The following is a 115343-nucleotide window of genomic DNA, read 5'->3' as shown; positions in this document are numbered from 1 at the left end:
CTGCGCGAGCGGGACGCGCAGGACATCCTGGTGTTCGGTGGGGGCATCATCCCGGATCAGGACCTTCCCGTCCTGGCGGAACTGGGGGTGGGGCAGGTGTTCACGCCCGGCGCGAGCACCGAGGACGCCGCCGAGTACCTGCGGCGCGAGGTCGCGGCCCGCTGGGCGCAGCAGTAGCCGGGCGCCCGCCTCAACACCTGAAGGTCCCGTCCAGGCGTCAGGGGGGTGGGGGAGGGCGGGGACGGGTGCTATCCTGAGCCAAACAAGCGTTCGTTAAACCGCTGCCCTCCGGGACGCTGCCCCTGCGGGCAGCCACCCCGTCACCTTTCCCGGTTCCCCACCGGGCCACCGTCAGGAACGAGGCCCCGCCATGAACAAGAACGAATGGATGCACAGCGTCTACGCGCCCGCCGCCCGTACCTTCCCGGAACGCAAGTACAACTTCAGCACCCTCAGCAACCAGACCCCCGACCCCCTCTACACCGCCGACGACCTGCACGACTGGGACCCGCAGCGTGACCTCGGCCACCCCGGCGAGTTCCCGTACACGCGCGGCGTGCAGCCCAGCATGTACCGCGGCCGACTGTGGACCATGCGCATGTTCGCGGGCTTCGGCAGTGCCGAACAGACCAACGAACGCTTCCACGCCCTGCTGCGCGCCGGCCAGACCGGCCTCAGCACCGCCTTCGACCTCCCCACCCTGATGGGGTACGACGCTGACCATCCCTTCAGCCGCGGCGAGGTCGGCAAGTGCGGCGTGGCCGTCAGCAGCCTCGCCGACATGGAACGCCTCTTCCAGGGCATCGACCCGACCCGCGTCACCACCAGCATGACCATCAACAGCCCCGCCAACGCCATCTGGGCCATGTACATCGCCAACGCCCAGAAGCAGGGCCACGACCTCGCCCAGCTCGGTGGGACCCTCCAGAACGACATCCTCAAGGAATTCATCGCGCAGAAGGAATTCATCTACCCGCCCGCCCCCAGCGTCCGCCTCGTCATCGACACCTTCGAATGGGGTCCCCGCCACGTCCCGAAATGGAACTTCATCAGCGTGAGCGGCTACCACATCCGCGAGGCGGGCGCGACCGCCGTGCAGGAACTCGCCTTCACGCTCGCGGACGGCTTCCACTACGTCGAGAAGGCCCTGGAACGCGGCCTCGACATCGACGAGTTCGCGCCACGCATCAGCTTCTTCTGGGACGTCCACAACGACTTCTTCGAGGAGATCGCCAAATTCCGCGCCGCGAGACGCATCTGGGCGCGCCAGATGCGCGACCGCTACGGCGCGAAGAACCCCCGCAGCCTCATGCTCCGCACGCACGCGCAGACGGCCGGCGTGAGCCTCCCCGCACAGCAGCCGCTCAACAACATCGCCCGCGTCGCCATCCAGGCCCTCGCGGCCGTGCTGGGCGGCACGCAGAGCCTCCACACCGATGCGTACGACGAGGCGCTCGCCCTGCCGACCGAGGAGGCCGCCACCATCGCCCTGCGCACCCAGCAGATCATCGCGTACGAGACGGGCGTCGCGGGCATCGTGGACCCCCTCGCGGGCAGTTACTACGTCGAGTCCCTCACCAACGACATCGAGGCGGCCGCGTTGGGGTACATCGAGCAGATCCGCGCGATGGGCGGCGTGGAGGCCGGCATCGACTCCGGGTTCTTCCAGGCGGAGATGGCCGAGGCCGCCTTCCGCTACCAGCGGGAAGTGGAGCGCCGCGAACGCATCGTGGTCGGCGTGAACGACTACGTGCAGGACGCCGTGCAGGTCCCCATCCAGCTCATCGATCCGGCGGTGGAGGTCCAGCAGGCCGAACGGCTCGCGCAGGTGCGCCGCGAACGCGACCCGCAGCGGCACGCGCAGGCCCTCGCGGCCCTCCATGACGCGGCCGTGCAGGGCCGCAACACCATGCCCGCCTTCCTGGAGTGCGCGCACGCCTACGCCACCCTCGGTGAGCAGATGGACGTGCTGCGCAAGGTGTTCGGCGAGTACGTCGAGACCGCCGTCATGTGACGTTGCATGGGGCGGGATGGCTGGAGGTCAGGCCGGACGCCCCGGTATGCTGCGGCATGGAAGCACAGACGCTGACCGAACGCGACCTGACCCTCCCGGACGGCCGCACCCTGCACGTCTACGACACGGGCGGGCAGGACGCGCGCCTCACCGTGCTGTGGCATCACGGCACGCCGAACGTCGGCCGCCCCCCGGAACCGCTGCGGGCGCTGTCCGGCACGCTCGGGGTGCGGTGGGTGTCCTTCGACCGGCCCGGGTACGGGTCGTCCACCCGGCATCCCGGCCGCGACCTCGCCAGTGTCGCGGCCGACGCCTCGCACGTGCTGGACGCGCTCGGCGTGCAGAGGTTCGCGGCTATGGGGCACTCCGGGGGCGGACCGCACGCGCTCGCCTGCGCAGCCTGGATGGGAGCAGCCCGGATGGGGGAGAGGGTAAGCGGCGTGGCGTGCCTCGCCCCGCTCGCTCCGTACGGGGCGCTGGGCCTCGACTGGTTTGCGGGCATGTGGCCGTCCGGCGTGGCGGCCCTGGAGGCCGCGCTGGCCGGACGGGACGTGAAGGAACGCTTCGAGGCGAGCGACCCGCCCTTCGATCCGCAGATGTTCACGCCTGCCGACCATGCGGCCCTGCAGGGGGAGTGGGCGTGGCTGAACACGGTGGTGGGTCCGGCCATGCTGAACGGTCCTGGCGGGCTGGTGGACGACGACCTCGCGTACGTGTCTCCGTGGGGCTTCACGCCCGACCGGGTGACGGCGCCCACGCTGCTCGCGCACGGCACGGACGACCGCGTGGTGCCCGCCAGTCACAGCGAATGGCTGGCGCGCCATCTGCCGCGCGCCGAACTGCGCCTGCGGCCCGGCGACGGGCACCTGTCGGTCCTGCACGGTGCCGCGGACGCCCTGACGTGGCTCACCGAACAGGTGTAACCGTAGGGGCGGTCAGCCGCTGACGCCGCGCCTGACGCGACTGGAACGGCGAGCACCCGCCCCGGGCAAGATGAGAGGCCGGACCCCGTAAGAGGTCCGGCCCGGCCGCATTCGTGCTCGTTCGGCGCTGTCGTCAGCAGGAAGTGGAGTCTCCCTGCCGTGTGCGGTGCATACGGTTTTGATCCGATTCCAGGGATGCCGGGAACAGCACCGACATCCCTTCCACCTCCTCAAAACCGTACTCGTTGGTGCTCGCTTCGCTCGGCTGAACTCCAAAAGTTCAGCTCAAAATCGTATCAGAAGTTGGCGAGCAGGGCGCGCAGCTTCTCGGTGTCGTTGTGGAACGCGACGATGCCCTCGGCGAGCTTCTCGTTCGCCATGGGGTTCGCGGCGAGCGCCCAGCGGAACTGCGCTTCGGTCAGTTCGCTTTCCTGCTCGTGGCCTTCGCTGGGGTTCAGCTGGCGTTCCAGGGTGCCTTCGTCGGCGGCGAGGTCCGCGAGGAGCTGCGGGCTGACGGTGAGGCGGTCGCAGCCGGCGAGCGCTTCGACCTGCGCGGCACTGCGGAAGGACGCGCCCATCACGACCGTCTGGTAGCCGTGCGCCTTAAAGTGCGCGTAGATCTTGCGGACAGACTGCACGCCGGGGTCCTCGCTGATCGGGAAGCTCTCGACGCCCTGCGCCTTCTTGTACCAGTCGGTGATGCGGCCCACGAAGGGCGAGATCAGGAACACGCCCGCCTGGGCGCACGCGACGGCCTGTTCGAGGCTGAAGACCAGCGTGAGGTTGCAGCGGATGCCGTCCTTGAGGAGCTCCTTGGCCGCCTGCACGCCTTCCCAGGTGGTGGCGAGCTTGATGAGGATGCGGTCCTTGCCGACGCCCTGCTCCTCGTACAGTTTGATGAGGTGGCGGGCCTTGGCGACCATGGCGTCCTTGTCGAAGGACAGGCGGGCGTCCACTTCGGTGGAGACGTCGCCGGGCACGATCTTGGTGAGCTCCGTGCCGATGCGGACGGTCAGCCTGTCGAGGACCGCTTCCGGGTCGCCGTCCTTGGGGGCCGCGTCGAGGAGTTCGCGGACGAGGGAGGCGTAGCCGGGCAGCTGCGCGGCCTTGAGGATGAGGGAGGGGTTGGTGGTGCAGTCGCGGGGCTGGAACTTGCGGATGGCTTCGATGTCGCCGGTGTCGGCGACGACGACGGACATCTCGCGCAGCTGTTCGAGTTTGTTCATGGTTCTCCCTGGCCGGGCGCGTGGCCCGGCGGCGTGTGTGTGGCGGCTTCGCTCCGAAACCTGTTCCGGGTCTGATCGTACCTCCGTTCGTGGGCGAGACTGTGCCGCCTGACTGGGCAGAGGCACGTCCTGACCTTCAGGAAGCGTTTAGACGTGTACGTGTGTACGCGTGTGTACACACGTAACATGAAGCCGTCCGGAATGGACGCCGTGTCAGTCCACTGTCACACCCGGAGGCGTACCGTGAGCCTCACCATGACCAGCGACACCGAACCTTCCGGGCAACGGGCAGACTCTGCCTGCCCCGCCTCAGGACGGCGCTGAATGCCCTGGGCCGCACAGACTCCCCCCCACATTCAGGCGTCCAGCCGGGTCCGCCGGATCGTGCTCACGCAGACGGCGGTGCTGGTCCTCGTGCTGATCGGGCTGTGCGCGGTCCTCTCTTACGTCACCATGTCGCGCGGCATTCAGGCGCAGCAGCACGAGGGACAGGTCATCAACCTCGCGGCCCGGCAGGGCCTGCACACCCAGCGGATCGCCGCGCTCGCACAGAGCCTGCTGATCCAGCCGCCCGGTCCCGCCCGCGACACGCTGCGCCAGGAACTGCAGGTCGCGGTGGACGACATGACCGCAGACCACGCGCAGCTCAGCGACCCGAAAGCCGAACTGTACGGCGGGTTCCCGGCCACGCAGGACATCCGTGACCTGTACTTCGGACCGTCGGCCCTCGACAGTCAGGTGCGGCGCTACCTGGAGGCCGCCCGCGCCCTGATCGCCGTGCCCGACGCGGCCCTCACGACAGGGAACACCGACCTGCAGTACCTCGTGCAGGCGGCGCGCGGGCCGCTGCCGCCCGCCCTGGACGCCGTGGTGGACATCGAGGTGCGCTGGACGACCGAACGCCTCGGTCAGCTCGACACCACGCAGCGCATCTCGCTGACGCTGACGCTCCTCGCCCTGGTCGCCGTGGGGTTCGGCGTGCTGCTGCCACTGATCCGCCGTCAGGACCGGACCTTCCTGGCCCTCGAACAGGAACGCAACTTCGCGCGGCAGCTGATGGACCTGATGGGGCAGGGACTGGCGGTGACCGGCCCGGACCACCGCTTCAGTTACGTGAATCCCGCCTTCACGCACCTGTGCGGGTACACGCCCGACGAACTGCGGCACCTCAGCCCGCTCGACCTGCTCGACCCGCAGGACCGCGCGGACTTCGTGACGGCAATGGCCGTCCCCCTCGAAGGGCACAGGACGATCACGCACACGTACCGCCACCGGGACGGGCGGGCCGTGCACGTCATGGCGGTCGTGGTCCCGCACGACCTGCCGAACGGAAAAGGCAGCATCGCCGTCGTCACGGACCTCACGGACCGCCTGCACGCCGAACAGCGCCTGCAGGAACGCGAGCGCCTGTACCGCACGCTCGCCGCGAACTTCCCGGACGGCGCGCTCATGCTCTTCGGTGCCGACTCGCGCTACACCCTGGTGGACGGCCGGGGCCTCGCCCAGGTGAACCTGCGCCCCGAAATGATGCAGGGCCGCCGACCCTCGGACCTGTTTCCCCCGTGGATCGCCGAGCAGATCGAGGCCGACTATGCCATGGCCCTCACCGGACGTACCTGCGAGCGCGAGATCCGCGCCGCCGGACGCGTGTACCTGCTGCGTACCCTGCCGCTCCCCACCTCCGACGCGCTGCCCGGCACGGCCGCGCACGGTGGACCGCTCGGCATCAGCATCGTGCAGGACGTCACGCGCGAACGGCTCGCGGAGCAGGCCCTGCAGCGCGCCGCCACGTACACGGACGCGCTGCTGCAGGTGTCTCTCCTCAGCAACCAGGACCTCACGCCCGAGGCCGCGTCCCTGAAGGCCGCCGCCATCGTCGGGCAGTGCGCGGATGTGGACTGGTGGGGACTGGCGCGCGTGAGCGAACACAGCATCGACCTGCAGACTTCCTGGGACAGCGGGCGGCGCACCGCCAACGAGGGCGCCTTCCGCGCCGCCATGGAGGCGGGCGTGCAGCGCGGCCAGGGCATGGTCTGGCGCGCCGTGACCGAACAGCGGGCCGTGTACCTCGACGACTACGCGGCCCTGCCGACCGCCCTGCCCGGCCTGCTGGAGGGCGGCGTCCGCAGCGTGGCGTTCCTGCCGCTGCCCGGCATGAGTGGAGTGGGGCACATCATGGTCGCCATCCGCCGCGAGAAGCTGCGCCCGTGGACGCAGGAGGACCGCGCGCTCTTCGAGTCGGCGGCACGCAGCATCCAGCTGAACCTGGAGCGCCGCCAGTACGTCGCGCTGCTGGAGGAAGCGGCCCTGGTGGACGCCCTGACGGGCCTCGGGAACCGCCGGGCGTTCGAGCGCGACCTGCAGAACGAACTGGACCGCACCCGCCGCAGCGGCGAACCGTTCGGGCTGCTCATGATCGACCTCGACGGCCTGAAACAGGTGAACGACCACGAGGGTCACGACCGTGGGGACGCGCTCCTCGCGACCTTCGCACGTACTCTCACGCAGAGCCTGCGCGGCGAGGACCGCGTGTACCGCCTGGGCGGCGACGAGTACGCCGCGATCCTCGTGCGGGCCGGAATGGAGGCGCAGGAGACGCTGGAGATGCGGGTCCGCCGTGCGGTGGGACGCACGCGCCTGGAGGGCTTCACGAACGTGGACGCCAGCGCCGGGATCGCGTTCGCGCTGCAGGAGGAACTGCAGGCGGACGCCCTGATGCGCCGTGCGGACGAACGCATGTACCGGCAGAAGCAGCAGCACCGGCTGGCCCGCCAGGACCCGGGCCGCCCCTGAACGCGGATCACCGCGGCGCAGCGGCGGGGCAGGACTTCGGCCAGGCGCCCGCACCCGTTCAGCGCAGAAAGGTGTCGGTCAGGTCCTGCACCGGCAGCGGGCGGCTGAACAGGTAGCCCTGCAGCAGTTCGCCGTTCACGCTGCGGATGAAGTTCGCCTGCGCTTCGTTCTCCACACCTTCGGACGTCACGGAGAGGCCCAGGGCGTGCGCGAGCAGCATCACGGCCCGTACCACGTTCTCGGGCGTGCCCTGGTCGTCGCCGGTGACGCCATCCATGAAGGACCGGTCGATCTTCAGGGACGTGAGCGGAAAGCGCCGCAGGTACGACAGACTGCTGTACCCGGTCCCGAAGTCGTCGAGGGCGAGCCGCACGCCCAGATCGCGCAGGGCGCGCAGGGTCGCCTCGGCGTCCGGGATGTCCATCAGGACGCCCTCAGTGATCTCCAGGATCAGCGCTTCAGGCGGAATGCCGCTCACTTCCAGCGCGTCCCGTACCGTGCCGATCAGGTCCGGCTGCCAGAACTGCCGGGGGCTGAGGTTCACGCTGACGCTCAGGTGCGGGTGCGTGCGGTGCCACTCCGCGAGATGCATGCAGGCTTGCCGCAACACCCACGCGCCGATCGTCAGGATCAATCCGGTGCTCTCGGCGAGCGGAATGAACTGTGCGGGGCTCACAAGGCCCAGGCGCGGGTGGTGCCAGCGGATGAGGGCTTCCGTGCCGACGAGCGCGCGGGTCTGCGCGTGCACGATCGGCTGGTGAAACAGTTCGAGCTCACCGCGTTCCTGGGCGCGGTACAGGTCCGCTTCCAGCGAGATGACGGCCGTGTCCTGCCGCAGCAGGTCCGGCTGGTATGTGGCGACGTGCGTGCCGGTGCGTTTGGCGTGGTACATGGCGAGGTCCGCCGCGCTGAGCAGCTGTTCCGGGTCGCGGCCGTGGTCGGGCGTGAACGCGAGCCCCAGGCTGGCACTCACGAAGACCTCCTGGCCGTTCAGGTCGAAGGGCCGGTCGAAGCACGCGTGCAGGTGCTTCGCGATGCGCTCCTGGAATACGGCCGGGTCGCTGCTGAACGGCAGGATGAACGTGAACTCGTCGCCGCCCATACGGGCGATGGTGTCGGTGGGACGGAAGGTCCCGGTGAGGCGCCGGGCGACCTGCACGAGCAGGCGGTCACCGGCGGTGTGGCCGAGCGTGTCGTTGATGGTCTTGAAGCGGTCGAGGTCCAGCAGGCCGACCGCGACGCGGGCGTGATCGCGTGAGGTGGCGTGGATGGCCTGCGTGAGCAGTTCGAGGTACAGGGGGCGGTTGGGGAGGCCGGTGAGACTGTCGTGCAGGGCGAGGCGCTGCATCTCACCGAGCGCGGCCGACCGTTCGAGGATCAGCGTGGCGAGGCCGGCCGCGTCCGCGAGCGCCACGAGTTCGGCCGGGGTGGGCCTGCGCGCCTCTCTGGGAAAGATGGAGATCACGCCCAGCGGCCGTTCCTCTGCGCGGCTCGGCAGGATCGGGTAGACCCACATGGCCTGCACGGCGTTCTCTTCGAGCAGGGCCACGACGCCGTCCTTGAGCTGGACGCCCGGAGCGTGGATGTTCTCGACCACCACGAGTTCGCGGGAGTTCACGGCCCGCACGGTCGCACCCTGATCGCGGCTCAGGTCGACACGGTCGATGCGGTCCACGTGGGCGTGCGCGAGGTCACGGAGTTGCGCGCGGTCGGTCTGCTCGCTCGCGAGAAGGGTGAGGAGGTCGCCGTTGCGGATCCAGGCGGTGACGGGCAGGGTCTGGAGGTCGAGGGATACGAGGCGGCAGATGGCGGTCAGCACGTCTTCCGGAGGTCGGCCCTCGGCGGCCATCTCGAGGATGTCGCGCCGCGCCTGCTCGTGCTGTTCGCGCTTCACTTCGGCTGTCACGTCGCGCTGCACGCTCACCCAGTGCGTAAACCAGCCGCTGCGGTCGGCGACGGGCGTGATGCTGAGCTGCACCCAGAAGGGCGTGCCGTCCTTGCGGTAGTTCAGGACCGTCTCGCTGATGCTGTCCCAGCGCGCGAGCCCGTCCCGGATGCGGTCGAGGGCGGCGCGGTCCGAGGCAGGGCCCTGCAGGATGCGGGGCGTGAGGCCCACGATCTCCTCGGGCGCGTAGCCGGTCATGTCGGTGAACGCCTCGTTGACGTACACGACCCTGGGACCCGGCGGGTGGGTCGGCTGCGCCTCGGCGATCACGACGGCCTCGCGGGCGTTCACGACCACCGATTCCAGCAGCCGAAGGCGTTCCTCTTCCAGGCGGCGCTGCGTGACGTCGGTGAGGGAGATGGACAGGCCGCCCGCGCTGCGGTTGACGCGTACGTCCAGCCAGACGGGCTGTTCAGGGTGCCTCGTCTCGAAGGTCATGCGCCCCCCGGTCGCGAGGACCATCCGGTACGCCTCGTCGAAGGGCGCGGCGTACAGCCAGGGGGCGTGTTCGCGCAGGTGGGCCGGGGTGCCGGGCGGGAGGTGCAGGAGGGTACGGGCGGCCTCGTTGAGGTATTCGAGATTCAGGTCCGTGCCGAGCGACAGGACGCTCACGCCGACGCTGTCGAGCACCGTCTGCATCTGGAGGCGCGAGTCGGTCAGGTCGCGCTGCAAACGGTGTTTCTCGATGGCGCGCTCCACGGTCCGCAGCAGTTCGTGTGCCTTGAGCCGCCCCTTGACGATGTAGTCCTGCGCGCCGGCGTTCATGGCGTTCACGGCGATCTCCTCGTCGCCGACGCCGGTCATCAGGATGATGGGCGTCTGTGTTCCGGCGACGCTCAGGAATTCGAGGCCGGTCATGTCGGGCAGGTTGTAGTCGAGCAGGACGCAGTCGGGCGGGTCGCGGCGCAGGGCGTCGAGGCCGTCCTCGCCGAGTTCCTCGCTGGTGCAGGAGAGGGGGTGTGCGGTCGCCTGCCGCAGCAGTCGGGTGTAGATTTCGGCGTCTTCGGGGCTGTCGTCCACGATCAGGACGCGCAGTGCCCGGGGCGGGGTGGGGGCCTCGGTGGGGTGGGCAGGCGTCATGACGGGTCCGGGGCCAGGCAGGTGTTCCGGTGTGGTGGTTGACCCTGTGGCACGTCTTCACTGTACCCTTCCGGGTCTGACTCGGGTCTGTCAGGCGTTCACAGACGAGGGGTCCGGGCCGGCCCATCCCGGATTCGGCACTTGGCATACACAATCCTAATTATTCTGTTATAAGATAAATCAAGAGGTGCCTGTTCCGGCATCGCCCTGGAGGACCACCCATGCTCACCGACGACAAACGCAAGGCCCTCACGACGGCCATGACCCAGATCGAGAAGAACTTCGGCAAGGGCAGCATCATGATGCTCGGCGCCGAGAGCCGCCTCGACGTGCACACCATCAGCACCGGCAGCCTCAGCCTCGACGTCGCGCTCGGCGTGGGCGGCATCGCCCGCGGCCGCATCACCGAGATTTACGGCCCCGAATCCGGCGGCAAGACCACCCTGGCCCTCAGCGTCATCGCGCAGTGCCAGAAGGCGGGCGGCACGGCCGCCTTCATCGACGCCGAACACGCCCTCGACCCCGCCTACGCCAGAGCGCTCGGCGTCAACACCGACGAACTGCTCGTGTCGCAGCCGGACAACGGCGAGCAGGCACTCGAGATCATGGAACTCCTCGTGCGTTCCGGCGCGGTGGACATCGTGGTGGTGGACAGCGTCGCGGCCCTCACGCCGCGTGCCGAGATCGAGGGCGACATGGGCGCCAGCCTCCCCGGTCTGCAGGCCCGCCTGATGAGCCAGGCGCTCCGCAAGCTCGCAGGCGTGCTCTCCAAGACCGACACGGCCGCCATCTTCATCAACCAGGTGCGCGAGAAGATCGGCGTGATGTACGGCAACCCCGAGACCACGACGGGCGGCAAGGCCCTGAAGTTCTACGCCACCATGCGCCTTGACGTGCGCAAGATCGGGCAGCCGAACAAGGAGAACAACGAGGCCGTCTCGCACACCGTCAAGATCAAGGTCATCAAGAACAAGGTCGCGCCGCCCTTCAAGGAGGTCGAGCTGACCATCGGCTACGGCACCGGCTTCGATCAGGTCTCGGACCTCGTGACGCTCGCCACCGACGCCGAGATCATCCGCAAGGCCGGCAGCTTCTACAGCTACGGCGACGACCGCATCGGGCAGGGCAAGGACAAGGCCATCGCGTACATCGCGGAACGCCCCGCCCTGCAGGCCGAGATCCGCACGAAGGTCCTCGCGGCCATCGAGCACGGCCGTGAGTTCGTGACGGCCCTGCAGACCGGCGCGCCCGTCTCGGCCGCGGAGACGCCCGACCTCGGCTGACCTGCCCGCGCACCTCCGTGTTCCCCGTCCGGCGGGGCGCGACCCCTCCCCTCAGTCCAGGGTGACGGGGTCGCGCCCCGCTCCTATGTTGCTGCCCGTCCCGGCGAGGCCGGTGATCAGGGCGTCCAGGCCGCGCTCGAAGCCGCCTGCTGGGCCGCTCGCGCCGAACTGTCCGCTGGCCTCCAGCGCGACGAAGCCGTGCAGGAAGCACCAGAACGCGACCACACCGGAGGTGTCGTCCTGGCGTCCCGTGACCTGCCCGACCAGGTTCAGCAGGGCGCGCCAGAGGTCCTTGCCGGGTCCTTCCGGGCTGAGCGCCAGGGGGCGCGGGGCGTGCATCAGGGCGTACAGGCGCGGTCGGCTGTGCGCGAAGCGCAGGTACGTGTGGGCGGCCTGCCGCATGGCGTCCTCGGGGGAGAGGGCACGTGTGTCGGCCTGCAGCTGCTGCAGCAGGAGGCGGCTGCCTTCGTCGGCGATGGCGGTGTCGAGGGTGTCGCGGTCGGCGTAGTGGCGGTACAGGCTGGAGGCGCGTACGCCGAGCGCGTCGGCCAGGGAGCGCAGGCTGAGGGGGGCGTCCGGTGGTTCGCCGGGCGTGCGTGGCCCCTCTTCGACGAGGGTCATGGCGGTCTGCAGGATCGTGTCGCGGCTGAGTTTGGCGGGGAACGGCATACCGAACACTGTACGTCTTGACGACCCGTCTCCAAAGACGTACAGTGTTCGCAACAAAGACGAACGACGTTCACGTTCGCGCAGGAGTCCCCATGAGCATCCGCCAGCACGGCCCCCACCTCTACCAGCTCACCCGATTCGGCAGCTTCAACAGCTACCTCCTGCGCGACGGCGACACCCTCACCGCCATCGACACCGGCCTCAGCGGCGTCCGCACCATCACCCACGCCGCCCGGCTCATCGGCCTGCCCATCACCAGACTCCTCATCACGCACGCCCACGCCGATCACGCCAGCGACCTCGACACCCTCCACACCCAGCACCCCGACCTGCAGACCTACGTCTCAACCCGCGACGCCCGCTTCCTCGGCGGCGAACGCCACCTCGACCCGCACGAACAGCTCCCCGGCGCTGCCCTGCGCGGCAGCTACGTCACCACCCGCACCACCCCCACCCGCACCCTCCAGGACGGCGACCAGATCGGACCGTTCCTCGCCGTCGCCACACCCGGCCACACGCCCGGCCACCTCGCCTACCTCGACACCCGCGACGGCACCCTCATCGCCGGAGACGCCTACCAGACCGCCACCGGCACCGCCGTCAGCGGCGACCTGAAACCCCTCTTCCCCTTCCCGGCCCTCGCCACCTGGCACGCGCCCACCGCACTCCAGAGCGCCCGCCGCCTCCAGCGCCTCAACCCCACCCGCCTCGCCGTGGGCCACGGCCCCGTCCTCGACCACCCCACAGGGCAGATGCAGGCCGCCGCCGACCACCTCGAACGCCGCCTCACACGAAACTGAACTCCGGCAGATCACCCGAGTGGCACGCGAACCCGCCGCCCGGACGCGAACACCAGACCATACGCCGCGGCTGGCCCCGCGCGGCGCGACACCAGCGGCACGACACGTCAACGCGGGGAAGCAGGACACGGCGCCCCGCACCCCGCGCAGATCATCCTGCCAGCCAGGCTTCCAGTTCCGCCCGACCGCCCCGCTGGGACCGCCCGCCACTCAGGCTGCGCCACACCCAGCCGTCCGCACGCAACTGCACCGTCCCCACCGACCCGCCCGGCAGCAACACGTGGTACAGCGGCCCCACCAGCACATCATCCAGAGCGGGCAGCAGTTCACCGGGCAGAAACATCGAATTCATCGCCCCCACCCTAGCAGCAAGCCCGGACCTCAATACCGGCCCCGCTCCCCAAACGAATTTCAGCCGGGCTGCTGGGTGGCCTGGATGGCGGTGAGGGCGATGGTGTAGACGATGTCGTCGACCAGGGCGCCGCGCGACAGGTCGTTGACGGGTTTCCGCAGGCCCTGCAGCATCGGGCCGACCGCGACGACGCCCGCGGAGCGCTGCACGGCCTTGTAGGTGGTGTTGCCGGTGTTGAGGTCCGGGAAGATGAAGACGGTGGCGCGGCCCGCGACGGGACTGCCGGGCGCCTTCTGCAGGCCGACGCTGGCGACGCTGGCCGCGTCGTACTGCAGCGGGCCGTCCACCATGAGGTCGGGCCTGCGCTCGTGCACGAGGGCGGTGGCGGCCTTGACCTTCTCGACGTCTTCGCCCGCGCCGCTCTCGCCGGTGGAGTAGCTGAGCATGGCGATGCGGGGCGTGATGCCGAACGCGGCGGCGCTCCCGGCACTCTGGATGGCGATGTCGGCGAGCTCCTCGGCGTTCGGGTTGGGGTTGATGGCCGCGTCGCCGTACACGAGGACCTGTTCGGGCATCAGCATGAAGAACACGCTGCTGACGATCTTGCTGCCCGGCGCGGTCTTGATGAGCTGCAGGGCGGGCCGGACGGTGTTGGCGGTGGTGTGCACGGCGCCCGACACGAGGCCGTCCACCTCACCGAGGGCGAGCATGAGCGTGCCGAGGACGACGTTGTCCTCGAGCTGCGCTTCGGCCATGGGCGCGGTGAGGCCCTTGCTCTTGCGGAGTTCGACGAGCGGTTCCACGTAGCGGGCGCGGATGCCTTCCGGGTCGATGATCTCCAGGCCGTCCGGCAGGGTGAGGCCCTGTCCTTCGGCGATGAAGCGCACCCGTTCCGGCGAGGCGAGCAGCACGCAGCGCGCGATGCCTTTCTCGGCGCAGCGGATGGCGGCGCGCACCGTGCGCGGCTCGTCACCTTCGGGCAGCACGATGCGTTTGTTGGCGGCCCTGGCCTTCTGGATCAGTTCGTACCGGAAGGCGCTGGGCGGCAGGCGGCGTTCCGTGCCGCTGGTGTCGGCGCGCAGGCGCGTGCCGAGCGGCACGACGTCCACCCGGTCCGCGATGTAGTCGAGGGTGCGTTCCATGCGTTCGAGGTCGTCGTGCGGGACGCGGCCGCCCAGCCGGGAGAGCTGCGACGCCGTCAGGTACGAGTTCGTGGGGACTTTCAGGACGGGGAGGCTGCTGGTGAGGGCGGCGCGGCACAGCCGTTCGATGCTCTCCTCGGGTTCGGAGTTCGACGTGAACAGCAGGCCCGCGAGCGGCACGCCGCTCAGGTGTGCGAGGGACGCGGCCATCACGACGTCCTCGCGGTCGCCGGACGTGACGACGAGCGCGCCGGGCGTGAGCAGGTGCGCCATGTTGCGCACGGCGCGGCCCGTGACGACGGTGCCCGTCACGCGGCGCAGGGCGGCGTCGCCCTCGTGCAGCACCTCGGCGCCCAGGTGCCGGGCGACGTCCAGGGTACGGACCTCGCTCAGCGCGGCGTTCTGCGCGACGACGCCCAGCAGCGGGATCTCGCCGGACGCGAGGACGCGGCTGCGCGTGCGCAGTTCCGCCATCAGGCCCCCGAAGTCCAGGTCGCGCGGCGCGAAGTTCAGCAGGTACCCGGCGAGGCCGGAACCGTCCGAACGGCGGTACGCCTGCGCAGCGATCTCCAGTTCGTCCGCGAGCGTCGCGGCTGTCATGCCGGTCAGGCTGCTGACGAGCACCACCTCGGCCTCGAGGTTGCGGGCGAGCGCGGCGTTCAGGGTGCCCGCGTACACGTTGCGGTCGCTGAGCGCGAGGCCTTCCGCGACGAGCACTTCCGCGCCGCTGCCGGTGCCGGCCACGACCTGCCGCGCGAGCGTGATGACGTCCTCCATCAGCTGCTCGATCTGCCCCTGGCTCAGCAGGTCCTCGGCGACGGACAGCGGCACGGGGTCCGGGGTGTGCGTGTGCAGCAGCGTGCGCGCGAAGTGCACGCTGTCGTCGGTGCCCGCCTCGTGCGTCTGCGCGATGGGTTTCAGGAACGCGACGCGCACGCCCTGCCGTTCCAGGCTGCGGGCGAGGCCGAGCGCGGTGCTGGACAGCCCCACCCCGTTGCGGGTCGGTGCGACGAACAGCGTCTTCATGCCTGACCTCCCAGCAGGTCTGCTGCCTGCTGCGCGATCATGCGTTCCTCGTCGGTGTTCACGACCAGCACGGGCCGCGCGCCCTCCTGGTGGATGGCCCCCGCCTCGCCGCGCACGGTGCGCGCGTTGCGGTCCTCGTCGCAGGTCAGGCCGAGCAGCGCGAGGTGCCGCAGCGTGCGGGCGCGCATGTCGGCGCTGTTCTCACCGATGCCGCCCGTGAACACCAGCGCGTCCAGGCCCGGCAGGGCGACCGCCATGCCCGCGATCTTCTGCGCGAGCCGGTACGCGAACACGTCGAGCGCGAGCCGCGCGCCCGCGTGCCCGGCCGCGTCCGCCGCCTCCAGTTCCCGCAGGTCGCTGCCCAGCCCGGACAGGCCGAGCAGGCCGCTCTCCCGGTTCAGGGCATCCGTCACCTGCGCCAGGGTCAGGCCCGCCTGCCGCGCGAGGTAATCGTGCAGGTTCGGGTCCACGTCGCCGCTGCGGGTGCCCATCACGAGGCCCTCCAGCGGCGTGAGCCCCATGCTGGTGTCCACGCTCTGTCCGCCGCGCACGGCGGCGACGCTGCACCCGTTCCCGAGGTGCGCCGTCACGAGGTTCAGGTCCGTCAGGGGACGGCCCAGCATCCGGGCGGCCTCCCCGGCCACGAAGGCGTGACTGGTGCCGTGAAAGCCGTAGCGGCGCACGCCGTGCTCGCGGTACCACGCGTCCGGCACCGCGTACCGGTACGCGACTTCCGGCATCGTCTGATGGAAGGCCGTGTCGAACACCGCGATGTGCGCTGCGTCCGGGAAGGCCTCCTGAGCCGCCTCAATGCCCGCGAGGTTGGCGGGGTTGTGCAGCGGCGCGAGCGGAATGCACGCCCGGATCTGCTCCAGCACCTCCGCGTCGATGCGGGCCGGACGGCTGAACCGCTCCCCGCCGTGCACGACGCGGTGCCCGACGACGCGCACGTCCCCGCGCAGGTCGAGCCGGTCGAGTTCGGCGAGCAGCAGGCGGAACGCGTCCGCGTAGTCCGCGTCCGGGCAGGGCGTCTGGATCTTCTGGTCGCCCACCCGGAAGGTGACGTGCGCTTCGCTGCTCCTGAGGCGTTCTGCGAGGCCCGACAGCGCCTGCTCTCCGGTGGCGGGGCGGATCAGCGCGAACTTCACGCTGCTCGATCCGCAGTTCAGTACGAGGGTCCACATGCCTGTATTCTGACCGTTCCGGCCGTGAGCGGCTGCAGGCGCGGCTACCGCAATCTTCAGCTTCCGCTGGTGAATCGCGTCTCCCGGCCCTGCAGGTCCGGGCGGGCAGGTGTGGACCCGCCGATTCCCGCCTTCCCGCATGATGTTCTTCATGAACGTTCCGTTAAACCGCTCCTCCCGTCCCGGCACGCGCCGTGGCCTCCTGACGGGCGCGCTCGGCGTGACGCTCCTCCTGAGCCTCACCGCCTGCTTCGACAGCACGCCCGGCACGCCCCCTGTCTCCCGCACCTGCAACCTCACGCCCGACCAGTGGAGCGCCGTGGAAGCGGCCGGGCACTCGCCCGCCCGCGTGTGGGACGAACTGGCCCTCAACGCCGTCCGCAACGTGCTCCCGCAGCCGACCGTGCACGCCCGCACCCTCTACCACCTGTCGGCCGCCATGTACGACACCTGGGCCAGCTACGACCCCGGCGCGCGCGGCGTGTACGTGCACACCAAACAGACCGGCAGCGCCGCCGACCGCGACGTGGCCGTCGAGTACGCCGCGCGCCGCGTGCTGCGCGCCCGCTTCGCGCAGACCGTGCCGGGCCTCGCCGCATGCTTCGACGACCACCTCCGGCACGCCGGACTCGACCCCGCCGCCGACACCCTGACCGGCGACACGCCCGCCGCGACCGGCAACCGCGTGGGACAGCAGATCCTCGACGCGACCCTGAACGACGGCTCCAACGAAGCGAACGCCTACGCCGACACCAGCGGCTACACCTTCACGAACGCCCCGCTGCACCCCGAACAGCGCGGCATCGACGTGCAGGACCCCGACCACTGGCAACGCCTGCAGCTGCTCGCACCGTTCACGCAGAACGGCATCCGGCAGCAGGGACCGCAGCCCTTCATGGGCGCCCACTGGGGCAGCGTCCAGCCGTTCGCCATGACCAGGACCGGCACGTACTGGCACGACCCCGGCCCCGCCCCCAGCGTCCACGACCCGCGCATGCGGGAACGCTGGATTCCGGACCTGCTCGCCAGGCAGGCCGCCCTCGACCCCGCCCGCCCAGACACGCTCGACGCCTCGCCCGCCCACCTCGGCAACGACACCCTCGGCACGAACGACGGCACCGGTCACCCGCTCAACCCCGTCACCGGCGCGCCCTACGCCCCCAACACGCTCCTCCGGGCCGACTATGGGCGCGCCATCGCCGAGTTCTGGGCCGACGGCCCGCGCTCCGAGACGCCGCCCGGCCACTGGAACGTCATCGCGAACAGCGTCACCGACACGCCCGGCTTCCAGCGCCGCCTCGGCGGGACCGGCCCGCTCCTCGACCCGCTCGAATGGGACGTGAAACTGTACCTCGCCCTGAACGGCGCGCTGCACGACGCCGCCATCAGCGCCTGGGACATCAAACGCCGCACCGACGCGCCGCGCCCCATCTCGCTCGTCCGGTACCTCGCGCGCGAACACCAGCTGCTCCCGCAGGACGGCGTGACCGAAACGCGGAACGGCACCCTGATGGTGCACGGCTGGAATCTCTCCTTCGGGACGGAGGACCCGCTCGACTGGGTGCCGTACCAGCGGAACGACTTCGTGAGCCCCGCCTTCCCCGGCTTCATCTCCGGGCACTCCACCTTCAGCCGCGCGGCCGCCGAGGTCCTCACGGACCTGACCGGCTCCGCGTACTTTCCCGGCGGCCTGCACGACGAGGTGCTGCCCACCGGGTTCATCCGGACCAGCTCCCCGACCAACATGCAGCCCATCCACCTGCAGTGGGCGACGTACTTCGACGCGGCCGACCAGTCCGGCCAGTCGCGCATTTGGGGCGGCATTCACATCGAACCGGACGACCTGAGCGGCCGACTCGTCGGGCACACCGTCGGGCGGGACGCCGTCACGCTCGCCCGGACGTACTTCGAGGGCCAGAACACCCGCCCCTGAACCCAACCTGATACGGTTTTGAGCTGAACTTGTGGAGTTCAGCCGAGCGGAGCGAGCACCAACAAGTACGGTTTTGAGGAGGTGGAAGGGATGTCGGTGCTGTTCCCGGCATCCCTGGAATCGGATCAAAACCGATGAGCTGAACGCCCGGGTTCAGCCGGGCGGCACGAGCGCCACACCGGATGAACTGGGCCAGTCAGACGCGCCCGCCCCTGCAGCTGGACCGGCGGGCGCCGCTTCAGCTGAGGCGGGCCGTCACGTCCCGCGCGGCCTGCGCGAGCGTCTCCGCCAGGGCGGGCACCTGCGCGCGGTCCAGCCGGGACGCGGGCGCCGACACGCTCAGGGACGCCAGGACGCGCCCGCCCTCGCGTCCGCCCGCCCGGCCCCACACCGGCACCGCGAGGCACCGCACGCCCAGTTCGCGCTCCTCGTCGTCCAGTGCGAAACCCTGCTCGCGCACGCCCGTCAGGTGACGCTCCAGTGCGGGCGCGTCCGTCAGGGTGTGCGGCGTGAACGCCGGGTACGGCCCGGCAGGGACCGGCTGCCCGGACCACGCGAGCAGCACCTTGCCGGCGCCCGTGCAGTGAAGCGGCGCGCGCGCCCCGACGTGCGTGAACATGCGCAGCAGCCCGCGCCCCTCCGACTGCGCGAGGTACATGACCTGCCCCTCCCACAGCACCGCGAGGTTCACGGTCTCCCCGAGCTGCGCGGCGAGGGCGTCCATGCCGGGCCGCGCCGTGCGGATCAGCCGCTCCTGCGGCCCGCCGCGCTCCAGGTACGCGCTGCCCGTCACGAAGGCCTGCGCGCCCACCAGCCAGTGCCCGTCGTCTGTCAGGTGCGCGAAGCCCTGCGCCCTGAGTGTCTGCAGGAGCCTGAAGGCCGTGCTGGCCGGCAGGTCCACCGCCCGCGCCAGTTCGCTGAGCGTGAGGCCTGCCCGGCCGCCCGGCGCTTCGCCCAGCACGCGCAGCAGCAGCAGCCCGCGCTCCAGCGTCCGTACGGGCGACGCTTCCGCCTGCTGCCTGCGTCCGGGCCGCACGCCGCTCACGTTCCTCCCGGCCCGGGGCGCGCCCACCACTCCGAGTGCCGCTTCATGCCCGGCATGATGCCACACGGGCGGGTCAGCGGCGCGCGGTTCCCACCGGCGCCGCCTGCCGTTCCCGCCGCCGCGCCAGCACGGCCCGCACCGCGAACAGCGCCAGGAGCACCACCACGGCCAGCAGCGGGGCGCTGTGGTCCTTCTTGACGGACCACCAGAAGTGCAGCACCCCGAGGGCCGCCACCACGTAACTCAGGCGGTGCAGGCGCTGCCAGCGCACGAACCCGAGGCGTTTCACGGAGTCCTTACGGCTCGTGAGGACCAGCGGGATCAGCAGCAGCAGCGCCGTGAGGCCCACCGTGATGTACGGCCGTTTCACGGCGTCCACCAGCAGGCCCGCCGGGTTGAAGCCCCGGTCCAGTCCGTAGATGATCAGGTGCACGAACGCGTACAGCGCGCCCGACAGGCCCAGCGTCTTCCGGACGCGGGCGGGCCACAGCAGGCGCACGTTCACCCGTGCCGCCAGCAGCCGCAGCGGCGTGCACGTCAGCGACAGCAGCAGCAGCGCGAGGGCCAGCACGCCCGTCTGCTGCTCGCTGCGCTGCAGGGGGTTCGCGCCCAGCTGTCCCGTGAACGCGTCCAGCAGCAGCACGCCCAGCGGCAGGACGCTCCCTACGGCCGCCGCGGGCACGACCCACGCGCCGGGCGGCAGGGCGCGGCCCTGACCTGCGCCTGCGCGCGTCACGCGGCCCTGCACGGCACCCCGCGATGACCGGCGGGCGCGGAGGGCCGCGTCAGAAGTTCCTCCGCAGGTCCATGCCCTTGTACAGGCCCGCCACCTGCGCCGCGTACCCGTTGAACGGCAGGGTCTTGCGCCGCCCCAGGTCCCCGATCCGGCGTTCCGTCGCCTGACTCCAGCGCGGGTGATCCACGGCCGGGTTCACGTTCGCGTAGAAGCCGTACTCGTCGGGCGCGGCCGTACTCCACGTCGTTTTCGGCTGTTCTTCGAGCAGCGTGATGTGCGTGATCGCCTTGATGTTCTTGAAGCCGTACTTCCACGGCACCACCAGCCGCAGCGGCGCGCCGTTCTGGTTCGGGAGGAGCTTGCCGTCCAGCCCGACCGCGAGCATCGTCAGGGGGTTCATCGCCTCGTCGAGCCGCAGGCCTTCCCGGTACGGCCACTGCAGCACGGGGTCGCGCACGCCCGGCATCTGTTTCGGGTCGGCCAGCGACGTGAACTGCACGTAGCGGGCCTTGCTGCCCGGCTCGATGCGCCGCAGCAGCGCCGCGAGCGGGAAGCCCATCCACGGGATCACCAGACTCCAGCCTTCCACGCAGCGCATGCGGTACAGGCGGTCCTCCAGCGGGAACCACGACTGCAGGGTGTCGATGTCCACCGTCTGCGGTTTGCGGACCAGACCGTCGATCCGGACCGTCCAGGGCCGCGTGCGCAGGCTGCCCGCGTTGCGGGCCGGGTCCGCCTTGTCCAGCCCGAACTCGTAGTAGTTGTTGTACCCGGTGATGTCCGAGATGCGGCTCACGGGTTCCGTGGTGTCGTACGGTCCACGGTACACGCGGCCCGGAATGGCCTGACTGGCCTCCATCACGCGTGTCGCGGGACGCCGGGTGAGGAGTTCCAGGCCGCCCGCCAGGCCGACCGCCCCGATGGCCGCCAGGCCGCCCTGCCGCAGCACCTCACGCCGGGAGCGCATCGGGCCGCCCTTCTCGTCTCGTTCTGGACCGTTCATGCGCGCACCCTAGCAGACGCGTTCCGCGCGGGCCGCAAGCTGGACTGCGTTCTCGGCACTCCATTCATCGTTTCCTCCTGTCGGGCCGGGCGGGTCGCCCTGTCCCCACCTGATATACGCGCAAGACAGGCAAATGGTTCATTCCTGTCCCCCCAGGACTGCACGGCGGGGGGACAGGAATGAACCGGAGCCCGGATCAGCGTCCGGGGACGGTGAGGTGCTGGTGCAGGATGGTCGCGCCGCCGGGCGAGGAGTTCGGCACGTCGGCCGCGACGCACTGGCCGTGCTCGGAGGTCATGGCGGCCATCATGCTGGCCTCGTCGTCGAAGTCGAGGTGCGCGATCAGGTCGTACGGGCGTTCGCCCGCCCCCAGCGGCGGCGTCTTGCCGTACCTGAAGTCCCGCAGGCCCTGGAGCTGCAGGACGAGGGACGCGTGCGTGTCCTGGTAGTGCGCGAGGAACGCGGCGGGATCTTCGGGAAACGGGTACAGCACGATCATCCGGTGCATGTGGACCTCCGGGGCGGCGTGGGTGGCCGCAGTGTACCCCGCCGGTGGATTCAGGGTCCGGTGGGCAGCCAGAGGGCGTGCACGTCGTTGAGGTTGGTGCCGGTCGGTCCGGTGACGAGCTGGTCGTGCAGGGCGGCGAACAGGGTGCCGCTGTCGTGCCGCGCCAGGAACAGGGCCGGGTCGAGCCCCTGCGCGCGGGCGCGGGCGAGGGTGTCGGGCGTCACGAAGGCCCCGGCAGCGCCGGTGGTGCCGTCCATGCCGTCCGACCCGGCCATGAGGGCGTGCACGCCCCGCTGCCGGCCGTCCAGGGCGAGGGCGAGCGCGAGGGCCAGTTCGTGGTTGCGGCCCCCCTCGCCGGGGTGCGGGCCGAGGGTGACGGTCGGCTCCCCGCCGCTCAGCAGGACGTGCGGCCGGGCACGGGCCGGTTCCCGCAGGACGAGCGCGGCAAGGTCGCGCGCCACGGCGGTCACCTCGCCGTGCAGGTCGTGCGCGCCGACGGTGGCGTCCACCCCTTCGCGCGTGAGGGCGTCCCGCAGGGCCGTCAGCAGGTGACGGCCGGACCCGATCACGGCGGCCTGCACCCGGTCCCCGAACGTGCCGGGCTTCGGGGTGTCGGGCACCTCGCCGTGCACCCCCGCCCGCAGGTGGGCGCGGGCCTCCGGGGCGGGAATGCCGAAACGGTCCAGCACGGCGAGCGCGTCCGCGAAGGTGCCGGGGTCCGGCACGGTCGGGCCGGACGCGATGGTGGCCGGGTCGTCCCCGATCACGTCCGACAGCAGCAGCGCCGTGACGCGCGCGGACGTGGCGGCCGCGAGCCGTCCGCCCTTCACGCGCGACAGGTGTTTGCGGACGGTGTTGATGTCCGCGATGTCCGCGCCGCTCGCGAGGAGGGCGCGGGTGAGGTCCTGTTTCTGTGCGGGCGTCACGCCCCACGGGCTGGACAGCAGGGCGCTCCCGCCGCCGGACCCCAGGACGAGCAGGTGCCCGTCCGCCCCCTGCGCGCCCGCGAGGGCCAGCGCGGCCCGCCCGGCCTGCAGGCTCCCGTCGTCGGGGACGGGATGCCCGGCCGGAATGACGGTCGCCCGCACGTCCGAAGCGGGCAGGCCGTGCGGCGGGACGAGCAGTGCGGGGACGCCGGGGAAGGCCTGCAGCGCCGCGCGCAGCATGGCGGGCGCCGCCTTGCCGAAGGCCAGGATGCCGGTCGGGGCGCGGCCAGGCAGGTGGGCGGCCGTGAGCGTGCCGGGGTCGGTGGCGGCGAGCGCCGCCCGGAACGCGCGTTCCAGCACCGCGCGCGGCGCGTCCGTGACGTTCATGTCCGTACGTTCACGGGCAGGCACTCACAGGGGGGCGCGCACAGGGGCGGGGCCGCCGTGCACGGTGTCGCCCGCCACCCACACCTGCGCCACGTCGGGCGCGCCGCCCATCGCGAAGAGGGCCGCGAGCGTCCGTTCGGCGCTCTCCGCGTGCCGCAGCACCGTGCCGAGCGGCGTGCCTTCCGCCGGGCGCAGCAGCACCGCGTCGAAGCTCCGGCCAACCCCGAAGTCGCCCGTCACGTCCTGCAGGTCGAGCGCCTCCGCGCCCGCCCGCGTCGCGAGGTACAGCAGGTCGGTCGGCGTGAGCGGACGCCCGCCCGGCATGAGCTGCTGCATGAAGTACGCCTGCAGGCCCTCCTTCAGCATCCCGAAGCCCGTCCCGCCGCCCACGTCCGTCCCGAGCGACACCCGCACGCCCGCCTCCACGTGCCGCGCGAGCGGGAAGAACCCGCTGCCGAGCGCGCTGTTGCTGCACGGGCAGTGCGCGACGCTGCAGCCGTGCGCGGCGAGATGCGCGAGTTCCCGGTCCTGCGGGTGCACGTTGTGCGCGAGCACGCTGCGCCGCCCCAGCAGGCCCGCCTGCTCGTACGTGTCCAGGTAGTCGCGCGCCTGCGGGAACAGGTCGGCAACCGTGCGGATCTCCTGCAGGTTCTCGTTGATGTGCGACGTGAAGCGTGCGCCCGGCACGTCGCGCAGCAGGGCGGCACACGCGTCCAGGATGCTTTCCGACGCGCTCAGCGAGAAGCGGGGCGTGACGGCGTACAGCAGACGCCCCTGCCCGTGCCAGCGTCCGGCGAGCGCGAGGCCCTCGCGGTACGCCGCGTCTGGCGTGGTGTGCAGTTCCGGGCGCAGCATGCGGTCGCTGACCACCTGGCCTGCCACGATCCGCAGCCCGGACCGCTGCGCCTCCCCGAAGAAGGCCTCCATCGCGCCCGCGTAATGACTGCCGAACACCAGGGCCGTCGTGGTGCCGTGCAGGGCGAGGCCCGACAGGAACTCCTGCGCGACGGTGCGCGCGTACAGGGCGTCCGAGAAGCGCGCCTCCTCCGGCAGGGTGTTGCGGTCCAGCCACTCCAGCAGCGGCATGCCCAGCCCGCCCAGCACCCGCACCTGCGGGTAGTGGACGTGCGTGTCCACGAAGCCCGGCAGCAGCACGCCGCCGCGCAGGTCGTGAATCACGGCGTCCGGGTGCGCGCGCGCGAGGGCCGCGAAGTCGCCGTTCTGCACGATGCGGCCCGCCTCGACGAGCAGCCCGCCGTCCTGCTGCACGTCCAGCACCTGCGCGTCACGGAAGGGGTTGCCGGGCGTGTGCAGGTACGTCGCGCGGTACAGGTGGCGGCCGGGGGTGGGGGAGGGGTCGGGGTGCGTCATCGGGTGATGGGGTGGGTCATGAGGGGCTCCGGGTCTGAAGGCTGTGCATCCGGGTTCGGGAATGCAGAAAGAGAAGGATGAAGCGTGGAAGAAAGATTCGGTTCGGGGTGCGGTTCGAGCTGCTGGGCGATCTGCGCGGCGACGGCCAGCGCGATCCGTTCCGGGCGTTTGCTGTGGATGCCCGGCACGCCGATCGGCGTCGTGACGCGCGCCAGCACCTCCGGCGCGTGCCCCAGGTCCCGCAGCTGCGCCTGGAAGCGCGACCACTTGACGCTCGACCCGATCAAGCCCAGGAATCCGCCGGGCGGTCCGCGCAGGGCCGCGTCGAGGACGGCCGCGTCCTCCGCGTGATCGTGCGTCATGACGAGCAGGTGAGCGCCCGGCGGCAGCAGCGGCAGCACCAGCTCCGGGATCGGCGAGTGATGCACGTGCACGGTCGCCTGCGCGTCCCGCGTCACGACCTCCAGGCGCTCCGGGACGAGCTGCGCGGCCCGCGAGTCGATCAGGTGCAGGTCCACGTCCAGCGTGGCGAGCACGCGGGCCACCGCGAGGCCCACGTGCCCCACCCCGAACACCGCGACGGCCGCGCGGGCCGTCCGGGCCGGGTCCAGCAGCAGCGTCACCTCGCCGCCGCAGCACTGCCGCCCGTGCTCGGCGGGCGCGCGGTCCGTGAGGCGCAGCGTGAGCAGTTCAGGCCCGGCGTGCGGCCTGTCCAGCAGGTCGCGGGCGCGCTGCACCGCCGTCGCCTCCAGGTTCCCGCCGCCCACGCTGCCGTGCGTGGCGTGCCGCGTGACGACCATCTTCGCGCCCGCCTCGCGCGGCGCATGCCCGCGCACGGCGGCCAGCGTCACGAGGACGGCCGCCTCGCCGCGCGCCTGCGCCGCCTGCAGCGCCGCGAGCCAGCCGGGCGGCGTCACGGGCCGCTCACCGCCGCCGGGGGCTCTCCCGCCACCGCGTCCGGGGTGCCCGTGCCGCGCCGCGCCGCGTCCAGCGCCCAGTACACCGCTTCGGGCGTGGCCGGACTGGCGAGCCGCACCTCGCCCGCCGTACCGGCTGGGGCAAACGCAGCCACCGCGTCACGCAGCGCCTCGCGCACGCTGATCGCCAGCATCACGGGCGGCTCACCGACGGCCTTGCTGCCGTACACCACGCCCGTCTCCGTCGCGCGCTCCAGCAGGTCCACCCGGAACACCTCCGGCATCTCCGAGAAGCTCGGGAGCTTGTACGTGCTGGCGGACGACGTGGCAAGCCGCCCCCGGCCGGGACCGTCCGACGTGTCCCAGCGCAGGTCCTCCAGCGTCAGCCAGCCGGCCCCCTGCACGAAGCCGCCCTCGATCTGCCCGAGGTCGATCAGCGGCGAGAGGCTGTCACCCACGTCGTGCAGGATGTCCACGCGCCGCAGCGTGTACGCGCCGCTGTACCCGTCCACCTCGACCTCCGACACGCTCGCCCCGTACGCGAAGTACTTGAACGGCTCGCCGCGCATCGCCTCGCGGTCCCAGTGCAGGCCCGGCGTGCGGTAGAAGCCCGCCGCCCACAGCTGCGTGCGCTCCATGTACGCGTGATGCACGAGCGCCGCGAAGTCGATCGCCGTGTCCGGATGCCCGAGCCTGAACACGCGGCCCGCCTCGAAGCGCACGTCGTCCGGATGCACCGACAGCCGCCCCGCCGCGACCGCCGCGAGCCGCGACCGGATCTGCAGGCACGCGTCGCGCACCGCGCCGCCGTTCAGGTCCGCGCCGCTGCTGGCGGCCGTCGCGGACGTGTTCGGGACCTTGTCGGTGCGGGTCGGCGCGAGCCGCACGGCGGACATCGGCACGCCGAGCGCGGTGGCGGCCACCTGCAGCATCTTGGTGTGCAGGCCCTGACCCATCTCCGTCCCGCCGTGATTGATGAGCACCGACCCGTCCTTGTAGACGTGCACGAGCGCGCCCGCCTGGTTGTACGACGTGAAGTTGAAACTGATCCCGAACTTCACGGGCGTGATCGCCAGGCCCCGCCTGCGGCTCCCGTGCGCGGCGTTGAAGGCCCGCACCTCCTCGCGGCGCTCGGCGTACCCGGAACGCGTGAGGAGCGTCTCCCAGATGGTCTGCAGGCGGTCCGCGTCCTTGACCGGCTGCCCGTACGGCGTCGTCTGCCCGTCCACGTAGAAGTTCCTGGCGCGGATCTCCTCGGGCGTCACATGCACGCCGCGCGCCGCGAGGAGCGGCACGCAGCGGCTCAGCAGGTCCTCCACGATCAGCATGCCCTGCGGCCCGCCGAAGCCCCGGAAGGCCGTCTGCGAGGTCTTGTGCGTGCGGCACACGCTGCCGCGCACCTGCACGTGCGGAATGAAGTACGCGTTCTCGATGTGGCACAGCGTGCGCGCCATGACGGCCTCCGACAGGTCGAGGCTGTACCCGCCGTCCGAGTACACCTCGGCCCGCAGCGCCACGAAGTGCGCCTGCTCGTCGAACCCGGCCGTCCAGCGCGCCAGGTACGGGTGGCGCTTCCCGGTCATGGTGAGGTCCTGCGTGCGGTTCAGCCGCAGCCGCACCGGGCGGCCCGTGAGCGACGCGCCCAGCGCGGCGACAGCCGCGAAGCCGTGCGGCTGCATTTCCTTCCCGCCGAACCCGCCGCCCATCCGCAGGCACTGCACCGTGACCGCGTGGCTCGGCAGGCCCAGCACGTGCGCCACGATCTCCTGCGTCTCGGTGGGGTGCTGCGTGCTGCTCTGCACGAACACCTGCCCCGACTCGTCGATGTGCGCGAGGGCCGCGTTCGTCTCCAGGTAGAAATGCTCCTGCCCGCCGAACTCGAACTCACCGCTGAACACGTGCGCCGAGCCGTCCAGCCCCACCTGCACGTCACCGCGACTCACGGTGGGACGCGCCCCCTGGAACGACTCGCGTTCGGCGGCCTCCCGCAGCGTCAGGACGGCCTCCAGCACCTCGTACTCCACCAGGACGGCCGCCGCACCTCGCCTGGCGGCCTCCTCGCTGTCCGCCAGCACCCAGCAGAGGGCCTGCCCGTGAAACTGCACGAGGTCCGGGAAGAGCGGCTCGTCGTGCTTGACGCCCGCGTCGTTCACGCCCGGCACGTCCGCCGCCGTGAGGACCCGCACCACGCCCGGCACCGCGAGCGCCGGGCCGGGATCGAGCCGCACCACGCGGGCGTGCGCGTGCGGCGCCTGAAGCGGCCACGCGTGCAGCAGGTTATGCAGCCGCACGCCGAGATCGTCGGTGTACAGGGCCGCGCCCGTCACGTGCAGGGCCGCGCTCTCGTGCGGGACGGCTTCGCCCACCACGCTGGCGGTCGGACGTTCGTGCAGGGTCATACGGGTGCCTCCGTTCCCGGTGCGGGGTGCTCGCCGTGGAAGCGGCGCAGGGCGTTGCCGAGCATCGCGGCGCGGTACGCGGCACTGGCCCGGTGGTCGTCCTGCGGGGTGCCTTCCGCGCTCAGGAGGCGCGCGGCGCGTTCGGCGACCTCGGCCGTCCACGGCTGTCCCTCCAGGGCCGCCTCGGTGATCAGGGCGCGCAGGGGCGTGGCGGCCACGCCGCCCAGCCCGATCCGCGCGTGCCGCACCACGCCGTCCTCGACGCGCAGCGCGAAGGCGACCGCGACGCTGGAGATGTCGTCCAGGTGCCGTTTCGCGATCTTCTGGAAGCCGCTCAGCGGCGCGAGCGGCAGCGGCACCCGCACGGCGCGGATCAGTTCGTCCGGGCGGCGCAGCGTCTGCCGGTACCCGGTGAAGAACGCGCTGAGCGGCACTTCACGCTCACCGGACAGCGACGTGAGGACCACGCGGGCGTCCAGCGCCAGCAGGACCGGCGGACTGTCCCCGATGGGGCTGCCCGTGCCGAGGTTCCCGCCGAGGGTCGCGCGGTTGCGAATGAGGCGCGACGCGAACAACGGGAACCACGCGTCCAGCAGCGGCACGCGTCCCGACAGGCGACGCTGCAGGTCCGACAGCGGCAGGGCCGCGCCGATCTCCAGCGTGTCCGGCGTCCAGTGCAGGCCCGTCAGGTCCGGCAGGTGATCCACCGCGAGCAGCAGTGGGGGCCGGGCGTGCCGCAGGTTCACTTCCACCGACACGTCCGTCCCGCCCGCCAGCACGCGCGCGTCCGGGTACTCCTGCAGGACGCGCAGCGTGTCCTGCAGCGTCTCCTCGCGCAGGAAGGTCGCGCCGTCCGCCGTGAGCCGCGTGGCGCGCGGGCCAGGGGCAGGCCGCTGCAGGGCCGGGAGGAGCGGGTCCGCCTGGGCGGGGCGGCCCAGCACCTGCGCGGCGTCCCGGATGGGCCGGTAGCCGGTGCAGCGGCACAGGTTCCCGTGGACCGCGTCGAGCGCGAACCCGTTCCCGTCCTCCGTGACCTCGCGTTCCGGGCGGTAGTACTCGGCGGCCATGCTGACCACGAAGCCCGGCGTGCAGTACCCGCACTGACTGCCGCCCCGCACGGCGAGCGCCTCCTGCACCGGGTGCAGCGCGGCGGGCGTGCCGAGGCCCTCCACCGTCCGCACCTCCTGACCGTTCAGGGCCGCGAGCGGCAGCAGGCAGCCGTTCACGGACTCCAGCCGCGTCCCGCCGTCCTCGCCGGGCCGGGACAGCAGGACTGCGCACGCGCCGCACTCGCCTTCCGCGCAGCCTTCCTTGCTGCCGGTCAGGCCCTCGCGGCGCAGCCAGTGCAGCAGCGACGTGTGCGGCGTGATGCCGGTCGCGGCGCGCGTCACGCCGTTCACCGTGAGCGTGACGTCCATCAGCTGCCCCTGTACGTGCTGTACGACCACGGCGACACGAGGAGCGGCACGTGGTAGTGCGTGGCGAGGTCCGAGATGCCGAACCGGACCGGCACCAGCCCCAGGAACGGCGGGTCGGCGAGCGGCAGGCGCAGCACAGCGAAGTACGCGCCGACGTCGAACACCAGTTCGTACGTGCCGGGGCGCAGGCGGCCGCGCTCCACCAGCGGCGCGTCCGTGCGGCCGTCGTGGTTCGTGACGGTGGACAGCAGGCGCTCCGGCAGGCCTTCCAGGCCGCCCTCCGCCAGCCGGAACAGCTGCACCGACATGCCCGCCGCGGGGCGACCGTGCGCGGTGTCGAGGACGTGCGTGGTCAGGCCGCCCGCCGGGTGCGGGGTGTTCGTGCCGGGCGTCACGCGCGCTCCACCCAGCCCTCGATCAGGCCGTACGGCTCGGCGTCCGCGTGGAACACGGTGTTCGGGTTCTGCACCCCGAAGCGTTCCGTCGCGTAGCGGATGTGATGCCGGTTCGGGAACGAGAAGTGAATCCGCGCGATCTCCGGGCAGGCCGTGAGGATCGCCTCGCCCATGCGGTACAGGGTGAACTGCATGCTGTGCGAGTAGTGGTCCCCGAAGGTCCGCAGGAGCGTGTCGTATACCCGCTGCCACACCGCGTCGTAATCCACGTCGCCCGGCAGGTACTCCCAGTGGGACGTGACGACCGTCGCGAGGATCCGGTCGTCGGTGTCGGGCAGCGAGGTGTACTGCTCGCGCAGGAAGCCTTCCCAGCCGCTCTGCGTGGTCTTGAGGACGAACAGCTCGTCGATGCCGGACCGCACGGTGAAGGTCTCGCCGTCGCCCTCCACCCACGCCGTGTGCTTCGGCATCAGGCGCGTGAAGGCGTGGTCGTGCTCCTGGCCCTGCGAGACGTTGCGGTCCCACTGGTGCTGCACGAAGTGCACGCGGACGCTGCTGACGCGCGGTCCGGCCTGCACGAAGTGCCGGATCAGGGTCTTGCCGTACTCCTCGACGCTGCCGGTGAAGTGATCGGCGGCCAGCGCGTACACGGTGTTGCGGACCGTGTCGGTGGCGAGCAGGCCCGTGTTGTCGCCGTGGACGTGCGCCGCTTCGAAGTCGCCCTGCATGGCGACGTTCACCCAGACGTCCTTCACCTCGTGCCTGGGCGTGCCTCTCAGCACCTTGAAGAGCCGCACGTCGGCCTTGCCGTAGTTGTTCTGCCCGAGCTTCACCCGGACCTTCGTTCCCTGCGTGCCCATGTCCTGCGTGCTCGTGCCCTGCGCGTCCTGTGTCATGTCGCCTCCCTGTCTGCCGTTCCGCTGCGTGCCCGTCTCCTGCGTCGCCGTGTCCGGGCGCTCCACGAGGTCCAGTACGCGCAGCCGCGCGATCCGGCCGATCTCGTGCAGGGCCGTGGCGCGCTCCTGCTCCGGGCTGTGCGCGAGCCTGCTGGCGGCGGCCTGCAGGATGCTGGCCTTGTCGTGCTCGCGGACGCACACGATGAACGGCATGTCGAAGCGCGCGTGGTACGCGGCGTTCAGGCGGTGGAATTCCGCGTACTCGTCCGGCGTGAGCCTGTCGAGGCCCGCCGACGCCTGCTCGGACGCGGACTCGCGCGTGAGGTCGCCCTGCAGGGCCGCCTTGCCCGCGAGGTCCGGGTGATGCCGGATGAGGCGCAGCTGTTCGTCCGGCGTGCCGCCCTGGACGGCCCGCATGAAGGCGTCCGCGACCGCCTCGGCGTCCCGGTAGGGACGGCCGCCCGCGACGGTGCGGGCGTACTGCGGGGAGTGTTCGAGGACGCCCTGGAAGTGACGCTCGAATTCGGCGGCGCTGAGGGTGTTCAGGATGTCCGGGTGGACGGGGTCGGTCATGGCTCCTCCGGGTCGGTGGGTGCTGCGGGCGCTTCCGTTCTCAGTGTAGGGGTCGGGCGGGGCGTGGAACGCTGCGGAAAGGGACCTGCATTTACTTTGCCGTCTAACTAAATGCAGTATACCGGAGCGCACGCCATCGCCACCACCGCCCCTGCACGCACGGCCCGCCCTCCCCCCGGCCCGCCTGGACGAAACCTGTTATACGTATTCCGTCCACATCCCGGCCCGCCTGGACCGCGCTCCCCGCTCCCGCCCACCCCGCTCCCGCCCACCCCGCACCGCGAACACCGCGCGCGCCTTCCACAATCCGCCCTCGCCTGCCCCGGCCCCTGTCCCACGGCGCCGCAGGCGATCCCCGAGGCCCCCACCATGCGTACCCCCGACCCGCACCCCGACTCCGACCCCGGCACGCCCACCGGCACCCGCGCCCTGCTGGAGCGCATCGTGCACGACTGGCAGCACGCCAGCCCCGGCCTCGACCCCTCACCGATGCTCACCTACCTGCTCATCGACCGGCTCCACGCCGCGATGGAACGCCGCGTGAACCGCACCTACACCCCCAGCGGCCTGAACCCCGCGACCTGGGACCTGCTCGTCACCCTGCGCCGCAGCGCCCCGCCCGCCGGACTCACCCCCACCGAGCTGAGCGAACTGACCGCCATCACCGGTGCCAGCATCACCAACCGCATCGGCCGTCTCCTCGAACGCGGCCTGATCGAACGGAAGATCGACGACCTCGACCGGCGCTCCAACCGCATCCGCCTCAGCGAGCGCGGCCGCGCCCTCGCCGACCAGCTCATCCCCGAGCACCTCCAGAACGAACGCGAGATGTTCAGCGTCCTCACGGCGGACGAGATCCGCACCCTCGAAACGCTGGCCGGACGCCTCCTCGCCAGCCTCGAACCTGGCCCCACCCCCGAATGACCGGAACGAGAGAGGCGGGAACCTGTCACCGGGTTCCCGCCCCTTTCGTTTTCTGTGACCTGCCGCCTGCCTGATTACTCGTTCAGTTTACGCAGGGCCCAGCTCGTGAAGCGCGGCAGGAGGCGACCGTACGGCGGGAACAGGGATTTGCTGGGCGAATGCAGCGGTTCGTGCAGCACGGCGCGCTCGTGCGAGAACGCCCGGAAGCTGTACTCGCCGTGGTAGTTGCCCTGTCCGCTGGGTCCCACCCCGCCGAACGGCAGGTGCGGGTGGACGAACTGCACGACGGTGCCGTTCACGACGAGGCTCCCGCTGGACGTCTCGGTCCGGATGACGCGTTCGGTGGCCGCGTCGCTGCTGAACAGGTACAGCGCGAGCGGTTTCTCGCGCGTGCGGATGCGTTCCAGCGGGTCCTGCAGGTTCCGGTAGGTGATGACGGGCAGGACCGGTCCGAACAGTTCCTCCGCCATGACGGGCATGTCCTCCTGCACGCCGGTCAGGACGGTGGGCGACACGTAGCGTCTCGCCTCGTCGAAGGTGCCGCCGTAGTGGAGGGTGGCGCCCTGCGCGACGCTGCCCTGCGTCAGTCGGCGCAGGCGGGCCACGCTGCCCTCGTCCACCATGCGGCCGTACTCGCCCCCGACGCGCTGCCACACGGGGCCGCCGTACAGCGCCTCGGTCGCCGTCACGAGCCGCGCCGTGAAGTCCTGCGCGACGCGTTCGTGCACGTACACGTGGTCCGGCGCGACGCAGGTCTGTCCGGCGTTCAGGAACTTGCCCCACGCGACGCGGCGCGCGGCGACGTTCAGGTCGGCGCTCTCGTCCACGATGACGGGGGATTTCCCGCCGAGTTCCAGCGTGACGCTCGCGAGGGTCTGCGCGGCGGCCGTCATGACCTTGCGGCCCACGGCGGGACTGCCGGTGAAGAACACGTGATCGAACGGCAGGGCGAGCAGGTCCTGCGCGACCTGCGCGTCGCCTTCCACCACGGCGACCAGCGACGGCGGGAAGGTCTGCGTGACGATCTCGCGGATGATGCGGGCCGTGGCGGGCGCCTTCTCGCTCGGTTTCAGGATGGCAGTGTTCCCGGCGGCGAGCGCCCCGACGAGCGGCGCGAGGCACAGGTTCAGCGGGTAGTTCCAGGGGCTGAGGATCAGGGTGACGCCGCGCGCCTCGAACTGCACCTCGCTGCGGCCCAGGCCGAGGTTGGGTGCGCCCTGCACGCGGCGCGGTTTCATCCACTCGCCGAGGTGGCGGCGCGTGGCGCGCAGCTCGTCGAGCAGCGGGTGAATCTCGGTGATTTCCGCCTCGGCGCGGCTCTTGCCGAGGTCCTGCGCGAGCGCGGCCGCGATCCGGACGCGGTTCGCCTTGACGGTGGCGCGCAGGCGTGACAGCAGTTCGCTGCGCTCGGTGGCCGTCGTGCGCGCGGCGTGCCAGCGTTCGGAGCGCTGCAGGTCGAACAGTTCACGCAGCGCGGCGGGGGACGTGTCGCGCTGCGTGACGGATGCGGGGCCGGGCGGGGTGGGGGCGGGGCGGGCCGGGCGGGACGTGAACGGCTGCATGGCGACCTCCAGTGGCGACTCGGGCAGTGGCGACTCGGGCAGTGGTGACTCGGGGCGGGGACGGGACAGGCGCGAAGAAGATTGCACTCAGTCTAAACCATAACCGTGCGGCATGGATGTCCCTTCCAGCACCCGCCCCGGAGCGCGCCTCCCGCTCCGACCTCTCGGAACCCTCAAGGCCCACTCAGGAGCGCTTCGCTGTCGCCTGTCACAGTGAAGGCATGACCGACACCGAACGCAACCTGGATCTGAACGCCTACCTGCAGCGCGCCGAGCAGGCTGTCACGGACTTCGAGTTCGACGAGGGCCTGCATGTCGCCGCCCGCACCGCGCCGGGCGGCGGCGACCTGCTCGAACTGGTGGCCGAGAGCAGCAAGGGCAGCTTCACGTACCAGGCGAGACTCCGGGACCTCGCGGCACACGGGGACAGCTGGTTCCTGCGCCGCGGCCTGCGCAGCCTGAACGACCTGTACCGCGCCGGTCACCTCCCCCAGGGGCAGGACGCGGACCATCAGCTGCTGGAACCGCAGGAGAACTACGAGCGCTGACCCCGCCCGTCACACAGGTCACACAGAACGTGGCCCCGGAGCATCACTCCGGGGCCACGTCCTCGTGCAGTTCAGGCCGCCAGGGCCCGGCAGGCGTCCGCGCACGCCCGGCACGCCCGCGCGCACGCCTGGCAGTGCTCGTGACCGTGCCTGCCGCACTCGGCCGCGCAGCGGTCACAGGCCTCGGCGCACACCCGGCACGCCTCGGCGTGCAGCTCACTGCCGCGCATCAGCAGGCGCGCCGTGAAGGTGCACGCGTCCGCGCAGTCGCGGTCCAGACGGATGCAGGCCACCATCATGCCCACGTCCGGCTCGGACAGGCACGCGGACGCGCAGTGCTCGCAGGCCTGCAGGCAACGCAGGCAGGCGTCCAGACAGACCTGCAGTTCGGAACTCGTCATGATGAACCTCCAGGAAGGGTGAGTGGCGAGGCGAAGGGTGGCGTGACCCAGCGTACCCTCCCCGGCGCGCCCGCCGCCGCCACGCTGAAGGGACGCTCAAGGCCCTCGCGGGCCAGCACGGTACCTGATCCTCCCCCGGGGGGTCGCCGGAGGCCGCGTCCGTTGTCCGTCAGGGTGGTCCTCGCTGCGCGCCAGCACGCCCGGAAACAGTGTCAGCTTCATTCTTGACACCCCCTGGGGCGGGGTCTACCCTGAACGCATGACCACCGAACTGAAGATCACCGGCATGACCTGCGGCCACTGCCAGAGCGCCGTCACCAAAGCCCTGCGCGCCGTGCCCGGCGTCCAGAACGCCCAGGTGGACCTCTCGACCGGGCAGGCCATCGTCGAGGGCGACGCCGACCTGCAGGCCCTGGTGGCCGCCGTCACCGAGGAAGGCTACACCGCGCAGCGCGCCAGCACCCCCGCCGGCCTGCGGTGACCCTGACCTTCACGGCACTCCGGGAGTGTCCGCGAGGCGGGGTGTGGCGGAGCCGGAACGTGCGCCGCCTCACCCGCTCCTCCCTGAACCGGACTGTGGCTGCATGAATTCCCCGCACGCGCCGGACGGCGAGGGCACGCACCCGCACCTGTGCATGCCCGAAGATGCCCGTAAACGCGCGTCCAGACGCCTCGCCATCGCGCGCGGGCACCTGGAGAGCATCGTGCGGATGCTGGACGACCCGCACGTGTACTGCGTGGACGTGCTGCGGCAGATCAAGGCGGTGCAGGGCGCCCTGTCCGGTGCGGGCGAGGTCGTGCTGCGCGGGCATCTGGAAGCCCACGTCGCGACCGCCCACGAGCGCGGCGACACCACCGAGATCGTCGAGGAACTCATGGAAGCCCTCAAGTACACCTGATCCCGGCCTGAGCGGAAGGCTTGATACGGTTTTGAGCTGAACTTGTAGAGTTCAGCCGAGCGAAGCGAGTACCAAAAAGTACGGTTTGGAGGAGATGGAAGGGATGTCGGTGCTGTTTCCGGCATCCCTGGAATCGGATCAAAACCGTATGACATCCAGCCGAGCGGCACGCGGAGCCCTGATCGTCCCGGCCGGACCTGGCTTCGGACAGGAGGCGGGCCGTCGGAACGACCGACGAACGAAGGACCGCACACGGCGCCTGCCGGTGCGGTCCTCTCGTCTGGCCGGGGGCGCGCCCCGCTAGCCGCTGCGGGAGAGGCGTGTCTCCAGGCGGCGCTGCACGAGTTCCAGCACGCTGCTGATCGCCCAGTACACCAGGGCGGCCGCGAGGTAGGGTCCGAACGGTTCGAAGGTTCGGGCGATCACGAGCTGGGCGCTGCGCAGCAGTTCGACGACCGTGATGACCGACACGAGCGACGTGTCCTTCACGAGGCCGATCAGGGTGTTGCCGAGGCTGGGCAGGGCGACGCGGGCCGCCTGCGGCAGGATCACGGCCTGCATGGTCTGCGCGGGGCTGAGGCCCAGGCTGTACGCCGCTTCCCGCTGGCCGCGCGGGACGCTCTGGATGGCGGCGCGGATCGTTTCGGACAGGTACGCGCCCGCGTTCAGGGTGAGGGCGAGCACGCCGCCCTGCACGGGCGTGAGGACCAGCCCGACGCTGGGCAGGCCGTAGTAGATCACGAAGATCTGCACGAGCAGCGGCGTGCCCCGGATGAACGACACGTACAGGCCCGCCAGGGCGGCCAGGGGGCGTGGGGCGTACAGGCGGGCGAGGGCCACGAGCAGACCGAGCGGCAGGCCGAGCAGCATCGCGGCGAGCGCGAAGCCCAGCGTGAGGCGCGTCGCGGCGAGCAGGGTCGGCAGGGCGGCCCAGGCGCTCTGCAGCACGAGTTGGAACTGTTCCATTCAGGCGTGTCCTCGGGAGGGGAGAGGGGCGGGAGGGGAGTGCGGCCTGCTCAGCGTAGGGGGTGCGTGGCGGCGTGCGCAATCGGGCCGGGGTCCGGCCGGGGGGGCGGCACGGCAGTGGGGGAACGCGGACTGCTCTGCCGCGTTCCCCCACCGTGTGCCGGGGCGTGTCTGCCCCGCTCAGGTCTGCGCCGCTCAGGTCACGCGGCCGTCCGGGTCAGGCCCTGCCTCAGGGTTTGCTGACGTCCTGACCGAACCACTGGCGGCTGATACGGGCGTACGTCCCGTCGGCCTTGATCTGCAGCAGGGCGCGGTTCACGGCGGCCTGCAGGGAGGTGTTGCTCTTCTTCATGGCGATGCCGACCGATTCCGGCTGGCCGATCACGCCCGCGCCCTTGACGGGGAGGTTCTGGGACTTGATGAGGTACCCGACGAGCAGCCGGTCGTTGAAGGCCGCGTCGAGTCGGCCGGTGGCGAGGTCCGCGAGGTACTCGGGCGCGCCGGGGTACGTGACGACGTTGATGCCGCCCGCCGCGCGCAGCTGCGCTTCGAAGTTGCTGCCCAGGCCCACGCCGACGCGCTTGCCTTTCAGGTCCGCGAGGGTCGTGGGCGCGAAGGTGCCGGTCTTCTTGACGATGATCTGCGGGCTGCTGTACGCGTAGGGGGCGCTGAAGCCGATGGTCTTCTGGCGTTCGGCGGTGATGCCGACCTGGTTGACGACCACGTCGAACTTCCCGGCCTGGAGGCCGGCGAGGATGCCGCTCCATTCGGTGAGGACGAACTGGGGCTTCAGGCCGAGTTTCGCGGCGATGGCCTTGGCGATGTCGGTGTCGAAGCCGGTGAGGTTGCCCTGCGCGTCCTTGAAGGTGAAGGGGGCGTAGGTGCCTTCCTGGCCGATCACGAGGACGCCGGGGGTGAGGGTGCTGACGCTGGCCGCGCTGGCGGCGCCGAGCAGGGCGAGGGTGGCGAGGGGGATGAGGTGTTTCATGGGACTCCTGATGCCCGGAGGCGGATTGGTGTGGTGTGGCTCACGCTGGGCGTGGGCGTACGGCAACCGGAGCAGCCTACACCTGTTGATCTTTTTTGTAAACTACCCGTTCCTTCATCTGACGGGCCGGCGCCGCTGCGGGTGCGGTCCGGGCCTGCCGAACGTGCGTTGCACAACATTACGGTCTCCTGCAGGCGAGGTCAGCATGCCTTGGGACGCCCCTCACGTTGATGCGGGGGACCTCCCCGAGACTGTGAGGCATGAAACACATTCTGTTCCCGACAGTGGCCGACGCCGACGCCTTCATCAAGGACCTCCAGAACCAGGGCGCCGTGCGTCCCGAACTCGGTCAGATGACCGCCACCCGCCGCACGGCGAGCACCACGGCGACCACCGCCGACGTGACCCCCATGGAGGGCGGCACCGCTGAAGACGCCGGTGCAGGCGCCGTGAAGGGCACCGTTGCGGGCGCCATCACCGGTGTGGCCGCCGCCGTGATCGGCACGGCCGTCACCATCGGCACGGGCGGCCTCGCCCTTCCCGTCGTGCTCGGTATGGCGGCCCTCGGTTCCGGCGTCGGCGCTGCGGTCGGTGGCGTGGGCGGCGCGGCCGGTGTGGACGAGACGGGCACGGACCACCGCGCCGAACTCGACGACGACCACTACGATCGTCTCGACCGCAGCATCTCCGAAGGCGGCCGCGCGGTCGCCGTGGACGACAGCGTCCCGATGAACGTGCTGGAGCCCGTCATGCTCGCCCATCACGGCCAGCTGGTCTGAATCCGGCCGACCTGACTTCAGGTCTTCAGGAGCGCCCCGCCGATGTCGGCGGGGCGCTCTTCTGCGGTGGTGCAGGGCGCGGTTCATCACCGCGTCTCAGCGGCGGGACGTATGCTGATGTCAGGACGAGATGCCAGAAGGGTCCGTAAAAAACAGGTATCATTCTGTTGACAGCGTAGGTTGAACTGCCCCACTCCTCAGGAGGACGCACATGACCGAAGCAAGGCCGGAACCCCGCACCACCCTGCCCGACAGCCGCAAGACCGCCCCACACCGCGCCGAACGTGTCGGCCAGCCCTCACCGGACGACACCCTCGAAGTCACCCTCCGCGTCCGGCCGCGCCAGCCGCTCCCCGAACCCGGCACCGCCACCCCCGTCCTCACGCCCGCCGAGTACCTCGAACGGTACGGCGCCGACCACGACGACCTCGAACGCATCGCCGACTTCGCGCACGACCACCACCTCAGCGTCGTCCAGAGCAGCCCCGAACGCCGGACCGTCGTCCTCAGCGGCGCCCTCCACGACATGGAAGCCGCCTTCGGCGCCACGCTCCACCTCTACCGGCCGCTCGGCAGCGACGACCAGCCGAGTGCCGCCGCGCAGTTCCGCGGGCGAAGCGGCACCCTCAGCGTCCCCTCCCCGCTCGCACCGCTCATCGAAGGCGTCTTCGGGCTCGACGACCGCCCACAGGCCCACCCGCAGTACCGCTACGCCCGCCCCCCCACCCCCGAACCCGGCACCGCGCACCCGCACGCCTTCACGAACGGTTTCCCCGTCACCGCCCTCACCGCCGCGTACGCCTTCCCTGCCGGCACGGACGGCAGCGGGCAGACTGTCGCCATCATCGAACTCGGCGGCGGCTACCGGACCGCCGACCTGCGCGCGTACTTCAGGGCCGCCGGACTCCCCACCCCCCGCGTCACGGCCGTCAGCGTGAACGGCGCCCGCAACCGCCCCACCGGCGACCCCGGCGGACCGGACGGCGAAGTCATGCTCGACATCGAAGTGGTCGGCGCGTCCGCTCCCGGCGCGCGCATCGTCGTGTACTTCGCGCCCAACACCGACGCGGGCTTCCTGAACGCCGTCACCACCGCCGCCCACGACCCCACCCACCGGCCCAGCGTCATCAGCATCAGCTGGGGCGCGGCCGAGAGCAACTGGACGACGCAGGCCATGAACGCCATGACCGCCGCCTTCCAGGAAGCCGGTCTGCTCGGCGTCAGCGTCTTCTGCGCCGCCGGAGACGACGGCAGCAGCGACCGCGTGCCCGGCGGCCTCGCCCACGCGGACTTTCCTGCCTCCAGCCCCGCCGCGACCGGCTGCGGCGGCACGCGCCTCACCCTGCAGGGCGGCCTGATCGCCATGGAATCCGTCTGGAACAACGGCGTCCAGCAGGGCGCGTCAGGCGGCGGCATCAGCGACACCTACCCCCTCCCCGCGTACCAGTCGGGCGCGGGCGTCCCCACCTCCGCCAACCCCCCACACCGCGCCGGACGCGGCGTGCCCGACGTGAGCGCCGTCGCCGACCCGCAGAGCGGCTATCAGGTCCGCGTGGACGGCGTGGACACCGTCATCGGCGGCACCAGCGCCGTCGCGCCCCTCTGGGCGGGCCTCACCGCCCGGCTCAACCAGGCGCTCGGCACGCGCCTCGGCTTCCTGAACCCCGCCCTCTACGCCCACCCGGAAGCCTTCCACGACATCACCGTCGGCAACAACGGCGCCTACGCCGCCCGGACCGGCTGGGACCCCTGCACCGGCCTCGGCACCCCGAACGGCGAAGCCCTCCTCCAGGCGCTCCGCCGCACCTGATTGTCCCGTGCCCTGCCGCGTTCAGGTCCAGTCGCTGACGCCCGCCTCGATCAGGGTCCGTGCGCTCTGCCGGACCTCGGCGAACACGTCGCCGTCCGTGCGGTCCATCTCCAGCACGTGCCAGCGCACCCAGGGCGCGGCGCGGATCACGGCGAGGTTGTCGATCACGCCGCCGCCCAGCGGCACCTGGGCGGCGTCCGGTTCGGCCGGGCCGTCCTTGAGATGCAGGAGCCGCACGCGTTCGCCCAGCTGCCCGACGAGCGCGGCGGGCGACTGACCGGCCGTCTGTGCCCAGTACGCGTCCACCTCCATGAACACCTCGGGCCGGAGGGCCTGCAGCAGCGTGTCGTAGGCGCTGCGGCCGTCCGCGAAGACCGTCCACTCCCACCAGTGGTTGTGGAAGCCGAGCCGGACGCCGCGTGCCGCCGCGCGGTCCGCCGCTTCGTTCAGGGCGTCCGCGAAGCGCAGCGTGCCGTCCAGGGTGGACATCACGTCCCGTTCGAAGCCCGGCACCTCGCCCGGCCAGGAGATCACGACCGTCTGCACGCCGAGTGCTTCGATGGCGTCCAGCATGCTGTCCGCGTCCGGCCCGACCGGCGCGCCCGTGTGCGCGGACGACGCGCTCAGGCCGTGCTCGTCCAGCAGGCCTCTCAGGGCGGTGGCGCCGCTCACGCGGTCGGCGGCAGGCTGGTTGTTGCTGCCGACCCCGAACGGTTCCACGTACCGGAAGCCCGTCCGGGCGAGCCGGGCGAGCGTCCCGCCGGGATCGGCGGCGTACGCGTCGCGGAAGGTGTACAGCTGGACGGACAGGGTGCCTCTGCTGGGGTGTGTCATGGGGAGCTCCTGTGGCGTGCCTGAACGGGCACGCCGTGAGTGTGGCGCCGGGTCGGACAGCACCCGGATGGTGCCGTCACGGTGGAGTGAAGACCCGTGTCAGGCCGTGCCGTGGTCCTCGCACGTGACCCAGCGGCCGCCCGCGTGGTGACTGCGCAGCACGTCGCCCACGAAGGCCACGCCCTGCACGCCGTCCTCGACGGTCGGGTAGTCGGGCGTGTGCGGCTCGCCGCGCTCTAGGGCGCGCACGTGCCGGGCGACGCCGCTGTACACGTTCGCGAACGCCTCGATGAACGCTTCCGGGTGCCCGGCGGGCAGGCGCGTGGCGGCCTGCGCGGCCGCGCTCAGGCCCGGCCCGCCGCGCGTGAGGAGTTGCCGGGGGGCGTCCAGGCGGTCGTACACGAGCACGTTCGGGTCCTCCTGCCGCCAGCTGAGGCTGCCGAGCGTGCCGAACACCGCGAGCCGCAGGTCGTTCTCCCGTCCGATCTCGACCTGCGACGCCGTCAGCAGGCCCTTCGCGCCGCCGGGGTAGCGCAGCAGCACGGTCACGTCGTCGTCCAGGGTGCGGCCCGGCACGAATGAGGTCAGCTCGGCGCACACCTCGCACGCGTCCTGGCCCGTCACGTACCGCATGAGCTGTTCGGCGTGCGTGCCGATGTCGCCGAGCGCGCCGGCCGGGCCGCTGCGGGCGGGGTCGGTGCGCCAGCCCGCCTGCTTGCTCTCGGCCTCGGTGACGCTGCGGGCGAGCCAGCCCTGGTGGTACTCGGCGCTGACCTTGCGCAGCTCGCCGAGTTCGCCGCCCTGCACCATGTGCCGCATCTGGCGTACGAGCGGGTAGCCGCTGTAGTTGTACGTCACGCCGAACACCGTGCCCGCCTGCCGCACGGCCTGACGGAGCGCGAGGGCCTGCGTGACGGTGTGCACGAGGGGCTTGTCGCACACGACATGGAAGCCCGCCTGGACGCACGCGAGCGCGACCGGGTAGTGCAGGTGGTTGGGCGTGACGATGCTGACCACCTGCACGCGTTCGGACGGCGGTTTCGCCAGTTCGCCCGCGATGAGCGCCTCGTGGCTGGGGTAGCTGCGCTCCTCGGTCAGGCCGAGCGCGAGCCCGGAGGCGCGGGCCTTGTCCGGCGTGCTGGACAGGGCGCCCGCCACGAGTTCGTACTGGCCGTCCAGCCGGGCCGCCATGCGGTGCACCGCGCCGATGAACGCGTCCTGTCCGCCGCCCACCATCGCGAGGCGCAGCGGGCGCGGGCCGGGGGTGACGGCGCTCATTTGCGCTCGAAGGCCGCGTCGAAGGCGACGGCCGAGGCGGGAAAGTCGAGGCGGCGCACGTACGCGGCGCTCTCGGTGGCGCCGTGCACGCGGTCCATCCGGGCGTCCTCCCACTCCACGCTGAGCGGTCCGGCGTAGCCGACGTCGTTCAGGGCGACGATCACGTCCTCGAAGCGGATGTCGCCGCGTCCCACCGAACGGAAGTCCCAGTAGCGGCGCGCGTCGCCGAAGTCGGTGTGCCCGCCGAAGACGCCCACCTCGCCGCTGCCGTGCCCCCACCACACGTCCTTCATGTGCACGTGGAAAATCCGGTCGGCGAACGTCCGGATGAAGCGCACGTAGTCCACGTGCTGGTACCCGAGGTGGCTGGGGTCGTAGTTGAAGCCGAAGCGCGGGTGGCCGTTCACGGCGTCCAGGGCGCGCTGCGCGGTGGCGAGGTCGAAGGCGATCTCGGTCGGGTGGACTTCCAGCGCGAAGTTGATGTCCTCCCGGTCGAAGGCGTCGAGGATGGGCGTCCAGCGGCGCGCGAAGTCCGTGTAGCCCGCGTCCCAGTACGCCTGATCGGTGGGCGGGAAGGCGTACAGGCTGTGCCAGACGCTGCTGCCGGTGAAGCCGTTGACGGTCTTCACGCCGAGTTTCGCGGCGGCGCGCCCGGTGTCGATCATCTCCTGCGCGGCGCGCGTCCGGACGCCTTCGGGCTCGCCGTCGCCCCACACGTGTGCGGGCACGATGGAGCGGTGGCGGGCGTCGATGGGGTCGCACACGGCCTGCCCGACGAGGTGGTTGCTGATGGCGCGGCACTGCAGGCCGTGCGCGTCCAGCAGGTCACGGACGCGCGTCACGTAGGTGTCGTCCCGCAGGGCGGCCTGCACGTCGAAGTGGTCGCCCCAGCAGGCGAGTTCCAGGCCGTCGTACCCCATTCTCCGGGCGAGCGGCGCGAGTTCCGCGAGCGGCAGGTCCGCCCACTGGCCGGTGAAGAGCGTGACGGGGCGCGTCACCGCGTCACCGCCTGCAGCCACTCGGGCTGTTCGGGAAGGGCGGCGGGACGTTCGGGGCGGCTGTGCACGTCGAGCGGCTGTCCGGCGTCGGCGGACTCCAGCACGCGGTGCATGACTTCCAGCACGTGGTACGCGAGGTCGCCGCTCGCGCGGTGCGCTTCACCCCGCTCGGCGGCGGAGAGCAGGTCCGCGAGCCCGATGCCGCGTGAGTTCTCGGCGTAGGGGCGCGTGACGGGCAGTTCCTCCCAGGTGCGCGTCCCGAGGCGGCAGATGCGGACGGGACCGCCGAAGGTGTTCGGGTCGGGGACGCTGATGGTGGCTTCCGTGCCGTAGATCTCGATGCGCGGCACCTCGCTGCCCGGCACGTCGAAGCTCGCGATGAAGGTGCAGGGCACGCCGCCCAGCTGGAGTTGAGCGGTGACGTGCGTGGGCGTGTGCACGGCGATGCGCTCCCCGCGCCGCGATTCGTGCCCGGCGACGCGTTCCGTGAAGGCGCTCACGGCGCTGCCGCTCACGCGGGTGACGGGGCCGAGCAGGTTCACGAGCGCCGTGAGGTAGTAGGGGCCCATGTCGAAGAGCGGCCCGGCGCCCGGCTGGTAGAAGAAGGCGGGGTTGGGGTGCCAGCTCTCGGGGCCGCTCCCCATGAAGAACGCGGTCGCGGCGACGGGCCGCCCGATCAGGCCGCCGTCGATGGCGGCGCGGACCGTCTGCAGGCCCGCGCCGAGGAAGGTGTCGGGCGCGCAGCCGACGCGGCGACCGGCCGTCCGGGCAGCCTGCAGGACGCGCATGCCGTCGTCGAGGGTCACGGCGAGCGGTTTCTCGCTGTAGGCGTGCCGTCCGGCGGCCAGGATGTCGAGCGTGACGGCGGCGTGCGCGGCGGGCGGCGTGAGGTTCACGACGGCCACGAGGTCCTCGCGGGCGAGCAGGGCGTCCAGGCCGAGGACCGGGACGCCGAACTCCGCGCCTCTGGCTTCGGCGCGGGCCGTGTCGAGGTCGGTGATGGCGGCCACCTCGAAGAGGTGCAGGTCGCGCGCGGCGCGCAGGTAGGCGGCGCTGATGTCGCCGGTGCCGATGATGCCGATTCGGGTCATGGATGGTCCTCCGTGGGTGGGCGGGTCAGGCGGGTGGATCAGGCGGGGCGGGTGTGTGGGGGCGGCGCGGTCGATTCACGCACCGCGAGTTCGGTGGGGAAGGGCGGCGGGAGGGTGACGGGCTGGCCGTCCACCAGGTCGATCAGCATCTGCACGGCCGTCTCGCCCATGTGCTGCAGCGGTTGCCGGACGGTGGTGAGGCCGGGCCGGGACGCGGCGGCGATCGGCAGGTCGTCGAAGCCCACGATGCTGAGGTCCTGCGGGACGTGCAGGCCGAGGTCCTGCGCGACGTGCATCGCGCCGAGGGCCATCGCGTCGCCCGACACGAACAGCGCGGTGGGCGGGCGGGGCAGGGCGAGCAGCGCGCGGACGGCGACCTCGCCGCTCTCCTTGAGGTAGTCGCCGTGCTGGACGTAGCCCTGCGGGACGTCCAGTCCGGCGAGGGCCATGCTGTCGTGGTAGCCGCGCAGGCGTTCGGAGGCGTCGTCGCGGTCCCAGAGCTGCGCTTCGGGGGTGTCGCCGCTCAGGATGTTCTCGGAGTGCAGGCCGCTCACGAAGCCGATGCGGGTGTGGCCGAGCGCGAGGAGGTGCTGCATGGCCTGGCGCGCGCCGCCGTAGTTGTCGACCACGAGCGGCAGGTCGCTGGGGCCGTCCACGCTGACGACGTGCTGTGGGAGGTGCAGGCGGCGCACGCGGCCCCGGCGGGACGGCTGGATGAGGAGTGCGCCTGCGGAGAGTCGGCTCATGACGCTCAGGTCGGAGGTGTTGCGTTCGCCGATCATCATGACGACGAGGTCGTAGCCGAGGCGTTCGGCGGCCTGCGTGGCGCCCTGCAGCACTTCGGAGACGTACGGGAGGTTGAGTTGCGGCGCGATGACGCTCAGCAGGCGGTTGCGGCCCCCGGCGAGGGCGCGCGCCATGGGGTTCACGCGGTAGCCGGTCGCTTCGATGGCGTCGAGGACGCGCTGGCGGGTGGTGGGGCGGACGCTGGTCTTGCCGTTGACGACGTTGGAGACGGTCATGACGGACACGCCCGCGCGGCGGGCGACGTCGTTGATGGTGACGCTGGTGGGGGCGGGCGGGGTGGGGTTCACGGTCATGGGGGACCTTCGGGACCGGGGGTGGGCCGGAGTGCTGCCGGGGCGGGCGGGGGTGGCGGAGGTGGAGCGAATTGGGACGGGGGTTGCATTGTGGCTGTTGTAGCGTTACATTATAGCGGTACACACAACTTGTCAAACCGCTCCACCATCCACCACGGCTCCTGCTGCGGTTCGTGCTGGACGCCACATCTGCCGGTCCCCTCCCGCGTCCGCCCACCCGGCGGGCCACCGCGCCGACCGCCGGGAATGTAACGCTACATTTCACGGCCCGCGCCCCACACCCGTACAGCCCCCTCCCCGACCAGCCCCACACCCGCTGCACGGCCAGAACCGCACATCCCCTCACCCGGAGGTTTCCATGAACAGACGCGCCCTGTCCCTCACCCTGCTGCTGAGCGCCACCCTCGGCACCGCCCTCGCCGCCGAACCCAGAACCACCTTCAACGTCGTCAACACCGCCCCCTTCTCCGGCAAGAACTACAACCCCTTCACGCCCGCCGCCAACCACCTCCCGCCCACCCTCAGCGCCATCTACGAATCGCTCTTCTACGTCAACGCCCTCGACGGCAAGGTCAACCCCGTCCTCGGCACCAAGTACACCTGGAGCAAGGACAACAGGACCCTCACCGTCACCACCCGCAGCGGCGTCAAATGGAGCGACGGCCAGCCGTTCAGCGCCGCCGACGTCGCCTTCACCTTCAACTACCTCAAGGCCAACCCCGGCCTCGACCTGACCGGCATCTGGAAGAACGGCGTCAAGAGCGTCACCGCCCAGGGCGCGAACACCGTCGTCATCGCCTTCGACAAGGTCAACGTGCCCGCCTTCTACTACATCGCGCACCTGCCCATCGTGGCCGAACACAACTGGAAGGACGTCAAGGACCCCCTCACCTTCACCAACGACACCCCCATCGGCACCGGACCCTTCGTCGCCGAGACGTACAGCACCCAGGCCGTCCGCGTCCTCAGGAACACCTCGTACTGGATGCCCGGCAAGCCCGCCGTGGACGCCGTCGCGTGGTTCGCCACCAACGGCAACGACGCCTCGCTCCTCAAGATGCTCAAAGGCGAAACCGACTACGGCTACATCGCCGTCCCCGACCCCAACAAGGACTACAAGAACAAAGGCGCGAACTTCACGTACTGGTGGCCCGTCAACAACCTCAACGCCCTGTACCTCAACACCACCAAGGCCCCCTTCGACGACGCCGCCTTCCGCCGCGCGCTCGCCATGGCCATCAACACCAAGGAAGTCGCCGACAAAGCCTACGCCGGCGTCGTCCCGCCCGCCGACCCCACCGGCATCATCCCCGGACAGCAGAAGGTCTGGAAGCCCGGCACGGCCGCCACCCTCGCCCCCAGACTGAACGTCGCGGCCGCCGACGCCGCCCTCACCGCCGCCGGATACAGGAAGAACGCCCAGGGCCAACGCCTCGGCAAGGACGGCAAACCACTCCCCGCCTTCAAGATCCTGGTCGGCAGCGGCTGGACGGACTTCATCACCATGGCGCAGGTCATCGGCGAGCAGCTCAAACCGCTCGGCATCTCCACCAGCATCGACCAGCAGGTGTTCGCCAGCTACGCCGGGTCCTTCCAGACCGCCACCTTCGACACCGGCGTCAGCTGGGGCTGGGGCAGCGGCCCCACCCCGTACAACCTGTACTACCAGTCCTTCAGCCCCGAATTCAGCGCGCCCGTCGGCAAGACCGCCAGCAGCAACCTCTCGCACTTCACCGACCCCGCCCTCACCAAGGCCATCGACAGCTTCAGCGCCACCAGCGACCCCGCCCAGCAGAAGGCCCTGATGAGCACCATGGTCACGACCGTCATGAAGAACCAGCCGTGGATTCCCCTCACGGCCCGCACGAGCTTCAACGTGTACAACACCGCCAAGTTCACCGGCTTCCCCGACGCGCAGAACCCCTACAACGAAGGCAGCCCCAGCGACCAGGTCGGCGCGCGCCTGATGTTCCTGAACGTCAAACCCAGGTGACGCGCAGGCGGGGGCGCCGCAGCGGCCGCCCCCGCCCCGACGGGACGGCACGCGTCCCCGCTTCTCCCTTCCCGCCGGGCCGGGCGGTGACGCACGCACCGCCCGGCCGGCACGCGGACCACTGGAGTGTCCCTCATGGCGTACATCCTGCGTAAATTCGGCATTCTGGTCTTCACCCTCTGGGTGGCGGCCACGCTGAACTTCATCCTGCCGAGGCTGGTGCCCGGCGACCCGGTCGGCGCGATGATGGCCCGCTACCAGGGCCAGCTCACGCCGGACGCCGCGCAGGCCCTGCGGATCGCGTACGGCCTGACGGACCAGGGCAGCGCCCTCACGCAGTACTTCACGTACCTGAACAACATGCTGCACGGCAACTTCGGGCGTTCCGTCAGCCAGTTCCCGTCGCCCGTCACGGACATCATCGCGCAGGCCGCCCCGTGGACCATCGGGCTGCTCGGCGTGACGACCGTCCTGTCGTTCCTGATCGGCTCGGCCCTCGGCCTGTACAGCGCGTGGCGGCGCGGCACGTGGCTCGCGAACATCCTGCCGCCGCTCGCGCTGTTCGTGAACGCCATGCCGTACTTCTGGTTCGCGCTGCTGCTCATCTACTTCCTGGCCCTCAAACGCGACGTGTTCCCCATCAGCGGGAACCTCGACCCCTTCGTGGGCGACGCGTTCACGCCCAAGTGGTGGACGAGCATGCTGCGGCACGCGGCGCTGCCCGCCATCACCATCGTCGTGACGGCGGCGGGCGGGTGGCTGATCACCATGCGCAACAACGTCATGAGCGTCCTCGGCGAGGACTACCTCGCGTTCGCGCGCGCCAAGGGCCTCAGCGAGCGCCGCATCGTGAACCGCTACGTGCTCCGCAACGCCATGCTGCCCAGCCTGACGGCCTTCGGGATGGCGCTCGGCTTTGTGGTGGGCGGCTCGATCCTGGTCGAGACGGTCTTCAGTTACCCGGGCCTGGGCTTCTACCTGTTCACGTCCGTGAACGCCAAGGACTACCCGCTGATGCAGGCGCTGTTCCTGATGATCGCGGCGGCCGTGCTGATCGCAAACTTCCTGGTGGACCTGCTGTACGCCGTGCTGGACCCGCGCGTGCGTGACGGGAGGCCCGCGTGACCGTCCTCGCTCCTGCCCGTCCCGCCCGGCCCGCCGCGCGCCTGCGCTGGCTGCGGGAAGGCACGCTGGGCCTCATCTGGCGTTCCCCGCAGGCGCGAACCGGTCTGATCATGCTGCTGGTGCTGGGCGCCATGGGCGTGTTCGCGCCGCTCCTCACCCGCCACGACCCCAGTGCGGGCACGTACGGCACCATGCTCCCGCCGTCCGCCGCTCACCTGCTCGGCACCACGGCGCTCGGGCAGGACATCCTCGCGCAGCTGCTGTACGGCGCGCGCCTCACGCTGCTGATCGGGCTGGCGTCGGGCGTCATCGCGACCCTGATCGGCACGACCGCCGGTCTCGCCGCCGCGTACTACGGCGGGCGGGTGGGGGAGGGCATCAACCTCTTCACGAACGTGATCCTGGTGCTGCCCGGCCTGCCGCTCCTGATCGTCGTGAGTGCCTTCCTGAGCGGCGCGGGGACCGGCGCGATCATCCTGGTGATCGCCCTGACCGGCTGGCCGTGGGGCGCGCGCGTCCTGCGCTCGCAGGCCCTGACGCTGCGCGACCGGGACTTCATTCACGCGGCCGTCATGACCGGCGAGAGTCCCGCCCGCATCATCTTCCGGGAGATGCTCCCGAACCTCGCGGGCATCATCGCCGCGAACTTCTTCAGCACCGCCCTGTACGCCGTGCTGAGCGAGGCGGCCCTGTCGTTCATCGGCATCGGCGACGTCAGCAAGGTCACGTGGGGCACCATGCTGTACTGGGCGCAGGCCAAGCAGGCGCTGCTGCAGGGCGCGTGGTGGTGGGTGGCCGCGCCCGGCCTGGGCATCGCGCTGCTCGGCACGGCCTTCGCGCTGCTGAACTTCGGGATCGACGAGGTCAGCAACCCCAGGGCCAACCACGCGCGCGGCGCCACCCGCATCCTGCGCCGCCCGGGCAGCGCCGCACGGACCACCCCGGACGACGGGGCCCTGCTCGCCGTGAACCACCTGGACGCCGGGTACGAGACCCCGGCCGGCCCGGTGCGCGCGGTGCGGGACGTGACGCTGCACGTGCAGCCGGGCGAGTTCGTGGGCCTGGCGGGCGAGTCCGGCTGCGGCAAGAGCACCCTGGCGTTCGCCGCGACGCGCCTGCTGGACGCGCCCGGCGCGGTGTTCGGCGGCGAGTCGCGCCTGTCCGGCGTGGACCTGCTGGGCCTGACGCCCGAGGAACTCCGCCGGGTCCGCTGGAAGGAGTACTCGCTGGTGTTCCAGGCGAGCATGAACGTCCTGAACCCCGTCATCAAGGTGCGCGAACAGGTGTACGACGCCATGCAGGCGCACGGCGTGACGGACCCTGCCACGCTGGACGCCCGTGCCCGCGAACTGTTCCGGCTGGTCGGCATCCGCGAGAGTTACCTGGACGCCTACCCGCACCAGCTGTCCGGTGGCATGAAGCAGCGCGTGGTGATCGCCATCGCCCTGGCCCTGGAACCGAAGCTGGTCGTCATGGACGAACCCACCACGGCCCTTGACGTGGTCGTGCAGCGCCAGATCCTGCAGGAGATCGACCAGGTGCGCCGCCGGCTGGGCATCAGCATCATCTTCATCACGCACGACCTGTCGCTGCTGGTCGAGATGAGCGACCGGATCGCGATCATGTACGCCGGCGAGATCGTCGAGGAAGCCCCGGCGCAGGAGATCTACACCCGGCCGAAGCACCCGTACACGCAGAAGCTCATGACGGCCTTCCCGCCGCTCTCCGGCGCGAAGGAACGCCGGGACGGCATTCCCGGCCGCCCGCCCTCCCTGGCCGTGGAGCTGCCAGGCTGCCCGTTCTTCGAACGCTGCCACCTGCGGATGCCCGGCACGTGCGACACGCACCGGCCCGCCCGCGCCGAGGTGCGGCCGGGCCACACCGTCGCGTGCTTCCTGCACTCGCCCCTCACCGGTGACGCGGACCCGTCCGGCCGGACCCTGAACGGAGGGCAGCATGTCCTTGCGAGCGACTGACACGGCCCCCCACCCCATCCCGCCCGGCCCGTCCGCCGCGCCTGCCCTGCAGGTGGAGGGCCTGACGAAGACCTTCCGGGTGGGCCGCTCGGGGCGCAGCATCACGGCCGTGAACGACGTGAGTCTCAGCATCGCGCGCGGCGAGGTGCTGGCCCTGGTCGGCGAGTCCGGCAGCGGCAAGAGCACCATCGCCCGCCTGATCGCGCACCTGTACGAGCCTGACCGCGGCACCGTCCGCATGAACGCCGCCGTCATCCCCAACCGCCTGCGCGGCAGCGGCCTGAAACGCTTCCGCAAGGACGTGCAGATGATCTTCCAGGACCCGTACGGGAGCCTGAACGGCCTGAACTCCATCGGGTACATCCTGTCGCGGCCCGTCATCAACCAGGGGCTCGCGCGCGGCGCGGCGGTGCAGGAGCGCGTGAACGCCCTGCTGGAGCGCGTGGGGCTCGCACCCGGCGCGGAATGGGCCGCGAAACGCCCGCACCAGCTGTCGGGCGGGCAGCGGCAGCGCGTCGTGATCGCGCGTGCCCTGGCGACCGAGCCGCAGCTGATCCTGGCGGACGAGCCGACCAGCGCGCTGGACGTGTCGATCCGGCTCGACATCATGAACCTGCTGCTCGACCTGAAGGATCAGGAGGGACTGAGCATGCTGTTCATCACGCACGACCTGTCCGGCGCGCGCTACATGGCGGACCGCGTGGCCGTGATGTACACCGGGCACATCGTGGAGATCGGTCCGGCGGACGCGGTGATCGGCGCGCCGCAGATGCCGTACACGCAGCTGCTGCGTTCGGCCGCGCCGAAGCCGGAGGAGAGCCTGCGGGCCGAGCGGGTGGAGGCGCGCGGCGAGGTGCCGGACCTGACGAACCTGCCGCCCGGCTGCCCGTTCGAGCCGCGCTGCGCGCACGCCCGCGCCGCGTGCCGCCAGAGCCTGCCGAGGCTGTACGAGGTCGCGCCCGGCCACCTCGCGCGCTGCATTCTGCACGATCCGGTGCTGGCCGCGCAGCCGCCGCTGCGTCCGGACCCGTCCTCGGCGTAGCGGCGGGGGCCTGGGCCTGGCGTGGTGCCGGGACCGGCCCTGTACACTGACTGAAACGATTCAGAGCGGCCCGGCCGCCCACCCACCCCGCCCCTCCACACGAGGTACCCCGCATGACCGACACGCTCCAAGGCCCACACACCCACCCCGACCTCCACGACCTCCTCGACCGGATGACCCTCGAAGAACAGGTCTCGCTGCTCGCCGGAGCGGACTTCTGGCGCACCGCCGCCGTCCCCCGCCTGAACATCCCGCAGCTCAAGGTCAGCGACGGCCCCGCAGGCGTGCGCGGCGGCGGCCCGCTCGTCGGCGGCGTCAAGACCGCCGCGTACCCCGTCGGCATCGCGCTCGGCAGCAGCTGGAACGTGGACCTGCTGCACGAGATCGGCGCGTCCCTCGCCCGCGAAGCGCTCGACAAGGGCGCAGGCGTCCTCCTCGCCCCCACCATCAACGTGCTGCGCTCCGCCCTCAACGGCCGCAACTTCGAGAACTACGCCGAGGACCCCGTCCTCACCGGCAGGCTCGCCGTCGCCTACGTCCACGGCCTCCAGCAGAACGGCGTGGCCGCCACCCCCAAACACTTCGCCGGCAACGAGAGCGAATACCAGCGCGGCACCATCAGCAGCGACATCCCGGAACGCGCCCTGCGCGAACTGTACCTGCGGCCCTTCGAGATGGTCGTACGTGAAGCCGACCCCTGGGCCATCATGACCGCCTACAACCGCCTGGACGGCGTGTACTGCAGCGAACACCCCTGGCTGCTGCAGACCGTCCTGCGCGAGGAATGGGGCTTCACGGGCCTCGTCATGAGCGACTGGGGCGGCACGCACAGCGCCGCCGAAAGCACCCGCGCGGGCCTCGACCTCGAAATGCCCGGCCCCGCCAGGGCCCGCGCCGACCTGCTGCAGGAAGCGCAGCGCGACCCCGCCACCGCCGCCGCCGTCCGCGAACGCGCCCACGCCGTCCTGCGCCTGATCGAACGCACCGGCACCTTCACGCACCCGCGCGACGTGAGCGACGCCGCCGAACGCGACACCGACCACCCAGGCACGCGCGCCCTCATCCGCCGCGCCGGTGCCGAAAGCATGGTGCTCCTCAAGAACACCGGCCTGCTGCCCCTCGCGCCCGGCCGGACGGTCGCCGTGATCGGCCCGAACGCGAGCGCCGCGCAGATCATGGGCGGCGGCAGCGCCCAGATGAACGCCCACCGCGCCGTCTCCCCCCTCGACGGCCTGCGCGAATCCGGCCACGCCACCCGCGTCAGCACCGCCGTCGGCTGCGACAACGACAAGTACCTGCCTGTCCCGCAGGTGCCCGTCCGCATCACGTACCGCGCGCAGGAAGGCGGCGCCGAGACGGCCCGCGACGAGCGCAGTCAGGCGGAAGTCATGTGGTTCCAGTACCCGCAGGGCGTCGACCCCCGCGCCTTCCACGCCACCCTCACCCTCACCGTCCACGCCCCGCACGACGGCACGTACGACTTCAGCCTCGCCAGCGCAGGCCACAGCCGCCTGCAGCTGAACGGCGACACGCTCGTCGACAACTGGGAGGCCTGGACGCCCGGCGCCACGTACTTCGGGTTCGGCTCCGACGAGGTGCGCGGCCAGCGCCACCTGAATGCCGGACCACACGAACTCGTGGTGACCTTCAGCCCCAACGACTTCCAGAACGGCATCGCGGGCTTCAACGCCGTCCGCGTCGGCTTCCGGCCCGAACCCGCCGAGGACAGCGTCCGGCAGGCCGCCGCGCTCGCCGCGCAGGCCGACTACGCCGTCGTGTGCGTCGGCACCAACGGCGACTGGGAAACCGAAGGCGTCGACCGCTGGGGCCTCGACCTGCCCGGCCGCCAGAACGAACTCGTGCAGGCCGTCCTGAACGCCAACCCCCACACCGTCGTCCTCCTGCAGACCGGAGGTCCCGTCACCATGCCGTGGCTCGCCCGCGCCCCCGCCGTACTGCAGGCCTGGTTCCCCGGCCAGGAGGCCGGACACGCCATCGCCGACGTGCTGTACGGCCACGCCGACCCCGGCGGACGCCTCCCGCAGACCTTCCCCGCCACCCTCAAGGACGACCCCACCCACCCCCTCACGCCGGACGTGCAGTACCCCGGCGAGAACGGCCACGTCGAGTACCGCGAGGGCCTGTACACCGGCTACCGCCACGTGGACCGGCACGGCGTCACGCCCCTCTACCCCTTCGGGCACGGTCTGAGCTACACCACCTTCGAAGTCTCCAACGCCCAGCTGAGCGCCCCCACCCTCACGGCAGGGGAGAGCGTCACCGTCCACGTGCAGGTCAAGAACACCGGCACCCGCGCGGGCAGCACCGTCGTGCAGCTCTACGTCCACGACCGCGAGAGCCGCCTCGAACGCCCGCACAAGGAACTCAAGGCCTTCGCCAAGATCCACCTCGATCCCGGCCAGATCGGAAGCGTCACACTGCCCGTCGGCATGCGCGACCTCGCGTACCACGACCCGGCCGCGCACGCCTGGGTGGCCGAAGCGGGCGACTTCGACCTCCTGATCGGGCAGAGCAGCGCCGACCTGCCCCTCACCGTGCACCTCACCCTCGACACGCCCTGGAGCGAACCCACGCGCTGAGCCCGACATGCTGCTCCGCCCGCCGTCGGGGCGAACGCCGCCGTGCCGGGTCGCGTGACGGTCCGGCCTCCCCCTGGTCAGGTGGCCGGCGGGCGTGCCGGTCGGCCAGTACCGGGCGGGGGGAGCGGCGCGCGATCCTGCCCCCATGAGTGAACGTCATGCGTTTGGGGTGCTGGGGGCGCTCGTGCTGCTGGCCCTGCTGTCGTGCCGGGTGGGCGGCGCGGGCCTGCTGCTGCTGGGCGTGCTGGTGTGGGCGGGACTGGAGGCGTGGCGGCCCTGGCGGACGGTGCCCGCCGCGTTCCGGCGGTCCTGGCGGGCGGACCGGGTCCCGTCCGGTCGGTCCCGGGGTGGACGGGTCCGGTCCCACTGAGCTGACGTGCGGAAGGTCAGCCGGGCGGAACACGAAGCTGCCGCCCGGCCACACCGCGCGGGCCGTGGAGGCAGGAGGAACGCACGGATTCCGGCGGGGCGGTGGTCTGCCGGGTCAGAGGCGGTCGTACGTCCAGCGGACGGGGCGGCCGTCCCGGTAGGGCATGACGCCGTGGAAGGCGCGCGGGTCGTCGTCGAACACCAGGGGCAGGAAGTGCCGGTCGCCTTCCCAGACGGGCAGGTCGCCGTTCAGGAGGTGCTGGACGGGGTGCCAGGCGAGGGTGCCTTCCTCGTTGCGGGTGGGTGGGGTGCCGGTGTGGGCGTCGACCACGAAGATGAAGCCGAGCCAGTCCTCGCCGTTCTTGCCGAAGCCGGGCCAGGAGACGGTGCCGCGCAGGGTCATGTGCTGCGCGGTGAGGTTCGCTTCTTCCATGAGTTCGCGGCGGATGCCGTCTGTGACGCTTTCGTCCGCTTCGAGTTTGCCGCCGAGGCCGTTGTACTTGCCGAGGTGTTCGTCGCCGGGGCGGGCGGTGCGGTGGATGAGCAGGACGTGCTGGCGGTCCTCGGAGAGCACGTAGGCGAGCGTGCCGATGATGGGCGTGTAGGGCATGGGTCCTCCGGGGAGGAGGGTAGCGCGTCCGTGTGGTGGGGTGGGGGGCTTGACGTGGTGGGGCGGGCGGGTCACGATGGCTGCAGGTAGCTAAGGATTCTTAACCACTCGTGCTGCCGCCCGGAGGTTCCGCATGCCGCCCCGCCTGACCGAACTGCGCCTTCACCTGCTCCGTACCGTTCTGCGCCTCACGCGCGAGTCGGGCGGCCCGCCGAGCGCCGCGGAACTCGCCCGTCACCTGCGGGTGAGCGAGGCGGCCGTGAGCGCGCACCTGCGCGCCCTGCGCGACCTGGGGTTCGTGGAGCGCAGCGGGCCGCGCGGCCGCCTGCACCTGAGCGAGAAGGCCCTCGCGGCGGTCGGGACGGGCCTGCCGATCTACGGGCAGATCGCGGCAGGGCCGCCCATCCTGGCCGAGCAGCAGCCGGACCGCACCACGCCCAGCCTCGACGTGCTGCTGGGCGTACGCGACGGCGATTACCTGCTGGTCGTCCGGGGGGACAGCATGACGGGCATCGGCGTGATGGACGGTGACTACGTGCTCGTGCGGCCCGCGCAGGACGTGCACGACGGCGAGGTCGCGGTGGTGCTCGTGCCGGGCGAGAACAGCGCCACCCTGAAGCGCCTGTACCGTTCGGGCGGGCAGGTCACGCTGCTCAGCGAGAATCCCGCGCACCCCCGCATGCGTTTCGCGGCGGCGGACGTGCAGGTGCAGGGCCGGATGGTCGCGCGCGTCGGCCTGCCGGGCACGCGTCCCGGCGCGCCCAGGGAATGAGCGTGCGGCCGGTGGTGTGCGCGCTGCTCACGCCCTGGCCGCTGCACCTGCTCGGGCAGGCGCGTCCGGACGTGCCGCTCGCGGTGCTGGGCGAGGACCGGCGCGTGCTGCACGCGAACGGTGCGGCCGTGGCGGGCGGCGTGCGTGCGGGTATGCGCGAGCAGGCGGCCGTGTCCCGCTGCCCGGACCTGCACGCCGAGGTGGTGACGGCGCCCGTCGCCGCGCAGGCGTGGACGGCCCTGCTGGAGACGCTGCACGCGCGCTTCAGTGACCACGTGGAGGGCCGTTCTCCCGGCGTGGCGTTCCTGCACGCCTCGCCGGGCGCGGCGCGGGAACTGGCGGTCGCGTTCGGCGCGCGGGTGGGCGTGGCGGGCAGCGTGGAGGTGGCGCACCTCGCGGCGCTGCGGGCCGTGCCGGGCGAGGTGCGCGAGCTGCAGCCGGACGCGGAGCGCGCGTACCTGCCGCTCGCGCTGACGGCGCACCTGGGCGTGCTGGGCGTCACGGACGCGCAGGTGGAGCGCCTGCACTTCCTGGGCGTGCGGGGTCTTGCGGACCTGATGGCGTGGAGTGCCGCGCAGCGCGGGGCGTTCCTGGGGGCCGGGACGGGGCGGCGCGTGAACCGCTTCCTGCGCGGGGAGCGCTGCACCCGCGTCGCGCGGTACATGCCGGACCGGACGCTGCACGTCACGCGGGCGCTGGACGAACCGCTGCACGAGCCGCACGAGGCGGCGGCCCTGCTGGGGGAGGCCGTGCCGGAACTGTGGGCGGCCCTGCGCGGACGGACGGCGGCGTCCCTGTCGGTGCACGCGGTGACGCCCGGCGGTCGCCTGAGCGGCACGCGCCGCCTGAAGTGGCCGCTGCAGGAGGCGGGCCTGCGCCGCGCGGCGGAGCGCCTGCTGCTGGACTCGGGCGCGCTGGCCCTCGGGGTGGACGCCGTGACGCTGGAGTGCTCGGGGCTGCAACAGCCGGCCCGGCAGGTGGGGCTGTGGCCGGACGCGCGCGAGCTGGACGCCGTGCAGGAGGTACTGGAGCGCTACCCGGACGCGCTGGTGCGGGTCGAGTGGCGCGACCCGTACGCGCTGGTGGCGGACGCGCAGTACGTCTGGGTGGACTGGCTGACCGGTGCGGAACGCCCGCGCCCCATGCGGCCCTGCCCCGTGCAGGCCGCGCCCCTCGCGCCTGCCGGTGCGCCGGAGCCCGCCCTGTCGCCGTCGTCTGTCGTGCGTGCAGCCGTGGCGCGCTCCCTGGCGCGCGACCGATGAGGGACGTGCAGGCGCTCCTGCCGGACGTGACGCTGGACCGCGCGGGCCGCCCCGTCCGCTTCCGGTACGGGGGGCGCCTGCACCTCGTCACGGCCCTCGTGGACGACTGGCGCTACGGTGGCCGCTGGTGGCTGGACGAGTCGCCCCGCGACTGCTGGCTGGTGCAGGCGGGCCCGCTGACGGCCGAACTGCACCGCGAGGACCGGCCCGGAGGCCGCTGGTGGCTGGCGCGCCTGCAGGACTGACGCGGCCGGACGTGCCCCCCACCGCCCGGCTGGAGGTGCTGCTCGACGTGCACAGCTTCTTCAGCGAGGGGGCGGGGACCGGGTCGCCGGACCGGCTCGCGCGGCTCGCGGCGGCGCGCGGCTTCCAGGGGCTGGCGCTCACGGACGACGCCGGGGTGGGCGGGGCGGTGGACCTCTGCGCGGTCGGCGCGGAACTGGGCCTGCGGACGGTGGTGGGCGCGACCGTGCCGCTGCTCGTGCCGTCCGGGCCGGACGGGCGGGCGCTGGACGTGTTCCCGGTGGTGCTACTCGCGCAGAACCGGGCCGGGTACGCACGCCTGAACGTGCTGCTCAGCGCCGCGCGTCAGGCGGCCTCGTCCGGGGCGGGAGCCGTGCCGGGCGTGCCGCTGGCGGACCTGACGTCCGGCACGGCGGGCCTGGTGCTGCTGACGGGCGCGCGGCGCGGCTTCCCGACGGTGCTCGGCGCGGCGCGGCGCCTGCCGGAACTGGACGCGCTGCTGCACACCCTGAAGCGCGCCTTTCCGCGCCGGATGTACGTCCAGCTGTACCACGACGCGCGGCCCGGCATGCGGCGGCTGCTGGGGTTCCTGCGGGCGCTGGCGCGCGATCACGGCCTGCCGTGCGTGGCGGCACCCGAGGTGCGGCTCGCACTGCCGGACGAGTACCCGCTGCTCGACGCGCTGACCTGCGCGCGGCTCGGCATCGACGTGCAGTGCCCGCACCCGGACCGGCCCGTGAACGACGCGCCGCACCTCGGCACGCCCGAGGAGTGGGCGCGGCGACTGCCGTACGCGGACGCCCTCCACAACGCCCTGCGGCTCGCGCAGACCTGTCACCTGGACCTGCGTCCGGAGCGCCTCACGCCGCCCGTCCCGGACCTGCCGCCCGGCCTGAGTGCCCGCGCGTACCTGCGCCTGCGGGCCGAGGCGGGCCTCGCCGCGCGGTACGCGCGGGCGGCCCGGCCCGCCGCGCGCGCCCGGCTGGACGCGGAACTCCGTACCGTGGAGGAGCTGGAGCTGGAGGGGTTCTTCCTGTCGGCGGCGGAGGTGACGGACTACTGCCTGGAGCACGGCATTCTCGCGGCGGGCCGGGGGAGCGCGGCGGGCAGCGTGCTGTGTTACGTGCTCGGCATCACGCTGTCCGACCCGGTGCGGCACGACCTGCTGTTCGAGCGTTTCCTGCACACGGGGCGGCGCACCATGCCGGACGTGGACATCGACATCGCCAGTTCGCGCCGGGATCAGGTGCTCGCGTGGGTGGAGGAACGCTGGGGGGCGGGCGGGAGCGGCGAGGCGATGGTCGCCAACCGCGTCACGTACCGCCTGCCGAGCGCCGTGCAGGACCTCGGGCGGGCGCTGGGCGTGCCGCCGCAGCTGCGCGACCGGCTGACGCGCGCGCTGGGCCGCGACCACCGGCACCTGCGGCCCCACCGGGCGCAGGAGGCGCAGGAGGTGTTCGGCGAGGTGCTGGGAACCGCGCCGGTCGCGCGGCAGCTGCTGCGCCTGCTGACCCTGATGGAGGGGCGCTTCTTCCGGCATCACGCGCCGCACTCGGGCGGCGTGATCCTGTCGGCGCTCCCGCTCACGCAGTACAGCCCGGTCACGCGGTCGAGCGGCGGCATCCGCATGCTGACCTTCGACAAGGACGACGTGGAACGCCTGGGCCTCATCAAGCTGGACCTGCTGGGCCTGCGGATGCTGGGCGTGCTGGAGCGCGCGCGGGAGGACGTGGCGCGGCTCGGCGGCGGGTGGCTGGACTTCGGGAACCTGCCGGACGATCCGGGCGTGTGGGCGCAGCTGCGGCTGGGGGACACCATGGCGCTCTTCCAGATCGAGTCGCCCGCGCAGACGGTCATGACGGCCCGCCTGCGGCCCGGCACCCTGACGGACCTCGCACACCAGATCGCGCTCGTACGCCCCGGCCCGATCCAGAGCGGCACCGTCCACCCCTACGTGCGGCGGCGGCTGGGAGAGGAGGCCGTGCCGGTCCTGCGGGAACCGCTGCACGGCATCCTGCGGCCCACGCAGGGCGTGCTGCTGTTCCAGGAACAGGTGCTGAGGCTCGCCGTGCAGTACGCGGGCATGGACTGGGTGCAGGCGGACCGTTTCCGGAAGCAGGTGAGCAGCGCAGAGAACCCGGACGACCTGGCGGCCCTGCAGGACGCCTTCGTGCGCGGCGCGGCCCGCACGTGCGGCGCGCCGCAGGGCGAGGCGCGCGAGGTGTTCGGGTGGTGCGCGGCGTTCCGGGGGTACGGCTTCGCGGAGAGTCACGCGTGGGCGTTCGCGCAGCACACGTACGCCTCGGCGTACCTGCGGCACCACCACCCGGCCGCGTACCTCGCGGCGGTGCTGACGGAGGCGCCCGGCATGTGGCCCGCGCAGACGGTGGTACAGGAGGCGCGCCGCTGGGGAGTACGCCTGCTGCCGCTGAGCCTGAACCGCTCCGGGCGCGCCTACCACGCCGAGGGGCCCGCAGCGGTCCGGCTGGCCCTGACGGCGGTGGACGGCGTGAGCGGCGAGGTGGCCCGGCAGATCGTGCTGGAACGGCACCTGGGCGGCCCGTACCGCAGCGTCGAGGACGCCTACGACCGCCTGCCGCTGGCCGCGGACCTGCACGCGGCCCTCGCGCAGGCAGGCGCGTACGGACCGTCGCGCCGGGAGGCGCTGTACCGCCTGACGGTGCTGGCACACGCCCGCCCGGCGGGCCGCCACGCCCTGCTCGCGCCGCCCGCCGAGCCGCCGGACCTGCCGTCCCTCACGCCGGACGAGGAACTCGCGCTCGACCTGCACCTGAGCGGCGTGAGTGCCTCCCCGCACGACCGGCTGGACCCGCTGCGCGGGCAGCTGCGGGACCTGGGGTGCCGCCCGCTCGGGCAGCTGCGGCACGCGGAGACGGCGTGGGTGGCGGGCAGCGTCGTGGCGCGTCAGAAGCCGCCCACCGCGCGCGGCTTCGCGTTCTTCGTGCTGCAGGACGGCCCGGACCGCGTGCAGGTCGTCATTCGTCCGGAGCTGTGGGAGGCACACCGGCAGCTGCTGCGCGACGCGCGCGCCCTGCTGGTGCACGGGACGGTGACGCGGCAGGGGCGGGCCGTGACGCTGCGGGCCGAGCGGCTCGCGGACCTGCCGCTGCCGGGCATGACGCCCGTGAGACGCGGCACCCGGCCTTCTGCATGAAACCTTCACATGCCCTGCGCGCAACCTTGCGGGACGCGCCCTAGCGTGTCAGCATGCCGAACTCCAGAACCGCCGTGGGTGCCGCGCCTCCCGGTCCCGTCTTTCCGGCCTGGCCCGGTTGCCGTGCCGCACCCGCCGCCGTGCGCCTTCAGGGTCACGCCGGACGTCCGGCATGAGCGTCCCTGCTGATCCCGCCCCCGCCGAGCCTGGCTCCACGCCGCCCCCGGCCCGCGCCGCCGTCCCCCCGGTCCGCCGGGCAGCGCAGGCCCGCCGGGGACGGCGGCTTGGCCTGCTGGTGGGCGGCCTGCTGCTGCTCGCCGTCATCGGGGGCGGCGTGGTCCTGCTGCGGCGCGGTGACGCCGCCCCGGCCGTCACGTACAGCACCGACACCGCCACCGAGGGCACCGTCAGCGTCCTCGTGAACGGCCCCGGCACCCTCGGCGCGCGCCTGAGCACCCCGTACCCCGCGCCGCTCGGCGGGACCGTCACCGGCCTCCCCGCCGTCGGGACGGTCGTGAAGGCCGGGCAGGTCGTCGGGCGCGTCCACAGCGACACCACCGACCAGGCCGTGCGCGACGCCGAACTCGCCCTGCAGCGGGCGCAGGCGCAGCTGGCCGCGCAGGGCTCCAGCGGTGCGACCAGCACCGCCAGCCGCGACAGTGCCGTCGCCAGCGCGCGCCTGAACGTGCAGGACGCCGCGAACACCGCCGCGAGCGCCCACACGACCCTGGACGGCCAGTCGCGGCTGTATGCGGCCGGCGCGATCAGCCGCGCGGACCTCGATGCGGCCCGCACGGCCGCGCAGAGCGCCGACAGCAAACTCGCCTCCGCGCAGGCCAGCCTGACCGCCGCGCTGCGCCAGAGCAGCGCCGGGCAGGCGTCCGACGCCGACACCCTGCGCGGCCAGCAGCTCGCGGTGCAGGAGGCCCGCGCCGCCCTGGCGGACGCGCAGGCCACGCAGGCGAAGGAGACGCTGCGCGCGCCCGCCGCGGGCCTCGTCACGTCCGTGGACGCCGTGAACGGCGCGAACGTCGCCGCCGGCACGTCCCTGCTGACGGTCGCGGACGTGCGTGCCATGCAGGTGCCGGTGCAGGTCGACGAGACGCAGATCTCGCAGGTGCGGGTCGGGATGCCGGCGCGCGCCACCCTGGACGCGCTGGACGGCGAGACGGTCGAGGGCCGCGTGACGGCCATCTCGCCGACCGCGACCGTCAGCAACAACATCAGCATCTTCACCGTCACGGTCGAACTCCCGAACCCGGACGGCCGCCTGCGGGCGGGGATGTCGGCGCAGACGGACATCGTGATCGCCGAGCAGGGCGGGCTCGTGATCTCGCAGAAGGCCGTCGAGACGGTCCGCACGCGCTCGTACGTGCAACGGCTCCCGGCGGACGTGGCGGCGCAGGCGGCCCGCGACCAGCCGCAGACGGCTGCGGCCACTCAGGCGGGCGGCGCTGGCGCCAGCGCCCTGCAGGTGGACGCGGCCGCCGCCGGGAAGGCCGTGCAGACCCGCGTACGGACCGGCCTGACGGACGGGACCAGCATCGTCGTCACGGGCGGCCTGCAGGAGGGCGACACCGTGCTGCTCCCGCAGACCCGGCCGCCCGGCACCGGCACGTTCTCCGGCAGCAGCTTCGGTGGCGGTTCCGTGGTTGGGCGCGGCGGCACCGGCAGCGGCACCCGGGGCGGGCTGCCGGGCGGCTTCGGGGGCTTCTGATGACGCCCGCCCCACCGGTCGTGTCGCTGCGCGACATCAAGCGCCGCTACGAGGTCGGCGAGACGGAATTCATGGCGCTGCGCGGCGTCAGCCTCGACATCCACGCCGGGGAATTCGTGGCCCTGATGGGCCCCTCCGGCAGCGGCAAGACCACCCTGATGCAGCTCATCGGCCTGCTCGACCGCCCCAGCTGCGGCCAGTACCTGCTCGGCGGGCGCGACGTCACCGACCTCAGCGAGAACGAACGCGCCGAGGCCCGCAACCGCGAGATCGGCTTCGTGTTCCAGGCCTTCCACCTGCTGCCGCGCATGAACCTGCGCGAGAACGTCGAGGTGCCGATGCTGTACGCGGGCGTCCCCGCCCGGGAACGCGGCGAACGCGCCCTCGACCTGCTCGCCCGCGTCGGCCTGGACAGCAAGGCCGACAACCTCCCCTCGCAGATCAGCGGCGGGCAGAAGCAGCGCGTCGCCATCGCCCGCGCGCTCGCCGGCGAACCGTGCATGCTGCTCGCCGACGAACCCACCGGGAACCTCGACTCGCAGACGAGCCTCGACGTGCTCGGCCTGTTCCACGAACTGCACGACGAGGGCCGCACCATCGTGATGGTGACGCACGAACCCGACGTCGGCGCGCACGCGGGCCGCGTCGTCCGCGTCTGCGACGGCCTGATCGAATCCGACCGCGCGCAGACGCCCGTGCGCGGGGAGCAGCCGTGGCCCTCCCGCTGACGCGCGCCGGGACGGGCCGTGCGCGCCGGGCCGGACGCGGCCTCGGGCTCGCCGGGATCCTGCGCGTCGCGTGGCGCGCGATCCTCGGCAACCCGCTGCGCAGCATGCTCACCGCGCTGGGCGTCATCATCGGCGTGGCCGCCGTCATCGCCCTCACCGCGCTCGGCACCGGCAGCACGCAGGGCGTCACGAAGAACCTCGAGAGCCTCGGCACGAACCTCCTCACGGTCGGCAGTCAGCGCGGCCGTCCCGGCGGGAGCCTCGTGCGCGGCGGCCCGGCACCCACCGTCACGCTCGCCGACGCGAACGCCATCGCAGCGCAGTTCGGGTCGCGGCTGCTCGGAATCGCGCCCGCCGACCAGCGCAGCGTGCAGGCCAAGGTCGCCGGCACGAACGCGCAGGTCACCGTGGTCGGCACGTGGCCCGCGTACGCCGTCATCCGCAACGCTGCCCCCGACCAGGGGAGCTTCTTCACGCAGGACGACCTCGACCGTCGCCGCAAGGTCGCCGTGATCGGCTTCCAGGTCGCGCAGGACCTGTACGGCGACAGCGCGGCCGCGCTCGGCCAGACGATCCGCCTCGACAACCTCGTATTCAGGGTCATCGGCGTGGAGCCCGACAAGGGCGCCACCGGCTTTCAGAGCCCCAACGCGCAGGTGTTCATTCCGCTCACCGTGTACGCGCAGCGCTTCTCGCGCGGCACCGCCGTCCGCGGCAGCCCCACCGTGTCGAGCATCTCTCTCGGCGGGGCCGACCCCCGGGACCTCACGGCCCTGCAGCAGGACGTGACGGACCTCGTCGCGCAGCGCCACGACACGCCCGACCCCGGCAGTTACGATTTCACCATCCAGAACCAGGCGGACGCGCTGAGCAGCCTGCAGTCCACCACCGCCACCCTCACCCTGCTGGTGGGCGCCATCGCGGGCATCAGCCTGCTGGTGGGCGGCATCGGCATCATGAACATCATGCTCGTGAGCGTCACGGAACGCACCCGCGAGATCGGCGTCCGCAAGGCGCTCGGCGCGCGCCCCGGCGACATCCTCACGCAGTTCCTCGTGGAGGCCTCCGTGCTGTCCGTCGGCGGCGGCGTGATCGGCGTGCTGCTCGGCATCGGACTGGCGTTCCTGGGGACGCTGGCCGGCATCACGCCCGTCTTCACCGCCCCGCCCATCGTGGCGGCCTTCGTGTTCAGCGCCCTCGTCGGCGTCTTCTTCGGGTACTACCCGGCCGCGCGCGCCGCGCGTCTCGACCCGGTCGAGAGCCTCAGGTACGAATGAACCGCGTGCTGCGGCCCCTGCACGCGGCGCGGCCCGGCGGTCCGTCACCGCCCTCGCGTCACCTCCGCCCTGCCCGCTTCCCATTCCCCCCTTGCCCCCAGGAGACCCCATGACCCACCACACCACCCCCCCGCACCGTGTCCAGACGCGGGCCGCCCACCTCGCCCTCACCGCCCTGCTCGGCCTCCTCCCGCTCGCGCACGCCCAGCAGACGCAGGCCGCTCCCGGCGTGCAGGGCACGCCCGGCCAGCGCGGTCCCGGCGGCGCCCACAACCCCGCCTTCGCCGCCACCTTCGACCTCATCCGCACCGTGAACGGCCTGCGCGACCTCGACAAGGACCCGAAGACCGCCATCACCCGCGCCGAAGCGAAGACCCTGCTGCCCATCCTGAAGACCCTCCAGAGCGCCAGGACCCTCCCGCCCGCCACCGCCACCAGCACCCTCGCCCGTATCGAGGACACCCTCAGCGACCCGCAACTCACCGCGCTCGACACCATCGCCCTCAAACGCCAGCAGGCCATGCGCAGCGGCCAGGGCCGCCAGGGGTACACCGGACCACGCCCGGGCGGCAGCAGTCAGGGTCAGCCGGGCCAGGCCGGGACCGGCCCGCGTCCCACCCGCACTCCCGGCATGAACCCCTTCCTGCAGGGACGCGTGGCCGACGGCCTCGGCACCCTCATCAGGACCCTCACCGCCCGCGCCAAATAACGCCGCTTCCGGACGTGCCAGAGCTGTCAAGGCTTCGAGGGCAGCCTGCGGTAAAGAAACGTGTCAGGAAATGGGAAGTACTTTACAGACATGCGCCCTCGGCTTGTTCGTATCCTGCTGCTCTTTCTCCTGACGGGCCTGCCCACGGCGGCCGCCGTCAACGTGTGCGCGTCGCCCGGCACGGACGGAATCGCCGCACCGATCAGCGGCGTCGTCAACACCTACTACGCCGCGCCGCTCGGCAGCGTCACCGCCGGTGCGGGCAGCACCTCCATCCGGGTCGGGGCCTCCAGCGGCGCGACCACCGCCATCGCGGCCGGTGACCTGCTGCTCGTCGTGCAGATGCAGGACGGCACCATCGACAGCAGCAACACCGGCGCGTACGGCGACGGCGTGGGCGGCGACCCCGCGCGGGGCCAGGTGTCCGGCACCGCCGGCCAGTACGAGTACGTCGTCGCGACCGGCGCTCCGGACGCGTCCGGCAACGTCGGCCTGCGCGGCGCGGGCGCCGGCGGCGGCCTCGTGAACACCTACGTCAACCGTGACGCGACCGCCACGCAGGGCCAGGCACGATACCAGGTGGTGCGCGTTCCCGAATACGCGACCGCCACGCTCGGCACCGTCACCGCCAGACCCTGGGACGGTACCAGCGGCGGCCTGCTCGCCTTCGACGTGGCAGGCACCCTCAACCTCGGCGGCGGCAGCGTGAGCGCGAACGGTGCGGGCTTCCGCGGCGGCGGCGGACGCGGCCTCGCAGGCGCCGGGACCGGCAGCGTCTACCTGAACACCGACTACCGGACCCCCGCCAGCGCGAACCTCAACGGCAGCAAGGGCGAGGGTACCGCCGGCACGCCCCGCTACGTCCTCCCGTCCGGCGCGATCGCGCTCACCGACACCGGCGTGGACGGCTACCCGAACGGCAGCAGCGGCCGTGGTGCGCCCGGCAACGCGGGCGGCGGCGGCACCGACGGCAACCCCGTCGCGAACGACCAGAACAGCGGCGGTGGCGGCGGCGCCAACGGCGGCGCAGGCGGCCAGGGCGGCAACACCTGGTCCTCCAACCTCGCGCTCGGCGGGTTCGGCGGCGCGGCCCCAGGTGTCAGCGCCACGCGGCTCTTCCTGGGCGGCGGCGGCGGTGCCGGAACCCGCAACAACGGCAGCGGCATCGACTCGAGCGGCGGCACCGGCGGCGGCATGGTCCTCATCCGCGCGAACAGCGTCACCGGCAGCGGCACCATCAGCGCCAACGGCACCACCGGCAACACCCCCAGCAACGACGGCGCGGGCGGCGGCGGTGCGGGCGGCACCGTCATGGTCACCGTTCAGACCGGCACGCTCTCCGGCCTGACCGTCAGCGCCAACGGCGGCAACGGCGGCAACGCCTACCCCACCGGCGCCACCACCGCCCCCCACGGCCCCGGCGGTGGCGGGGGAGGCGGCGTCGTGTACACCAACGCCAGCGGCGCCACCCTCACCGCCACCCCCGGCACCAACGGCACCACCACCACCAACCTCAACCAGTACAACGCCCAGCCCGGCACGGTCGGCACCGTCAGCCCCAGCCAGCTCGCCAGCAGCGTGCCCGGCACACGCAGCGGCAGCGAATGCCCGCCGCTCCTCACGGTCGCCAAGAGCACCACTACCCCCAACGTCGGACGCGGCGGCACCGCCGCCTACACCGTCACCGTCAGCAACGCCCAGGGCACCGCCCGCGACGTCGCCCTGACCGACACCCTCCCCGGCGGCCTCACCCTGAACAGCGCCTTCACCGTCACCCTCGCGGGCGGCGCCACCCGCACCACCACCAGCGAAGGCACCACCGGCACCGGCAACGTCAGCGTCAGCAGCTTCCGCCTCCCGCAGAACGCCGCCGTCACCGTCAACTGGACCGCCCTCGTCCCCACCGGCGCCGCGCCCGCCACCCTCCAGAACAGCGCCACCGCCACGTACACCGCCACCGACGGCAGCGGCACCGCCAGCGCCACCTACACCGGCAGCAGCAGCACCGCCGAGGACGTCACCGTCCGTGTCCCCGTCGTCACGCTCACCAAAACCGTCCAGAACATCACGGCAGGCACCGCCGCAGGCACGACCGGCACCGGCCTGCCCGGCGACACCCTGGAGTACTGCCTCACGTACACCAACACCGGAAACGGTACCGCCACCAGCGTCGTCCTGAGTGACACCGTCCCCACCAACGTCAACGCCAACCCGAGTGCCTACGGCGCTGGCCTGGGCATCCAGCTCAACGGCACCAACCTCACGAGCGCCAGCGACACCGACGCCGCCACCCTGACCGCCACGGCGCTGCAGGTCACGGTGGGCACCGTCGCTGCTGGCGTCACCGGCAAGGCCTGCTTCCGCACCAGCATCCGCTGACCGGACGATCAGTCTAGGAAGGGTCGGCGCTTCCCGTCACGACACTTGTCGGGCAGGAAGCCGCTCACTGTCGGCCTGCGAGCCCCGTCCATCGGGCTGCATAAACGGCGCGTGGCTTACGCCTGAGCAGTCCCAACGTCTTCGGTCTTTCCGGCGGTGGTTGTTCCTCCGTCAGTGCTAAGCTGTCACCATCCGGCGACGCTGGTCGAAAGAGCCGACCTCACCACCAGTCCCAGGCGATCGCGCCCCGCACGCCGTCCGGGCAGATGCGCTCGAACGCCACCTCATCCCCGATCAGGGCCGCGTACTCCAGGTCACGCGCCTGCTGCCGCCACACGGCATGGTACCTGCGCTTGTAGGCCCTACCGTCCCCGTGGGAACGGAGGTGCTGACTGCGGTACAGCAGGGTGCGCCTGATCTCACTGATCGTCAGGTCCTGCCAGATCCACGGAAACGGTCCGGGCCGGTCGCGGCGCAGACGGGCCGCGCGGCGATTTCGCCACTGCACTTATCGGTATCCCATACCAGAGGCCCCTCTACTCCCCTGACACGGGCATCACCTCGCATCGCATTCCACTGTTCTCACGCCTGAAGGCCCATTCGGCCAGCGGAACCGTGCACCGACAGACCGCCCGCGGTTGATCGGGCCGGGCAAGAAGACGACACTCGACAGGGTTCCCTGCGCATGGGCTCAACGGCCAGTGTCCGTAGCTGGCATGCTGGTCGGCATGACCACCGACGAGCACCTGCTCCTGCACGAGGGCGATCGCCTGGCCGCCGAACTGGCACGGCGATTTGGTGGCGCGGACACTGAACGCCTGCAGTTCATTGCACGCACCCTGACCTTCAACCTCGTGCAGGTGTTCATGGCGACCATCGAGGACGTGACGCGCCGGGCCGGGAAACCCTACCGGGCCCTGCTCGTGGCGGACGAGATCGGATGGCCGGACATCGTGATCGTCACGGCGGACGGCGAAGTTCGCGAGCGCCTCCCGGTCACAGCACTGCTCCGACAGGCGTTCTTCTCGGGCACAGTCCTGCGTTCGGCGGTCGCCGTGCATCTGCAGGCGGCCGTCGAAGCGAGGAACGAGCACCTGACCACCCGCGCCCTGGTGTCGTGCCTGAAGTCGAAGCCCGTGATGGACGTGAGCCGGCCCTTCCTGACCCGCCTCCTGCACTGACGCGCCCGTCAGCGCGATCTTCTTTCTCCACGAGACACTTCAATCTTCCAGCGCCCGTTTCAATCCTCAGCCCACCCGTAGGCGGGCTGCAACCCCGTCCGCCGTGCCTGCCGTGCCGCTCCCCGCGTTTCAATCCTCAGCCCACCCGTAGGCGGGCTGCAACGGGTCGAAGACAGTGCACTCCCGATCCCCACCGAGTTTCAATCCTCAGCCCACCCGTAGGCGGGCTGCAACGCGCGGCGTCCCTGCGGGCCGCGCTGACACTGGGCGGTTTCAATCCTCAGCCCACCCGTAGGCGGGCTGCAACGCCAGTCTCGCTGAACTCCGGCCTGGACGCAACTTTTGGGTAGCGTCGCGCGAACCTCCGCGGAGATGACGATCGGGTGATCGTTTGCGTGACCCAGCGTTCTTCGCCATCCCCTTCCAGTGCGGGTTTTCACTCTGCGCGAACCTCCCGGCGTCTGGTCGTCGCATGAGGTTCGCGCGGGCGGCGTGTCAGTCGGTAAGGGGGTCCCATTTCGTTCGACATTCAGTGTCGGGCTGTCAAAGCACCCTGCGTGCGTGAGATGTGATCAACACGTCCACTCCGTCCCAGAGAAGGGTTTTCTCTCTCCGGGACTCATGGAGTCACCATGCAGATCATTGTTCTGTTCGTTGTTGGCCTGACCCTTGCCTCTGGCCCTTCCGCCTTGCCGAGTGCTGTGCCGCCGGTGGTTCGGCTCGCTTCGCCGGGGGACGTGTCCGGTCCGCCTGCGCCGCAGCCCTCTCCGCTGAACGACACGACTCGCCCGGTGGGTGGTTGAGGGTGGCGGGTGTGCCCTGATTTCGCCACAATGGGTGGGGAATGGCCCGCTTTCAGGACATGTACGACCACCTTCAGGGACTGATCGCGGCTGAGCTGTGGCGGGAGGCACTGCTTCACCTTCGCCGCGCAGCACAGGATGTGGGGAGTCGTGGTGAGGCGAGGGAGTTGCGGGCTGTGGTGGAGTGCTTGCCTGCCGGGCTGGAGCTGGTGGAGGAGTGGCCGGTCGCGGTGAGCTGGGTGGCGTACCGCACGGCGGATTTCGATCTGTTGGAGCGGGCGCTGTCCGGCGTTCCGGGACAGCTGCCGGCGTTCGAAGCGTTCCGGGCGTCGAGGCGGGAGGACTGGCCGGAGGTTCTGCGGTGGGCGGAGGCGGCGGGTTCTTCTTCTGGGCGGGAGGCGGTGGTCGCGGGGAGATTCAGGGCGTGTGCGCTGGCTGAACTGCGGCGGGACGGGTGGGAGGATGCGTACAGGCACGCGGTGGGTCTCGCGTCGGGGCGGGACCGTGGGCTGCTGTGGTCAGAATTCGCGCATTACCTGTCGAGTGGCGGTCAGGAGGCGGTGGCGCGTGAAGCGTACGCACAGGCGATCGGGGAGCTGCGCCGTGACGCGTGGTGGGTGACGTTGACGTACGCGAATCTGGGCATCACGTGCCTGCGGCTGGGTGTGCTGGCGGAAGCCGAGCGGGCCTTCCGTGCGGCCGAGCAGTACGGAAGGGAAGGGGACGGTGTCGTTCACCTGTCGACCGTGTGGCGTGGGCTGGGTGGGCTGGCACTGCACCGGGGCCAGCTGGCGCGGGCGGAGCATGCGTTCGCGATGTCGCTTCGGAAGGCGGCCAGTGCAGCAGAGCGGCTCGCGGCGCAGCGTGGACTGGCACGTGTGTACCGCATGCAGGGCCGGTTCGACGAGGCGATGACGGAATTGCACGACGCGCTCCGGGAGGCTCACCTGCAGGGCGAGCCGCACCCCTTTCATGCGGATCTGGCGGCCCTGGAGGTGCTGGTCGGTGATGTGGAGGGAGCGCGGCAGCGGTTGCGGATGGTGACGCCGTTCAGTTCGGACGATACGTGGCGCGTCCGGGTGGTGGAGGCGGAACTGACTCGGCGTGAGGGTACGGGCGACCCGGTGGCTGGCCTTCGGGATCTGCAACTGGACCGGACGTGGGCGCAGGAGGAGGCGCTGGTGTTCCCGGAGGTGTTCGCGCTGATGGACGTCCGCGCGGTGCGGCCCGTGTGGACGGCGCGGCTGGACGCGGACGGTCCGCTGCGGCTCAGCATGAGTGGGGAGCCGGTGGCGCTGCGGCCTGCGCGGGCGTCGGCGTCACTGCTGGCTTTCCTGGTGCATCACAGGGGGAAGGTGACGGCGGAACGGGCGTTGGAGGCGCTGGAGTTGCCGGGGAAGGACGTGCGGGCCCGGAAGAAGGCGCTGAGCAAGGTCGTCGGCGAACTGCGGGAGGTGCTGGGCTGGCCGGACGCCGTCCGCACGGTCGACGGCCTGCTGTGCCTGTCGGACGACGTGATCTGGGCGGACCTGCACCTCCCACCTCCAGAGCGTGCTGACCTGTTCTGCGAGGGGCTCGTTGATCCCTGGATCGAGGAATGGAAAGTTGAGCATGATAGACGCATCCTTCCTGCGTTTGATTGAAGCTTGAATAATCCGGCGACATGCTGGAGACAGCGTGTCGGCATGATGACGGGGTGACCGAATCATCCTCGTCCCGCGCCATGGATCCGCTGGCGAAAGCCGAACGGCTGTTTCGCCTGGCTGCGCTCCTGAGAGAAGGTCAGCTCACCGTGCGCGACCTGGCCCTCAAACTCTACCCGGCGGCCCTGGTGGGCGGTGACGGCTGGCCCGGCATCGAACGCGCCGTGCAACGTGACCTGCGCGACCTCGAACGCCTCGAACCGGACTTTCTCGCGCTGAAGGGACGCCCGCCGCGGTACACCATCCAGACGCACCGCACGCGCCTGCACCCGGTCGAGGTGCTGGCCCTGCACTCTGCCGCCCGCATGACCTACCACCGCGCTCCCGGTCAGCGCCTTCACCACCAGGCGGCCCTGAAGAAACTGACCGGCTGGCTCCCGGAACGCGTGCAGCCCGTCGTCGCCCGCAGCTTCAGCGACCTGGGCCGCAGACGCAGCCGCGAGGACCTCAACCTGGAACTCGCCGCGCAGTCCTGGCTGGACGGCCACCCCCTGCGCTTCGAGTACAGGAAGCCCGGCGGGAGCGGAACCTGGCGTACGAACATCATCGAGACGTACCTCATCGAAACGCATCCCGGCAACCTCGACCTGTACGTCGTGGGCCGCGAGACCAGCTACCACCGGGACGTCCGCACCTTCAAACTCTCCCGCATGCAGCGCCTGCACGTCATGACCGAACACACCTACAGCATTCCCGACACGTTCGAGCCGCAGGAATTCTTCCACGCCGCCTGGGGCGTGATGGGCGGCACGGCCGGACAGCTGGAAACCATCCACCTGCGCTTCAGTGCCGACGCGGCGTACCGCATCATGGAGGGCGGCTACGCGCACCTCAGCGAACCGGTCGTGAACTGCGACGGCACCATCGACACCAGCGTCACGGCCCCTGTCGACCCGGTCATCGGCTTCCCACGCGAGGTGCTCGGCTGGGTCCTCAGCTTCGGCGCGCGCGTCCAGGTGCTCGGGCCACCACACCTGCGCGCCCACTGGCAGCAGGAACTGCAGGCCGCACTGACCGTGGCCGGACAGGAGGTGCACGCATGAGCAGCGACATGGGCCACAGCCACAGCACCGAGAACCCGGAGTGGAAGCGGCGGTGCGGTCACACGGCTGGACCCCACGAGAGACCACGGCCTGCCTTCGGGTGGGCCGAGGATTGAAACCAGGCTCGCCGCGTTGAACAGCTTCTTCGCGTGACGTCACGGCCTGCCTTCGGGTGGGTCGGGGCGCTGGGGGTCGTCGTGCGGAGGCGTATGATGAAGGTGTGATGAACTGCGAGGCGTTCTGGCGTTCGCCGCTGCACGGGCGGTGGGGCGTGTGACCGTGTCGGTGGGGGCGGGGCGTGCCGCGCCGGAGTGGGACGTGTCGGGGCAACTGTTGCGTGCCTTGCCGGACGCGGTGTTCGCGCTGGACGCGGAGTTGCGGTTCTCGTTCGTGAATGCGCTGGCGGCGGAGCTGCTGGGGCAGCCGGAGGTGGGGCTGCTGGGGCGGGTGTGGAGTGAGGTACGGCCCGAGGTGGCGGGCGAGGAGGTGCGGTCGGCGGTGCCGCACGTGCTGCAGGTCGCGCAGGGCGTGACAGTGGCGGGCCGTTCGGGGGGGCGGGAGCTGGAGTGGCGGGTGTTTCCGCTGGGGTCCGGGGTGGGCGTGCAGGTGCGGGACGTGTCGGATGTGGTGTCGGTGCGGCGGGAGCTGGGGCGGGCGCAGCAGATCATCGACGAGAGTGCGGACTGTATCAAGGTCATGGACTTGGACGCGCACCTGCTGAGCATGAATGCGGGCGGGATGCGCGTGATGGAGATCGACAATTTCGCGAGCTGCCGGAACCTGCTGTGGTCGGGGTTCTGGACGGGGGAGACGCAGGAGCGTGTGCGTGCGGCGCTCGACCGGGCGCGGGCGGGGGAGCGGTCGGTGTTCACGGGGGAGACGCCGACGTGGAAGGGCTCGCCGCGTCACTGGGAGGTGCAGGTGGCGCCGGTGCGGGACGCGTCGGGGGCGGTGGTGGAGTTGATGGCGCTCTCGCGGGACGTGACGGCGCGCGTGCGGGCCGAACGGACGCTGAAGGGCATGACGGGGCTGCTGGAGCAGCGGGTGGAGGAGCGGACGCAGGCCCTGCAGGACGCGACGCGGTTCGCGGAGGCGCTGGCGGCGCTGGGGGACGCGCTGCAGCAGGCGACGACCACCGAGGACCTGGCGTTGCGGGCCCTGCCGATGCTGGGTGAGGCGCTGGGCGCGTCGAGTGCGATGGTGGTGCAGGTGCGTGGCGGTCGGCTGCGCATCCCGACCATCTGGGGCGAGGTGACGCCGAGCATGCGGGCCGTGCAGAGCCAGGGGAAGCTGCTGTCGGAGTCGCCGCTGCTGTCGGCGAGTGCGCGGTCGGGTGAGGCCGGATATTACGAGGATTATCAGGAGTCGGGCGGGTCGTATCAGGACCTGCCGCCGAGCGCGTGTGCGGTGGAGCCGGTCCGGACGCCGGACGGGACGCTGCGGGGCTTCCTGGCGGTGTGGCGCCGACGGACCGGGGTGGTCTGGCAGGGGTCGGAGCGGGATCTGCTGCGGCGCGCGGCGGCCACGGTGGGCCTCGTGATGGAGCGCACGGGCCAGGGGGCGCGGCTCGCGGAGCAGAACGCGATGCTGGAGGCGCAGGCGCGCGCCCTGGACGGCTTCTCGGACCTGACGCGGGATTTTGCCGTGCAGCGCGATCCGCGCGCCCTGATCCGGCAGGCGCTGGAACTCGTGCAGCGGATGCTGCCGCGCAGCGTGTGCCGGTACTATGAGCCGCGCGGCGCGCAGTGGCAGCTGGTGACGCAGGCGGGGCGCGCCGACCTGCAGGGCGCGGATGGCCGGGACCTGCAGGTCGGGGAGGCGGGCGCGCTCGACCGGGTGTGGGCGTCGGGCGACCCGGCGTTCGAGTCGCGGCCGGACGGGACGGTCGAGGGCGGGACGCTCGGGGCGAGCGCGGCCCTGCCGCTGTGCGTGAACGGCGCGGTGCAGGGCGTGCTGTCGGTCGGGTTGTTCGGGCAGCGGCGCTGGACGATGGTGGACCGCGCGGTGCTGGAGACCGTGACGCGCAGTCTCGGGACCGCCATCGAGGGGTCCGTGGCGGTGCGTGACCTGCACCGGACGCAGCATTACCTGAAGGTCGCGGCGGACAACGCGCCGCTGCTGCTGTTCGTCACGGACCGCGACGGCGTGTTCACCCTGTCGGAGGGGAGTCTGCTCTCCCGGCTGGGCCTGCAGCCGGGAGAGGCGGTCGGGCAGTCCGCGATGCGGATGTTCGCGCACGAGCCGGACCTGCGCGACGGCTCCCGGCTGCAGCGCGCCCTGCGGGGCGAGGTGGTGCATGACCTGACGCGCTTCCAGCAGTCGGGCACGGTGTTCCAGACGTGGTTCGTGCCGGTCCGGGACGCGCAGGGCGACGTGAACGAGGTGGTCGGCATCTCGCTGGACGTCACGGACCGCCTGGACGCGCAACGGCAGGTGGAGCAGGCGAACCGCGACCTGGCGCACAGCAACACCGAGTTGCGCGTCGCGAACGAGGAACTGGAGGCCTTCGCGTACAGCGCGTCGCACGATCTGCGTACGCCGGTCCGGCACGTGAAGGGCTTCTCGGAACTGGCGCGCAAGGCGGTCGCGCAGGGCAACGCCGAACGGGCCGTGCAGCACATGCAGGTGGTGGAGGGCGCGGCGGAGCGCATGTCGGTGCTGATCGACTCGATGCTGGAACTGTCGCGCAGCACGAGTCAGGTGCTGCGGGTGGGTCCGGTGCCGCTCACGGCGCTCTTCGAGCGGGCGCGGGCGGACGTGGAACCGGACCTGCAGGGCCGGGCGGTGGAGTGGGACGTGGCGGACCTGCCGGTGGTGCTGGGGGACGCGCCGACGCTGCAGCAGGTCGTGACGAACCTCGTGGCGAACGCCGTGAAGTTCACGCGCCGCCGCGACGTGACGCGCATCCGCGTGTGGGCGGAGACCGAGGAGCGGTACTGCCGGGTGTTCGTGCAGGACAACGGGGTGGGCTTCGACCCGCAGTACCGTGACCGGCTGTTCGGGGTGTTCAAGCGCCTGCACAGCGACCGGGAGTTCGAGGGGACCGGCGTGGGGCTCGCCACGGTGCGGCGCATCGTGCTGCGGCACGGCGGCGAGGTGGACGCGAGCAGCGTGCCGGGCGAGAGCGCCACCTTCAGTTTCACCGTGCCGCGCGAGCGCCGCCTCACGCCGAGAACGGGCGACGTGGCCGTCCCGCATCCCGAACGTCCCTGACCTTCGGTCGCGGCCATCCGCACCTGCCGTGAACCGCAAGGCACGGTGAAGGCCGTGCCGCCCACGCCCCCGGGGACTGGTGTAGGGTGCGGACGTTTCACAGGGACAGGCGGGCAGGACGGAATCCGGCCGGGGCGTGCGTCGCGTCTCACCTCCGTCCCGGCACCGGAACGTCCGGCCGCGCAGCGGCGTCACGGGAGGATCACATGGAGTACCGTCAACTGGGCCGCACCGGCCTGCAGGTCAGTCCGCTGTGCCTCGGCACCATGAATTTCGGGCCGCAGACGAGCGAAGAGGACAGCTTCCGCATCATGGACGAGGCGCTGGACGCCGGCATCCAGTTCTGGGACACCGCGAACGTGTACGGCCAGAAGCTGGGTGAGGGCGTCACGGAAGGCATCCTCGGGCGGTACTTCGCGGCCCGGCCCGGCGCGCGGGACCGGGTGGTGCTCGCCACCAAGGTGTACGGCAGGATGGGCGACGGCCCGAACGATCAGCGGCTGTCGGCGTACCACATCCGCCGCGCGTGCGAGGAGAGCCTGCGCCGCCTGAACACCGACCACATCGACCTGTACCAGATGCATCACATCGACCGCCGTACCCCGTGGGAGGAGGTGTGGCAGGCGATGGAGCGCCTCGTGCGGGACGGCTCGGTGGTGTACGTGGGGAGCAGCAACTTCGCGGCGTGGAACATCGCGCAGGCGAACACGCTCGCGCAGGACCGGCACTTCATGGGCCTGGTGTCGGAGCAGAGCCTGTACAACCTGAACGCCCGGATGATCGAGCTGGAAGTCATTCCGGCGTGTCAGGCCTTCGGGGTGGGCGTGCTGCCGTGGAGTCCGCTGTCGGGCGGCCTGCTGGGCGGCGCGCTGCAGAAGGCGCAGGAGGGTCGCCGCGCGTCGGAACGCGTGCAGGGCATGGTGGAGCAGTACCGCCCGCAGCTGGAGCGGTACGAGGCGCTGTGCCGCGAGCTGGGCGAATCGCCGGCCGACGTGGCGCTCGCGTGGCTGCTGCACCAGCCGGCCGTGACGGCGCCCATCATCGGGCCGCGCACGAGCGAGCAGCTGAGCGGCGCGCTGCACGCGCTGGACGTGCGCCTGAGCGGCGAGACGCTGAAGGCGCTGGACGAGATCTGGCCCGGGCCGGGCGGGCAGGCGCCCGAGGCGTACGCGTGGTGAGTGCGAAACGGGTGGTGCTGACCGGCTCGGCGGGCCGTGCGGGCCGCGTCACGCTCCGGCACCTGCTGGAGCACGGGTACGACGTGACGGCCGTGGACCGCGACCGGACGCAGAGGCCGGACGGGACCTTCAGCGGCACGCTGCGCGACACGCTGCAGGTGGACCTCACGGACCTCGGGGAGACGCTGGAGGCGATGCAGGGCGCGGACGCGGTCGTGCACCTCGCGAACATTCCCGCGCCGGGCCTGCAGGCCCCGCACCGGACCTTCGTGCAGAACACGGCCATGAACCACAGCGTCTTCACGGCCGCCGTGATGCACGGCCTGAGCCGCGTGGTGTGGGCGTCGAGCGAGACGACGCTCGGCCTCCCCTTCGACGAGCCGCCCGCGTACGCGCCGGTCGACGAGGCGCACTACCCGCGCCCGGAGAGCAGTTACGCGCTCAGCAAGGTCGTGACGGAGACGATGGCCTCTCAGTTCGCGCGCACGAGCGGCATTCCCTTCGTGGCGCTGCGTTTCTCGAACATCCTGGGGCCGCAGGAGTACCGCGCCTTCCCGCAGCAGGCGTGGCCGGACCCGCAGGCGAGACGCTGGAACCTGTGGGGGTACATCGACGAGCGGGACGCGGCGCTGGCGTGCCGCCTGGCGCTGGAGGCGCCCGTCACGGGCGCGCGCAGCTTCATCATCGCGGCGGCCGACACGGTGATGCCGACCCCGTCGCGGGACCTGATGGCGCAGGTGTTCCCCGGCGTGCCGGTCCGGGACGGGGTGAGCGGGCACGACACGCTGCTCAGCATCGCGGCGGCGCGTGAGGCGCTGGGCTTCGAGCCGCAGCACCGCTGGCGCGACACGGTCGGGGAGGACGGACAGCCGACGGCCTGATCAGGCTCCCGGCCGGGCCGGTGGGTGGGGGAGGGGGCGCGGCTGCTGTGGTGGCCGCGCTCCTTCGTGTATGGTGGCGCGGCGCGCTGGGCGCGAGTTTCGGCACGCCGCCGCAATTTATGACATAATGGTTTCAGTGAATCTGTGTATAGCAGATTCGGTCCACCGGCGCCACCCTGACCGGCCACCGCCGCACCGCGCCGCCCCCTTCCCCCTCCCCCCGACCGGGACGTCCAGAGGACCCACCATGACCAAGACCCGCAGGAAAGACCCCACCCCCGCCACCCCCCACGAGGACGCCCTCACCCGCTTCGCGGCCCTCGTCGCCACCGCCGGCATCGACAGCGACGTGCGCGTCCTGCAGGACGGCGGCGCCAGCGAACAGGACCTCAACGAACAGCTGACCCGCGAACTGCGCCTCGCCCAGGACCGCTGGGGCCTCGGCCTGCTGCACCTCAGGCACAGCGCGCGCCTCACCGGCGACGCCGGACAGCAGGACATCGCCCTTGACACCGACGGCATGCAGGTCGCCCTCCTCTCCGAGGGTGCACGGTCCGTCGCCGGAACGTACGCCGCCATGCAGGCGCTCGGCGCGGACGGCCTCAGCGAATGGGGCGTTCTCGAAGACGGCCCGCGCGTCACCCTCAAGCCCGGCCTCGGCCAGATCCGCGTGCTCGTCGAGGACGCCCGCGACTTCGAGACCCGCTGGAGCAACGACCGCGCCGGCGTCTGGAGCCGTACCTGGCGCAAGGGCGACACGCTCGGCGTGGAAGTCCACCGACCCGCGTCGCCCGTCACGGCCCTCGCGGACGCCGCCTGGGACGTCATCACCGGCATCAAGGACCGTACCTTCCAGCGTGAACTGATGGAGCGCAGCAACAGCGTCGGCATGCTCGGCGCGCTGCTGGGCGCCCGCCACAGCGGCGCCGTGAACGCCCTCGAACGCCTCCCCGAGGCGCACTTTGCGGTCAGTTCCGCCGTCGTCCGCCAGAGCGGCGAGGACGCCCGCAGCCTCGAACGCTGGAAGGCCATGCTGCGCGAAGGCACCGACACCCTCGACGAACTGCAGAAGTCCGGCACCCGGCGCCTTGCGGCCGTCCTGAGCAGCGGCCTGCGCTGACGCCCCCCCCACGCGCCCCGCCCGGACGTCCGGGCGGGGCGCGTGCGTGTACCCAGCATCCGGCCTCCCCACAACCATGAAGGGCGGGGGACTAGGCGGCCACGGACCCGTGAGAGACACTGGGAACAGTTCTCCGAAGTTTTCCCCGCGTGTCCTTGCATGGTCCGGCTTTCAGGAGGCGCGTGTTGCAGCAGCGACCACATTCAGCAGCGGACGACCTGATCGCCCAGACCGAAGCTCCACTCTCCCGTCTCCTGCGCCTCGCCTGCCGCGCCCTGCAGGCCGACTGGGCCGTCCTGACCCTCGACGCGCCGGACGGCCCGTGGCGCGCGGCCGCGAGCGGTGAACCCGCCGCGGACGACGACACCCGCGCCGTCCCGTCCCTCGCGTGCCCCGTCACGGACCCCTCCGGCAGGGTCATCGGTGAAGTCCGCGTCGGCCTGACCTACGGTGATTCCCCCTGGCAGCCGGACGACCGCGACACGCTGCACAGCTTCGCGCAGGTGATCGGCACGGAACTCGACCGTCAGGCGACCCACCGTGCCCTGCAGCGCGAACGTCTCGACCTTCAGGTTCTCACCGCCCGCGCCATCGACGCGGCCGCCATCGCCCGCGCGCTCGGCGAGGTGACGGATCTCGCCAGCCTCGACCTGACCCTCACGGAGCTCCTCACGCAGACCTGCCACCGCTTCGCGCCGCTGCTGCTCTGCGACTGGGCCGCCATTCTGCACGTGGACGCGGACGGCAGCAGGATCACCGGCTGCTGGCACGCCGACACGCTCCAGGCCCGTGCCTTCGCGCAGGACGACACCACCTTCAAGGACGCGGCCGCTCCCCTCCGCCAGGACGACCTGCACCTTCCCGTCATGACGTTCACGCGCGGCCAGCTGCGCCGCCTGCTGCCCACGCTGCCTGAACAGGGCTGCGCCCTCGCTGTCCGCGTCAGCAGCGACGCCCGTCACTCGGTCCTCATCCTCTTCGCGCGCCTCGATGCCGGACCGGACGGCGGGACCCTCCCGCCCGGCTCGCGCGAACTGCCGGTCCTGACGGCCCTGCAGCGCACCCTTCAGCTCGCCACGGACCGGGCACGGGAACGTGCCGACCTCGTCGAGACCCGCGACCGCCTGCGCCTCGCACTCGAAGCGGCGCCACTCGTCCTGTGGGCCACCGACCTCGACGGGACCTTCACCCTCTCCGAGGGCAGCGCCCTGCAGGGCCTGAACGCCCGTCCCGGCGAGGCGGCCGGACACCATGTCACCGAACGCTACGGCGATACGCCGGAAATCCAGTCCCTGCTTGGCCGCATCCGGCAGGGCGAACGCTTCACGCATCACATCCACATCCGCGGCCGCACCATCGAGGCGAGATTCTCGCCGCTCACGCACCCCGACGGGACCCTCAGCGGGTCGCTCGGCGTGGGGTACGACGTGACGGACCTCGTCCAGTCCCAGGAAGCGGCCCGCCAGGAACGCGACCGTGCCGAGGCGCTCCTCGAACTGTTCCGCAGCCTCGACCTCGACGCGGACCTGCTCGTCGTGGCCGGCGTCGCCCTGAAGGTCCTCCGGCGCGTGTTCGGGGACGGCTGGCTCGCCCTGTGGCAGCACCGCGGCGAACGCCTGATGCCGGTCGCGCTGCACGGCGACATCCCCGAACCGCTCCGGGAGTACCAGCAGCGCGGCTTCTCCACCACAGACGGGTACGCGGCCCGCATCCTGACCGGCCAGTCGGTCTTCCTCGACCCGGACGACCTGCCGCCCGACGTGCGCGAGGCCGGAATGCACGCCGCCGCGCTCCTCCCGGTCATCCTGGAGGCCGGGGAGGGCTCCCTGGTGCTCAGCGCGTACCGGAACCAGCCGTCCCCCTGGAGCGACGGTGACCGGCAGCTGCTCACCACGGCGGCCCGCACCCTGCAGATCAGCATGCAGCGGCATCAGGACTTCCACGCCCTGCAGGTCGCGGCCAGCAGCGACGCCCTGACCGGCCTCGGGAACCGCCGCGCGTACCAGCACGCGGTCCGGCAGATGCGGGGCACGCCCTTCACCGTGGTGCTGCTCGACCTCGACGGCCTGAAACGCGTGAACGACCAGGAAGGCCATCACCGCGGCGACGCCCTCCTGATCGCCTTCGCGGCCGCGCTGCGCGCCACCTTCCGCCCGCAGGACGAACTGTTCAGGCTCGGTGGAGACGAATTCGTGGTGCTCATGCCCGGCACGGCGCACTACACGCCCGACACCCTCCAGTCGCATCTGCTGTGCGTGACGGGCGCCCTGCACGCCACCGGGTTCGTCACGGCAGGCGTCAGTGCCGGAGCGGCGTCATCACCCAGGGACGCGCAGCACCCGGAAGACCTGCTGCGCCTCAGTGACGAACGCATGTACGCCATGAAACAGACGCGCCGCTGAACGCCCGCCCGCGTCAGGGACGCGGGGGCGGTCCGGGCCGGTCAGGTTCCGCCAGCAGCACGCCGCTCACGCGGTCGAACCGCAGGTCCGTCACGACCGCCCCCGCATACACCAGCGGCACCCGCACGTGCCGCCCGGCCCCCTCGGCCAGCCCCGACGCCGCGAGCCCCGCCACGCGCGCGTCCAGTCCCGCGCGTGCCTTGGCGCTCACGGCGGGCGGCACCGTCACGTCCTCCAGCAGCGGCACGGCGGGCCGCTCCACGAAGTTCAGGTCGCGGTCCAGCACCACCTCCGCCACCGGACGCCCCTGAAACAGCAGCGGCACCGTCAACCTCGGCCCCTGCGGCGACGGCCGCACGCGCAGCTCGCCCGCCTTCACCTGCCGCACCACCGACGCCGCACGCGCCGCGAACGCCCGCGCGTCCGCGAAACTCAGCGGTTCCGGCCTCGGCCCGCGCGGCGGTGGCCCGCCCGGCAGGGGAGGCGGCATCGCCACGTCCGGGCGCTTCTGTGCGAGGACAGGTCCGCACAGCAGCGCGCACACCAGCAGCAGCGCGCCCCCTGCGCCCGGCCCCCTCCCCGCACCTGTGAAGCTGCCCTTCATCCACCTTCCTCCCCGGACCGTGCCCTCTCTCCAGCCCTGAACGGTCCTCCAACCATACTGCGTCCCCATGCAGGAGGGCGGAACCACGTCGCCCGTGATTCCGCCCCCTGTTCACCTCATGACGGTGAACGCTCCTGCTGCGCCGTCAGGTTTACTTGCCCTGCTGGCCCTGGGGAAGCGTGAGGGCTTCCGCCGCGTGGATCAGGCCGTGCGCGGCACGGAAGTTGCCGGCCTGCAGCAGCGCCCGCGCGTCCGTGAGGTACCCCTTGGCCTTCGCGTCGGTGGTCTTCGCGATGAGGGCGTCCACGCGGGTGATCTGCTCCTTGAGCTGCGCGGCGCTCGGCGCGGGACGTTCACCCGCCGGACCCTTCATGGGCGGCACGCCCGCCTGACCTTCCGGGCCGCGCGGCGGGTGACCGCCCACCGGGCCGCAGTTCGCGGGGACCTGACCGTTCATGGCGGGGCGGGCCGGCGCGTTCTTGAGGGCGGGCGGCGTCGTGCCCTGAGGACCGGTCGCCTGCGGGGCGGCCGTGGGCTTCACGGCCTGTCCCTGGGCTGACGTTCCCTGGGCCTGCGGGGCGCGGGCCTGTCCCGGCACCGGGGGGCGGCCGCCCGCGCGGTCACCGCGGCGCCCACCATGCGGAGCGCACACCGGTGCGCCCGTGCCGGGCGCGGCCTGCGCGGCATTGGGGGCCGTGGCGCCAGGAGTGGCGGGGGCCGCCGTCACGCCCTGCGCCTTCACGGCAGGCGTGACGGTGGGGGCGGGCGTACCGGCCGCCGCGAAGGCGGTGGCGGAAGCGAGGGTGATCAGGGCGGTCAGGGCTTTCAGGTTCTTGGTCATGGTGTACTCCCTTGGTTGACTTACGAAAGGAAGTTTGGCGGTCCCCGCTGAACGCGCCAGGGTACGCGGCTGAATGAACGCTGAACGCCGCCCCGCTCATGCCGGCAGGGTGAACCCCACTTCCAGCTGCCCGCCCTGCTGAACGGCGAAGGTCTCCCCGCCGTGCGCGGTCGCCACGGCCCGCACGATCGCCAGCCCCAGCCCCGACCCGCCCGGCGCGGCGTCCGGCCCGCGCGAGAAGCGGTCGAACATGCGCGGCACGAACGCTTCCGGCAGCGCGGCGGGATTCAGGACGCTGAGCCGCACCCACGCGCCCACCCGTGTCGCCCGCAACGTCACCACCGGCAGGGCGTCCGGCCCTGCGTCCGGACCGGCGCCCGGCGTGTATGCCGCCGCGTTCCGCAGCAGGTTCAGCAGCGCCCCCTCCACCCGGCCCACGTCCGCCCGTGCCGTGAGCGCCTCCGTGCCCGGCAGGTCCAGCGCGAACCTCACCTGCGGCGCGAGGTCCGCCATCACCTCCAGCACGCCGCCGAGCACGCCCGGCAGGTCCAGCAGCTCCCTGCGCAGCGTTTCACCCGCGTCCAGGCGCGTCAGGGTCAGCAGGTCGTCCACCAGCCGCCCCGCCCGCCGCGACTCGCGCCGCAGGTTGACGACCAGCCGGGAGCGCAACTCCGACGCGCCCGGGTCGTCCTGCGCGCGCGCCAGCACCTCCAGACTCCCCGAGATCGCCGCGAGCGGCGTCCGCAGCTCGTGACTCGCGTCCGCCGCGAAGGCCCGCGTGCGCGCCTCCTCCTCCGACAGCTGCCGGAACGCTTCCTGCAGCCGCCCCAGCATGCGGTTCAGGCTGCGCGCCAGCACCGCCAGCTCGTCGTCCGGCGCGAACACCGGCATCCGTTCCGACAGGTCCCCCACCCCCAGGCGCGCCGCCTGCCCCGCCATGTTCCGCAGGGGCCGCAACCCCAGCCGCAGCAGCAGCAGCACCGCCGTGCCCGCCAGGACCAGCGCCAGCGCCGCGATCACCGCGTACGCCTGCACCACGCCCCGCGTGAGCCGCTCCCCGTCCGCCGGGTTGACCGCCAGTCCCAGCACGTTCCCCTGCCCGTCCGCCAGCAGCCGCACCGCGCCCCACTGCCCGCGCCCCGCCTGCCGCACCTGTGTCAGCACCCGCCGGGGCGGCACGTCGTGCGCCCCGCTGTCACTGAGGTACGTGCGGTCCCGCGTCGCCAGGACCCCCCACGAGTGCGCGGTCTGCGCGGCGCCCACCAGCGCCTGGTACAGCGCGTACTCCCGCCCCACCCCCGACCCGGCCTCGCCCGCCTGCACCACCAGCGCCAGCTGCCCGTACACCGCGCGTTCCGACTGCGTCGCCACGAACGCCTGCACGCGCGCGCCCAGCGTCACCCCGATCAGGACCAGCGCCGCCAGCAGCAACCCCAGCACCAGCAGCGTCAGGCGACCCGACAGACTCAGGCGCACGCTACTCCCGCAGCCGGAGCGCGTACCCGGCCCCGCGCACCGTCCGGATCAGGTCCGGCTCGCCCAGGGCCCGCCGCAGCTGCCGCACGTACACCTCCACGATGTTGTCGTCTCCCATGAACTCCCCGCCCCACACGCTGTCCAGCAGCACGGCCTTGCTGAGCGCGCGTTCCGGGTGCCGCAGCAGCACCTCCAGCAGGTCCGTCGCGCGCGGTGTGAGCTCCACCCGTACCCCGCCCCGCGTCGCCTCGCGCAGCGCCGTGTCGAGCGTCAGGTCCGCGTACGACAGCGTCCGCCCCCGCTCCGGCTGCACGCGCCGCAGGATCGCCTGCACGCGCGCCACCAGCTCTCCGAAATGAAACGGCTTCACGAGGTAATCGTCCGCGCCGAGCGTCAGGCCCCGAATCCGGTCGTCCACCGCGTCCCGCGCCGTCAGCATCAGCGCCGGCACCTGCGACCGCTCCCGGATCGCCTTCAGCACCCCGAACCCGTCCACGCCCGGCAACCCCACGTCCAGCACCACCACGTCCGGCGCCTCCCGCGCGAACAGTGCGAGCGCCTCCGTCCCGCCGGACGCCAGCAGTACCCGGAACCCCTCGTACCCGAAGCCCAGCTGCAGGTACTCACGGATGCTCGCGTCATCCTCCACGATCAGCACGGTCGGCAACTCAGTCGGCACGGCACTCATACGCCCATGGTAGGCGACAGCGCGTGAGAGCCCACCGCCGCACCACCCCCGCCTCCGGTGAGCGGCCGGGCCTTCAGCGCGTCAGGTCTTCGGTGATGAAGCCGGCGGCGCGCGCGCCGATCATCATGGCGGTGGCGTTGGTGTTGGCGTGGATGAGGTTGGGCATGACGCTCGCGTCCGCGACCCACAGGCCGCGCGTGCCGTGCACGGCGAGGCGGCGGGTGGTGACGGCGCGTCCGTCGTCGCCGAGGGCGGCGGTGCCGGTGGGGTGGTAGAGGGTGGCGCTCTCCTGCCGGACGTGGCGGGCGAGGTCGTCGCTGCGGGTGCCGGGACCGGGGAGGACCTCGCCGGTGCTGAGGGCGGCGAGCGGCCCGGTCGCGGCGATCTCGCGGGCCTGCCGGACGCCGTTCACGAGGCTTTCGAGGTCACGGGGGTCGCTGAGGTAGTTCGGGTCGATGACGGGCGGCGCGAGCGGGTCGCGGGACGCGAGGGTGAGGCGGCCGCTGCTGTGCACGTCCACGAGGACCGGGCCGACGGAGAAGTGGTTGCCGGGTTCGCTGACGGCGCCGTGATCGCGGAAGTACGCGGGCCCGAAGTGGAACTGCAGGTCAGGGTCGTCGTGGGCGGGGTCGAGGCCGCTGCGGGCGTGCGTGAAGGCGCTCGCCTCGGCGACGTTGCTGCTGAGGGGGCCGCTGCGGTTCCAGAGGTACCGGGCGAGGGCCTGCGTTTCGGGAACGCGGTCGAGTGACCGGACGCGGCTGCCGAAGATGACGGGCACGGCGAGGTGGTCCTTGAGGTTCTCGCCGACGCCGTCCAGGGGGACGCGGACGGGAATGCCGAGGCGCTGCAGTTCGCGGCGCGGGCCGATGCCGGACAGCATCAGGAGCTGCGGGGTCTGGATGACGCCGGCCGTGAGGGCGACGCCGCCCGCGTGCGCGTCGAGGGTGCGCCCGGCGTGCCGGAAGCGGACACCGGTGACGCGCGGGCCGTCCCACAGCAGTTCGAGGACCTGCGCGTCCGTCAGGACCGTGAGGTTCGGGTGGCGGAGGACGGGCTGCAGGAAGGCGCGGAAGGCGCTGTAGCGTTCGCCGTTGCGGTGGTTGCTTTCCAGCAGCGCGGCCCCTTCGAGGGTGCCGTCGTTGAAGGTGGCGGCGTGCGGGATGTGCATGGCCTGCGCGGCAGACGCCACGAACGCCTCGCTGAGCGGGTGGGAGGCGCGGCGCGGGCCGACGGGCAGGGGGCCGTGGTCGCCGCGCGTGTCGCTGGCGCCGCCGCTGTACGTCTCCAGGCTGCGGAAGGCGGGGAGGACGTCGTTCCAGCGCCAGCCGTCCCCCCAGGCGTCGTAGTCGCGGCGGGAGCCGCGGATGTAGATGGTGGCGTTGATGGCGCTGCTGCCGCCGAGGACCCGGCCGCGCGGCCAGTAGAAGCGGCGCCCGTCCGCGTGGGGTTGCGGGGTGGTCTGCAGGTTCCAGTCGAAGCGCGAACGGAAGAGTTTCGGGAAGGCGGCGGGCGCGCGGATGAAGAGGTGCCGGTCGTGTCCGCCCGCTTCGAGCAGCAGGACGCGCAGGCCCGCGTCCAGGAGGCGGCGGGCGGTGACGCTGCCGCCCGAACCTGCCCCGACGACGATCACGTCTGGGTGAGTTGCTGTCATTTGGACCGAGTATAGCGGCATGGGGACCGTGGAACTGCGCTTCACAGTTCCACGTGGAGGTGACGGGCAGGCGGGTGAGCTACGGATGATTCGGAGAGCTTCTGTCGCGCATGCCCGAGATGACCACGTGGCCATCATCTATCAATATTTTAAATTATGTCCCCCAGCGTAAACTGCTTTGTAAGAAATCCGATATTCTCCCTCACCTACCATTCGCACAGGCATCATCGTGATGCTTAACGTCGAACAAACACGAGTGGTCACGGAGAGGTCATGGCTTTATTTGGAGATCTGGAGGACATGTCGCTGACTGACGTTCTCCGAATCGCACGGTCCAAGACCGGGACGCTGTACCTCTACAGCGCCCTGGGTGGACGCAGCATCGAACTGGCGCTTCACAACAACCACCTGCTGTCGCTGTACATCGATGGTTTCGCAGTGCAGGACCGCGACCGCGCCACGCACACCGTCCTGCAACTGCTGTCCGACGCGCACGGGAAATTTTCCTTCGAGGACCTCGCGCGCGACCGACTGGCCCGACACTACCTCCTCCCACTCTTCCCACTGTTGCAGCAGGCTGCCGTGCAGCACGTGGTTCCGGACGTGAATCTGCCACACCCGCAGACCATGTTCCGCCTCCGCCCCGGCAGTCCCGAGGTTCCGGCGGGCCTCGCCACCATGTGGCAGCAGGCATCGCCACACCTGAAGCACGTCACGAACGCAGAACTGCTCTCCCAGATCCTGTCTGTCCCGCAGCACGACGCGCAGGTCATGATGTACCAGCTGCGCTCCGCCGCGCTCATCGAACTCGCGCACCAGCACACGCCGGGCAACCCTTCGAAACCTGCACAGCGGCAGTCCCCGCCTGCCACGGTCGTCACGTCCGAGGCCAGGACCATGCTGCAACGCCTGCTTGGACGCCTGCGCGGGCAGGGCGTCTGATATGCAACCTCTGAAACTCGTGGTCAGCGGCGCCGTCGGCGCGGGCAAGACGACCTTCATCCAGACCCTCTCCGAGACGGTCGTGGTTGCCACGGACGTAGAGGCCAGTGAGGACATCGGCAAGACGAACACCACCGTCGCCATGGATTTCGGCACGGTACATGTCGGAGACGACCTGCTCTTCCTCTTCGGGACGCCAGGCCAGGAACGCTTCGACTTCATGTGGGACGTCCTGTGCGACGGCGCGCTCGGCCTGCTGATTCTGGTGTCCGGCATCAAGCCTTCCGACTTCCGCCACTCGCGCCGAATTCTGGAATTCATCAGTACCCGCTACTCCATCCCATACCTGGTCGGCGTCACACATCAGGACCACGGGCACGCCTGGGCCGCCGAAGACATCGCGTCGTACTTCGAGACGCCGCCAGAACACGTCATCGGCATCGACGCCACCGACCTCGCGTCTTGCAAGTCGGCCCTCACCTCCCTGCTCGCTGTCATCGCCGAGCGGACTGACCTTCAGTCCCCGGTTTGAAACAGAATCCCCCTTCTCTGCACCGTCCTTTACCCCTCACGTACACCACATCACCAAGGAGACACCATGAGCAAGCAAGAAGAGACCCAGGCCGTCCTGAACACCCTGCGCGCCAGCATGCCCGAAATCAAGGGCGCCCTGATCGCCACGACCGACGGCCTTGCCATCGCCCGCTCTTTCTCCGACACCACCGACTACCAGCGCGTGGCCGCCATGGCCGCCACCGCCCTCGGCCTCGGCAAGCGCATCGCCGAGACACTCGGCGCCGGTGAATTCACCGAAACCAGTGTCACCGGCAAGGACGGCAACGTGTACATCTACGCGACCGGCCCGAAAGGCGTGCTGGCCGTCATCACCGCACCGGACGCGAACCTGGGCCTGCTGCACCTGGAGGCGCGTGACGCCGCCCGGCAGATCACCACCATTCTCGGCTGATCCGTTCAGCGGTTCACCACCGACGGTACGACGGACCCCGGATGACCCTGCCTTTCGCCGCGCGCACCGACCACCGGGACACTCACCGCGCAGCTCCGTATCCGTTGGCGCCTCTACACACCCAGACCCGCACTGCGGGAGCGGTTCATGTTCATCATGACCGCGTCCCGCTGAATTCACGGAGGACACCTTCATGACCACCCGCCAGGAACTCGGAGATTTCAACAGCATCGTCTGCTTTAAAGCCGTCATCACGGGCGTGGAAGACACGCTCGGCACGGACGGCGCCGCCGTCGTGTTCACCCGCGCGGGAAAAGTACGTGGCCACAACCTTGTCGCCGAGCTGGGCCTCACAGACAGTAATCCATCCATCGATTCTGTCGCGGGCGCCCTGAACGCCGCGATCGGCAAGGACGGCACCCGCCTGTGCAGCGTCGACCGATCCTACATGGATGGTGAGAACGTCGTCGTGGAAACGCATGAAACCGTATGCATGGCCGGAGAGCAGCCAGGCAGCACCCGCGAGTGCACCTTTACGCTCGGCGCGGTGTGGGGCGCCCTGGAAGCCATGACCGGGAAGAACTACATCGGGAAGCACACCGAGAGCATCGTGCGTGGCGGCACCAGCGACAAGTTCGTCTTCACGCCGTTCTGATACGGTTTTGAGCTGAAGTTCTGGAGTTCAGCAGGGCGAAGCGAGCATCAAAACCGTATGATCCCCCTTCCGGCGGCTCGCCCGTCCAGCGGCGCCACGGCCATGTCAGGCCGTGGCGCATTGCTGTCGTGTCCCGTCCGGGCTGCACCGTCAGCGGACGCGCCGTACTCTGCTTCTCGCGTCCTGAGCGTCTGCGGGTGTGCCGGGCAGCAGGACCGCCGCGTCCGTGCGTGCGCGCAGGTCCTCCAGCGTGACGCCCGGCGCGCGTTCCACCAGCCGGAAGCCCTGCGGCGTCACGTCGAGCACGCCGAGGTCCGTCACGACGCGGCTCACGACGCGCCGCCCGGTCAGCGGGAGCCGCGTCTCCCGCCGCAGTTTCGGCTCGCCGCGCTTGTTGAGGTGGTCCATCAGCACCACGACGCGCCGCGCGCCCACCACGAGGTCCATCGCGCCGCCCATGCCGGACACGAACTGCCCCGGCACCGTCCAGTTGGCGAGGTCGCCCGTCTCGCTCACCTCCAGCCCGCCCAGGATGGCGAGGTCGATGTGCCCGCCCCGGATCATCGCGAAGCCGTCCGCGCTGCTGAAGGCGCTCGCGCCGGGAATGAAGGTGGTGGTCTCGCCGCCCGCGTTCTGCAGGTCCGGGTCCACCTCGTCCACGGTGGGGGAGGGGCCGAGGCCCAGCAGGCCGTTCTCGCTCTCGAAGTACACCTTCAGGCCGTCCGGCACGAAGTCCGCGACGCAGGTGGGCAGGCCGATCCCGAGGTTCACGTACATCCCGTCCCGCAGTTCCTGTGCGGCGCGGGCCGCCATCTCGTCACGCGTCCACGGCATCAGCGGGCCTCTCGCAGGCGGACGGTCAGGACACTGCGGTCCGGGGTGGGGTTCAGCACGAGGCGCTGCACGTAGATGCCGGGCGTGTGGATCTCGTCCGGGTCGAGCTGCCCGTCTTCCACGATCTCCTCGACCTCGGCGACGGTGACGCGCGCGGCGGACGCGACCTGCGGGTTGAAGTTCTGCGCGGTGCGGCGGTACACGAGGTTCCCGCTGCGGTCGGCCTTCCACGCGTGCACGAGGCCCACGTCCGGCACGATCGCCTCCTCCAGCAGGCAGCGGCGCCCACCGTACTCGCGGACCTCCTTGCCGTCCTCGGCGACGGTCCCGGCCCCGACCGGCGTGTAGAAGGCGGGGATGCCCGCGCCGCCTGCGCGCAGGCGTTCGGCGAGGGTGCCCTGCGGCACGAACTCCACCTGCAGCTTCCCGCTGAGGTACAGGGCGCGCACCACGTCGTTCGGGCCGAGGTAGCTCGTGACGAGCCGCGTGACCTGTCCGTTCGTGATGAGGCGGTTCACGCCGAAGTGCTCGCTGCGCTGCGTGGAGCAGCACACGAGGCGCAGGTTCTGCACCTGGAGGTCGTGGACCGCGCCGATCAGGTCGGTGGGCACGCCCGCGGACGCGAAGCCGCCGACGGCGAGGTGTGTGCCGCTCTGGATCAGGTCCTGCAGGGCGGTTCGGGCATCCGGGTAGAGGGGGTTCATGGGGCCTCCGGCGTCCGGAAGGCGGACGCGGACCGGACGGGCAAGCGTCACCTTAAGACGCCCGGGTGAGGCGCGGGACAGGGAAGGGGAGGGAGGAGCTTCATGAACCGGGCCTGGCCCTGCCCCCAGGGTTCTGTTCAGGGTAGAATACGGGTATGATTTCCTGCCAAAGGCGAACAGGACACGGCGCGTGACCGAGCACCGCTCCGGCCTCACGCCCGCCGTCGTCCGGCGCCTGCGTCGCCCCTTCCCGCCCGCGACGCTCCGCTGGAAACTCCAGACCCGCCCGCAGGAGGGCACCGACCCCTTCGCGACCGTGGTGGTGTACGTGGACGTCCGCACGGTCGCCGCGCACCTGGACGACGTGGTGCCGGGCCAGTGGAGCACCGAGTACGTCCTGCCGCCCGTCACGGTCGGCTGGCCTGCCGTCGAGTGCCGACTCACCGTGTGCGGCGTCACCCGCTCCGACGTGGGCACGGTCGAGCCCGGCGCACGCCCCGGCAGCGACACCAAGGACCTGTACAGCGACGCCCTCAAACGCGCCGCCGTGCAGTACGGCGTGGGCGCGTTCCTGTACCGCTTCCCGCAGGTGCAGGCGCGCGTGGAACGTGCGGGCGCCACGTGGTTCGTGACGCGCGAGGCGCACTCGGAACTCGCCGTCCTGACGCGCGCCGTCCTCGCCGGAAACGCGGCCCTCCCGCGCTTCCAGGCCCTGCGTGTGCGCGGGTACCGGCCGCACGGCGTGGCGGACGTGACCGCTCCTGGCGACGTGCCGCCCGCCATCGGCGAGGTCCGTGCCCGCAGCCTCGCGGCCCACCTCCAGGGCGCGCTCACCGGAAGCGCCTGGGCCGACGCGGCGGGCGAAACGTACGCGACCTACGTGCTGGGCGTGAACGTCGAACGGCTCGCGGACCTCAGCGAGGCCGAGGCCGGACGCGTGTACCGCGCCGCACGGCAGGAGGCGCGCGAGATGCCCGGCCCCGCCACAGGTGGTATGCAAGTGGTTTAATGCCTGGGGAGGTCCACCATGCCCGCACCCCACCCGCAGCCGCGCCGGTCGTCCCCGTGACCGCCCCACCCTTCCCGCCCCGCACCGGCCCGCGCGTCCTCGGCCTGATGAGCGGCACCAGCACCGACGGGATCGACGCCGTCCTCACCGAACTGCCCGGCTGGCCCGCCCTCTGGAGCGGCAGCCCGCCCCCCCCACTCACGGGCGACGGACCGCGCGTGCAGACCCTCGCCCACCACCACACCCCCTACCCGGACGACCTGCGCCGCGAACTCCTCGCCGCCGCCCGCGACGAGCTGCCCACCAGCGCCCTCGCGGTCCTGCACCACCGGCTCGGCGCGGTCCTCGCCGGCGCCTGCCTGCCGCTCGCGGCGCACGCGGACCTCATCGCGAGCCACGGACAGACCGTCTCGCACCGCCCGCCGCACGCCACCCTGCAGATCGGTGAGGCGGCCGTCATCGTGGAACGCACCGGCCTGCCGGTCGTGGCGGACTTCCGGCCCGCCGACCTCGCCGCGGGCGGGGAGGCCGCGCCGCTCGTGCCCTTCGCGGACCGCCTGATGTACGCCGCGCCCGGCGTGCGCCGCGCCGTGCACAACCTCGGCGGGATCAGCAACGTCACGTACCTGCCGGGCCTCGACGCGTCCGGCGTGCTCGCCTTCGACACCGGCCCAGCCAACACCCTCATCGACGAGGTCGCGGCCCTGCACGGCCTGCGCTACGACGACGGCGCGCGCCTCGCCCTGAGCGGCACCGCGCACGAGGCGCTCGTGCAGGCGTGGCTGACGCACCAGGACCTCCTCCGCCCCCCGCCGAAATCCACGGGACGGGAACGCTGGCACCTCGCGGCCCTGCCCGGCCGGGAGGACCTGAGCGTGCCGGACCTCGCGGCGACCGTCACGGCCTTCAGTGCCGCCAGCGTGGTGGACGCGTACCGGCGATTCGTGCTGCCGCTCGGCCTCGACGAGGTGCTCGTCGCGGGCGGCGGGGCACGCAACCCCCTCCTGATGCGCCTCATCCGCGAAGGCCTCGCGCCCGTCCCGGTCCTGACCTTCGAGGAACGCGGCCTGGACGCCATGACGCGCGAGGCGGCCGCTTTCGCGGTCCTCGGCTACTTCGCGGCGCAGGGCTGGGCGAACACCCTGCCCGGCACGACCGGCGCGCGGCACGCCGTCGTCGCCGGAAAACTCTCCCGCCCCGCCCCGCCCACGCCCACCGGAGGCCACGCATGAAGGGTGCCGCATTCACGGCCGCCGCCGACCTCGTCCGGACCGCCGTGCACTCGGGCCAGGTGCCGGGCGCCGCGCTCGGCCTGCTGCGCGCCGGGCAGGCCCCCGTCACCGCCGTGTACGGCGCGGCGCAGCTCGACCCGGCCCGGGTGCCGCTCACGCCGGACCTGACCTTCGACCTCGCCAGCCTCACCAAGGTCCTCTTCACCCTTCCCGAGGTGCTGAAACTCGTGCAGGACGGTCTCGCGGACCTCGACGACCCGCTCTCCCGGCACCTGCCGGACATGGCCTGGATGGGCGCGCCCGCCGTGGCCGCCGTCACGCTCCGGCAGTGCCTGACGCACACGTCCGGCCTCCCGGCGCACGCGCCGCTCTACACCTGGGCCTCGGCACCTGAGACGCTGCGCGCCCGCGTGCTGCAGGAACCCTGGCCGCTCGGTGCGCACGTGTACTCCGACATCGGCTTCATGCTGCTCGGGCAGGTGCTGGAACGCGTGCGGGGCCGCCCGCTGCGCGACTTCCCGCTCCCGGCGGGCCTGACCTTCCGTCCCGAAGCGGACGGCTCGGTCGCCACTGAACGCTGCGCGTGGCGCGGCCGGGTGCTGCGCGGCGAGGTCCACGACGAGAACGCCTCCGCGCAGGGCGGCGTCGCCGGGCACGCCGGACTGTTCGGCACGCTGCACGGCGTGCTGGACGCCGCGCGGGCCCTGCTGGACGGCACGGCCCTCACGCCCGCCGCGCTCGCCGAACTGCGTGCCCCGCAGACCCCCACCCGCGCGCTCGGATGGGAGCGCCGCTTTCCCGGCTGGAGCGGCGGCAGCCTGTGCAGTCCCGGCACGCTCGGCCACACCGGCTTCACCGGCACCGGCTGCTGGATCGACTTCGAACGCGGGTACGCCTGGACGCTTCTCACGAACAATGTTCACCCGTCCCGGCACACGGCCCGGCCGCTGCAGCCGCTGCGCCGCGCCGTCGGGAACGTCCTCGCGGCAGGCTGGCAGCCCGGCTGAGCTCAAGCGCTCTCAGCCAGAAGCGGGGAGGCCCAGGGTGCGCGCGTGCTCGCTGCGCTCCAGGTCGCGGAAGCCGAGCCGTTCGTAGAAGCCCTGCGCGGCCGTGTTCGTGAGGCCCACCCCGAGGTGCACGCCCGGCACGCCCAGGTCACGCAGCGCCCCGAGCAGCGTGCCGATCAGGCGGCGGCCGTGCCCGCCGCCCTGCGCTTCCGGCAGCAGGTCGATGTGCAGGTGTGCGGGGTAGCGGTCCAGCCAGGCGGCGTCCGGGGCACGGTAACCGCGGTGCAGGGCGCGGGTCATGCGGGCGTCGCGGCTCTGGTCGTCTGCCGCGGGCAGGGGGTACAGGCCGCGCAGCAGCGGGAACCACTCGCGTTCGCTGCGCGTCTCGAAGTCGCGGCTGTCCGGCACGCCGAGCACGTACCCGACGACGCGCTCCGGGGTGGCGAGCACGAAGGTGGTGTCGGGGCAGAGGGTGGCGTACGGCGCGGCGTAATAGTGCCCGAGCAGCATCGGGTCGCGGTACAGGTGCGCGGCGTCCCGGCCGCTGTCGCCGGTCCGCAGGCAGATGTCGTACAGGGCCGTCAGGTCGGCGGGGCGGTACGCGCGGACGGTGGGGGAGCCGGTGTTCGGGGCTTCGTGCGGCATGGGTCACGTCCTGTCGGGCGCCTGCGGGGCGGCGGGTGGGCCGTGCGGCGAGATGAGGCGGGGAAGGTCGGGTGGTGCCTGGGCTGGACAATTGGTCTTAAAGTGGTATGGTAGCTCCACCCGTTCGACCGGGTGCCCAGATGCACCGCAGCAGCACACGCACCACGACATCAGGCACCCCACCACAGTACGACGCACCGAGGAACACGCGCCCCCCAAGCCCCGGGCCACCCCACGGCCCAACCCCGCGCCACCGATGGAGGACCGAATGCGAACCCCCCCCACGCACCCCGCCCGGCTCGTCACCCTGACCCTGCTGCTCGGCCTGAGCGCCGCCCTCACCGCCAGCGCTGCCCCCAAGAAGGTCAGCGGCTACACCAGCCTCGGCGTCACCACCGGCAAGAGCGGCGGCAACCTCACCCTCGTGCTCGGCGACAGCCCCCAGAGCCTCAACTACTACGGCGCCATCGACAACAACCTCGGCCTCGTCTCGCAGCAGCTCTTCGACGGCCTCGTCGAATTCAACTACGCCACCTACAAGCTCGAACCCGCCCTCGCCGAAAGCTGGACCGTCTCCCCGGACGGCAAGACGTACACCTTCAAGCTGCGCCAGGGCGTGAAATGGAGCGACGGCGAACCCTTCACCGCCGACGACGTCGTCTTCACGTACGAGCAGATCATCGAGAACCCCGAAGCGCGCGCCGGCGACGCCGCCACCTTCACCCAGGACGGCAAGAAGGTCAACTTCGAAGCCGTCGACAAGAACACCGTCAAGGTCACGCTGCAGAAACCCACCCCCGCCTTCCTGCTGCAGATGCGCAACTTCATCATGCCCAAACACAAGCTGCTCAAGTACAGCGTGCAGGGCGGCGCCAGGAGCGCCGACATCAACAACGCCTGGCCCACCAACGTCGCGCCCGCCGAAGTGGTCGGCACCGGCCCCTTCAAGCTCGCGTCGTACACCGCCGGGCAGAAGGTCAGCCTCACCCGCAACGCCAACTACTGGAAGGTCGACGCCAGAGGCACCAAGCTCCCGTACCTCGACACGCTCGACTTCCTGATCATCCGCGACCCGCAGGCGCAGGTGGCCCAGTTCCTCGCCGGGAACGTCGACCAGCTGAACATCAGCGGCGCACAGTTCCCCGACCTCAAGCAGAAGGAAGTGTCCGGCGCGCCGTTCCGCGTCGTGCGCAGCACCGCCCTCTTCGGCAGCCCACCCTTCGTGGCCTTCAACTTCGACGCGAAAGACCCCGCGCTCGCCAAGGTCTTCAGCGACCTGCGTTTCCGGAACGCCATGCAGTCCGCCCTGAACCGCCAGCGCATGATCGACACCGTCTACAACGGCCTCGCCGGACTGCCCGGCCACGGCGTCGCGCCCGCCAACAAGGACTTCTACGCCAACACCAAATCCTCCCTCGGCACCTTCGACCTGGGGGCCGCGGCCGCCGCGCTCGACGCGATGGGCCTCAAAGACACCGACGGTGACGGCGTCCGCAACATCGCCAAGGGCAAGAACCTGGAATTCGACCTCACGTACGGCACCGACTCCAGCGTCTATCCCGCCATCGCCACCATCATCCAGAACGACTTCAAACAGATCGGCGTGAAGGTCAACCTGCAGGGCATCCTCGCCAAGAACCTCCTCTCCACCGGCCTGAGCGGCAACTACGAGATGATCCTGCACGCCTTCGGCGACCAGCCCGACCCGGAACTGCGCCGACCCATCTGGGAGCCGGGCGGCGCCCTGTACTACTGGCACCGCTCCCTGCAGCCCGCCACGGACGGCCAGACGCCGAACGTCGCCCGCATGTTCCCCTGGGAGAAGGAAATCTACACCATCTTCGAGACGGCCGCCGTCACCCCCGACCGCGCCAAACGCAAGGCGCTGTACACGCGCTGGCAGCTGCTCTTCGCGCACAACCTGCCGGTCATCCCGCTGCTGAAACCCGAGAACATCGGCATGATCAGCAACAAGTACGGCAACTACGTGTACAACCTCGGCGTGATCCCCGGCTACAACCCCGTCCCGCTCATCTACCAGAAGTGACCCGGACGGCGTCCAGTCCGCTCTGAACGCGGCAGGGCGCCCTGTCCTCCGCTCCCTTCCCGGATCCCGTCCGTTCCTGCTCTTTCCTGCCAGGTCGTCCTTGACTTCATCACCGAACGACCGGAACCCGTGAGACCTGAACGGCCGGGCCGGACGAGGGCCACACCGCCCCGTCCGGCCCGGCCGCCGTGAGGACCGACATGCTGAACTACCTGCTCAGGCGGGTGCTGGGCATGCTGCCCACCCTGCTCGTGATCAGCGCCGTGTGCTTTCTCGTGATCAAACTCCAGCCCGGCAGCTTCACCGACCAGTACCTCGAAGACCCGCGCTTCACGCGCGAGACGGCCGCCGCCATCAGCCGCCAGCTGGGCCTCGACCAGCCGCCCGTCATGCAGTACCTGCACTGGCTGTGGAACGTCGTCACGCGCCTCGACTTCGGGTACTCCTTCCTGCAGAACCGCCCGGTCGTCACCGTCATCGGCGAACTGCTCGGCTGGACGGTCTTCATCGCGCTCCTCACGCTGCTCGTCAGCTGGCTGATCGCCGTCCCGCTCGGCATCTACACCGCCTTCAACCGCCACACCCTCACGGCCCAGATCGTCTCGGTGCTCGGGTACCTGGGCCTCGCTATTCCGGACTTCCTGGCGGCCCTGCTGCTCGTCGCGCTGGTGTTGCGTCTCGGCGGGACCAACGTCGGCGGGCTCTTCAGTCCGCACTTCATCGACGCGCCCTGGAGCACCGCGCGCGTGCTGGACCTGCTCGGGCACCTGTGGATCCCGGTGCTCGCCGTGGGCCTGGAGGGCGTGGCGGGCCTGATGCGGCAGACGCGCGCCAGCATGCTCGAAGTGCTGTCGCAGGACTACATCCGCACGGCGCGCGCCAAGGGCGCCCCGCAGCGCCGGATCGTGTGGCGGCACGCCGTGCGGAACGCCGTGAACCCGCTCATCAGCCTGGCGGGCCTGAGCCTCCCCACCCTGATCTCCGGCACCATCATCATCAGCATCGTCCTGAACCTCCCCACCATCGGGCCGCTGCTGTACGACAGCCTCATCAACAAGGACCAGTACATGGCGCTCACCCTGCTGATGTTCTCGGCGCTGCTGCTGCTCATCGGGAACCTCCTCGCGGACCTCGCGCTCGCGTGGGCCGACCCCCGCGTGAGGTACGCGTGACGGCCCTCCCCGCCACGCCCGCCCGGCGCGAGGTGAGCGGCCTCGCCCTCGCGTGGCGCCGCTACCGCCGCTCGCGGCTCGGCGTGGCAGGCGGCCTCGTGCTGATCGTGCTGTACCTCTGCGCGCTCCTCGCGGGATTCCTCGCGCCGTACGACATCACCGTGCAGCACCCCGGCTTCGAGTACCAGCCGCCCACCCGCCTGCACGTCACGGCGGACGGACACCTCACGCGCCCCTACGTGTACGGGACACGCGAGACGCGCGACCCCGTCACCTTCGCCCGCAAAAGCGTCACCGACCCCTCTGTCCGCGTGCCGCTGCAGTTCCTCGTGCACGCCGAACCGTACCGGCTGCTCGGCCTGCGGACCGACGTGCACCTCTTCGGCCTGCCCGCCGCGCCCGGCAGCGGCGGCCGCGCCGTGTACTACTTCCCGTTCGGCACCGACCAGCTGGGCCGGGACCTGTTCTCCCGCACCCTGGTGGGCGCGCAGGTGAGCCTCACGGTCGGCGTGATCGGCGTGGCGCTGTCCTTCGCGATCGGCATCCTGATGGGCGGCCTGAGCGGCTACTACGGCGGCCTCACCGACACGCTCATCCAGCGGCTCATCGAGGTGCTCCTCAGCTTCCCGCGCCTCCCGATCCTGCTGGCGCTCGGCACCCTCATTCCCGCCCGCTGGCCCAGCACCTGGGTGTACCTCGGCATCGTGGCCGTCCTCGCCCTGATCGGCTGGGCGGGCCTCGCGCGCGTGCTGCGCGGACAGGTGCTCGCCCTGCGGCAGCTGGAGTACGTGTCGGCCGCGCAGGCCATCGGCGCGCGCGACCTGCGCGTCATCCTGCGGCACATCACCCCGAACCTCAGCTCCTTCCTGGTCGTCACGGCCACCCTGTCCCTCCCCGGCTACATCCTCGGCGAGAGCGCCCTGTCCTTCCTGGGGCTCGGCATCAAGGAACCCATGACGAGCTGGGGTCTGCTGCTCTCCGACGCGCGCCGCGAGGGCTTCCAGACGCTGAACCTGTACCCGTGGCTGCTGCTGCCCGGCGTGTTCCTGGTCCTCACCATCCTCGCGTACAACTTCCTCGGCGACGCCCTGCGCGACGCGGCCGACACCGGGTCACGCTGATGCTCCTCACGCTCGACGCGGGCGCCAGCAGCACCAAATGGGCACTCTTCGCGCCGGACGGCACGCTCCTCGACCGGGGCCGCCTCGACCCCGTCACCGGGCACCTCTTCACGCCCGCCGACCGGGAACGCGTCACGCACCTCCTCGCGGGCCTCGCCTCCCGCGTCCCGCACGCGCCCGACACTGTCGTGATGGGCGTCACGGGCCTGCAGGGCTCCGCGCACCCGCTGCTGCTCGACGCGCTCGGCGAGACGTTCCGGCTGCCCGCCACGCGCCTGCACGTCACGGACGACCTGAGCCTCGCGTACGCCGCGCACTTCCGGCCCGGCGAGGGCGTCCTCGTGTACGCCGGGACGGGCAGCATGGCCATGCACCTCACGCGGGACCGCCATGTGATCCGCGCGGGCGGGCACGGCTTCCTGCTCGGTGACGAGGGCGGCGCGTTCTGGCAGGGCCGGGCGGGCCTGCGCGCCCTTCTCGCGCAGCTCGACGCGGGCCACGCGCCCGGAGGTCCGCTCGCGGACGAACTGTCCCGCATGACGGGCGGCCTCGACTGGCCCGCCCTGCGGCACTTCGTGTACCAAGGCGGCCGGACCGCACTCGCCACGCTCGCGCCCGCCGTGCACCGCGCCGCCACCCTCGGCGACCCGTACGCCCTGCAGGTCACGCAGGACGCCGGACGCCACCTCGCCGCGCTCGCCGCGCAGGTCCAGGCGCGCCTCACGCACCCGCTGCCCGTCGCGCTCGCGGGCGGCGGCGCCAACGACCTCGTCCGCGAAGCCTTCCGCGACGCCCTCGACGCCCACCTCGGCCCGCTCGCCCGCCACCACCCGCCCACGGACCCCGTCATGGGCGGCCCGCGCCTCGCCCCCACCCCCGCGCCCCTGGAGGACCCCCGCGCATGACCCGCCCCCCCACCCAGAGGCCCACCCCCAGGAGCGACGACGACCAGACCGCGCCGCTCTCCACCGAACAGCCCAGCGACCAGCACACGGACCTCGACCTGCTCGGCACGCCGGAGCTCGTGCAGGCCCTCCTCGACGACCAGCTGAACGCCGTGCGCGCCGCCCAGGCCGCCCTGCCCGACATCGCCCGAGCCGCCGACCTCGCCGTGACGCGCCTGCAGCACGCCGGGCGACTCGTGTACGTCGGCGCGGGCACCTCCGGCCGCCTCGGCGTGCTCGACGGCGTCGAACTGCTCCCCACCTTCTCGTGGCCGCCCGAACGCCTCGTGACGCTCATCGCGGGCGGCGAACGCGCCATGTTCCGCGCCGCCGAAGGCGCCGAGGACGACGAGGCGCAGGCCGTCCTCGACCTCCAGGCGCACCACGTGGACGCGGGCGACGTCGTGATCGTGCTCGCCGCGAGCGGCGCCACCCCCTACGCCGTCGCGGCCGCCCGCCACGCCACGCAGCTCGGCGCGCTCACCATCGGCGTCAGCAACAACCCCGGCAGCCCCCTCCAGGCCGCCGTGCACGTCCCCATCACGCTCGACACCGGCAGCGAGGTCATCAGCGGCAGCACGCGCCTCAAGGCGGGCACCTCCCAGAAGATCGTCCTGAATGCCCTGAGCAGCGCCATCATGGTCCGGCTGCACAAGGTGTACGGCAACCTGATGGTGGACCTGCAGGCCACCAACCGCAAACTCCGCCTCCGCGCCCTGCACCTCACCGTCCTCGCGAGCGGCGCCGACCCGGACGCCGCCCGGCACGCCCTGCACGACGCGGACGGCCACGTCAAGACCGCCATCGTCATGCTGCGCCTCGGCCTGAACGCCGAACAGGCCAGACACGCCCTCACGGCCGCCGGTCACAGTGTACGCGCGGTCCTGGACGCCCACCCGTGACGCGGGGCGCGGCGAACCCCGGTGCTACCCTGAACGGCATGGCGGACGGCCCCCAGTTCACCGTGACGCTCGATCACGCCGCGACCACCCCCATCTACCTGCAGGTCGCGCACGGCATCCAGCGCTGGCTCGGCACTGAACACGCCACGCCCGGCACCGCCCTCCCCAGCGAACGCGACCTCGCCGGGCAGTTCGGCGTGTCGCGCGTCACCGTCCGGCAGGCCATCGCGCTCCTCACCACGCAGGGCCTCCTCGAACGGCGGCGCGGCAGCGGCACCTTCATCCTCCCGCGCCGCATCGAACACCCGCTCGGCACCCTCCAGAGCTTCAGCGACGACATGCGCGCCCGCGGTCAGGTGCCGGGCGCGCACGTCCTGAGCTTCGCGCTGAACCGCGCCACGCCACACGAGGCGATGACGCTCGGCCTGCGCGAACACAGCCGCGTGTACCGCATCCGCCGCCTCCGGACCGCCGACGGCACCCCCCTCGCCGTCGAATCGAGCGTCCTGCCCGAAGACCGCGTCGGTGACCTCCACGCCGACACCCTCAAGGACCGCAGCCTGTACGAACTGCTCAGCGCGCGCGCCCTCGTTCCCGTCCGCGCCCTGCGCCACCTGCGCGCCGTGAACGCCGACACCGAACACGCCGCCCTGCTGCAGGTCCGGCCCGGCGCGGCCCTCCTCATGACCGAACGCGTCTCCTGGCTCGCCGACGGCACCCCCATCGAGCTCGCGAGCGCCCACTACCGCGGTGACCGGTACGACTTCCTGATGGAACTCACCACCCCGGAAACCTGAAGCCCCGCCGCACGGTCAGGCGGGGAGTTCCTGCCCGGTACGCCTGCCGCCGCAGGGGTACACTGCGGCGCTCAGCGCCTCCTGCCGACCTGCCTGCGCCGCCACCACACTGCGGCGGCCACGCCCACCACCAACACCAGCAGCACGCGCCGGATCATGAACCCCCAGCGCTCCACCCGGTCCAGCGGTCCAGGCGGGGGTGCGGGCTCGCCGCGCAACACACCCACAACCGGTTTCGCGCTGCCGTCCGCGCGCAGCACGCCGAGGTTCCGCTCCACGGCCCGGCCGCCGGGGACCGCGCCGGTCTTCAGGTCGTACAGCGTCCATGCCATCCACCCCTCGCCGCGCCCGCGGACCGTCCGCAGCACCTGCGCGTAATGGCGGGCCTGGTCGGCCTCGGTGTGCGGGTCGGGCAGGGCCGTGCCGAGCGTGTGGTACCCGAACTCTTCGAGCAGCACCGGCCGTCCCTGCCGCTCGGCAGCGCTCAGGAGGCCCTCCAGTTCGCCGGGCGGGCCGTAGGCGTGCACGGTCACGAAGTCCAGCGCGCGGCTCAGCTCCCGGTCCGGCGTGACGGTGCCCACCGTGAGCGGTTTGCTGCTGCGGACGCGCACCTGTTCCGCCAGGACCGTCAGGAAGAACCGCAGGCGGTCCCAGCCGGCGGTCGGCGCGTCGCGGTCCGCCTCGTTCTTCAGGTCGATGGCGAGCACTTCAGGCCGCTCCAGCGCGGGCCGCAGCGTGCCGTACATCCCCAGGATGCCCGGCAGGTCCGCGAGGCGGTACCGGGTGTACCCGTCCAGCAGGGTCGGAATGACCCGCAGGCCGCGCCGCCCCGCCGCGTCGAGCAGCGCGTTCAGGGTCGTGCCCGCGTCCTTCGGCAGGGGGTACGGCACGAAGATGCGGACCGTGTCGAAGCCCAGCGTGCGGGCTGCCCTGAAGTCCCCGTCCACCTCCTGCGGGTCGAAACGCGTCCACAGCAGCGAGAAGGGCGCGCTGCGCGCCTCGTAGTTCACGCCGTGGATGCCGCCCAGCAGGGCAGGCAGCGCGGGCCTGGGCGGGGGAGGGACGGGGTTCGCCGAGTCGGTCAGGATCCGCCAGTGATGCACGCGCCAGTTCCCGTCGTCGAGGTCCATCTGCACGTCCACCGTGCGCCTCGCCACGCGCGCGAAGCGCTGGGCGCCGTCCGTGAAGCGGCCCTGAGCGTACAGGTACGTGTCCGTGAACGCGACCGTCGCTCCGTCCGGCGCGTAGAAGTGCAGCGTCAGCTGGTGGTCCCAGTCGGCGAATTCCACGTTCTGCGTGTGGTCCGTCACGAGGCGTGCGTCGTCGAGCGCCTCCTGCTGGAAGTACGACGGGAGGCCCAGCGTCTCGCCGCTGTACAGCGCGTACGCGAGTTCCTCATAGCCGCGCCGGTAGCCGTCCGTGACGGCGTCCCGGGCGTAGGGTTCCATGTCGCGCGGCAGGCCCGGGTCGTCCGGTTCCCACGCCAGGGCGCCCGGCTCGGCGTGCCTGGCCTGCACGAGGTTCAGGGCGCTGTTCTGCACCTGCGCGCGCTCCAGGCGGCCGTACAGGTTCCCGAGCAGCGGGACGACGAGCAGCGCGCCGCCCACCAGCACCAGCAGGGTCGCCGCCCACACCAGCTGCTTGAGGCGCGGTCCACTCACCCCGCGCCCCGGCGGGCGGCGGTCACGGGGCCTCCAGCGGCACGCGTTCCTGCTGCCCGTCCAGTTCGAGGTCCAGCACCCGGACGTCGCCCGGCAGGGCGGGCAGGGCGTACTCGGCGCGTCCGTCCGTCAGGGCGACGGTGTCCTCGCGGCGCACCGTGCCGCCCGCCGTGCGGAAGGACAGCCGGACGACGCTTCCGTTGTCCGGCAGCGCGCCGAGCGTGTCGCGCACCGGCCCGATCTTGAGGGTGCGTCCGGCCAGGAAGAACGGGATGGTCTGCGCGTCGAGCGGCGGCGTGGAGGTCAGCGTGACCGGCGCGGACTGGAAACGCGAGGCCGGTAACTGCGGGGTCGCGGGGCTCGTCGTGAGCACCTGCACGCGGTACCGGCCGGGCGTGTCGGCCGCCGGGACGGCGAGGCGGACGGCGCCGCCCACGGTGGGCTGCGTCGCGCTGAAGTTCAGCGGACCGCGCCCCTGCAGCTGCACGCTGCTGCCGTCCAGCACCACGTTGCCCAGCCGGTCGCGGGCCTGCGTGAAGTCCAGCTGCCACGGGTCCCGTCCGCTCGCCGGGGCGGACGCCCGCGCCGCGCCGAGCGACGCGGTCGCGACCGGGCCGGGCAGCAGGTCCACCTCCGCCCGCTCGCCGCGCGCGTCGCCCACCACGGCCGCCACCTCCAGCGTCCCGGTGCGCGTGCCGACCGGCAGGAAGGTCCAGGCGAGCAGGTGCCGCACCGTCACGGTGCGCGTCCACCGCTGCCCGTCCGGCTGACGGACCGTCACCCGGACCGGCTCGTCCGACACGTTGCCGTGCACGTCCTGCGGGTGCAGCACCAGGGCGGGCGGCGGGTCGCCCACCACCCGCACGGCGCGCGCCCCGACCTTCAGGCGCAGCGGCGTGACCGCCGCGCCCGGCGAGCGCGTCCACTGCCCGTGGTAGCGGTGCCCGGCGATCTCGCCGTCGTACACGGCCAGGCCCGAACGTACGGCGGGCAGGTGCAGGTGCACGGCCCGGTCACGTGTGACGGCGCTCCGGACGAGCGGACCGGCGGGCGTGGTGAGCGTCACGGTGAACGGCACGCCGTCCGGGAGGGCGCTGCCCGCCGCGGCCGTCAGGGTGAAGTTCAGCCCGTCCGGCGTCTGCGTGACGTTCAGGTCCGGCGCGGCGAAGACCTTCGCGGTGGGGACCGTGACGGTCCGTGCGGGCCGCGTCAGCACGGCGCGCAGTTCCCCCAGCAGCAGCGTCCCCAGCAGCAGCGGAACGTACAGCAGCACCCGGAATGCCAGGCCGTCTTGCCGCCGGAACCGCGCGCCCTTCACGGCGTCCGTCCTGGCGATTCGCGTTCAGGCGTGCCCGGTGTCTTCACGGCCCCCATTCTGCCGTGCCCGGCGTCACTGTGCCTCGCGCAGGAAGGAATGCACCGTCAGCGAGTACCCGCGACCGTCCGGGAGCGGGAACACGTCCGGCCCGGCGCGCTCCACCGTCTCCCCGTACCGCAGCACCCGGTAGTTCAGCGGCAGGGCGAGCGGCACGTCCAGCGGGCGGGACTCGCGCGGCGGCACGGCCACCAGGCTGTACGCGCCCGTGACCCACTGCACGCCCCGCGCGTCGAGCGTGGACGCCAGCACGTGCGGCACCGTCGCCTCGAACGCCCCGACGTTCACGAGCCGCGCCTGCACGTCCGGCCCGGCGGGCCGCGACCACGTCAGCACGTCGCGCGTCAGGTCGCGGCCTGTCACGACCGCCTTCACGAACACGTCGAACCCCCCGATCTCGTCCGGATTGATCGGCACGTCCACGCCGGCCGTCACCCCGTCGAAGATCACCGCGAAGGGCGTGCGTTCGCCCGGCATCAGCTTGTGCAGCATGGTGTCGCGGGCGTTGTTGCGCGTGATCTCGCTGCCGTCCCGGCGCCGCAGCACCCCGGAGAGCGTCACGTCGCCGGGCCGCGCGTCCACGTTCTGCACCTCGCCCACGATCGCCACCTGCACCCGGCTCGGCCCGGCCCGCACCCGGTCGAGGTCGTACCGCACCAGCCGCGAGTTCAGGACCCGCAGGTGCGGCCGGTCGAGTACGTCGCCCGCGTCCGTGGCCGCCACCGTCAGTCGCCGGGGCGCGTGGTAGTACTGCACGGCCGCCTGTCCCGTGAAGCGCTGCTGCGGGCGGATCTTCTGGCCCGGCAGCGCCACGATCCGCCACCCGGCGGGCGTCCGGATCAGGTCCTGATGCACGTCCTCCTCGAAGTCCTCCAGCGACGTGAACCACTTCAGGTGCACGGTGGCGCTCGCCCGCGCCCCCACGCGCGCCGGGTCGCCCTGGTACGTCACCTGCTTCACCGTGATCGCGTCGAGTTTCGCGTACCCGGTGCGGATGCCGCCCTCCACCGACAGGTCCAGCATCCAGCGGTCCTCCGGCAGGTCCGGGCGCGGCGCGATGGACCCGAACGCCTCGTGGAAGCGTTTGAAGTCCACGTCGTCCCAGTACTGCAGCAGCGTCGCCTGCGGGGTGCTGACGGGATGCGCGGCCCGCCATCCCAGCAGCGTCAGCGGCGAGAGCACGACCGCCACGAGCAGCGCCGTGAACGCGAGCCGCCACCTGAGCGGCAACCGCCGCAGGTTCAGCATCCCGTCCAGGGGCCGCACGAAGCGCCGCCACGGCTGCCACCCACTCGCGGGCGCCTCCGGCAGGGCGTTCTCCTGCAGCAGGTCCGTCACGCTCCGCAGGGGAAAGTGGCGCTGCCACGGGAGGCGCGGCAGGCGGAAGGTCGGCAGCAGCAGGCTCAGGAACGCCGCCACGAACGCCAGCAGCGGCAGCACGCCCCACATCATTCGCTGCCACACCGGCAACTCGTGCCTCGGCAGGCGTTCCGGGAGCGGCGGGATGTCCTCGCGCTCCCACACCATCACGCCGTTCTCCAGCGTGCCCAGGCGGTGCCATCCCGCGAAGGCCAGCATCGGGTCGTAGAAGGCGTCGTTGCTGTAGATGAATTTCAGGTTGTACTTCTCGGGCATGGTGATGAACTGCGTCAGGCTCCCGATCCCGGCCACGCCCGTGTATTTCGCGCCCTCCAGCCGCTCGACGGGCGTCGTCGTGAGTTCCGGCAGTCGGCGCGCGCTGTGGTAGTTGCCGTCCGGGGTGGACGCGCGCGTGTTCGCGGACAGCCACGCCATCTGGTCCCCGAACCCCAGCGTCAGGTACCGGTACCGCCAGTGCTCGTCCTTCTCGATGAACGTCAGGATCGGGCCGATGTCGATGGTGTTCGGCTGGAACTTCCGGTACGTGGTGAGCGTCGTGATGGACAGCGACACTGCGCACGTCACCACCAGCGCGGCACACAGCGCGGCGATTCGGACGCGCCGCCCGAGGTTCGCGTCCAGGAAGCGCGCCAGCCGCCCGTGCACGGCGCTCTCCAGCGCCAGCCCCACGAACGGCAGGATCAGCATCGTCGCCCAGAACGTGAAGCGGTCGAGCGTCAGGATGTCGAAGGCGCCGCGCAGCAGCTTCTTCGGGATGGGCGTCGTGCCGCCCGTGCCGAGCACGAACAGCAGCAGCAGGCTCGCCGCGATCGGCCACCTCCACCCGCTGAAGCCCTTGTACAGCGCGTACGGCAGGAACAGCAGCGTGCTCGCCCAGGGAATCACCCAGAACATCAGCCCGAAGTTCGGGTGCGTGATGAAGTTCGCCCGGCTCCCGTGCGGGATCGGCACCTGTGCGATCGGGTCCGCGCGGCTCCACAGCCAGTACGGGAGGACCACCAGCACCAGCGACACGACGGTCAGGCCCGCGAACACGCACGCACGGTACAGGCGCGGCATCATCCGGTACGCGCGGCGCCGCAGCCGGTCGAGGACGCCCGTGCCCGCCCGCTCGCCGGGCCTCGGCATCCGCAGGCCGCCCAGCACCAGCGTCACGATGGCGGGCGCCACGAAGAACACGCTGCCGAACAGCGTCGTGACGTGATGCGCGGCCGTCGTCGCGCTCATCCACAGCACGCCCCGCACCAGCGAACTCTGCTGCCCGGTCCGGACGTACGCCCACCCGAACGGCAGCGCGTTCAGCAGGAACCCCAGCGACAGCGTGGTCGGCAGCTGCCCGAACACCTGCACGGTCTCGCTCAGCGCGCTCGACAGGGCGAGCGCCACGCAGGCGTACCCGGCGGCGCGCGGCGTGACGAGCAGGCACGACAGGCGGTACATGCCGACCGTCAGGTTCAGCAGCGCGAACAGCTGCACGTACGCGAACGCGGTCTTCAGGCCCACCAGCTTGCTCCCCAGCGCGATCAGGTAATGCGACAGCGGCGGGTACGACACCAGCGAGAACCCCGTGTACCAGCGCGGCTCCCACGGGTCGAACCAGTTCTGCGCGTAGTGCGCCGCGAAGAAGATGTGAATGAGCGCGTCGTACGTGTGCACGAACTGCTGGTTGAAGAGCAGCACCCCGTGGTACAGCACCATCACGAGCAGCGCCACGCCGAGCAGCAGCCGCCCCGTCGTCTCCTCCGGACTGACCTGGGCGGCCTGGGTGAGCGCGGCACGCACCGCGCGCCCCCCCCTGGCGACGGTCTGGCGCGTCAGCCGCCCGCGGCGCGGGACGCTTCCCGCCATCAGGTCACGCGCTGTCCGCGCCCGGCGCGAGCGGCAGGTCCGGCAGGAACGGCCCGGCCGCCGCGAGCAGCTGCCCGCGCGAGAAGGGTTTCTTCACCACGCCCGCCGCACCGAGCCGCGCGGCCTCCTGCACGTCCTCGGGCCGTCCGCGCGCCGTGACGATCAGGGTGGGTGGCCCCGACTGCTCACGGATGCGGTGCAGCAGCCCGAAGCCGTCCAGGTGCGGCATCTCCAGGTCCGTGATCACGAGGCGCGTCTCCGGCTCGGCCGCCAGCACCTCCAGCGCCTCCAGTCCGTGACCGGCCGTCACCACCCGCAGGCCCGCACTTTTCAGCACGTACGCCGCGAGCTGCTGCAGCGCCCGGTTGTCGTCCACCACCAGCACGCACGGGGCATGCGGCGCGTCTTCAGCTGACATGGGACCTCGCGCCCGCCAGGGTCTCCTCGACCGGAATCACCTTGTTCAGCATCGTCAGGTCCAGCAGCTTCGTGACGGTCGGTCCCGGCGCGACGAGCACCAGCTCCCCGCCCGCCTTGCGCGCCAGCTTCAGGCCCGACACGAGCGCCGACAGGCCCGACGAATCGATGAACTCCAGCCGGTCCATCACCATGAAGTAGTACTTGGCGCCCTGGTCCGAGATCTCGTGCAGCAGGGCGCGCAGTTCGGGCGTGTTGTGCAGGTCGAGGCGGCCTTCGAGCGTGATCTGGGCGACGTTGCCCTCGAGCGTGGTGGTCGTGGTCATGATGGTCCTCCGTTGGCGTACAGCAGCTCCGTGCAGTTCCACGCGCCCCTGCGGGTGTAGGTGATGCGGCTCGCGCTGCGCCGCACGATGAGCAGGCCGTAGCCGCCCTCGCGCAGCTCACCGGCCGCCTGTTCCGGCGCGAGCGTCGGGTCGAACGGCGCGCCGTCGTCCTCCAGCGTGATGAGGATGCCGTCGTCCTGGTCGTGCAGCGTGAGCTGCAGGTGGCTGGCGTGCCCGTGCACGATGGCGTTCACGGCGAGTTCCGTGAGTGCCACTTCCGGCAGGCCCGGTTCCGGCAGGCGCTGGCAGCCGTCGCGCACGAAGACGCCCAGCGCGGCGAGTTCGGCCGTGTCCGCCGGGAGGCGCAGTTTCAGGGTGTTGTTCCGCACGCGATTCACCTTCCCTTCAGGAGCGTACTGCAGCAGCACGACCGTGAGGTCGTCGTCGACCGTCCAGCCGGTCATCGCCTCCTGCAGCAGCTCCAGGCCGTGCGCGGGCGTGAGCGCGCGCGTCAGCACCTGCGCGATCCGTTCGTACTCGAACAGTTCCAGCTCGCCGTTCCGGCCGGTGCGCTGCGCCTCGCTCAGCCCGTCGCTGTACAGGCACATCAGGTCGCCCGGCTCGATCCGGCCGGGCAGCATCGGATAGCGTTCCAGCTGGAAGGTCCCGAGCGGCGGCGCGGTCGCCCGCAGGGAGTCCACCGTGCCGTCCGCGCGCCGGATCAGGATCGGCGGGTGCCCCATGCTCAGGTACCGGAACGCGCCGTTGCCTTCCAGGTAGATCACGGCCAGCGTGGCCAGCATCCCGGCGTCCTCCAGCTGCGCGTGCAGCGCCTGCGCGACCGCCGCGCCCACGTCCTCGTGCTGGATGGCGAGGCGCAGGCTGCTCACGAACATCCCCGTGAACAGCGCGGCCGCGATGCCCTTGCCACTCACGTCGCCCACCATGATCCACGGCCCCAGCGCGATGTGAAAGTCTCCGCCCACCTGCGACGCCGGCTCCGACCGCGTGCTGAGCCGGTACCCGAACGGTTCCGGCAGGGTCGCCGGGACGAGGTGCCGCCAGATGCGGGACGCGAGCGCCCGGTCGTGCTCCTCCATCTCCTGCCGGAACCGCTGCTCGCGCGCGTCGATCGCTTCGAGCGTCGAGACGATCAGGTCGCTGAGCGTCTGCGCGAGCCGCGCGTCGCCCGCACTGAAGGGCGAGTGCTTGTCCCAGAACGCCACCCAGCCGCCCGTGAACGGCACGCCCAGGAACGACGCCGGGCCCGGCAGGTGCCGCACAGGCAGTTCAAAGGCGTGCGTGTCGGGCCTCGGCTGAGCGTCCAGCCACGAAGGAACCGCTCCCACCCAGCGGCCCGCGAGCGACAGGGCGAAGCCGCCCGCGCCCATCAGGTTCTGCGCGTCCGTGATCAGGTTCAGCAGGTCCGGCATGCCGGTCGCCTTGAGCGCGCGGTCCACCGCCTGCTGCAGGAACACCAGCTGGTCGTAACTGTCCGCCAGGGCTGCCAGCGTCGACTCCAGCGCCTGATCGAGCGCTTCGGTCATTGCGGCCTGCCCGGCACTCGGATCGGCAGGATCGCGTCCAGACCGGTGAGTTCCAGAATGAGCCGCACCGGGTCCTGAATGCCGCTGATCTCGAACAGCACGCCCGCCTCCCGCGCCTTCTTGAAGAGGCCCACGAGCGCCGCGAGGCCCGACGAGTCGATGAAGCCCACGCCCGACAGGTCCAGGAACAGCGGCTGCCGGACCGGCTCCAGCGCCGCCCTCACCTGCGGGACGACGTGCGCGTCGAAGCGGCCCTCCAGGCGGCACACCGTTCCCTGCGGCTGTTCGGTCTTCACGATGTTCACGCGCTACCTCCCAGGGCCACGCCCCGCGGGGCGCTCAGCCGCTGGAACTGTAACAGATACCAGTCGGCCACGTCGCTCAGCGACAGGCCGCGCGCGGCGTTCAGGTTCGCGAGTCCGAGGTCCCGCGCGCGGCCCGGCGTCTCGATCACGCGCCACAGCGCCTCCGCGAGACTCGCGGCGTCCTCCGGCTCGAAGAATTCCGCGCGGTACCCTTCCTCCTCGATCAGGTCCGCGAGGTCCCCGATGCGCGGCATCACGGCCGCCCGCGCGTACTCGCCCGCCTGGTGCAGCACGCCGCTCGACCCGGTCGTGCTGTTGTACGGGAACGCGACGACGCTGCACTCCCGGAAGACGCGCGGCACGTCCTCCTCGGCGACGTACCCGGTGAAGGTCACGTTCGGCACGTCCCGGTGGCGTTCCTGCACGGCCGCCAGGTACCCCTTCGCGTTCGGGGAGTCGCTCCCGGCGATCACGAGCCGCACGTCCGGGTCGCGCTGCAGCAGCAGCCGGTGCGCGTCGAGCAGCACCTCGACGCGCTTGTACGTCCCGAACTTCCCGAAGGTCATGACGGTGCGCCGCTCCGGCAGCGGCGCGGCCGGTTCCGGCTCCTGGAACGACCCGTGCGGCGCGAGGAACACGTTGCGCGCCCCGTACGCGTCCCGCAGCGTCTCCACGTAGCGCGGCATGGTGAGCGCCAGCAGGTGGCTGCCCATCAGGACGCGCGTGAACACCCGGCCCGCCGCGCGCGTCACGAGGTTCACGGCGACGTTCGACCCGAAGCCCGCCTTCTCCAGATCGACCGTCTCGAAGATGTTGTGCAGCAGCGTCACGGTCGGCGTGCCGCCCAGGCGCGTCACGAGCGGCGCGAGCAGCCCCAGCGCCGCCGGGACCTTGCGGTCCCCGAACGACGCGAACTGCAGGTTGTACAGCACCGCGTCCGGCTTCAGGTCCCGCAGGGCCGCCGCGATCCGCAGGGCGTTGCCGGGGTCGTTGAAGCGCCACACGCGCCGCACGTGCTGCGGGTCGTGGCGGGACAGCGCCGGGTCCGGCAGTTCGTCCGCGAGGACCGTCAGGCGCGTCACCTCGGGCTTGGCGGCCATCACCCGCGCGAGGTGAGCGCCGTACTCGTTCAGACTGCCGAGACTCGGCGGGAACGCGGTCACGAGCACGAGATGCATCAGGCCTCCCACCGGTACGCGCCGCTCTGGTCCAGGCGCCGCACGGCGTAGATGTCCCGCAGGAACCGCAGCGAGTCGCGCACCGAGCTGACCTTGCTGCCCGGCGCGTCGAACCACCGCACCGGCACCTCCGCCACCCGCAGGCGCAACCGGTGCGCGAGGTACAGCAGCTCCAGGTCGAAGGAGAAGCCCTGCATCTGCTGACGCGTGAACACCTGCTGCAGCGCGCGCGGCCCGAACAGCTTGAAGCCGCACTGCGTGTCCTGCACCGTCACGCCGCTCAGGATGCGCGCCGTGACGCGCAGCCCGCCCGACACGAGTTTGCGCAGGGCGCTCTTGTTCTCCTCCACGGCGCCCGACGCGGCGCGCGAGCCGACCACGATGTCGTACCCCTCGTCCAGCAGGGCCAGCAGGCGCGGCAGCTCCTCGATCGGCGTGCTGTTGTCCGCGTCCGCGAACAGCACCCTCGGCGCGCGGGCCGCCCGCACGCCGCGCTGCACGGCGCCGCCCTTCCCGGTGTTCGCGTGCCGCAGCACCCGCAGGTTCGCCCAACCGAGCGTCTCGACGAGGTCGGCGGTCCCGTCGCGGCTCCCGTCGTCCGAGACGATCAGCTCCCAGGGGACGCCCATGCCGGACACGGCGACCGCGATGGCGCCCAGCGTCGGCAGGATGCGTTCGGTTTCGTTGTAGGCGGGAATGACGATCGACAGTTCGACCGTGTCGAGAGACTGTGCCTTCCAGGTCTGGAATTCAGCGTAAGACAAGGGACTCTCCTTCGGGGGGGCGGTGACGGCAGCGGGTGAGCGGCGGCGCAGCAGGGCCAGCGTGGCGAGCAGCAGCAGCGACTGCGCGATCAGCTGGTCCTGCAGGACCGCCTGGACGGTGGCGTGATGGACGGCGAGCAGCGTGACCTGCAGGACGGCGAAGACGGCCGACAGGTACGCGGTGCTGCCCTGCCCCTGCGCGAGCGCGTGCGTGGAGGCCGCGTTCGACAGGGCGTACAGGGTGGTGATGAGCGCGTACGGCGCGAGGATCGCCGCGCCCGCCGCATACCCGCCCCCGAAGAGCGCCTGCACGATCACGGACGGGAACAGCGCGCACACCGCCGTGACGCTGCCCGAGACGGCGAGTGTCAGTCCCAGCGACAGCCACAGCAGCTCCCGGCCCTTCCCGGCGCGGGCGGCCACCATCGGGAAGATCGCGGTGCTGACCGCCCACGCGCCGTAGAAGACCACGCGGCCGATGATCGACACGGCCGCGTACACGCCCGACTCGGCGGTCGGCAGGGCGGCCCGCACGATCAGCACGTCGCTGTTCATGATGACCGCCTGCGCCGCGAGGCCCGCGAAGGCCGGGACCGCAAAGCGCAGGGCCGCCCGGCGCGCGTCCGGCCCCACCGCGCGTCCGGGCCCGCGCCGCCACAGGTGCGCCACCGTGGCCGGAAAGGCCGCCAGCGTCGCGAGGGCCGCGCCGGACGCGCCCGGCACGACGAGCAGCGCGAGCGGCGTGAGGACGATCTTGCCGAGGTGTTCCAGCACCATGTTCAGCCCGAACGGCAGGAAGCGCGACTCGCCCTGCGCCTCTCCGCGCAGGACGCCCGTCACGCACAGCAGCGGGCTGAGCGCCGCGAGGCCCAGCAGCCACGCGAGCGGCACCTTCAGGACGCCCGACACCGGCACGGCCAGCAGGGCCAGCGCCACGCCCAGGCCCAGGCCGCTGCGCACCGCGAGCGGCTGCAGGTACGCGCGGGCACTCTCGCCCGTCGCGGCGGCGCGGGCCGCCACCTGCTGCAGGGTAAGCGGCCACAGGCTCACGATCAGGAAGAGGGCCACGAAGGTCGCGTACGCCCCGTACGCTTCCGGGCCGAGCGCACGGCCGAGCACGAGCGCGTACCCGTAGTTCAGGACGTTGACGACCATGATCGCGGCGAGCAGCAGGGTGCTGCCGTTCAGGGCCCGCCGGGCGGTGGAGGTCATGCGCTGACCTTAACCTTCCATGTCTTACAGGGAATTGACAACGCTTCCTGAAGGTCCGGTGATGAAGATGAAGATCCAAACCGGCACGAACTGCATATATAAGGGCCGGAGTCGTCCGGGACGCGCGGGCGCCGCCGCGTCAGGCTGCGAGGGGGCGGCCCGGCACACCCCCCCCGCAGGCTGTGCCGTGGCCTACAGTGACGCGCCGCCGCCCGACACCAGCCGCGCGATCATGAAGGCCACCGCCGACGCCGCCGCCCCCACCAGCGTCGTCTGCAGCGCGCTGCGCCACACCGGCACGCCCGTGAAGCGCCCCTTCAGCGCCCCGAACACGAACAGCGCCACCAGCGTGAGTACCACCGACCACAGCAGCGCCCGCCCCACCGACAGGCTCAGCGCGTACGGCGCGAGCGGAATCACGCCGCCCAGGATGTACGACCCGCCGATCGTGACGGCCGAGCGCAACGCCCGTTTCGGGTCCGGTTCCTCCAGTCCCAGCTCCTCGCGCATCATGAAATCCACCCACGCCGTGCGGTCGCTCACGATGGCCCGCGTCGCGGCCTCCAGCGGCTCGCCGCTCAGCCCGTACCTGGCGAACACCTCGCGCACCTCGTCGATCTCCGCGTCCCGCTTCTCTTCCACCTCGCGCTCCTCACGGGCGCGCTCCGCGACGTACGACTCGTGCTCGCTGCGCGCCGCGAGGTACCCGCCCAGGCCCATCGCGATGCTGCCCGCCGCCATCTCCGCGATGCCCGCGACGAGCACCACGTGCCCGCTCGCCACCGCGCCCGACAGGCCCGCCGCCAGCGCGAACGGCACGGTCAGCCCGTCGCTCATGCCGATCACCACGTCCCGCACCGTTTCCGACCCCGTGAAATGCGTTTCCCTGTGCCTGCTGACCGCTCTGTACATCGTGCCTCCGCCGGGCGCGCCGTCCAGCGCACCGGGGCGAACCGTGAAGGCAGTGTACGCCCCGCTGTTAACCCTGCGTTAACCGGGCGGCGCCAGACTGCGTTGAGCGGACGCCCGCCCCGTGCGGGCCTCCCGACCGTTCCGCCCCACTCACACGGACCCACCCCAGGAGACTCCATGCGTCACACCATCAAGAACGGCGTCGTCACCCGCCGAGGCTTCCTCGCCCGCAGCGCCGCTGCCGCCGCCACCCTCGCCCTCGGCCGGTTCGCAGGGGCCGTCGCGCCCACCAAGGCCGTCCCGTGGAACGCCGCCATGGAACTCGCCGTGACCTTCACGACCTTCGCGTCCACCGGCGGGCGCTACCAGCGCCCCTACGTCGCCGTGTGGATCGAGGACGCGTCCGGCAAGCCCGTCCGCACCGTCAGCCTCTGGATGCTCAACCCGCCGCGCGGCAACCGCTACCTCGACGAACTGCGCCGCTGGTTCACCGCCGCGTCCAGCACGCCCGCCCTCACGGGTACCACCACCAGCCCCACCCGACAGCCCGGCACGTACACCGTCGTCTGGGACGGCAGGGACGACCAGGGCAAGGCCGTCCCGCAGGGCGCGTACACCGTGAACGTCGAGAGCGCCCGTGAGCACGGCCCGTACAGCCTCACGTCCGCCCGGGTCACGCTCGCCGCCACGCCCCTCAAACAGAGCCTCGCCGACAACGCCGAACTGAAGGATGTGAAGGTTGAGTACCGCAAGCACGCCTGACGCCCCGCCCGCCCGCGCCGCCCGCCGCCCCCGCAGCGTCAGGCAGCGCAGTTACGGCGTCGCCCGCTGGCTGCATGTGTACACCTCCATGATCAGCCTGCTGATCGTGCTGTTCTTCTCCGCGACCGGCGTACTCCTCAACCACCCCGACTGGACGCTCGGCAGCACCGAGACGCGCAGCACCGTGACAGGCACCCTCCCCGCCGACTGGCGCGCCGGGAACGCCGTCGACTGGCTGAAGGTCACGCGCGCCCTCGAAACGCGCGGCCTGCACGGCACCGCCGGCGACTACCGCGCCGACCCGGGCGGCGACACCCTCAGCTTCCGCGCGCCCGGTTACAGCGCCGACGTCACCATCGACCCCGCGACGGGCACGTACACCGCGAACGTCGACTCGCAGGGCTGGGTGGCCGCGATGGGCGACCTGCACCGGGGCCGCGACTCGGGCAGCGCGTGGTCCGTCGCCCTCGACCTCGCCGGGTACTTCCTGATCCTGATCTCCCTCACGGGCCTCGCGATGCTGCTGTACCTCAAGAAGCTGCGCGCCTCGGCCCTCCTCGCCCTGCTGGGTGGAAGCGTCGCCGTGGGTCTGCTGATGCACTTCGCGCTCTGATCCGGCCTCCTTCTGCGGTTCCCCTGCCGGGCCGCCCGCCTCCTCACCGGGGCGGGCGGCCCGGCCTTCCTGTGATTCCGCGTCAGGTGGCCGTGAGAGGGAGCGTCTATCATGCGGGCACGTGACTCCCGCCCCCCGTTCCGAGTTCCTCGCCCGTCCCGACCGCCGCGCCGGGTCCGGGC

The 115343-nt window shown here is 71.7% G+C and carries 97 protein-coding genes (1 of these 97 cut by a window edge); 51 read left to right on the top strand and 46 right to left on the bottom strand.

Annotation, left to right across the window (positions count from 1 at the left end; all coding sequences use genetic code 11):
* The 3 genes from IEY33_RS07100 to IEY33_RS07090 all read left to right on the top strand — a co-directional run.
* A protein-coding gene (locus IEY33_RS07100; RefSeq protein ID WP_188961721.1) for a cobalamin B12-binding domain-containing protein crosses the window boundary here: on the top strand, window positions 1-177 show its 3' portion. The gene continues 237 nt to the left of window position 1, outside the view; the window shows 177 of its 414 coding nt (coding positions 238-414); its start codon lies off the left edge, out of view; it ends in the stop codon at window positions 175-177.
* A gap of 193 nt (window positions 178-370) precedes the next feature.
* Complete coding sequence (locus IEY33_RS07095) at window positions 371-2014, top strand: methylmalonyl-CoA mutase family protein (protein ID WP_188961574.1); 1644 nt, start codon at window positions 371-373, stop codon at window positions 2012-2014.
* Between the two features lie 56 nt (window positions 2015-2070).
* The gene (locus IEY33_RS07090; protein ID WP_188961573.1) at window positions 2071-2937 is read left to right on the top strand and encodes an alpha/beta fold hydrolase; all 867 of its coding nucleotides are present in this window, start codon (window positions 2071-2073) and stop codon (window positions 2935-2937) included.
* Window positions 2938-3233: 296 nt separating this feature from the next.
* Here IEY33_RS07090 and tal read toward each other — a convergent pair whose 3' ends face one another.
* Complete coding sequence (gene tal / locus IEY33_RS07085; protein WP_188961572.1) at window positions 3234-4163, bottom strand: transaldolase; 930 nt, start codon at window positions 4161-4163, stop codon at window positions 3234-3236.
* A 324-nt stretch (window positions 4164-4487) separates the two neighbouring features.
* Here tal and IEY33_RS07080 point away from each other — a divergent pair, with 324 nt between their 5' ends.
* Window positions 4488-6956, top strand: coding sequence for a diguanylate cyclase domain-containing protein (locus tag IEY33_RS07080; RefSeq protein ID WP_188961571.1), 2469 nt, complete (start codon window positions 4488-4490; stop codon window positions 6954-6956).
* A gap of 58 nt (window positions 6957-7014) precedes the next feature.
* On the opposite strand, the gene IEY33_RS07075 is transcribed toward IEY33_RS07080, so the two are convergent.
* The gene (locus IEY33_RS07075) at window positions 7015-9981 is read right to left on the bottom strand and encodes an EAL domain-containing protein (RefSeq protein ID WP_188961570.1); all 2967 of its coding nucleotides are present in this window, start codon (window positions 9979-9981) and stop codon (window positions 7015-7017) included.
* Between the two features lie 221 nt (window positions 9982-10202).
* Between IEY33_RS07075 and recA the strand changes: the two genes are divergently transcribed.
* On the top strand, window positions 10203-11264 hold the full coding sequence (gene recA, locus IEY33_RS07070) for a recombinase RecA (protein ID WP_188961569.1): 1062 nt from the start codon (window positions 10203-10205) through the stop codon (window positions 11262-11264).
* A 51-nt stretch (window positions 11265-11315) separates the two neighbouring features.
* Here the strand turns inward: recA and IEY33_RS07065 are convergent, their stop codons facing one another.
* The gene (locus IEY33_RS07065; protein WP_229670847.1) at window positions 11316-11933 is read right to left on the bottom strand and encodes a TetR/AcrR family transcriptional regulator; all 618 of its coding nucleotides are present in this window, start codon (window positions 11931-11933) and stop codon (window positions 11316-11318) included.
* A gap of 92 nt (window positions 11934-12025) precedes the next feature.
* Between IEY33_RS07065 and IEY33_RS07060 the strand changes: the two genes are divergently transcribed.
* A complete protein-coding gene (locus IEY33_RS07060; protein WP_188961567.1) occupies window positions 12026-12733 on the top strand; it encodes an MBL fold metallo-hydrolase in 708 nt (235 codons plus the stop codon).
* Between the two features lie 151 nt (window positions 12734-12884).
* On the opposite strand, the gene IEY33_RS07055 is transcribed toward IEY33_RS07060, so the two are convergent.
* Genes IEY33_RS07055 through IEY33_RS07045 form a run of 3 tightly spaced genes read right to left on the bottom strand, consistent with a single transcriptional unit; the run spans window position 12885 to window position 16437 of the window.
* A complete protein-coding gene (locus tag IEY33_RS07055; protein WP_188961566.1) occupies window positions 12885-13085 on the bottom strand; it encodes a hypothetical protein in 201 nt (66 codons plus the stop codon).
* A 59-nt stretch (window positions 13086-13144) separates the two neighbouring features.
* Window positions 13145-15253, bottom strand: coding sequence for a phosphate acetyltransferase (gene pta / locus IEY33_RS07050; protein ID WP_188961565.1), 2109 nt, complete (start codon window positions 15251-15253; stop codon window positions 13145-13147).
* On the bottom strand, window positions 15250-16437 hold the full coding sequence (locus IEY33_RS07045; protein WP_188961564.1) for an acetate kinase: 1188 nt from the start codon (window positions 16435-16437) through the stop codon (window positions 15250-15252). The genes pta and IEY33_RS07045 overlap by 4 nt, the downstream gene beginning before the upstream one ends.
* Before the next feature lie 151 nt (window positions 16438-16588).
* Here IEY33_RS07045 and IEY33_RS07040 point away from each other — a divergent pair, with 151 nt between their 5' ends.
* Window positions 16589-18370: a vanadium-dependent haloperoxidase gene (locus IEY33_RS07040; protein ID WP_188961563.1), complete on the top strand. Its 1782-nt coding sequence runs from the start codon at window positions 16589-16591 to the stop codon at window positions 18368-18370.
* A gap of 238 nt (window positions 18371-18608) precedes the next feature.
* Here the strand turns inward: IEY33_RS07040 and IEY33_RS07035 are convergent, their stop codons facing one another.
* From IEY33_RS07035 to pucL, 11 genes are all read right to left on the bottom strand, one after another.
* The gene (locus tag IEY33_RS07035) at window positions 18609-19415 is read right to left on the bottom strand and encodes an IclR family transcriptional regulator (RefSeq protein ID WP_188961562.1); all 807 of its coding nucleotides are present in this window, start codon (window positions 19413-19415) and stop codon (window positions 18609-18611) included.
* Window positions 19416-19488: 73 nt separating this feature from the next.
* A complete protein-coding gene (locus IEY33_RS07030; RefSeq protein WP_229670846.1) occupies window positions 19489-20151 on the bottom strand; it encodes a ferric reductase-like transmembrane domain-containing protein in 663 nt (220 codons plus the stop codon).
* Between the two features lie 49 nt (window positions 20152-20200).
* A complete protein-coding gene (gene msrP / locus IEY33_RS07025; RefSeq protein ID WP_188961561.1) occupies window positions 20201-21154 on the bottom strand; it encodes a protein-methionine-sulfoxide reductase catalytic subunit MsrP in 954 nt (317 codons plus the stop codon).
* A gap of 196 nt (window positions 21155-21350) precedes the next feature.
* Window positions 21351-21662: an EthD family reductase gene (locus tag IEY33_RS07020; RefSeq protein ID WP_188961560.1), complete on the bottom strand. Its 312-nt coding sequence runs from the start codon at window positions 21660-21662 to the stop codon at window positions 21351-21353.
* 50 nt (window positions 21663-21712) lie between these two features.
* Window positions 21713-22975 carry a glycerate kinase type-2 family protein gene (locus tag IEY33_RS07015; protein ID WP_188961559.1) on the bottom strand — a complete coding sequence of 421 codons (1263 nt, stop codon included), beginning with the start codon at window positions 22973-22975 and terminating at the stop codon, window positions 21713-21715.
* A gap of 24 nt (window positions 22976-22999) precedes the next feature.
* Entirely contained in the window at window positions 23000-24346 is a 1347-nt protein-coding gene (gene guaD, locus IEY33_RS07010; protein ID WP_188961558.1) for a guanine deaminase, read from the bottom strand.
* Window positions 24343-25263, bottom strand: coding sequence for a xanthine dehydrogenase accessory protein XdhC (gene xdhC, locus IEY33_RS07005; protein WP_188961557.1), 921 nt, complete (start codon window positions 25261-25263; stop codon window positions 24343-24345). Before xdhC ends, guaD begins: the two co-directional genes overlap by 4 nt.
* A complete protein-coding gene (gene xdhB, locus IEY33_RS07000) occupies window positions 25260-27662 on the bottom strand; it encodes a xanthine dehydrogenase molybdopterin binding subunit (RefSeq protein ID WP_188961556.1) in 2403 nt (800 codons plus the stop codon). The genes xdhC and xdhB overlap by 4 nt, the downstream gene beginning before the upstream one ends.
* Window positions 27659-29080 (bottom strand): xanthine dehydrogenase small subunit, encoded by a 1422-nt coding sequence (locus IEY33_RS06995; RefSeq protein ID WP_188961555.1) that lies wholly within the window; start codon window positions 29078-29080, stop codon window positions 27659-27661. Before IEY33_RS06995 ends, xdhB begins: the two co-directional genes overlap by 4 nt.
* Window positions 29080-29475 carry a hydroxyisourate hydrolase gene (gene uraH / locus IEY33_RS06990; RefSeq protein WP_188961554.1) on the bottom strand — a complete coding sequence of 132 codons (396 nt, stop codon included), beginning with the start codon at window positions 29473-29475 and terminating at the stop codon, window positions 29080-29082. Before uraH ends, IEY33_RS06995 begins: the two co-directional genes overlap by 1 nt.
* Complete coding sequence (pucL, locus tag IEY33_RS06985) at window positions 29472-30944, bottom strand: factor-independent urate hydroxylase (RefSeq protein ID WP_188961553.1); 1473 nt, start codon at window positions 30942-30944, stop codon at window positions 29472-29474. Before pucL ends, uraH begins: the two co-directional genes overlap by 4 nt.
* A gap of 369 nt (window positions 30945-31313) precedes the next feature.
* Between pucL and IEY33_RS06980 the strand changes: the two genes are divergently transcribed.
* Entirely contained in the window at window positions 31314-31868 is a 555-nt protein-coding gene (locus IEY33_RS06980) for a MarR family winged helix-turn-helix transcriptional regulator (protein ID WP_188961552.1), read from the top strand.
* A gap of 74 nt (window positions 31869-31942) precedes the next feature.
* On the opposite strand, the gene IEY33_RS06975 is transcribed toward IEY33_RS06980, so the two are convergent.
* On the bottom strand, window positions 31943-33430 hold the full coding sequence (locus tag IEY33_RS06975; RefSeq protein ID WP_188961551.1) for an aldehyde dehydrogenase family protein: 1488 nt from the start codon (window positions 33428-33430) through the stop codon (window positions 31943-31945).
* A gap of 221 nt (window positions 33431-33651) precedes the next feature.
* On the opposite strand from IEY33_RS06975, the gene IEY33_RS06970 reads away from it, so the two are divergent.
* Window positions 33652-33978, top strand: a complete 327-nt coding sequence (locus tag IEY33_RS06970; RefSeq protein ID WP_188961550.1) for a hypothetical protein — start codon at window positions 33652-33654, stop codon at window positions 33976-33978.
* A gap of 71 nt (window positions 33979-34049) precedes the next feature.
* On the opposite strand, the gene IEY33_RS06965 is transcribed toward IEY33_RS06970, so the two are convergent.
* Window positions 34050-34379 (bottom strand): four-helix bundle copper-binding protein, encoded by a 330-nt coding sequence (locus IEY33_RS06965; protein WP_188961549.1) that lies wholly within the window; start codon window positions 34377-34379, stop codon window positions 34050-34052.
* A 259-nt stretch (window positions 34380-34638) separates the two neighbouring features.
* Between IEY33_RS06965 and IEY33_RS06960 the strand changes: the two genes are divergently transcribed.
* Window positions 34639-34860, top strand: coding sequence for a CopZ family metallochaperone (locus tag IEY33_RS06960; RefSeq protein ID WP_188961548.1), 222 nt, complete (start codon window positions 34639-34641; stop codon window positions 34858-34860).
* Between the two features lie 103 nt (window positions 34861-34963).
* A complete protein-coding gene (locus tag IEY33_RS06955) occupies window positions 34964-35278 on the top strand; it encodes a metal-sensitive transcriptional regulator (protein ID WP_306415600.1) in 315 nt (104 codons plus the stop codon).
* Window positions 35279-35578: 300 nt separating this feature from the next.
* Here the strand turns inward: IEY33_RS06955 and IEY33_RS06950 are convergent, their stop codons facing one another.
* The gene (locus IEY33_RS06950; protein WP_188961547.1) at window positions 35579-36244 is read right to left on the bottom strand and encodes an amino acid ABC transporter permease; all 666 of its coding nucleotides are present in this window, start codon (window positions 36242-36244) and stop codon (window positions 35579-35581) included.
* Window positions 36245-36473: 229 nt separating this feature from the next.
* Complete coding sequence (locus tag IEY33_RS06945; protein ID WP_188961546.1) at window positions 36474-37232, bottom strand: transporter substrate-binding domain-containing protein; 759 nt, start codon at window positions 37230-37232, stop codon at window positions 36474-36476.
* 260 nt (window positions 37233-37492) lie between these two features.
* On the opposite strand from IEY33_RS06945, the gene IEY33_RS06940 reads away from it, so the two are divergent.
* Window positions 37493-38011 carry a hypothetical protein gene (locus tag IEY33_RS06940; RefSeq protein ID WP_188961545.1) on the top strand — a complete coding sequence of 173 codons (519 nt, stop codon included), beginning with the start codon at window positions 37493-37495 and terminating at the stop codon, window positions 38009-38011.
* A 211-nt stretch (window positions 38012-38222) separates the two neighbouring features.
* Window positions 38223-39821: a S53 family peptidase gene (locus IEY33_RS06935; protein WP_188961544.1), complete on the top strand. Its 1599-nt coding sequence runs from the start codon at window positions 38223-38225 to the stop codon at window positions 39819-39821.
* 21 nt (window positions 39822-39842) lie between these two features.
* Here IEY33_RS06935 and IEY33_RS06930 read toward each other — a convergent pair whose 3' ends face one another.
* The 5 genes from IEY33_RS06930 to IEY33_RS06910 all read right to left on the bottom strand — a co-directional run bounded on the left by IEY33_RS06930 (window position 39843) and on the right by IEY33_RS06910 (window position 45122).
* Window positions 39843-40655: a sugar phosphate isomerase/epimerase family protein gene (locus IEY33_RS06930; protein ID WP_188961543.1), complete on the bottom strand. Its 813-nt coding sequence runs from the start codon at window positions 40653-40655 to the stop codon at window positions 39843-39845.
* Window positions 40656-40754: 99 nt separating this feature from the next.
* Entirely contained in the window at window positions 40755-41933 is a 1179-nt protein-coding gene (locus IEY33_RS06925) for a Gfo/Idh/MocA family protein (RefSeq protein ID WP_188961542.1), read from the bottom strand.
* Window positions 41930-42931, bottom strand: coding sequence for a sugar phosphate isomerase/epimerase family protein (locus IEY33_RS06920; RefSeq protein ID WP_188961541.1), 1002 nt, complete (start codon window positions 42929-42931; stop codon window positions 41930-41932). The genes IEY33_RS06925 and IEY33_RS06920 overlap by 4 nt, the downstream gene beginning before the upstream one ends.
* On the bottom strand, window positions 42928-44022 hold the full coding sequence (locus IEY33_RS06915; RefSeq protein WP_188961540.1) for a Gfo/Idh/MocA family protein: 1095 nt from the start codon (window positions 44020-44022) through the stop codon (window positions 42928-42930). The genes IEY33_RS06920 and IEY33_RS06915 overlap by 4 nt, the downstream gene beginning before the upstream one ends.
* A 38-nt stretch (window positions 44023-44060) precedes the next feature.
* A complete protein-coding gene (locus IEY33_RS06910) occupies window positions 44061-45122 on the bottom strand; it encodes a LacI family DNA-binding transcriptional regulator (RefSeq protein WP_188961539.1) in 1062 nt (353 codons plus the stop codon).
* 358 nt (window positions 45123-45480) lie between these two features.
* Here IEY33_RS06910 and IEY33_RS06905 point away from each other — a divergent pair, with 358 nt between their 5' ends.
* The 6 genes from IEY33_RS06905 (at window position 45481) to IEY33_RS06880 (ending at window position 54228) form a co-directional block, all read left to right on the top strand.
* The gene (locus tag IEY33_RS06905) at window positions 45481-47115 is read left to right on the top strand and encodes an ABC transporter substrate-binding protein (protein ID WP_188961538.1); all 1635 of its coding nucleotides are present in this window, start codon (window positions 45481-45483) and stop codon (window positions 47113-47115) included.
* A gap of 135 nt (window positions 47116-47250) precedes the next feature.
* Window positions 47251-48240, top strand: coding sequence for an ABC transporter permease (locus tag IEY33_RS06900; protein ID WP_188961537.1), 990 nt, complete (start codon window positions 47251-47253; stop codon window positions 48238-48240).
* Window positions 48237-50216 (top strand): dipeptide/oligopeptide/nickel ABC transporter permease/ATP-binding protein, encoded by a 1980-nt coding sequence (locus IEY33_RS06895; protein WP_229670845.1) that lies wholly within the window; start codon window positions 48237-48239, stop codon window positions 50214-50216. Before IEY33_RS06900 ends, IEY33_RS06895 begins: the two co-directional genes overlap by 4 nt.
* Window positions 50203-51258 (top strand): oligopeptide/dipeptide ABC transporter ATP-binding protein, encoded by a 1056-nt coding sequence (locus IEY33_RS06890; RefSeq protein WP_229670844.1) that lies wholly within the window; start codon window positions 50203-50205, stop codon window positions 51256-51258. Before IEY33_RS06895 ends, IEY33_RS06890 begins: the two co-directional genes overlap by 14 nt.
* A 113-nt stretch (window positions 51259-51371) precedes the next feature.
* The gene (locus IEY33_RS06885) at window positions 51372-53858 is read left to right on the top strand and encodes a glycoside hydrolase family 3 C-terminal domain-containing protein (RefSeq protein ID WP_188961535.1); all 2487 of its coding nucleotides are present in this window, start codon (window positions 51372-51374) and stop codon (window positions 53856-53858) included.
* Between the two features lie 145 nt (window positions 53859-54003).
* Window positions 54004-54228: a hypothetical protein gene (locus IEY33_RS06880; protein WP_188961534.1), complete on the top strand. Its 225-nt coding sequence runs from the start codon at window positions 54004-54006 to the stop codon at window positions 54226-54228.
* A gap of 114 nt (window positions 54229-54342) precedes the next feature.
* On the opposite strand, the gene IEY33_RS06875 is transcribed toward IEY33_RS06880, so the two are convergent.
* A complete protein-coding gene (locus IEY33_RS06875) occupies window positions 54343-54837 on the bottom strand; it encodes an NUDIX hydrolase (protein ID WP_188961533.1) in 495 nt (164 codons plus the stop codon).
* Between the two features lie 133 nt (window positions 54838-54970).
* Here IEY33_RS06875 and lexA point away from each other — a divergent pair, with 133 nt between their 5' ends.
* From lexA to IEY33_RS06830, 9 genes are all read left to right on the top strand, one after another.
* A complete protein-coding gene (lexA, locus tag IEY33_RS06870) occupies window positions 54971-55609 on the top strand; it encodes a transcriptional repressor LexA (protein WP_188961532.1) in 639 nt (212 codons plus the stop codon).
* Complete coding sequence (locus IEY33_RS06865; RefSeq protein WP_188961531.1) at window positions 55606-56871, top strand: Y-family DNA polymerase; 1266 nt, start codon at window positions 55606-55608, stop codon at window positions 56869-56871. The genes lexA and IEY33_RS06865 overlap by 4 nt, the downstream gene beginning before the upstream one ends.
* Window positions 56872-56876: 5 nt before the next feature.
* Window positions 56877-57116 carry a hypothetical protein gene (locus tag IEY33_RS06860; RefSeq protein WP_188961530.1) on the top strand — a complete coding sequence of 80 codons (240 nt, stop codon included), beginning with the start codon at window positions 56877-56879 and terminating at the stop codon, window positions 57114-57116.
* The gene (dnaE, locus tag IEY33_RS06855) at window positions 57092-60289 is read left to right on the top strand and encodes a DNA polymerase III subunit alpha (RefSeq protein ID WP_229670842.1); all 3198 of its coding nucleotides are present in this window, start codon (window positions 57092-57094) and stop codon (window positions 60287-60289) included. The genes IEY33_RS06860 and dnaE overlap by 25 nt, the downstream gene beginning before the upstream one ends.
* 172 nt (window positions 60290-60461) lie before the next feature.
* Window positions 60462-62006, top strand: coding sequence for an efflux RND transporter periplasmic adaptor subunit (locus tag IEY33_RS06850; protein WP_188961529.1), 1545 nt, complete (start codon window positions 60462-60464; stop codon window positions 62004-62006).
* A complete protein-coding gene (locus tag IEY33_RS06845; RefSeq protein WP_188961528.1) occupies window positions 62006-62734 on the top strand; it encodes an ABC transporter ATP-binding protein in 729 nt (242 codons plus the stop codon). The genes IEY33_RS06850 and IEY33_RS06845 overlap by 1 nt, the downstream gene beginning before the upstream one ends.
* On the top strand, window positions 62719-64011 hold the full coding sequence (locus IEY33_RS06840; protein ID WP_229670841.1) for an ABC transporter permease: 1293 nt from the start codon (window positions 62719-62721) through the stop codon (window positions 64009-64011). The genes IEY33_RS06845 and IEY33_RS06840 overlap by 16 nt, the downstream gene beginning before the upstream one ends.
* A gap of 109 nt (window positions 64012-64120) precedes the next feature.
* Complete coding sequence (locus tag IEY33_RS06835) at window positions 64121-64720, top strand: hypothetical protein (RefSeq protein ID WP_188961527.1); 600 nt, start codon at window positions 64121-64123, stop codon at window positions 64718-64720.
* A 90-nt stretch (window positions 64721-64810) separates the two neighbouring features.
* Complete coding sequence (locus tag IEY33_RS06830) at window positions 64811-67099, top strand: beta strand repeat-containing protein (protein WP_188961526.1); 2289 nt, start codon at window positions 64811-64813, stop codon at window positions 67097-67099.
* 220 nt (window positions 67100-67319) lie between these two features.
* Here the strand turns inward: IEY33_RS06830 and IEY33_RS06825 are convergent, their stop codons facing one another.
* On the bottom strand, window positions 67320-67607 hold the full coding sequence (locus IEY33_RS06825; RefSeq protein WP_188961525.1) for a hypothetical protein: 288 nt from the start codon (window positions 67605-67607) through the stop codon (window positions 67320-67322).
* A 220-nt stretch (window positions 67608-67827) separates the two neighbouring features.
* On the opposite strand from IEY33_RS06825, the gene IEY33_RS06820 reads away from it, so the two are divergent.
* From IEY33_RS06820 to IEY33_RS06785, 8 genes are all read left to right on the top strand, one after another.
* A complete protein-coding gene (locus tag IEY33_RS06820; RefSeq protein ID WP_188961524.1) occupies window positions 67828-68280 on the top strand; it encodes a hypothetical protein in 453 nt (150 codons plus the stop codon).
* Between the two features lie 844 nt (window positions 68281-69124).
* Window positions 69125-70726 (top strand): hypothetical protein, encoded by a 1602-nt coding sequence (locus IEY33_RS19455; protein WP_188961523.1) that lies wholly within the window; start codon window positions 69125-69127, stop codon window positions 70724-70726.
* 53 nt (window positions 70727-70779) lie between these two features.
* Window positions 70780-71829: a helix-turn-helix transcriptional regulator gene (locus IEY33_RS06810; protein WP_188961522.1), complete on the top strand. Its 1050-nt coding sequence runs from the start codon at window positions 70780-70782 to the stop codon at window positions 71827-71829.
* Window positions 71830-72102: 273 nt separating this feature from the next.
* Window positions 72103-75042 carry a PAS domain-containing protein gene (locus IEY33_RS06805; protein WP_188961521.1) on the top strand — a complete coding sequence of 980 codons (2940 nt, stop codon included), beginning with the start codon at window positions 72103-72105 and terminating at the stop codon, window positions 75040-75042.
* Window positions 75043-75248: 206 nt separating this feature from the next.
* A complete protein-coding gene (locus tag IEY33_RS06800; protein ID WP_188961520.1) occupies window positions 75249-76220 on the top strand; it encodes an aldo/keto reductase in 972 nt (323 codons plus the stop codon).
* Window positions 76217-77101: an NAD-dependent epimerase/dehydratase family protein gene (locus tag IEY33_RS06795; protein ID WP_229670840.1), complete on the top strand. Its 885-nt coding sequence runs from the start codon at window positions 76217-76219 to the stop codon at window positions 77099-77101. The genes IEY33_RS06800 and IEY33_RS06795 overlap by 4 nt, the downstream gene beginning before the upstream one ends.
* A 247-nt stretch (window positions 77102-77348) precedes the next feature.
* The gene (locus tag IEY33_RS06790) at window positions 77349-78221 is read left to right on the top strand and encodes a DNA repair protein (protein ID WP_188961519.1); all 873 of its coding nucleotides are present in this window, start codon (window positions 77349-77351) and stop codon (window positions 78219-78221) included.
* 182 nt (window positions 78222-78403) lie between these two features.
* On the top strand, window positions 78404-80623 hold the full coding sequence (locus IEY33_RS06785) for a diguanylate cyclase domain-containing protein (protein WP_188961518.1): 2220 nt from the start codon (window positions 78404-78406) through the stop codon (window positions 80621-80623).
* Between the two features lie 13 nt (window positions 80624-80636).
* On the opposite strand, the gene IEY33_RS06780 is transcribed toward IEY33_RS06785, so the two are convergent.
* The 5 genes from IEY33_RS06780 to IEY33_RS06760 form a co-directional block, all read right to left on the bottom strand.
* Window positions 80637-81227 carry a hypothetical protein gene (locus IEY33_RS06780; protein WP_188961517.1) on the bottom strand — a complete coding sequence of 197 codons (591 nt, stop codon included), beginning with the start codon at window positions 81225-81227 and terminating at the stop codon, window positions 80637-80639.
* Between the two features lie 151 nt (window positions 81228-81378).
* Window positions 81379-82068, bottom strand: coding sequence for a hypothetical protein (locus tag IEY33_RS06775; protein ID WP_188961516.1), 690 nt, complete (start codon window positions 82066-82068; stop codon window positions 81379-81381).
* A gap of 96 nt (window positions 82069-82164) precedes the next feature.
* Window positions 82165-83544, bottom strand: coding sequence for a HAMP domain-containing sensor histidine kinase (locus IEY33_RS06770; RefSeq protein WP_188961515.1), 1380 nt, complete (start codon window positions 83542-83544; stop codon window positions 82165-82167).
* A gap of 1 nt (window position 83545) precedes the next feature.
* Window positions 83546-84232: a response regulator transcription factor gene (locus IEY33_RS06765; protein ID WP_188961514.1), complete on the bottom strand. Its 687-nt coding sequence runs from the start codon at window positions 84230-84232 to the stop codon at window positions 83546-83548.
* A 73-nt stretch (window positions 84233-84305) separates the two neighbouring features.
* Complete coding sequence (locus tag IEY33_RS06760) at window positions 84306-85883, bottom strand: GMC family oxidoreductase (protein ID WP_188961513.1); 1578 nt, start codon at window positions 85881-85883, stop codon at window positions 84306-84308.
* Between the two features lie 300 nt (window positions 85884-86183).
* Between IEY33_RS06760 and IEY33_RS06755 the strand changes: the two genes are divergently transcribed.
* The 4 genes from IEY33_RS06755 (at window position 86184) to IEY33_RS06740 (ending at window position 88447) form a co-directional block, all read left to right on the top strand.
* Window positions 86184-86825: a hypothetical protein gene (locus IEY33_RS06755; RefSeq protein WP_188961512.1), complete on the top strand. Its 642-nt coding sequence runs from the start codon at window positions 86184-86186 to the stop codon at window positions 86823-86825.
* Window position 86826: 1 nt separating this feature from the next.
* Complete coding sequence (locus IEY33_RS06750) at window positions 86827-87357, top strand: GTP-binding protein (RefSeq protein WP_188961511.1); 531 nt, start codon at window positions 86827-86829, stop codon at window positions 87355-87357.
* Window positions 87358-87423: 66 nt separating this feature from the next.
* Window positions 87424-87792, top strand: a complete 369-nt coding sequence (locus tag IEY33_RS06745; protein ID WP_188961510.1) for a roadblock/LC7 domain-containing protein — start codon at window positions 87424-87426, stop codon at window positions 87790-87792.
* Window positions 87793-87985: 193 nt separating this feature from the next.
* Window positions 87986-88447 (top strand): hypothetical protein, encoded by a 462-nt coding sequence (locus tag IEY33_RS06740; RefSeq protein WP_188961509.1) that lies wholly within the window; start codon window positions 87986-87988, stop codon window positions 88445-88447.
* A gap of 150 nt (window positions 88448-88597) precedes the next feature.
* On the opposite strand, the gene IEY33_RS06735 is transcribed toward IEY33_RS06740, so the two are convergent.
* Both IEY33_RS06735 and IEY33_RS06730 read right to left on the bottom strand, forming a co-directional pair.
* Window positions 88598-89281 carry a 3-oxoacid CoA-transferase subunit B gene (locus IEY33_RS06735; RefSeq protein ID WP_188961508.1) on the bottom strand — a complete coding sequence of 228 codons (684 nt, stop codon included), beginning with the start codon at window positions 89279-89281 and terminating at the stop codon, window positions 88598-88600.
* The gene (locus tag IEY33_RS06730) at window positions 89281-89985 is read right to left on the bottom strand and encodes a CoA transferase subunit A (protein ID WP_188961507.1); all 705 of its coding nucleotides are present in this window, start codon (window positions 89983-89985) and stop codon (window positions 89281-89283) included. Before IEY33_RS06730 ends, IEY33_RS06735 begins: the two co-directional genes overlap by 1 nt.
* A 190-nt stretch (window positions 89986-90175) precedes the next feature.
* On the opposite strand from IEY33_RS06730, the gene IEY33_RS06725 reads away from it, so the two are divergent.
* From IEY33_RS06725 to IEY33_RS06715, 3 genes are read left to right on the top strand one after another with little or no spacing between them, the layout of a single operon-like run.
* Entirely contained in the window at window positions 90176-90994 is an 819-nt protein-coding gene (locus tag IEY33_RS06725; protein WP_188961506.1) for a Rad52/Rad22 family DNA repair protein, read from the top strand.
* 56 nt (window positions 90995-91050) lie between these two features.
* Window positions 91051-92226, top strand: coding sequence for an anhydro-N-acetylmuramic acid kinase (locus IEY33_RS06720; RefSeq protein ID WP_229670839.1), 1176 nt, complete (start codon window positions 91051-91053; stop codon window positions 92224-92226).
* Window positions 92223-93233, top strand: coding sequence for a serine hydrolase domain-containing protein (locus IEY33_RS06715; RefSeq protein ID WP_188961505.1), 1011 nt, complete (start codon window positions 92223-92225; stop codon window positions 93231-93233). The genes IEY33_RS06720 and IEY33_RS06715 overlap by 4 nt, the downstream gene beginning before the upstream one ends.
* A 12-nt stretch (window positions 93234-93245) precedes the next feature.
* Here IEY33_RS06715 and IEY33_RS06710 read toward each other — a convergent pair whose 3' ends face one another.
* Complete coding sequence (locus tag IEY33_RS06710) at window positions 93246-93878, bottom strand: GNAT family N-acetyltransferase (protein ID WP_188961504.1); 633 nt, start codon at window positions 93876-93878, stop codon at window positions 93246-93248.
* A gap of 268 nt (window positions 93879-94146) precedes the next feature.
* On the opposite strand from IEY33_RS06710, the gene IEY33_RS06705 reads away from it, so the two are divergent.
* The 6 genes from IEY33_RS06705 (at window position 94147) to IEY33_RS06680 (ending at window position 100861) form a co-directional block, all read left to right on the top strand.
* On the top strand, window positions 94147-95925 hold the full coding sequence (locus tag IEY33_RS06705) for an ABC transporter substrate-binding protein (RefSeq protein WP_188961503.1): 1779 nt from the start codon (window positions 94147-94149) through the stop codon (window positions 95923-95925).
* A gap of 200 nt (window positions 95926-96125) precedes the next feature.
* A complete protein-coding gene (locus IEY33_RS06700; protein WP_188961502.1) occupies window positions 96126-97097 on the top strand; it encodes an ABC transporter permease in 972 nt (323 codons plus the stop codon).
* Window positions 97094-98218, top strand: coding sequence for an ABC transporter permease (locus tag IEY33_RS06695; protein WP_188961501.1), 1125 nt, complete (start codon window positions 97094-97096; stop codon window positions 98216-98218). The genes IEY33_RS06700 and IEY33_RS06695 overlap by 4 nt, the downstream gene beginning before the upstream one ends.
* On the top strand, window positions 98218-99123 hold the full coding sequence (locus IEY33_RS06690) for an N-acetylglucosamine kinase (protein WP_188961500.1): 906 nt from the start codon (window positions 98218-98220) through the stop codon (window positions 99121-99123). Before IEY33_RS06695 ends, IEY33_RS06690 begins: the two co-directional genes overlap by 1 nt.
* Window positions 99120-100064: an N-acetylmuramic acid 6-phosphate etherase gene (locus IEY33_RS06685; protein ID WP_188961499.1), complete on the top strand. Its 945-nt coding sequence runs from the start codon at window positions 99120-99122 to the stop codon at window positions 100062-100064. Before IEY33_RS06690 ends, IEY33_RS06685 begins: the two co-directional genes overlap by 4 nt.
* A 38-nt stretch (window positions 100065-100102) precedes the next feature.
* Window positions 100103-100861, top strand: a complete 759-nt coding sequence (locus tag IEY33_RS06680) for a GntR family transcriptional regulator (protein WP_188961498.1) — start codon at window positions 100103-100105, stop codon at window positions 100859-100861.
* A 71-nt stretch (window positions 100862-100932) separates the two neighbouring features.
* Here IEY33_RS06680 and IEY33_RS06675 read toward each other — a convergent pair whose 3' ends face one another.
* The 10 genes from IEY33_RS06675 to IEY33_RS06630 form a co-directional block, all read right to left on the bottom strand.
* Complete coding sequence (locus IEY33_RS06675; protein WP_188961497.1) at window positions 100933-102522, bottom strand: glycoside hydrolase 5 family protein; 1590 nt, start codon at window positions 102520-102522, stop codon at window positions 100933-100935.
* A gap of 22 nt (window positions 102523-102544) precedes the next feature.
* Window positions 102545-103840, bottom strand: a complete 1296-nt coding sequence (locus IEY33_RS06670) for a hypothetical protein (protein ID WP_188961496.1) — start codon at window positions 103838-103840, stop codon at window positions 102545-102547.
* Window positions 103841-103912: 72 nt separating this feature from the next.
* Window positions 103913-107059: a hypothetical protein gene (locus tag IEY33_RS06665; RefSeq protein ID WP_188961495.1), complete on the bottom strand. Its 3147-nt coding sequence runs from the start codon at window positions 107057-107059 to the stop codon at window positions 103913-103915.
* Between the two features lie 70 nt (window positions 107060-107129).
* Complete coding sequence (locus tag IEY33_RS06660) at window positions 107130-107543, bottom strand: response regulator (protein WP_188961494.1); 414 nt, start codon at window positions 107541-107543, stop codon at window positions 107130-107132.
* On the bottom strand, window positions 107533-107868 hold the full coding sequence (locus IEY33_RS06655) for an STAS domain-containing protein (RefSeq protein WP_188961493.1): 336 nt from the start codon (window positions 107866-107868) through the stop codon (window positions 107533-107535). The genes IEY33_RS06660 and IEY33_RS06655 overlap by 11 nt, the downstream gene beginning before the upstream one ends.
* Window positions 107865-109415: an ATP-binding SpoIIE family protein phosphatase gene (locus IEY33_RS06650; RefSeq protein WP_188961492.1), complete on the bottom strand. Its 1551-nt coding sequence runs from the start codon at window positions 109413-109415 to the stop codon at window positions 107865-107867. The genes IEY33_RS06655 and IEY33_RS06650 overlap by 4 nt, the downstream gene beginning before the upstream one ends.
* Window positions 109412-109720 (bottom strand): STAS domain-containing protein, encoded by a 309-nt coding sequence (locus tag IEY33_RS06645; protein WP_188961491.1) that lies wholly within the window; start codon window positions 109718-109720, stop codon window positions 109412-109414. The genes IEY33_RS06650 and IEY33_RS06645 overlap by 4 nt, the downstream gene beginning before the upstream one ends.
* On the bottom strand, window positions 109717-110898 hold the full coding sequence (locus IEY33_RS06640) for a glycosyltransferase (protein WP_188961490.1): 1182 nt from the start codon (window positions 110896-110898) through the stop codon (window positions 109717-109719). The genes IEY33_RS06645 and IEY33_RS06640 overlap by 4 nt, the downstream gene beginning before the upstream one ends.
* On the bottom strand, window positions 110898-112874 hold the full coding sequence (locus tag IEY33_RS06635) for a glycosyltransferase (RefSeq protein ID WP_188961489.1): 1977 nt from the start codon (window positions 112872-112874) through the stop codon (window positions 110898-110900). The genes IEY33_RS06640 and IEY33_RS06635 overlap by 1 nt, the downstream gene beginning before the upstream one ends.
* A gap of 192 nt (window positions 112875-113066) precedes the next feature.
* The gene (locus IEY33_RS06630) at window positions 113067-113786 is read right to left on the bottom strand and encodes a VIT1/CCC1 transporter family protein (RefSeq protein WP_188961488.1); all 720 of its coding nucleotides are present in this window, start codon (window positions 113784-113786) and stop codon (window positions 113067-113069) included.
* A 177-nt stretch (window positions 113787-113963) separates the two neighbouring features.
* On the opposite strand from IEY33_RS06630, the gene IEY33_RS06625 reads away from it, so the two are divergent.
* Window positions 113964-114548: a DUF2271 domain-containing protein gene (locus IEY33_RS06625; RefSeq protein ID WP_188961487.1), complete on the top strand. Its 585-nt coding sequence runs from the start codon at window positions 113964-113966 to the stop codon at window positions 114546-114548.
* Complete coding sequence (locus IEY33_RS06620; protein WP_229670836.1) at window positions 114526-115161, top strand: PepSY-associated TM helix domain-containing protein; 636 nt, start codon at window positions 114526-114528, stop codon at window positions 115159-115161. The genes IEY33_RS06625 and IEY33_RS06620 overlap by 23 nt, the downstream gene beginning before the upstream one ends.
* Window positions 115162-115343 lie beyond the last annotated feature (182 nt).

Source organism: Deinococcus aquiradiocola (assembly GCF_014646915.1).
In the GTDB taxonomy this organism is placed as follows: domain Bacteria; phylum Deinococcota; class Deinococci; order Deinococcales; family Deinococcaceae; genus Deinococcus; species Deinococcus aquiradiocola.
The sequence above is the reverse complement of the archived record's forward strand: the minus strand, read 5'-3'. Positions and strand labels throughout refer to the sequence as shown.

Excerpts from the sequence above, each read along its gene's own strand:
- IEY33_RS06905 (WP_188961538.1), top strand. The coding sequence starts at position 45,481 with ATGAACAGACGCGCCCTGTCCCTCACCCTGCTGCTGAGCGCCACCCTC.
- IEY33_RS06655 (WP_188961493.1), bottom strand. The coding sequence starts at position 107,868 with ATGACCACGACCACCACGCTCGAGGGCAACGTCGCCCAGATCACGCTC.
- IEY33_RS06915 (WP_188961540.1), bottom strand. The coding sequence starts at position 44,022 with ATGACCCGAATCGGCATCATCGGCACCGGCGACATCAGCGCCGCCTAC.
- IEY33_RS06690 (WP_188961500.1), top strand. The coding sequence starts at position 98,218 with ATGCTCCTCACGCTCGACGCGGGCGCCAGCAGCACCAAATGGGCACTC.
- IEY33_RS06710 (WP_188961504.1), bottom strand. The coding sequence starts at position 93,878 with ATGCCGCACGAAGCCCCGAACACCGGCTCCCCCACCGTCCGCGCGTAC.
- IEY33_RS06875 (WP_188961533.1), bottom strand. The coding sequence starts at position 54,837 with ATGCCCTACACGCCCATCATCGGCACGCTCGCCTACGTGCTCTCCGAG.
- IEY33_RS06660 (WP_188961494.1), bottom strand. The coding sequence starts at position 107,543 with ATGTCAGCTGAAGACGCGCCGCATGCCCCGTGCGTGCTGGTGGTGGAC.
- recA (WP_188961569.1), top strand. The coding sequence starts at position 10,203 with ATGCTCACCGACGACAAACGCAAGGCCCTCACGACGGCCATGACCCAG.
- IEY33_RS07080 (WP_188961571.1), top strand. The coding sequence starts at position 4,488 with ATGCCCTGGGCCGCACAGACTCCCCCCCACATTCAGGCGTCCAGCCGG.
- IEY33_RS07015 (WP_188961559.1), bottom strand. The coding sequence starts at position 22,975 with ATGAACGTCACGGACGCGCCGCGCGCGGTGCTGGAACGCGCGTTCCGG.
- IEY33_RS06730 (WP_188961507.1), bottom strand. The coding sequence starts at position 89,985 with ATGAACCCCCTCTACCCGGATGCCCGAACCGCCCTGCAGGACCTGATC.
- IEY33_RS06650 (WP_188961492.1), bottom strand. The coding sequence starts at position 109,415 with ATGACCGAAGCGCTCGATCAGGCGCTGGAGTCGACGCTGGCAGCCCTG.
- IEY33_RS06830 (WP_188961526.1), top strand. The coding sequence starts at position 64,811 with ATGCGCCCTCGGCTTGTTCGTATCCTGCTGCTCTTTCTCCTGACGGGC.
- IEY33_RS07095 (WP_188961574.1), top strand. The coding sequence starts at position 371 with ATGAACAAGAACGAATGGATGCACAGCGTCTACGCGCCCGCCGCCCGT.
- IEY33_RS06705 (WP_188961503.1), top strand. The coding sequence starts at position 94,147 with ATGCGAACCCCCCCCACGCACCCCGCCCGGCTCGTCACCCTGACCCTG.
- tal (WP_188961572.1), bottom strand. The coding sequence starts at position 4,163 with ATGAACAAACTCGAACAGCTGCGCGAGATGTCCGTCGTCGTCGCCGAC.
- lexA (WP_188961532.1), top strand. The coding sequence starts at position 54,971 with ATGCCGCCCCGCCTGACCGAACTGCGCCTTCACCTGCTCCGTACCGTT.
- IEY33_RS07075 (WP_188961570.1), bottom strand. The coding sequence starts at position 9,981 with ATGACGCCTGCCCACCCCACCGAGGCCCCCACCCCGCCCCGGGCACTG.
- IEY33_RS06735 (WP_188961508.1), bottom strand. The coding sequence starts at position 89,281 with ATGCCGTGGACGCGTGACGAGATGGCGGCCCGCGCCGCACAGGAACTG.
- IEY33_RS06980 (WP_188961552.1), top strand. The coding sequence starts at position 31,314 with ATGCGTACCCCCGACCCGCACCCCGACTCCGACCCCGGCACGCCCACC.
- IEY33_RS06930 (WP_188961543.1), bottom strand. The coding sequence starts at position 40,655 with ATGACACACCCCAGCAGAGGCACCCTGTCCGTCCAGCTGTACACCTTC.
- IEY33_RS06760 (WP_188961513.1), bottom strand. The coding sequence starts at position 85,883 with ATGACAGCAACTCACCCAGACGTGATCGTCGTCGGGGCAGGTTCGGGC.
- IEY33_RS06955 (WP_306415600.1), top strand. The coding sequence starts at position 34,964 with ATGAATTCCCCGCACGCGCCGGACGGCGAGGGCACGCACCCGCACCTG.
- IEY33_RS07060 (WP_188961567.1), top strand. The coding sequence starts at position 12,026 with ATGAGCATCCGCCAGCACGGCCCCCACCTCTACCAGCTCACCCGATTC.
- pta (WP_188961565.1), bottom strand. The coding sequence starts at position 15,253 with ATGAAGACGCTGTTCGTCGCACCGACCCGCAACGGGGTGGGGCTGTCC.
- IEY33_RS06975 (WP_188961551.1), bottom strand. The coding sequence starts at position 33,430 with ATGCAGCCGTTCACGTCCCGCCCGGCCCGCCCCGCCCCCACCCCGCCC.
- IEY33_RS06685 (WP_188961499.1), top strand. The coding sequence starts at position 99,120 with ATGACCCGCCCCCCCACCCAGAGGCCCACCCCCAGGAGCGACGACGAC.
- IEY33_RS06945 (WP_188961546.1), bottom strand. The coding sequence starts at position 37,232 with ATGAAACACCTCATCCCCCTCGCCACCCTCGCCCTGCTCGGCGCCGCC.
- IEY33_RS06835 (WP_188961527.1), top strand. The coding sequence starts at position 64,121 with ATGACCCACCACACCACCCCCCCGCACCGTGTCCAGACGCGGGCCGCC.
- IEY33_RS06740 (WP_188961509.1), top strand. The coding sequence starts at position 87,986 with ATGACCACCCGCCAGGAACTCGGAGATTTCAACAGCATCGTCTGCTTT.
- guaD (WP_188961558.1), bottom strand. The coding sequence starts at position 24,346 with ATGACGCACCCCGACCCCTCCCCCACCCCCGGCCGCCACCTGTACCGC.
- IEY33_RS07045 (WP_188961564.1), bottom strand. The coding sequence starts at position 16,437 with ATGTGGACCCTCGTACTGAACTGCGGATCGAGCAGCGTGAAGTTCGCG.
- IEY33_RS06940 (WP_188961545.1), top strand. The coding sequence starts at position 37,493 with ATGAAACACATTCTGTTCCCGACAGTGGCCGACGCCGACGCCTTCATC.
- IEY33_RS06960 (WP_188961548.1), top strand. The coding sequence starts at position 34,639 with ATGACCACCGAACTGAAGATCACCGGCATGACCTGCGGCCACTGCCAG.
- IEY33_RS06965 (WP_188961549.1), bottom strand. The coding sequence starts at position 34,379 with ATGACGAGTTCCGAACTGCAGGTCTGTCTGGACGCCTGCCTGCGTTGC.
- IEY33_RS06935 (WP_188961544.1), top strand. The coding sequence starts at position 38,223 with ATGACCGAAGCAAGGCCGGAACCCCGCACCACCCTGCCCGACAGCCGC.
- IEY33_RS06745 (WP_188961510.1), top strand. The coding sequence starts at position 87,424 with ATGAGCAAGCAAGAAGAGACCCAGGCCGTCCTGAACACCCTGCGCGCC.
- IEY33_RS06885 (WP_188961535.1), top strand. The coding sequence starts at position 51,372 with ATGACCGACACGCTCCAAGGCCCACACACCCACCCCGACCTCCACGAC.
- IEY33_RS07090 (WP_188961573.1), top strand. The coding sequence starts at position 2,071 with ATGGAAGCACAGACGCTGACCGAACGCGACCTGACCCTCCCGGACGGC.
- IEY33_RS06865 (WP_188961531.1), top strand. The coding sequence starts at position 55,606 with ATGAGCGTGCGGCCGGTGGTGTGCGCGCTGCTCACGCCCTGGCCGCTG.
- IEY33_RS06765 (WP_188961514.1), bottom strand. The coding sequence starts at position 84,232 with ATGAGTGCCGTGCCGACTGAGTTGCCGACCGTGCTGATCGTGGAGGAT.
- IEY33_RS19455 (WP_188961523.1), top strand. The coding sequence starts at position 69,125 with ATGGCCCGCTTTCAGGACATGTACGACCACCTTCAGGGACTGATCGCG.
- IEY33_RS06680 (WP_188961498.1), top strand. The coding sequence starts at position 100,103 with ATGGCGGACGGCCCCCAGTTCACCGTGACGCTCGATCACGCCGCGACC.
- IEY33_RS06925 (WP_188961542.1), bottom strand. The coding sequence starts at position 41,933 with ATGAGCGCCGTCACCCCCGGCCCGCGCCCGCTGCGCCTCGCGATGGTG.
- IEY33_RS06950 (WP_188961547.1), bottom strand. The coding sequence starts at position 36,244 with ATGGAACAGTTCCAACTCGTGCTGCAGAGCGCCTGGGCCGCCCTGCCG.
- IEY33_RS06780 (WP_188961517.1), bottom strand. The coding sequence starts at position 81,227 with ATGAAGGGCAGCTTCACAGGTGCGGGGAGGGGGCCGGGCGCAGGGGGC.
- IEY33_RS06635 (WP_188961489.1), bottom strand. The coding sequence starts at position 112,874 with ATGACCTCCACCGCCCGGCGGGCCCTGAACGGCAGCACCCTGCTGCTC.
- IEY33_RS06850 (WP_188961529.1), top strand. The coding sequence starts at position 60,462 with ATGAGCGTCCCTGCTGATCCCGCCCCCGCCGAGCCTGGCTCCACGCCG.
- IEY33_RS07040 (WP_188961563.1), top strand. The coding sequence starts at position 16,589 with ATGAACGTTCCGTTAAACCGCTCCTCCCGTCCCGGCACGCGCCGTGGC.
- IEY33_RS06715 (WP_188961505.1), top strand. The coding sequence starts at position 92,223 with ATGAAGGGTGCCGCATTCACGGCCGCCGCCGACCTCGTCCGGACCGCC.
- IEY33_RS06900 (WP_188961537.1), top strand. The coding sequence starts at position 47,251 with ATGGCGTACATCCTGCGTAAATTCGGCATTCTGGTCTTCACCCTCTGG.
- IEY33_RS06995 (WP_188961555.1), bottom strand. The coding sequence starts at position 29,080 with ATGGACGTCACGCTCACGGTGAACGGCGTGACGCGCGCCGCGACCGGC.
- IEY33_RS06970 (WP_188961550.1), top strand. The coding sequence starts at position 33,652 with ATGACCGACACCGAACGCAACCTGGATCTGAACGCCTACCTGCAGCGC.
- IEY33_RS07055 (WP_188961566.1), bottom strand. The coding sequence starts at position 13,085 with ATGAATTCGATGTTTCTGCCCGGTGAACTGCTGCCCGCTCTGGATGAT.
- IEY33_RS07020 (WP_188961560.1), bottom strand. The coding sequence starts at position 21,662 with ATGCACCGGATGATCGTGCTGTACCCGTTTCCCGAAGATCCCGCCGCG.
- IEY33_RS06750 (WP_188961511.1), top strand. The coding sequence starts at position 86,827 with ATGCAACCTCTGAAACTCGTGGTCAGCGGCGCCGTCGGCGCGGGCAAG.
- msrP (WP_188961561.1), bottom strand. The coding sequence starts at position 21,154 with ATGAACGGTCCAGAACGAGACGAGAAGGGCGGCCCGATGCGCTCCCGG.
- IEY33_RS06755 (WP_188961512.1), top strand. The coding sequence starts at position 86,184 with ATGTCGCTGACTGACGTTCTCCGAATCGCACGGTCCAAGACCGGGACG.
- IEY33_RS06845 (WP_188961528.1), top strand. The coding sequence starts at position 62,006 with ATGACGCCCGCCCCACCGGTCGTGTCGCTGCGCGACATCAAGCGCCGC.
- IEY33_RS06630 (WP_188961488.1), bottom strand. The coding sequence starts at position 113,786 with ATGTACAGAGCGGTCAGCAGGCACAGGGAAACGCATTTCACGGGGTCG.
- IEY33_RS06640 (WP_188961490.1), bottom strand. The coding sequence starts at position 110,898 with ATGCATCTCGTGCTCGTGACCGCGTTCCCGCCGAGTCTCGGCAGTCTG.
- xdhB (WP_188961556.1), bottom strand. The coding sequence starts at position 27,662 with ATGACCCTGCACGAACGTCCGACCGCCAGCGTGGTGGGCGAAGCCGTC.
- IEY33_RS06800 (WP_188961520.1), top strand. The coding sequence starts at position 75,249 with ATGGAGTACCGTCAACTGGGCCGCACCGGCCTGCAGGTCAGTCCGCTG.
- IEY33_RS06880 (WP_188961534.1), top strand. The coding sequence starts at position 54,004 with ATGAGTGAACGTCATGCGTTTGGGGTGCTGGGGGCGCTCGTGCTGCTG.
- IEY33_RS06820 (WP_188961524.1), top strand. The coding sequence starts at position 67,828 with ATGACCACCGACGAGCACCTGCTCCTGCACGAGGGCGATCGCCTGGCC.
- IEY33_RS06700 (WP_188961502.1), top strand. The coding sequence starts at position 96,126 with ATGCTGAACTACCTGCTCAGGCGGGTGCTGGGCATGCTGCCCACCCTG.
- IEY33_RS06625 (WP_188961487.1), top strand. The coding sequence starts at position 113,964 with ATGCGTCACACCATCAAGAACGGCGTCGTCACCCGCCGAGGCTTCCTC.
- IEY33_RS06775 (WP_188961516.1), bottom strand. The coding sequence starts at position 82,068 with ATGACCAAGAACCTGAAAGCCCTGACCGCCCTGATCACCCTCGCTTCC.
- IEY33_RS06910 (WP_188961539.1), bottom strand. The coding sequence starts at position 45,122 with ATGACCGTGAACCCCACCCCGCCCGCCCCCACCAGCGTCACCATCAAC.
- pucL (WP_188961553.1), bottom strand. The coding sequence starts at position 30,944 with ATGACCGACCCCGTCCACCCGGACATCCTGAACACCCTCAGCGCCGCC.
- IEY33_RS06790 (WP_188961519.1), top strand. The coding sequence starts at position 77,349 with ATGACCAAGACCCGCAGGAAAGACCCCACCCCCGCCACCCCCCACGAG.
- IEY33_RS07065 (WP_229670847.1), bottom strand. The coding sequence starts at position 11,933 with ATGCCGTTCCCCGCCAAACTCAGCCGCGACACGATCCTGCAGACCGCC.